The sequence below is a fragment of the Streptomyces sp. NPDC005803 genome (assembly GCF_040630435.1).
In the GTDB taxonomy this organism is placed as follows: Bacteria; Actinomycetota; Actinomycetes; order Streptomycetales; family Streptomycetaceae; genus Streptomyces.
The window spans coordinates 223,592-335,564 of record NZ_JBEXXO010000002.1; the positions used below are offsets into that span (position 1 = coordinate 223,592).

Below are 111,973 nucleotides of genomic sequence, written 5' to 3' on the forward strand. Positions count from 1 at the left end.
GAGCCGACCCGTCACAGAGGTGTATCCGCTACTTTCGCAAGGAGCACACCATGGAAGCACGCCTGAACCTCTTCGCCGACCCGAACGCGGCCAAGTCCTTGAAGCACCTCGTCGCCGCCGGCAAGGCCTTCACCGACTCGACCCTGCCGGCCGCGACCGCGGAGCTGGTAAGGCTCCGCGCGAGTCAGATCAACGGCTGCGGCTTCTGCACCGACATGCACACCAAGGACGCCACGCACGCCGGGGAGACCGCGACCCGCCTCAACCTCGTCGCGGCCTGGCGGGAGGCGACGGTGTTCACCGACGCCGAGCGCGCCGCGCTGGAGCTGGCGGAGCAGGGCACCCGCATCGCGGACGCGGCCGGAGGTGTCACGGACGAGGCGTGGGCGAACGCCGCCAAGTACTACGACGAGGAGCAACTCGTCGCGCTGGTAGCGACCATCGCCCTCATCAACGCCTTCAACCGGCTCAACGTCATCGTGCAGCAGCCCGCGGGCGACTACCAGCCCGGCCAGTTCGGATAGTCCGCTGCCCCGGACCGGCGAGGACCGGCCCACTGGGGCTGCCGGTGCCGTCGGGCACCGGCAGCCCCAGGGTGCCTGGGCGCTGCTCACCGTAACGAACCACCGACGGAACGCGGCGCAGCGCACGAGGCACCGATCGGACGCGCAGGCTCGGCGCGCCCCTCCGCGCGCCGGTCACCACTTCGGCAGGCGGTCCTCAACGAGGAGAGTCTGCGATCTCGACGCGTCGGTCGTCGTCTTCGGAGAGGAATGCCGCGAGCGCCCGCCCCTGCTCGGCGATAGCGGTGCTCTCGGTCCGGGAGAAGCCGCGCAGCGGAGTGACGGTCACCGTACCGGCCTCAACGCTCCAGGTCGCGGCGACCCGGCCGTCGACGAGGACGACGCGAGCACCGGCGACCGACAGGCCGCGGTATGCGTCGTCGATGATCCGGGTGCGGTCCTGGTAGCCGAGGATCGCGTTGTCGAACGCGGGCAGGAAACGTACCGGGGCGGGTGCGTCGGGATCGGGACGCGGGGCACCCGGCAGGTCCAGCAGTTCACGGCCCCGCTCGTCGCGGAAGGTGACCAGTTCCTCGCGGATCGCGGCGATCGCGGCCGGCAGCCCGGCGAGGCCGCACCAGGCTCGCAGGTCGGCCGAGGCAGCGGGCCCGAAGGCGGCCAGATAGCGTCGCACCAGCGTTTCGCCGACAGGGTCGGCGCCGTCCGTGGCCGGTGGGTCGATCTCGCGGCTCAGCCACGAGGCCATCGGAAGGTTGCGCACCCCTCCTTTCGTTCGCCAGAGTCCGCGCGGCGGCAGCTGCACCATCGGAACGAGTGCGGCGACCAGCATCTCGCCCAGCGCCCGCGGTCCCGGTGCCGGCCAGCGGTCGGCGAGCTCGCGTGCGAGTTGGGCCATCGAGCGCGGCTCACCGTCGGACATGACCGCCCGGCCTGCCGCGGCGAGTTCTTCGAGGTCCACCCCCTCGAGTTCACGGCGGTACGTTCCGCGTACGCGTTGCCGCAGCATGGCATCGTGGCGGGCGCGCCAGGCGAGAGCGTCCTCGGAGGTGACGAGGTGAACGGTGCGACGCATGAGGTGCGTGCGGACCAGAAGCCGCTGGGTCAGGAGGTCCGAGAGGCTCGCCGGGTCGAAGGAGCGCAGTCGTGACCAGAGCCCGACGAACGGTTCCTGCGGTTCCTGTGCCTGCAGACCGCCGAGGTGCGCGACGGCATCGAGTGCCGGCACGTCCGCGCGGTCGAGGAGCAGTTGCCGGGCGAGCGTCGCGCGATTGAGTGCCCGGGGGCCGAGAACGGTCATCACCGAACACCGGAATGCGCTCGTCGTCCGGTCGTCGGCGCGGCTGCGCGCGCTCGGAGACCGGTGCCCCGGCAGCCACCTGAAACCTGACTGCCGGTCCGGTGGCTTTCGCCCTCCCGCCTGGAGGGCGGGGTGCCCGGAGCGTGCGGGTCGACCTTCTGCTGCACAGTGATTCCGTTCTGCTCGGCTGGTTGCATGACCGCCGGTCGCGGGCCGGGAGCGTGGTTCCGGCCCGCGGCGGTCGTGGGCACGTGACGCGGTTGCGTACGGCTCGTCGCGCGGCGGGAGCGTGATTCCGTCCACGGCGGTCACGCGACGGACCGCACCGGCCGGGAGCGCGTTCGGTCAGGTGGCCGTCCGGCCGTCGATCGTCTCGCGCAGGATGTCCGCGTGCCCGGCGTGCTGGGCGGTTTCGGCAACCACGTGCAGGACGACCTGACGGACACTGCGCATCGCACCCTGTTCGTGCCACGGTGCCTCCGGCAGCGGGTGGGCCGCCGACAGGTCGGGAAGGGCGGCGAGGGTCTCCTCGGTCCTGGCGGCCACCTGCTCGTAGCGGGCGACGACCCCGGCGAGGGTCTCGCCGGGCAGCATCCGGAACTCGTTCCCGTGGTCGATCATCCACTGCGGGATCTCCCGGGCGGTCCCGGCCGCGAGGTCGGCCCAGGTGACCCCTTCGGGCAGGTCGTGGCTCATCGCCGACGGGCCCGAGACCGCGAAGCGCAACCAGCCCTCCTCGGTGGAGGCGACGTGCTTGATCAACCCGCCCAGGCACAGCGCGCTGGCGGTCGGGGTCTCCCCCGCCTGTTCGTCGTCGAGTCCGTGGGTCGTGGCGATCAGGGCCGCTCGCGCGGTCGCGAGCGCGGCAAGGAGGTCGGTGCGCTCCGCGTCGTCGGCCGAGCGGGGCGGGGTGGGGGCGTTCATCGTCATCAGGCCCTTCCGGTGGTGCTCGTCGTTGGGTACGGGACAACAGTGGCAGGGGTAGCGGTCAGGGTCTGTCCGCTACCGCGGGCAGTCTGGAGTCATGCCGAAGACATCAGCGCGACTGCTGTCGCTGCTCTCCCTGCTCCAGGCCCGCCGGGACTGGCCGGGCGGGCTGCTGGCCGAGCGACTGGACGTCAGTCCCCGGACCGTCCGCCGCGATGTCGATCGGCTCCGCGAGCTGGGCTATCCCGTACTCGCCTTCAAGGGGCCCGACGGCGGCTACCGGCTCGACGCGGGTGCCGACTTGCCGCCGTTGCTGTTCGACGACGAGCAGGCGGTCGCCCTGGCCGTCGCACTTCGGACCGCCACCACCACGGGCGCCGGGATCGAGGACGCCGCGGCCCGTGCGCTGAACACCGTCCGTCAGGTCATGCCCGCCCGGCTGCGCCACCGGGTCGACGCCCTCCACGTCACGGCCGTCGAGCGGCCGGAGACCCGGACCGGCCCTTCGGCGGACAGCAACGTCCTCATGACGCTCAGCGCGGCCGTGCACGCCCACGACGTACTGCGCTTCGACTACGCCGCGGGCTCCGCGCACGCGGGTTCTGCACGCACGGTCGACGACACCACCGCGCTGCCACCCCGTCAGGTTCAGCCCCACCACCTCGTGACCTGGGGCGGGCGCTGGTACCTCGTCGCCTGGGACCTCGACCGCGAGGACTGGCGCACCTTCCGCGTCGATCGGATCACCCCGCGCACCCCCACCGGGCCCCGCTTCACGCCACGCGATCTGCCCGGTGGTGACGTCGCCGCCTTCGTCGCAGGCCGGTTCCGGGGCGCCGCCGGTGCCGGCGAGTGGCCCTGCCGCGGCGAGGTGATCCTCGGCCTTCCCGCGGCGGCCGTCTCTCCCTACGCCAGGGACGGAGTGGTCGAGGAGCTCGGCCCGGACCGCTGCCGACTCGTCCTGGGCTCATGGTCGTGGCCCGCTCTGGCCGCCACCTTCGGCAGCTTCGACGCCGAGATGACGGTCATCGGCCCACCCGAGCTGAAGGACGCCTTCGCACACCTGGCCCGCCGGTATGCGGCTGCCGCGGCCGGCCGGCGGGACCGGAGTTCCTGGGTACCTTCCGACACATCGCGCACATCGAGCCGCCGTGCCAGGGTCTCGGGCGGAACCTTGAGGAAGGAGTGAGTGGTTCTCTGCGGGGCCGGCCGCTCCCGTGCCGGTGTCCAAGGACGGGTTCACAAGGGTCAGGGCCCGGAACCTGACGGTTCCGGGCCCTGACTGAAGTAGCGGGGACAGGATTTGAACCTGCGACCTCTGGGTTATGAGCCCAGCGAGCTACCGAGCTGCTCCACCCCGCGTCGTTGTGCTCCCCACCGTATGCCATTCCAGCGGTCCTCGTGACCACTTCCCCGTGCGGGTGCGGTGTGACCTGCCGTCCGGGGCCTCGCCCCGAAAGCCGTGGCGCGCGCCGCTTCGACCGGAACCCGGGTCGCTGCGGCTGGGGCATGAATGCCTGGACGACCCCTACCGAACCGTCCGCCCGCGCGCCGGGCCGGCTGCGGGCGCGGCCGGTCGATTCCGCAACGTGCGTCCGACGTAAGGTAGTTGCCGGGGAAAACTATGCAGAGGGAGCAGGTATGCCGGTCGCGCTCGGTCTTGGTCTGCCGCAGATGAAGCAGTACGACATCGGTCGCGATGTCGCCGTCGTGGCGCGCGCCGCGGAGGCCATCGGATACGAGAGTCTGTGGGTGTTCGAACGGGTGCTCTTCCCCGAGCCCGCGACCCAGGGGCTTTACGGCGTTCCGGGGCTCGCCTGGCCCGACCATTACCGCAGTGTCGCCGATCCGCTGGTCACGCTGACGTTGGCCGCCGCGGCCACCGAGCGGACCCGGCTCGGCACGAGTGTGCTCGTCGCCCCGTTGCACGTTCCCTTCCAGCTCGCCCGGTCGCTCGCGTCGCTCGACGCCGCCAGTGGCGGCCGTGTGATCGCCGGCCTGGGCACGGGGTGGTCCCTGGACGAGTACGCGGCCGCATCCGTCGCGCCTTATGAGAAGCGCGGCGCGGTCCTGGACGAGCTGCTCGACGTGTGCGCGGCCGTCTGGGGGCCGGACCCCGTCTCGTACAAGGGCGAACTGACCACGATCGCACCGTCCGAGGTGGGGCCCAAGCCCGCGCGTCCCCTCCCCGTCTACCTGCCGGCCAACAGTCCCCGGGCCACCCGCCGCCTGGTCGACCGGGCCGACGGCTGGATGCCCGTGGCGCTGGGTCCCTCGCAGCTGTCCGAGCAATGGCAGCGGGTGAGGGAGGCAGCCGCCGAACGTGGGCGCGAGCGTCCGATCGGCGTCTGCGCCCGTGCCAACGCACGCTACAGCGCGGTACCTCTGCCGGTCAGAGGCCGGAAGCCCTTCCACGGCGATGTCGCGCAGATCGTCGAGGATCTCGTCGCGCACGCTGCCACGGGGGTCCCGGAGATCATGCTCGACCTCCAGGGCACGCTCCGCGACGCGTCGGAACTCGTCGACGTGGCGACCGAGGTGTACGAGGCGGCACGGGCAGCCGGGGTGTGAGGAGAAGTGGTCACGTCCACGTTCCGGGTACCGGGATGTCGGGTTCGGTGTGTGGGGCGCCGACGCTTCGCAGCTCCGGGCCTCGGGCCACCAGGGCCGACGTCAGGGAGCGGTGATGGCGTTTGCCCGGGCCTTCACGCCGCCGGGCGCTCGACGCGTCGATAGGTGACACCGTCCTTGGTCCGCGCCAGCAGGCCCCCGATGACCAGGTAGCGGCGCAGCGCGGCGCAGTCCTCGTGCACGGTGAGGAGGGCGTCGTTGACCTCGCGTTCCGTGTAGGTCCGGTCGAGCTGGAACAGCGTGTCCGCGAGGTGTTCCAGGAGTTGTTCTCGCCGCGCCGCCTTGCGCGGGATCGTCGTCAGCCGCCCTTGGGAGAAGAGGGCGGCCACGCCGCGGCTGGAGCTTGATCGGTTGTCGGGCATGGCCCGGAGCTTGTCAGGCGGACACGCCGCGCGGCAACATGTTTCTCCCGAACGACCTGGCCGGAGCCGAGCCGATGAGCCGGCCGCGCGTCCGACGCCTGCGAGGGGCGGGCGAGTTGACGGGGGCCTGCTCACGCGGTTTCCTGCTGCGATGACTGATCTTCGCATCGAGGGGGTGGACGGTGACGCCATGCTCCGGGACTGGCGGTACGTCCACAACACGATCATCCCCACCGCCGTGCTGTCCCTCGCGGAGGTGCGCGAACGCGCCGGTCGCAACCGGCTCACCGTGGCCTACCTCGGGGACGTCGCGGTGGGCTGTTCGACCGTGCGGCCGCCGGCCGACGGCGAGGCGGCGGCCACCGTGATCGCGCGGGTGCTGCCGGACCACCGAGGCAAGGGGTTCGGCGGTCAGTTGTACGAGCACGGCCTGGCGGAGGCGCGCGCACTCGGCGCCGGTGCGATCGAGACCTGTGTGCTGGAGTCCAACCCTGAGGGGCTGCGGTTCGCGCTGAAGCACGGCTTCGTCGAGACCGAGCGGTACGTACTTCCTGGTGACAGCGTGCCGTTCATCGATCTGCGCCTGGTCTGACACCGGTGTGGGGGGCGCGCTCCGCAGCGGTCGCGGAGCGCCGGTCCTGCGGAGGCACGCGGACCGATGGCCTGCCGCACGCGAGCGGTGCGCTCCCGCGCGACAGGCCGTCAGGACCGGTCGTTCGAGGTCAGGCCGTGTGCAGGGTCAGCCCGTACCGGTTCAGGATCTCGTTGATCGGCTGGTGCCAGGTCTCGCCGCCGGAGCCGCAGTTGCCCCACCCGCCCGAGGTGACGCCCTGTGCCTGGTCCCCGCTGATGAAGGAACCGCCCGAGTCTCCGGGCTCGGCGCACACGCTGGTCTTGGTCATCTGGTAGACCGCGCCCTGGCTGTAGTTCACCGTCTCGTTGGTGGCGAGCACGTTTCCGCAGTGCCAGTGCGAGGTGGACCCGGAGCGGCAGATCGAGGCGCCGACCGGTGCCACGGCGGAGCCGCGGACCAGCTGGTCGGAGACGGTTCCCCAGCCGAGGACCACGGGGACGGTCCACCAGCCGTTGCCCACGCTGACCCAGGCGTAGTCGTCACCGGGGAAGGAGGAGCCCTGGAAGTTGCCTATCCCCGATCCGTCCCATCCCCTGACGGACGCGCCCGCCCGCCCGCAGTGTCCTGCGGTGACGAAGCCGCCGTACACCGAGAAGCCGATGGAGCACCGGACATTCCCCGTGTAGTACGGGTCGCCGCCCACGGTCCCGGCGGAGAAGGTCCGCGGCGCCTCGGCGGTCTGCTCGACGGTGACCGGGCCGGCCGCCTTCGCCCGCTCGACGAACTTCCGGACATCGTTGTCGGACCGGGCCGACGAGACCACGTTCACGACGACCTTGTTGGCCTCGGGGTCGACGTGCCAACTGCTGACACCCGCGGGCGCCTGGAGCCGGTCGATCTTCGCCTTCGTCGCGTCGAGGCTGCGCGCGCTGTACGTCACCAGGCGGACGGCGGCGCCCGTCGCCCGTACGGAAGCCGCCTGCTTCTCGCTGGTGAGGGCGACCGTGAGACCGCCGGTGGACGGGTCGAACCAGGAGCCGCCGTACGACGCCCCTGCGGCGCGTCGCGCCTTGGGCTGTACCGCGGTCGCCGTCTTCTCGGCGGAGAGGCGTGCCCTGGCCTGGCTTTCCGTCAGGCCGAGGTCCTTCTGCATGGCGGCCAGGAGACCGGTGGACGCCTGCCGCGTGTCCGTGGCTGTGCGGGCGTCGGCGGTGGCCGTGTCCGCGGCAGAGGCGGATGGGAAGCCCGCGCCCGCCCAGGCCCCGACGAGGAGCACAGCGGACAGGGCGGTGCGTAAAGCCGTGATGCGTCTCAAGGGATTGGCCCTTCTGTTGTTCCGGCAACGTGGGGGAGGAACAGCAGGCGTCCGGGAGACGTCTCGCTTTGAGAGCGCTCTCAGAGTGTGCCGATCCGGACTGTAGCCGAGCACGGATTGCAGGTCCATGCCAATGGCAGACCTCGTCACGGGGTCGCCTCCGAGTCCGGGTGCTCCGGCCTTCACCGCGTCCCTGCGGGCCGTCGAGCGACAGGGAAGGGAACGGCGGTCCGGCCGGCACGGCGGGCCAGGGCCCACGAGATACACGGTGACCGGCTCACCCAGGACCGAGCGGCACGCCCCACCCCCTGACCCGCTCGCCTCAGGGCGGGCCGGCTCACCGCACGCCTGACCCGCTCGCCTCAGGGCTTCCGTGGGCGGTAGACGAACGCGCTCCACAGCGCGCGCAGCGCCTCGCCGTCCTGCCAGAAGTCGGGGCCCGCAGCAGGGTCCGCCGTTCCCCAGATCCGGATCGCCCCCGGTGTGTCGTCACCGACCGGCTCCCACCCCGGGTCGCCGGTGGCCGCGAACCCGGCCCAGGCCGCGACCATGCGGTCCGAGAGACGGTGGTCCGCCGGAGCCGGCGGACCACCGATGAGGAAGTGGATGTTCTCCTCGGCGAGGTTTCCGAAGACGAACGGCACGTCCGCGCAGTGCCAGGCGTACACCGCTCGCCCGGACCCGCCCCGCTGCCGGGCGAAACGCGACAGGAACGTGCGCCCGCCGGTCCGCGCGTGCGCGGCGGCGAGCCGGTTGCTGTACTCGCCGAACGTCAGGTCCCCGTACACCGCCAGGTGGACATCGCGCACCGCCGCCCCGGGGACGAGGCCGCGGTAGCCCTCCGTCAAGGAATCGGGGAGTTCGAAGTCCTGGACGAAACGCGCCAGCTCCTCCTCGGAGGCGACCTCGGCGCCGCTGCCGACGGCGTCCATCAGCCAGTACTCCTGGGTGGTGTGACAGACGAGGAGGTCGACGTCCGGGGCCGCGCCGGCCGCGATCAGGTCCAGGGGGTCGGCACGCAGGACGCGGCCGTCGGCGACCGGGCCGTAGATGACGGGGTCCCAGGAGAGGTGTCCGGACCGCGGATCCTGCCGGTATCCGTCGACGACCGCGTCGGACGCCTGCACGAGCGTGAGGGGGGACGCTGCCGCCAGGCCGGCGTGCGTCGCGGGGACCCCCGCCTCGGCGGCCACCTCCCGCATGAGGCGCGCGGCCAGTTCCGGTGCGAAGACCGGGCCCACGGCACTGTGCGCGATCCCCCGCCGGAACAGCCCCCGTGCCCCGTCCATGGTCATCAGGCAGGCCACGGAGGTCGCTCCGGCGGACTGCCCGGCGACGGTGATGTTGTCCGGCGCTCCGCCGAAGGAGGCGATGTTGTCGCGTGCCCACTCCAGTGCGGCGATCTGGTCGAGCAGCCCGCGGTTGGGCGGGCAGGCGGTCTCTCCGTCGGCCGGGACATGGCCGAAGCCCTCGAATCCGACCCGGTAGTTGAGGGTGACCACCACGAGACCGGCGCGGGCGAGCGCCGATCCGTCGAAGTCCGGCTGCGCGCTCGACCCGAAGGTGTAGGCGCCGCCGTGGATCCAGACGAGGACCGGAAGCGGGCGGTCCTCGGCCGCGCTCCCCCGTTCGGGGGTCCAGACGTTGAGGGTGAGGATGTCCTCGTCCCCGGGCGACCATCGCGGCGACCCCGGCAGCTCCGCCGACTGCGGCGACACGGGGCCGTAGTCCCGGCAGTCGCGGGTGCCCGCCCAGGCACGTCGGGGGCGCGGCTCCCGGAACCGGCCGGCCCCGAAGGGCGGCTCGGCGTACGGGATGCCGAGGACGGCGACGACCCCCCGGTCAGGGGCGCGTCCGCGCACCCGGCCGCACACCGTGTCGAAAACACTGGTCAAGGCTTCCCTGCCGTCCTTCGCTCCCCGCCCCGGCCGGGCGGTACGAAGATCAGAATGGCAGGGAAGCCGGCCTCCACGCGAACGCATAGTCGTCGGCGACGACCTGCCGGCGCCCGGTTACGAGCCGACCTTGCGTTTGTTGTAGACGTCGAAGCCGACGGCGGCGAGCAACACCAGGCCCTTGATGACCTGCTGGTAGTCGGTGCCGATCCCCACCAGCGACATGCCGTTGTTGAGTACGCCGAGCACGAGGCCGCCGATGATGGCGCCGAAGACCGTGCCGACTCCGCCGCTCATGGAGGCTCCGCCGATGAACGCGGCGGCGATGGCCTCCAGTTCGAAGTTGGTGCCCGCCTGGGGCACCCCGGCGTTGAGCCGCGCCGCGTAGACGATGCCGGCGAGCGCCGCCAGCACGCCCATGTTCACGAAGACGAGGAAGGTGACGCGCTGGTCCTTGACGCCGGAGAGCTTCGCCGCGGCGCGGTTGCCGCCGAGCGCGTACACGTGGCGGCCGATGATCGCGTTGCGCATGACATAGCCGAAGCCGATGAGCAGCACGGCGAGCAGGAGCAGCACGACGGGGACACCGCGGTAGCTCGCCAGGGTCATGGTGAAGGCGAGTACGGCCGCGGCCAGGGCCACGCACTTGGCGAGGAAGATGTTCCGGGGCAGGACGTCGAGTTCGTAACGCTGCTGGCGGCGGCGGTCGCGGACCTCCTGGAGGAGGGCGAAGGCCAGCAGCGCACAGCCCATGAGCAGGGTCAGGTTGTGGTAGTTGGTCTGCGGCCCGATCTCGGGGAGGTATCCGGTGGAGATCTTCTGGAAGCCCTCGGGGAAGGGTCCGAGCGAGCGGCTGCCGAGGAGGATCTGCGTACCTCCGCGGAACAGCAGCATCCCGGCCAGGGTGACGATGAACGAGGGGATGCCCACGTACGCGATCCAGAAGCCCTGCCAGGCGCCCGCGACCGCTCCCACGAGCAGCGAGAGCACGAGGGCCAGGACCCACGGCATGTCGTGCTCGACCATCATGACGGCGGCGGCCGCGGAGACGAACGCCGCCAGTGACCCGACCGAGAGGTCGATGTGCCCGGCGATGATGACGATCATCATCCCGATGGCGAGAACCAGGATGTAGCTGTTCTGGAGGACGAGGTTGGTGACGTTGTTCGGCTTGAGCAGGACACCGTCGGTCCATATCTCGAAGAGGACGACGATCAGCCCGAGGGCGATGAGCATCCCGTACTGGCGCATGTTGCGGCGGGCCGCGTCCAGCAGGAGGCTGCCCGTCGTCGGGGGCGGGGCCGGGGCGGCCTTGTCGATGCGCTGCGGGATGTCGGTGGGGGCCTGGGGCATTCCTGCTACCTCTTGTCGCTGGTCATATGGCGCATGAGGACCTCCTGGGTGGCCTGCGCGCGCGGGATTTCGCCGGTGAGCCGGCCGGCCGCCATGGTGTAGACGCGGTCGCACATGCCGAGCAGCTCGGGAAGTTCGGAGGAGATGAGTACGACGGCCTTGCCCTGGGCGGCCAGCCGGTCGATGACGGAGTAGATCTCGTACTTCGCGCCGACGTCTATGCCGCGGGTCGGCTCGTCGAGGATGAGGACATCAGGACCGGCGAAGATCCATTTGCCGAGGACGACCTTCTGCTGGTTGCCGCCGGAGAGACGGCCCACCTGTTCGAAGACCGTGGGGGTCTTGATGTTCATGGAGGTGCGGTACGACTCCGCGACGCGGGTCTCCTCGTGCTCGTCGACGATCCCGTGCCGCGACACCTTGTCCAGGGCGCCGAGGCTGATGTTGCGGCCGATGGTGTCGATGAGGTTGAGGCCGTACTGCTTGCGGTCCTCGGTGACGTAGGCGATCTTGTGGCGGACCGCTTCGGAGACGGTGCGGGTCCGGATCTCCTTGCCGTCCTTGAGGACCGTTCCGCTGATGTTGCGGCCGTAGCTGCGTCCGAAGACGCTCATGGCGAGTTCGGTGCGGCCGGCGCCCATCAGTCCGGCGATGCCGACGATCTCGCCTCGGCGGGCCAGGACGGAGACACGGTCGACGACCTTGCGGTGCTGGTCGATCGGGTGGTGGACGGTCCAGTCGCGGATCTCCAGGGCGGGGTGTGCTCCCGGTTCGCCCTCGTACGGGGTGCGTTCGGGGAAGCGGTGGTCGAGGTCGCGGCCGACCATGCCGCGGATGATGCGGTCCTCGGTGGCCGCTCCGGCACGTACGTCGAGGGTCTCGACCGTCCGGCCGTCGCGCAGGACCGTGACGGAGTCGGCGACGGCCGTGATCTCGCCGAGCTTGTGCGAGATGATGATCGACGAGACGCCCTGGCCCTTCAGTTCCTTGATGAGGGTGAGGAGTTTGGCGCTGTCCTCGTCGTTGAGGGCGGCGGTCGGCTCGTCGAGGATGAGCAGCTCGACCTTCTTGGAGAGCGCCTTGGCGATCTCGACGAGCTGCTGCTTGCCGACGCCGATGTCCGCGACCCTGGTCTGCGGGTGCTCCCGCAGACCGACCCGGTCGAGCAGCACGGCGGCGTGGCGCAGGGTCTCGTTCCAGCTGATGAAGCCGCGCGTGGCGTGTTCGTTGCCGAGGAAGATGTTCTCGGCGATGGAGAGGTAGGGCACCAGGGCGAGTTCCTGGTGGATGATCACGATGCCGCGGGCCTCGCTCGCCCGGATGTCCTTGAACGCGCAGTTCTCGCCCCTGAACCGGATCTCGCCCTCGTAGGTGCCGTGCGGGTGCACGCCGCTGAGGACTTTCATCAGGGTTGATTTGCCGGCGCCGTTCTCCCCGCAGATGGCGTGCACCTCGCCCTGGGCGACGGTCAGCGAGACGTCGGAGAGCGCCTTGACGCCGGGGAACGTCTTGACGATGGACCGCATCTCCAGGACGGGTACGGCGGGGGACACCGCACCCGTCGTCGGGACCTTCATCGGAGGTCGCTCTCCTTGATGTAGCCGGAATCGACCAGCTGGGCCTGGTAGTTGGTCTTGTCCACGCTCACCGGTTGCAGCAGGAACGACGGGACGACCTTCTTCTCGTTGTCGTACGTCGTGGTGTCGTTGACCTCGGGCTTCTTGTCGTTCAGTACGGCGTCGGCCATCTGGACCGCCTGCTTGGCCAGGGCGCGGGTGTCCTTGTAGACGGTCTGCGTCTGCTGACCCGCCATGATCGACTTCACCGAGGCGACCTCGGCGTCCTGGCCGGTGAGGACGGGGTACGGCTTGGAGCCGGTGCCGTAACCGTCCGATTTCAGGGCCGAGATGATGCCGATCGAGATGCCGTCGTAGGGGGAGAGCACCGCGTCGACCTGGGCCGAGGAGTAGGCGCTGGTGAGGAGATCGTCCATGCGCTTCTGGGCGGTGCCGCCGTCCCAGCGGAGCGTGGTGATCTGGTCCAGTTTCGTCTGCTTGCTGCGGACGACGAGCTGCTTCTTGTCGATGTACGGCTTCAGCGTCTTCCAGGCGCCCTGGAAGAAGTAGCGGGTGTTGTTGTCGTCGGGGGACCCGGCGAACAGCTCGATGTTGAACGGCCCCTTCTCCTTGCCGGACTTCAGCCCGAGCTTGTCGAGGATGTAGCCGGCCTGGAGCTCGCCGACCTTCTCGTTGTCGAAGGAGGCGTAGTAGTCGACGTCCGGACTGCCGAGGATGAGCCGGTCGTAGGAGATGACCCTGATGCCCTGCTCCCCCGCCTGGTGCAGCACATCGCTGAGAGCGCGGCCGTCGATGGCGGCGATCACGAGGACGTCCACGCCCTTGGTGATCATGTTCTCGATCTGGGAGACCTGCTGGTCGACGTCGTCCTCGCCGTACTGCAGATCGGTCTTGTATCCGAGCTTCTCGAACTCGGCGGCCATGTTCTTGCCGTCGGCTATCCAGCGCTCCGACGACTTGGTCGGCATGGCGATGCCGATGGTCGAACCCTTACCGCCCGACTTCGTCTCCTTGCTCCCTCCCTCACTGTTCTGGCCGCAGGCGGCGAGGGTCACGGAGAGGGCGAGAGCGGTGAGGACGGTTACGGTCCGGGCGGCGCGCGGGGCGGACGCGGTTCGTGAGGTGCGCATGGTCGGTCCTCCGGGTGCGAGGGGGGAGCGGCTGGGCGGCCGCGCTGCCCTTGATCGATGGTTCGATATTTCGGACACGGTTCGGATTGTGTGACGGCCGGGCGCGCGAAGGCCTGCCGCCCCCAGGGGCATCACCCTTGGGCGACAAGGCCGGCGCACCGATGCCGTTCGAAATATCGTCGTGCGTTCGAAATATGGGCGTGACGGTAGTGACGGAGCGGTGAGACTGTCAATGGTTCACGCAGGCGCCGTCGCGGCAACTCCTGCCGACAGCGGGCGGATTCGACGGCCGACCCGCCGTCTCAACACCTCCCCCGGCCGGGAACGGCGGCCTCCGGCCCCGGCATGGCGCAGAAGCATGCCCGTTTTCGGCCACGCCCCGCCGCGCGGCGTCATCCCGCGTGGCGGGAACCAGCCCGCCCTCCGCACCGCGACGCGACGCCGCTGACGGGCCCGTCCGTCGTGGCGGTGGTCAGCCGGCCTGGCCGATCGCGCTCCGGAGCATGGCCACGGTGGTGGCCGCGGCGGCGCGCTCCGCCTCGTCACCCGTGGCGCGCACCCGCTCCTCCAGCAGCACGACGGCCGCCTGGAGCACACCCACCCGGACCGGAACGCTCTGCATGGCCGTCAGCACGGCCGCCGCCTGTTCGGCAGGCGTCGCGGTCGCGGCCTGTGGAATGAGGGTGGAGATTCCGCGCCCGAGTGCACGGTCACGAGGCGGCTGAGCCGCGGCAGTGGTCACCGCCGAAGTCTGCCGCACCCGGTGCGCTCCATGGGTCAGCGACTTGGCCGCTGCGCCCCGTCATCGTTCTGGAGATGACGGTGAACGCGGGTCAACAGCACTGTCAGCCGGGCCCGTTCGCGCGCGTTCAACGGAGCCAGAACGTCGTCCTGCACGGCGGTCGCGTCGGCTTGGAGGCGGTCGAGCAGCGCGCGGCCCTCCGCGCTGAGGGTGACCGTCACACGCCGCCGGTCGGTCACGTCGCGCGCCCGGTCCGCCAGTCCTGCCGCACCGAGCTCATCGATGATCTTCACGATGTCGCTGCGGTCGATCGCCAGCCGGGTGGCCAGTTCTCGTTGCACATGGGGGCCGAAATCGGCCAGGGCGGCCAGGACCGCCATGTGCCGGAGCCGCAGGCCGCGCTCCGCGAGCCGCTCGGCAAGCCGGCTCCGCGCGGCTTTGCCCGTCCTGGTCATGAGGTAGGTCGTGAGCCCCAGGAGACTGGGCGGCGTCTCGTTCTCGTTCACGTTTACATCGTAGGCACACACCCATGATGGGTACGTACCCACCTTCCGCGCCGGAGCGGCGACCGGTGCCCCGTGCCGGTCCGAGGACCGCGTTTACGCAGCGGGCCGTCCCGCTTCCTCTCCCTCGCGGTCGCTGCCGGACCGCTATCCGCGGGCCCAGGTGCGCATGGCCGCCCGCGAGGAGAAGTCTGCGACATCCTTGTCGAGGGGCTCGTCGGTGTACTGATGGATGCGCCAGGTGGCCTTGATGCGCGGCTTGCCGGCGGTGACGTAGTCGGCGATCCAGAGGCCGTCCCCCGCGTACGACGTGGTGTCGTGATGCAGCCAGAAGTAGCGGTTGCAGTAGAGCAGGACCTTGTGGTGGGGCCGCCGCCGCTTGACCTCGCGGATGAAACGGTCCTTCTCGGCGTTGCTCGCATGGGTGCCCTCGCCGTTCTGCTCCCAGTCGACGGCCAGCAGCTCTCCCTCCCTTTCCGGCGCCTTGCTCAGGAAGTACTCCGCCTGCGCCGTGATATTCCCCGGCCACAGGAAGTGGTAGAACCCGACCACGCATTCCGCGTCCCGGGCGCGCTTCGTCTGCTTGGCCAGATGCGGATTGATGTACGAACGGCCTTCGGTGGCCTTGATGAGGACGAAGTCCAGCCCGTCCGCTTCGAAGGACGGCTGGTAGGCGCTGACGTCGACACCGTGCAGCATGGGTACCGCCTCACATGTGATCCGGTGATTCCGTTTCCTTCCCTGTTAGGTGCCCGCGGCGTGCGGCTCCCACCCACCGGCGGCCCGGAAAATCTCTTGTGCCCCCGCACGGAATAGCCTGCGGCGGGCGCGAGTTGATGAACTGGCGAAACGTCTCTCAGGAAACGCACGCACACCATCGGAAGGTCGGATCCATGAAGATCGGCATTATCGGGGCCGGGAATATCGGCGGCAACCTCACCAGGCGCCTCACCGCTCTCGGCCATGACGTGTCCGTCGCCAACTCACGCGGTCCGCAGACCCTCACCGCGCTGGTCGAGGAGACCGGTGCGACCGCGGTCACCGCCGACGAGGCGGCCAAGGGCGCCCAGGTCGTGGTCGTCACCGTGCCGCTCAAGGCCGTCCCGGCGCTGCCCGCCGGCTTCCTCGACGCCGCCGCGCCGGGCGTCGCGGTCATCGACACCGGCAACTACTACCCGCGCCAGCGCGACGGCCGGATCGCGGCGATCGAGGACGGTCTGCCCGAGAGCCGGTGGACGCAGGAACAGATCGGCCACCCCGTCATCAAGGCCTTCAACGGGACGTACGCACAGGACATCCTCTCCAACGGGCGGCCCAAGGGCGCCGCGGGCCGGCAGGCGCTGCCGGTGGCCGGAGACGACGCCGCGGCGAAGCAGACGGTCCGTGACCTGATCGACGAACTCGGCTTCGACACGGTGGACGCCGGAGGGCTCGACGACTCGTGGCGCCAGCAGCCGGGCACGCCCGTGTACGGCAACCAGGGTGATGTCGCGGCGATCGAGAAGGCCCTGGCCGCGGCGTCCCCCGAACGGACCGCGGAGTGGCGGGCCTGAGGCCCGGTCCGGCTCGGGTGCGAGGGGCGACGGGGCACGGGGCACGAGGCACGCCCCGTCGCACAGCTCGTACCCGGCCGGGCGGAAGCGGTCCCCCTCTCCGGACGGACAGCGGGCGTCTCCCCCGCCGGCGCTCGGACGTCTCCTGTCCGCTCACCCCTCGGAGGAGCGGCTCCGGCGGGATATCAGCCGTCGTAGCCGGTGCTGCGGCTGACCTCCTCCCAGGCCAGCACCTCGGTGCGGGCGGCATCGAGGCTCGCGAGGACCGCGTCGGTCGCGTCGTTCCCGAGCGGCAGCCGCAGCGGGGTGTCCTGGGCGGCCAGCGCCGTCAGAATGGCGGCCGCAGCCTTGTCCGGGTCACCCTCCTGCTTGCCGTCGGAGTCCGGGAGGTTGCTGCGGACCGGGCCGACGGTCTCCTCGTAGGCGGGAAGGGCAGCGGACTGGCGCAGCGCGCCGCCTCCGGCGAATCCCGTCCGGAACGATCCGGGCTCGACGATCAGCACCTTGATGCCGTGCGGGGCCACCTCCGCGGCCAGCGCCTCGGACAGACCCTCGAGCGCGAACTTCGTCGCCGAGTAGGCCCCGACCCCGGGGAAGGTGAACCGCCCGCCCATGCTGCTCATCTGGACCACGGCACCGGAGCCGTTGCGGCGCATGTGCGGCAGCACGGCACGCACCAGGGCGGCCGGTCCGAAGAAGTGCAGGTCCATGAGATCGCGCAGCTCGCGGTCGCTGGTCTCCTCCACGGCGCCGATCAGCCCCATCCCCGCGTTGTTGACCACCACATCGATCCGGCCGTACCAGAGCACGGTGTCCGCCACGACGTCCGCGATGCGCGCCGTGTCGGTGACGTCCAGCTGTACGGCGACGGCACGGTCGGGATGCGCGGCCACCAGATCGTCGAGCGCCTCCGGCTTACGGGCGGTGGCGACGACGGTGTCCCCGGCGGCGAGGGCGGCCGTGGCGATGGCGCGGCCGAAACCGGAGGAGGCGCCGGTGATGAGCCAGACCCGGCCCGGGGCGTGGTCGCGGGCCGCTGCGGTGTGTTCGGCGTTCATGTCCGACTCCAAGTGGTCAAGGCGGTGTTGCGGTGATCCAGTTATGTCATCCGGCTCCGGGGCGGTCCAGGACAGAGATCCGTCGGCCCGATAAGCGGGCCTTATGATCGCTGGATGGAGCTGCGTCAGCTGCGCTACCTCACCGTGATCGCCGAAGAGGAGAATCTGGGACGGGCCGCCAGACGGCTGTTCGTCAGCCAGCCGGCCCTCTCGTACGCGCTCAGGAGTCTTGAGTCCGAACTCGGGGTGCGGCTCTTCGACCGTCATGCCGGTGGCGTCTCGGCGACCGCCGCTGGACGTGACGTGATCGCGGAGGCCCTGCTCACGGTGCGCCAGTCCGAGCGGGTGACGGCCGCCGCCGAGCGGCACGTGCGGGGCGAGACGGGGGTGCTGCGCGTCGGGTTCGAGGCGAGCGGCGCCGGTGAACTGACCACCCGGGCACGGGCGGAGTTCTCCCGGCGCCACCCGGGCGTGCGGGTGGCGCCCAAGCGCTACGACTGGGGGCAGGAGGCCGACGCGCTGCGGGACGGCCTGACGGATGTGGCCTTCGTCTGGCTCCCCAACGATCTGACCGGTCTGCACAGCGAGTTGGTCCACACGGAGCCACGCGTCGTGGGGCTGCCCTCCGGACACGCCCTGGCGTCCCGGTCCGGCGTCTCGGTGCTCGAGGTCGGGGACGAGCCGCTGCTGTGGACCCAGCGGGCGCCGCGGGAGTGGGTGGACTGGTGGGCCGTCAACCCCCGCCCGGACGGTTCGAGTCCGCGGTGGGGGCCGACCAACGACAACGTCGAGGAGATGCTGGAGCAGGTGGCGGAGGGAGCCGCCATCTGTTTCGCGCCGCTGAGCATGGCGCGGTACTACGCGCGGCCCGATCTCTCCTGGGTTCCGCTGACGGACGTGGAGCCGCTGCGCGTCGTGCTGGCCTGGGCGAAGGAGACCGACAACGCGCTCGTACGGGGATTCGCCGCCGTGGTGCGGGAGCTCTCCGCACCGGAGCCGGCCGGGGGATGAAGGCGGGCGGGGGCGCCGCGGACGTACGGCTTGCCGGTGCTCCTTCCGGCGAGCCGTGCCCCGCCCCGCCGCCCGGCACGCGCGCTCCCCGCCTCACGGATCTGGCCCGTCACCCGCGCGAGGCGCCTGCTCCCGCCTGGGCTTCGTCCTCCTGCCGGGCCGGAAGGCTGTCCATGAAGGAGCTGACGGAGAACACCGCGCGTCCGGGGCCGGGCGGTCCGTAGCCGGGGGGTGAGCTGAGCCCGTACTCCTCCATCGTCGAGCGATAGGCGTCCAGCAGCCGGATGTGGTACTCCAGCGGGGCGCCGTCCGGGTTGGTCCTGCCGAGCGGTGTCGTCGGTTCGGGGCACCAGGTGGTGAAGCGCGGGGTGATGCCGTGCGACATGAAGAACCGCAGTCCCTCGGTGGTGGAGTCGATCGCCTCCTTCACCGTGGTGAAGCCGAACGGCTCGGCCATCTCCACGCCCGCGACGAAGTTCGGGATGACGTTGCGCGCCCCGAAGACGTCGGCGGAGTCCAGGATGCGACGGTGCCATTCGTCGCGGCCCACGTAGCGTTCCTTGCCCGGGCAGTGGAGCGCGAACAGCCTGGGGTCCCACACCTCGTAGTTGGGGTGGTAGATCTGCACGCCGTAGTCGTGGAAGCGCTGGACGTCGGCCTTGGGCAGCGCCTGGGCGACGACCTTGCCGATCCAGCGGCCGGGGAAGCGCTCCTCGATGGCCTTGGCGTACTGGCCGTAGAAGTCCGCCTCGTCCCGTCCGCCGATGTGGGAGGTGATGGCCCCGCCGGTGAGGGTGTACGCCGTGGAGGTCTTCTGGGTGTCGTAGCGGTCGATGATGGCCAGCGCCTCCAGGACCTCCTCGACGGGTTTCACTCCGGTGTACGGGCGCCCCGCCGCCTTGTGCTGGCGCCAGTTGTGGTTGATGTCGCAGTACTGGCACTCCTCCTTCGCGCCGAAGTACTGGCAGACGCGGAAGACGGTCAGGTAGACCAGGTAGCCCCACTGGATGGTGGGCGCGACCTCCATGACCGACTTTCCGTTGGAAAGGGTGTGCCGGTAGTAGTCCGGCATGGGAGGCAGGCCCACGTCGGAGATCCGCCGGCCGTCGAGGTACAGCCCGAGCACTCCGTCGTCGTCGGCCGCCACGCGGTAGGGGGACGCCGGGTTGACGCGCACGGAGACGACGGTGCGCCGCAGTCCGTACGGCCCGCCGGTGAGCACGATCTCCTCGGGCGGGCGCCGCAGCGCGGCCGCGCCGAGTTCGGGAAGGGTGCCGTGGTCGAAGGAGAAGATGAAGTACGACTTGGGCTTGACGTCACCGTCCTCGTTGTCGCTGAGGGCGGTCTCGTCGAAGGCGATCCCGCCGCGCAGCAGGTCCTCCTTGATGACGGCCTCCCGCGGTACGTGCGGGAACCGCTCCATGAGCCGCTCGATCAGGCGGGTGCGGCTCGTCCCGGTACTGCCGGGGTCGGTACGGCTGGGCATGTGCGCGCTCCTGGGTCCGGTCGTGACAGGTGTTGCTGCTAGGCCGTCCCGTCCAACGAGCCAGGGCCGCGAAGCGTTCGCGCTCCCGCGCGCCGGAGGGCGGCCCGCCCACCCGAGGGGCCTAAGTGACCGCTGAGTAGGGTGTGGGGCCCGGGAGCCCGTCGGCCGTGCGGCCGTCCCGACGCCCCGGTGGTTGCCGTAGTCGGCCGCGGAACGGAAGTGCCTCATGCCCCGCACCATGTCCGTGTCGGACAGCATCGTGGTTCTCGCCGAACCCTCGGTCGTGTACGACCGGGTGAGCGACCCCACGCAGATGGGGCGCTGGAGTCCGGAGAACCGGGGCGCGAGGGTGCTCGGGGAGCAACGGGGAGCGTACGTGGGGATGGTCTTCGAGGGCCGGAACAAGCGCGGGGCCGTGCGCTGGACGACCCGGTGCACCGTGACGGCGGCCGACCCGGCCGAGCGGTTCGCCTTCCGGGTCCACGCCATCGGGGCCAGGCGGCCTCGGCTGCCCGGTTCGATCGCCACCTGGGAGTACCGCTTCGAGGCCGTGGACGGCGGCACCAAGGTCACCGAGACCTGGACCGACGACCGCCGGGCCTGGCCGGACTTCCTGGCCGACGCCTTCGACCGGGTGGCGACCCGGGGGCACGTCTTCGCCCGGTTCCAGCGCGCCAACATCCGTACCACGCTCCAGCGCCTCAAGGCGGTGCTGGAGGCCCCGCCGGCCGACGGGGCGCCGCGGGTATGACGTGGGGCGGGCCCGTCAGCCGGCCCAGTGCGCGGGGCGGTCGAGCGAGGCGGGAAGCCGGGTGGCGGCGTTCCCCTTGGCCGCGTTGAGCTGCGACTGCGTCAGGAAGAGCGCCCCGGTCAGATCGGCGCCGGACAGGTCGGCGTCCCGGAAGTCGGCGCCGATCAGATCGGCCAGCCGCAGGTCGGCGCCGGCGAGGTCGGCCGCGATGAGATAGGCGCCGCGCAGGTCGGCGCCCCGCAGATCCGCTCCCTTGAGGCGGGCGCCGATCAGGTCGGCCCCGCGGTGGCTGCGCTTCTTCTTCCGTTGTGCGGTGGCGCGCACGAGTGCGCTCGTACGTGCCAGCAGGGCGGCGACCTCGTCGCGGTGCGCCGCCACGTCCAGGTCCGCGAAGGCGTCCGCGTCGAGTCGGGTGAGGCGTTCGGTCGCGGCCAGGGTGCGCCGGATCTCTCCGTGCAGGGAACGGGCAGGTGCCAGGGAAGCCGCCTCCGTGAGGTACCAGAGGAGCTCATGGAGCTGCCGCACGACCGGGAAGACTCGGAACATCTGCCCGGCGCTCTCGGGAGCCGTGCGCCAGTCCCGTCCGCCGAAGGTCTCCCCCGACACCTTCTGGCCCGCGCCGAAGCAGTCGTACACCGTGCAGCCGGCGAAGCCCTCGGTACGCAGCCGGGTGTGGATGCCGCAGCGGAAGTCGTCCTGGAGGTTGCGGCAGGGCGTGCCGGCGTCCTTGTCGACGGCGAAGTCCGCGGACCGGGTGAGGGTCAGGGCGACGCAGCACAGTCCGAAACAGTTGCCGCAGTCGGCGCGCAGAGCGGCACGGCCGGTGTCGTACGCGCCGTCGGTGCCGGGGGCTCGGTCGTTGTCGGGCACGGTACGTCAGTCCTTCGGTGTGCGTGGTCCATGAGCGGTCGAGCCTACCGAGGTTCAGTGCTCCGCCTCGCCGCGAGGGGCCCCAAGCCGGCGGCGGCCACGGGGCCCCGAGCGCGCGGCCCGGGCCGCCCTGTCCGTCCGGGAAGACACCGGACCATAATGATGGCTAATACATCTTTTGGAGGTGGCCACCATCGTGGCGAACGCACCGGTCGACACCATTCCGGCCCGGCGGGTCCTGACCGATCCGGCGGGTCTGGCCCGGTACCAGCACGACGAGGCCGAGTGGGCGCCGTACGGGACGCCGCTGGCCGTGGTGCGCCCGCAGAACACCGACGAGGTGCGGGACGTCGTGCGCCACTGCATCGCCCACCGCATCCCGTTGGTGCCGCGCGGGGCGGGTACCGGTCTGTCCGGGGGTGCGAACGCCGTGGACGGGTCGGTCGTCCTGTCCTTCGAGGACATGAACCGCATCGTCACGATCGACCGCGCGGAGCGGCTGGCCGTGGTCCAGCCCGGTGTCGTCAACGACGATCTGCGCGCGGCGAGCGCGGAGCACGGGCTGTGGTACCCCCCGGACCCGGCCAGTTCGCCCTGGTCCACCATCGGCGGCAACGTCGCGACCAACGCCGGGGGCATGTGCTGCGTCAAGTACGGCGTGACGCGCGACTACGTGCTGGGACTGGAGGTCGTCAACGGGCTCGGCGAGGTCGTCTCGCTGGGGCGCCGGACCGCGAAGGGCGTGGCGGGGTACGACCTGGCCGGGCTGATGGTGGGTTCCGAGGGGACGCTCGGGGTGATCACGGAGATCACGGTGCGCCTGCGGCCGTCACGCCTCCAGGAGCGGACGGTGGCGGGGTACTTCTCGTCCGTGGTCGCCGCGGGCGAGGCGGTCAGCGCCGTGACGGCGTCCGGCGTCATCCCCTCGGCGCTCGAACTCGTCGACCGCCACTGCCTGGCAGCGGTCGACGCGTGGAAGAAGATGGGCCTTTCCGCCGATGCCGACGTGGTGCTGCTCGGCCGCGTCGACACCCCCGGCGCCGAGGGCGACGCCGAGGCCGAACTGGTCCGGGACTGTTTCGAACGCGCCGGGGCGACCTGGGCGGCGGTCTCCACGGACCAGCAGGAGGCGGACGCCCTGTTCCAGGCCAGGCGGCTGGCCTATCCGGCACTGGAGCGGCTGGGCCCGGTGCTGACCGAGGACGTCTGTGTACCGCGGACAGCGGTGCCCGAGATGCTGGCCCGGATCGAACGGACTGCCGCCCGGCACGACATCCTGGTCGCCAACATCGCGCACGCGGGAGACGGCAATCTCCATCCGCTGATCATCACGCCGCCCGGCGACGAAGCCGCGCGCGCCCGCGCGCAGAACGCCTTCGAGGACATCCTGGACGACGCGATCGCGCTCGGCGGCACGGTCACCGGTGAACACGGGGTGGGGCTGCTGAAGATGCGCGGCATGAACAAGGAACTGGGCCCGGCGGCGCTCGGCATGCATCACGCGGTGAAGGCGGCGCTCGACCCGCACGGCATTCTCAACCCGGGCAAGGTCCTCGGGGGCGTCTGACCCGGTTGTCAGTGGGACGGCGCACACTGGCACGAGTGCCGTACGGCGAAGGGGAATCGGATGACCGCCGGGGAAGAGACCGGTTTCGAACCGGCCACCGGGGAGGGCCCGCCGCCCCCGGGGCCGGCCGAGCGGCGGGCCGCCTCGGTGCGGACCGCGTTCGCCGGGATGCTTCAGATCCGGCGCCTGACCAACGCGGGGCACCCCGCGCCCGAGAGGGTGCCGGCGGCGTGGGAACTGCACCGGCCGGTCCGGGCCGTTGCCCTCGCCCTTGAGGCATCCGGACTGGCCCCGTCGGCCGTTGACGCCGGGGGCCGGCGCACGGCGACGGGATACCGGGTGACCGCGGGCACGGCCCCGGGGACGGTACGGGTGGAGTGGCTCGGTCCGCCGGGCAGTGGCGCGGCGCACGAGGAGGAGGGGGAGCTGACCCGGTGCGCAACGGTACTGCGGGAGTTGGGGTGGGTCGCCCTGCTCTACCGGGGACCGCGCGGCCGCCGGTTCCTGGAGGTGGAGCCCCCGACGGGTGCGGCTCGGCCGGACAGCCGATAGGGGGCGTGCCGCAGCCGTCGCCCCGGGGCGGTTGTCAGACCCATGAGGGATGCTGGTGGGTCCGACACCTCTGACCGGGAGATGCTGAGATGCGCAAGGACGAACTCGCCGCGGCGCAGGCGTATGTCCGTTTACTGGAGGCGACGCGGGCGGCGCTCTGCGATCCGGACGACGCCCCGCTGTACATGCCGTTGCTCGCCGCGCCGATCGAGGAGGCGGACGGCGCGCTGCGCCGCGCGGGGCTCTCGGGCAATGAGTCACGGTTCTTCGACCTCGTCCGCTCGGTCCAGCCCACCATGTCAGGCAGCGAGCACTGACCCGCCCGGCCTGAACGCCCGCAGTATCCCGGGCCCAGCGACGGCCGGCTCGGCCGGTCCTCCGTCCGTCGCGTCCGGGTCGGGTCCACGCCGCCTGCCCCCGTAGGGGGCCTCGGCACGGTCCGCCGGGCCGGGCCGCAAGCCGGCCGCCGTCGGTCTCAGCCGGTTCCCGCCGCTGCGGGGCCCAGACCGAGCTCGGCGTCGCCGAGGGGCGCGAAGTGGCGCGCCACGTCCTCGTCGGTGACGTCGGCGAGCTCCGCCGGGCTCCAGCGGGGGTTGCGGTCCTTGTCGATGATCTGGGCGCGCACCCCCTCCACCAGATCGGGCCGGGTGAAAGCGGTGGACGAGACGCGGTACTCCTGGTCGAGCACCGCTTCCAGGCTACCCAGGCTTCGGGCGCGCCGGACGGCGGCGAGCGTCACCTTCAGCGCCGTGGGCGACTTCGCCAGGATCGTCGTCGCGGCCTGCTTCGCGGCGGGCACGCCGCAGCCGTCGAGGCGCTCGACGATCTCCTCGACCGTGTCCGCCGCGTAGCACGTGTCGATCCAGTCGCGGTGCCCGGCCAGCTCGCCGGCGGGGGCGGTGCCGGCGTACCGCCCCGCCGTCGCTGCGACCGCCTCGGGCGTGGTGCACCCGTCGAGTGCGGCGAGCAGCGCGGGCAGGTCCCCCGACGGCACGTAGTGGTCGGCGAGGCCGCACAGGAGCGCGTCGGCCGCCGAGACCGGGTCGCCGGTGAGCGCCAGGTGCATGCCGAGTTCGCCGGGGGCCGCGCCGAGCAGGCGGGTGCCTCCGACGTCGGGCACGAATCCGATGCCGGTCTCGGGCATGGCGATGCGGGAACGCTCCGTGACGATGCGGAGCGAGCCGTGGGCCGACACGCCGACGCCGCCACCCATCACGATGCCGTCCATGACGGCGACGTACGGCTTGGGGAAGCGGGCGATCCGGGCGTTGAGCCGGTACTCGTCACGCCAGAAGTCCAGGGACGTCCGGCCACCGGCCAGCGCGTCCTCGCGGATGGACCGGATGTCGCCGCCCGCACACAGCCCCCGCTCCCCCGCCCCGCTGAGCACCACCGCGATGACCGAGTCGTCCTGTCCGGCGGCGTCCAGCGCGTCGCCCATGCACCGCACCATGGTGTGGTTCAGGGCGTTCAGGGCTCGCGGCCGGTTCAGCGTGATGTGCCGGACGCGTCCCTCGGTGTGCAGCAGGACGGGATCCTCGTGGTTCATACGTGCGCTCCGGTCAGCCCCATTGCCGTACCGTCCGCCGGTCACGGACGATCTTCCGCTGCCATTGTGCGCGGCTGTCCGGGGGCCCTGGCACGAGGGGTGACCGCCCTGGCCCCTGGGGCCGGAGACACCGTACGGCGGTTTCCCGCTGTGGCAGCCGCGCCGGACCCGCCAGACAATTGAGTCGAACCGTACGGCAGCCCCGCCGGACGATCTTCGGAGCACGAATGACCGATCACGACCGGCCACCGTTCGTCCCCGTGCCGCCCCGGCTGTTGGTCGAGAAGGCCCACAACAGCGAGACGGCGACGGCGGAGCGGCTTGCCCTGAACCGCGCCGGCAGTTTCGACTGGGACCTCGACGCCCGGACGCTGGACATCGACGAGGCCGGGCTGCTCGTCTTCGGTATGGATCCGGCGGTCTTCGACTCGCGCCCCGAGTCCCTGGTGGAACTGCTCGACCCGGCGGAACGGCTCCGTCTCGACGTGACGATCGACGAGGCCATCAAGGACGGGAGTGCCTCGTACAACGTGCACTTCCGGGTTCCGCTCGCCGATGGCGGTCAGCAGTGGACACACGTGCAGGCGCGCATCCTGCGCGGCGACGACGGCCGGGCGCGCCGGGTGATCGGTCTGGTGCGGGACGCGACGGCGGAGGTCACCCATTCGGCCTTCGTGCTGGACCTGGAAAAACGTCGCCAGCGGCAGACCGACATAGTTGAACGAACAACCAGCGCTCTGTCGCGAGCGGTGACGGTGGACGATGTGACGGCTTCACTGACCGGACCGGGCGGGCTGGCACGGCTGGGCGCCGACGGACTGGCGCTCGCGCTGCTGGACAACACGACACTCCATCTCATCGCCGTCAGCGGCGACTCGCTGGAGGTCGTCGACGAGCTGGGCTCGGGCCGGCTCGACAAGCAGTTCCCGCTGGCCGACACCGTCCTCAGCGGACGGCCGCGGTTCGTGAGTTCACTCGCCGCGCTCACCCGGCGGTATCCGGTGCTGGAGCCCTTCGTGGGGCAGCTCAAGTTCCAGGCGGCCGCCTACCTGCCGCTCGTTGCCCAGGCCCGGACCCTCGGCGCACTGGCTCTCTTCTACCGCGAGCGCACTGCCTTCACCGCCGACGAACGCAACCTCTGCCTGGGGCTCGCCGCGATCGTCGCCCAGTCCCTGCAACGGGCCACGCTCTTCGACGAGGAACGGGAGTTCGCCACGGGACTCCAGTCCGCGATGCTGCCCCGCCGGATCCAGGACATCGAAGGCGGCGAGATCGCCGTCCGCTACCACGCGGCGTGGAGCGGTCGTCAGGTCGGCGGCGACTGGTACGACGTGATCGCGCTCCCCAAGGACCGCGTCGGCATCGTGGTCGGTGACGTGCAGGGCCACGACACGCACGCGGCAGCGATCATGGGTCAGCTGCGCATAGCGCTGCGTGCGTACGCCGCCGAGGGGCATCCGCCGTCGACGGTGCTGGCCCGGGCTTCGCGGTTCCTCGCCGAGTTGGACACGGACCGGTTCGCCACCTGTACCTACGCCCAGGTCGACCTGGGGAGCGGCACCGTGCGTGTGGTGCGGGCCGGCCACTTCGGCCCGCTGATCCGGCACATGGACGGCCGGGTAGGCAGTCCGCAGGTGCGCGGTGGCGTTCCGCTGGGCATCGCCACCGACTTCGGTGACGAGGAGTTCCCGGAGACCCGGCTGGACCTGGTGCCGGGCGAGACGCTGGTGCTGTACACCGACGGACTCGTGGAGGAGCCGGGCGCCGACATCGAGGCGGGGGTACGCACGCTCATCAGCGAGGTCAGCGCGGGACCGGCGGGCGCCGAGGCGCTGGCCGACCATCTGTCCGACCGGCTGTGGGAGCGCTGGGGCTCGGGCGACGATGTCGCCCTGCTGGTGCTGCGGCGCAGCCCCGACCCGGGGTCACCGCGAGCGCCACGGCTTCACCAGTACATCCACCAGGCCGATCCCGAGGGACTCGCCGACGCCCGGGCCATCGTGCGTCAGGCCCTGACCGACTGGAACATGGCCGAACTCGCGGACGATGCCGAGCTGGTGACCGGTGAACTGCTGGTGAATGTGCTACTGCACACGGAGGGGGGCGCGGTACTGACCCTGGAGGTGCTTCCCGAACCGGTGCGGCGGGTCCGGCTTTCGGTGCAGGACCGCTCCAGTGCGTGGCCACGGCGCCGCACGCCCGGTGAGACCGCGACCTCGGGCCGGGGGCTGCTGCTGCTGGACGCCGTCACCTCCCGATGGGGGATCGAGCCCCTGGGCGAGGGTAAGGCGATCTGGTGCGAGATCGGGCCGGCGTCGCCGCCCGCGTCCGCGCCGGCCCCCCGGGACACCGCGGAGCCCGTGGACCCCGCAGGGACCGTCGGCTCGGACGGTCCCGGCCATGACCGCCCGGACCGTACCGGCCCCGCGGGCAGGAAGCGCTGAGCGGCCGGCGCCCGTTGCCGGGCGACAGCACCGAGGGCAGCCATTGACTGGCCACCCCGAGCGGACACAGCGTGAGGGGCGTGCCGTCTCGTCCCCCAAGGACACGGCACGCCCCTCGGCCGGTGCCCGGGCGCGCTCAGCGCGCCCGGGCACCGGACCACGTCAGTGCTGCGCGGTGCGCCGCTTGCGCACGGACCACATGATGCCGCCACCGGCCAGCAGCACGGCGACAGCCGCACCACCGATGATCGGCGTGGCGGACGACGAGCCGGTCTCGGCCAGATCCGGCGAGCTGGGGCTCGGCGTGGCCGCGGCCGGCGCGGGCGACGAGGCGCTCTCGCTGGGAGTGGCAGCCGGAGCCGGCGTCGCCGTGGTGGGCTTCTCGGACGGCTTCGTCTCGGTCGGCGTCGGGGCGGGCTTCGGCGGCTGCTCCTCGCACACCGGCGCCTGCTTCGTCTCGTCGCGCGAGTACCGCTCGCCGTCACCGGCCTTGACGATCAGACGAACCGTCAGCGCCTTGTCGTGCTCGGGCAGCGTGAGCGTCTTGTCGAGCCCCCGGCCGAAGGTCTCCGTCGGCAGGAGGTCCTTTCCGTCGACGGTGACGGTCACCTGGTTGGTGACCGCATCGTTGTACGCGGACAGGTGCAGGTTCACATCGGTACAGGTCACGTCCCAGGTGGGGGTGTGAGCTGCGGCCGGACCGGCGGTGAGAACCGCACCGGTCAGACCGACAATCGCAGCGGCGGCGAGGGTTCCCGCAGCACGCCACGATCTCCTGGGTATGGTCATGGATTCTTCCTCCGCAAATGTTTCATCGCCCGAATGGCGGTGGGGCGCACAGTACTGCCCCCTCCCCCCATGTGTGCACCCGCCCCACAGACCATTCGGCGTCACAACTGGCCGCAGACCGTCGCCGGTTGGGGCAAGGCGGACATGGGAACCGGAGGCGGGCCCACCCCTGTCGTGGCGTGAAGTGAACGTCCGGCGCCGGACCGTGGCCATCGGGCGTTCCGCGGCCACGGCCACCACCGGGTGCGTCAGAGCGGCCGGTGCATGATGTGCAGTCCGACGAACCCCTTCGTCGGGTGGTTGAATCCCTCCGGCAAGGTCCCCAGCACGTCGAAGCCGAGCGAGCGGTAGAGCCCGACCGCGGCGTCGTTGCCCTCCACGACGGCGTTGAACTGCATGGCACGGAACCCTGCCGCGCGGGCCCAGTCGATCGTGTACACGCACAGGGCACGCCCCACGCCCTGCCCCGAGTGCCGGGGGTCGACCATGTAGCTGGCGCTGGCGATGTGCGAGCCGTTGCCCATGTGGTTGTTGTTCATCTTCGCCGTACCCAGGACCCCTCCCTCGTCGTCGACCGCGACGACCGTGCGGTTCGGCGGCTTCAGCAGCCACCAGTCGAGGGCCTCGGTCTCCGAGAGGTGGAGCGGGTAGGTGAACGTCTCGCCCGCGGCGACGATTTCGTGGAAGAACGGCCAGATGGCAGGCCAGTCCTCAGTGGTTGCTTCCCTGATCAGCATGGCGGAAAGGATGCCTGGTGCGGGTGCCGGTGGCGAGTGGATTCCGCCCGCCGCCGGCCGCTTGGCGAGGCCGTAGGCTCCCCCGTGGCCTGCGCAGCCGGAGCCGGTCCAGCAGACCCGGCGCACCGCCCGTCCGACCGCCCGCACCAACCTGCCCCTCGTCGCCCTGCGCGCCTGGGGGCTGTGCCGGTTCGGCCGACGCTTCCCCCGGCCCCACCGATCCCCTCGGATCCCGCGATTCCACCGAACTCTTCGGCGCCCCTGCCCCGGCCGACGCTCCCGATCGCTCCGCAGCCCCTGCGGCCGGTCCTTCGGACGCTTCCGGCCACCGCTCCTCCCCCGGGCGCGGGGCCGGACGCACCTCTCGTGCGCTGTCCAGCTCCATCCCGAGGGTCACCCGCCTCCAGAGGATCTCGTCCGGTTCATCGGCGAGCATCAGCCGCGCCATGGCCTCGCGCCCGGCAGCCGAGGCACTCGGGGAGAAGACGGGCACGGGCCGGACCCTGCCGAAGTAGGCACGCTCGTAAGGATCGTCGACCACCTCGGCCAGCTGGACCGGGTCCAGCGTCTCCGCGATGACGGCCGCACGGGCCCAGGGGTCCTCGGTGAGGGTCAGCAGCCGCTCGATCCGGCGCGCGCGCCAGTTGCGCGCCCGGCAGTCCGTGCCCGCGTCCAGTCGGTCGCGCATCCAAGGCGGGCTGTTGCCCACCAGAAGCTCGGGTGACCGGGCGGCCAGTCCGCCCAGTTCCTGGGCGAGATAGAGCCACACGACCGCTCGGTAGCGGTTGAGGTAGAACGCGACGGGCGTGGCGCAGCCCGCGCGCGCCAGGCGGGTGAAGCGGACCGGACTGATCCCGAGCAGCCGGGCCCCTTCCGCGGTCCCCACCGTGCGCACCCGCTCTCGCAGTGTCTGCGGGAACCCGTCCTCGGACCTGAGCCGGTCGATCTCCTCCTGACGGACCCGGGCGCGCCCGTCGGCCCGCCGGACATCGACCCGGACGATGCCCAGGTGGACAGCAAGGGCGAACTCCCCTCGCCGCAGCTCCAATCGCGCAGCCGCCCTGTTCGCGGTGATCAGGTGAACGCCGTCGTCGCGCAGCGCTTCCGTCATCGGCATGGTGATTCTCCCCCGTGAGTCCCGAATACTCTCCGTGACCACGGTAGCCCGGGAAAGACAACGGCCGCCCGGCCTGTGGATAACCCCGGCCGGGCGGCAGCGCCGACGAGCCGTCAGAGCCGGTCGGCCCCCATGCTCCCGTCCTGCCGCACGGCGACGCCGAGATGCTCCCCGACCCTGTTGACCAGCAGCGTCATCTCGTACGCCACCTGACCCACATCCGCCTCCGCCTCACTCAGCACACACAGGCAGCTGCCGTCCCCGGCGGCCGTCACGAACAGCAACGCCTCGTCGAACTCCACCATCGTCTGCCGGGCCTTTCGAGCACGGAAGTGCCGCCCCGAACCACGGGCGAGACTGTGCAGGCCGGACGAGACCGCGGCCAGGTGCTCCGCGTCCTCACGGGCCAGCCCCGTGCTCGCTCCCGTCACCAGACCGTCGTTCGACAACACCAGGGCGTGCCGTATGTGCTCCACCCGGCTGGTGAGATCGTCAAGCAGCCAGTCGAGTCCCCTGTCCAGCGCCATCCTGTTCCTCCCCGCTCATACGTTCCCCGTGCCCCGCTTGCGCGCAAGCCTTCCGCACCGGTCACGTACGGGCAAGCACCCTGAGGCGCGACAGCGGGGCGGGATCAGGCCAAGACGGCTCAGCTCACCGAGTCCAGGAGCCGTGCGGTGTGCATCCGGCCCGCGTACTCGACCATGCGGATCAGGACCTCCTTGCCCGAATCCCGGTCCCTGGCGTCGCACAGCACCACGGGCGTTCCGGGATCGAGATCGAGGGCGCGCGACACGTCCCCTTCGCTGTACGAACGAGCCCCGGCGAAGCAGTTGACGGCGACCACGAAGGGGATCCGGCGGTGCTCGAAGTAGTCGACCGCCGGGAAGCAGTCCTCCAGCCTGCGGGTGTCCGCCAGGACGACCGCGCCCAGGGCGCCTTGGGAGAGTTCGTCCCAGAGGAACCAGAACCTGTCCTGGCCCGGGGTGCCGAACAGGTACAGGGAGAGCCCGGACCTGATGGTGATGCGTCCGAAGTCCATGGCGACGGTGGTGGTGGTCTTCTGGGCGACACCGTCGGTGTCGTCGACCGCCTGTCCGGCCTCGCTGAGGGGTTCTTCCGTGCGCAGCGGCCGGATCTCGCTCACCGCGCCGACGAGCGTCGTCTTGCCGACCCCGAACCCGCCCGCGACCAGGATCTTCAGGGCCAGGGCGTCGTTCGGAGCGGCCCCGGAGGACTCGTCCCGGGTGTTGTCAGCGTGCTCGGTCGGCATCGATCACTTCTCTCACCAGTGAGCCCCAAGACATCGAATGCGCAGGTCAGAACCATCTTGAGGGCTCGGATTCAGTGCATCATCGGCAGACGTACGGCGACAGCATGGCAAACCAGCACCTGAACCGTGAGGTGTGATCGTTATTTTGAGGATGTGACTGTTTCGGGCCTCCAGTTGTCCGCAACCGCCCGAATTCCGGTGCGGTTGTCAGCCGTTCGATTGTTCTTGGCCGATAGCGCTCGCTGGACGCGGGCCACGGGGCTGGTGGAAGCGGAGGAGCGGGGCGGCCGCCGCTCTCATATCTGTTGCTCGCCACCGTCCTCACCCTGTACGCATGGGCTTTGGCGGGCGCGTGACCGCCACGAACCGGAGGAACCCATGACCACGAGTGCCGACCGCCTGGCTGCCGGGTCCGCCGACTGTGTGCCGGTGCGCCGGGCCACGCTCGCCGACGTCGGGGCCCTGGTACGGCTGCGGGCGCTGATGCTGGCCGACATGGGGATGGACGTCGGGGACGATCGTGCACCCTGGCGGGCGGACGCGGCGCGGTGGTTCACCGACCGGATGCCCCGGACCGACGAGTTCGCCGCGTTCCTCGTCGAGGATCCGGAACTCGGTGTGGTGGCGTGCGCGGTGGGGACGTGCGACGCGCACGCGCCGAGCCCGGCCAACCCGAGCGGGCTGCACGGTCACGTGTCCAACGTGAGCACCGATCCCCGGCGACGCAGGCTCGGGCACGCCCGCGCGTGCGTGGACGCGCTGCTGAGGTGGTTCCGTCAGGAGACGTGCGCGACGGTGGTCAGCCTGAACGCCACGGCGGACGGGGCCGGGCTGTACGCGTCGTTCGGGTTCGCCCCGCCCCGACACGCCTCGCTGCAACTGCGGACGGTCCGGCCGCCCACCTGATCCCTCCGCAGCCCCCTCAGCCGTGGCAGGAGCCGGTGCACGGACCGAGTCCCGCGAGCCTGCCCCGGCCGCGGCTGTCTCAGCCGTACGAGAGGTCGCTGCACGGATCGTCGTCGGCGGAGCGGGCCCCGTCCGCGACCCCGGCCGGCACGGCGTCGGGTGTCGGTGCCGCGGGCACGGGCGTGGGGTTGTCGGCGTAGTCACGGCCGACGATCACCTGGATTCCGGCGTTGCCGGACTCCTTGATCCGGGCGCCGCCGAAGAGCCGGGCCGTCGTCTCGGCCCCGGCTCGGCCGCCGGGCCCGTAGGTGACGACGGTCCGCGCCTGGTCCTGGGCGTTCGCGGTGGCCGTGCCGGTGACGGTGAAGCCGTGCGTGCGCAGAAGCTCGGCGGCCCGGGCCGCAAGCCCGGTCACCGTGGTGCCGTTGTAGACGGCGACGTCGATGCCCGTGCCGGACACGGGGGCGGTGGGAGAGGGCTTCCCCGGCGCGGGCGTCGCGCCCCTGCCCCGGCTCGTGCCCGTCGCGTCCTGGCCGTCGATCGTCCGGTCGGCCTTCAGGGCCGCCCAGAGCGCGTCGGCCTCCGGCTCGACGATGGCGACGCGGGCTCCCTCGTAACGCCAGGGGATGGTGACGAACTTGGTGTTGCGCAGATCGATGTTCTTCATCGACAGGGCGAACGAGAGCAGCTTGTCCGCCGAGCCGAGTCCCGGGTCGACGGTCATCGCGTCCGCCGCCGCGTTGGCCAGCGGCAGCAGGGTGGTGGGGTTCAGTCCACGGGACTTCACCCTCTTGACGAGTGAGCCGAGGAACGCCTGCTGTCTCTTGATCCGGCCTATGTCGGAACCGTCGCCTATACCGTGCCGGATCCGTACGTAATCGAGCGCGCGCTGTCCGGAGACCGTCTGCGGCCCCTGCTCGAAGACGCGCGCGCCGCGGGTGGGCCGCTTGGGATTCAGGTCCTGCTGGTAGACGTCCTGCGGAAGGCACACGCGAACTCCGCCGACGGCCGATGTCAGTGCGGAGAATCCGGCGAAGTCGACCACCACGGTGTGGTCGACGCGCAGGCCGGTGAGGTGCTCGACGGTGTTCTGGGTGCAGGCGGGGTTCCCCTCGGCGGTCTCCCCCACGGAGAACGCGCCGTTGAAGATGGCGTGGTGCGCAGGGGCCGTCCACTCGCCCCCGGGCTTCCGGCACGCCGGGATGTCGACCAGCGAGTCACGGGGGATGGAGACGGCCACGGCGTGCTTGTGGTCGGCGTAGACGTGCAGCAGGAACGCGGTGTCGGAGCGGCCGACCTCGCCCGAACCGCCGCCGAGTCCTCGGTTGTCGCCGGACCGGGTGTCCGACCCGATGACGAGCACGTTCTGTCCCGCGGACGTGTCAGGCGGCCGGTCACCGGAGATTCCGTCCGCGCTGAACGTATGGATACTGCCGGTCAGTTTGAGGTAGCCCCAACCGGCTCCGGCGACCAGCAGGACGAGGAACGACAGCCCGATCAGAGCCGTCCGACGCAGCCGGCCTCCCCCGCTGCCGCCGGCTGCCCCCCTGTGACTGCCTGTCATCGGCCCACCCCGTTCGTCCGGCTGTCATGAAGGAGGACCGGCGCCACCCTCGCATGGTTGTACAGATGCACAGTCGCGCAACACGGCAAGCACTGGTGGTCGCGCCTGGCGCGACGGCCCCGCCTATCGTCGGCCCGATCCCCTGTCCGCGAACGCCTGCTGGAAACATTGACCGGAAGACACCTCAAGAAGGGGTGCGAGACGCATGCCGGGCAACGGCCTGCCACAGGGCGCCTGTTGATCGCGGCTCTCGTCGTACCGGTGCTGTTCAGCTCGTACGAGCCGCCGGACACCGCCCGCGCCCTGGGCAAATCCACGCGGATCCTGAAGAGTGACACCAGGACCATGAAGGAGGACGCGCCCGAGCGGCCACCGGCGGCGACTCCCGGGACCGCCATCACTTCTTGACCTGCGCAAGCAGGGAACCACAGGGGAAGGGCCGCCGTCCTCTTCGGTGGCGGCCGAAGAAACGCTGATCAACGGATCACCGGATCATTGGAGGAAGTTCATGGGTGTGACCCTGGCCAAGGGCGGCAACGTCTCCTTGTCGAAGGAGGCGCCCGGCCTGACCGCGGTGACGGTCGGCCTGGGCTGGGACGTACGGACGACGACGGGCGCCGATCACGACCTCGACGCCAGCGCGCTGCTGTGCTCGGACGCCGGCAAGGTCCTCTCGGACCAGCACTTCGTCTTCTACAACAACCTCAACAGCCCGGACGGTTCCGTCCAGCACACCGGCGACAACCTGACGGGCGAGGGCGAGGGCGACGACGAGTCCATCAACGTGGACCTGGCGGGCGTCCCGGCCGATGTCGCGAAGATCGTCTTCCCGGTCTCCATCCATGACGCGCAGAGCCGGGGGCAGAGTTTCGGCCAGGTGCGCAACGCGTTCATCCGCGTGGTGAACCGGGCCAACGGGGTGGAGCTCGCCCGCTACGACCTCAGCGAGGACGCCTCGACGGAGACCGCGATGGTGTTCGGCGAGCTGTACCGCAACGGCGCGGAGTGGAAGTTCCGGGCGGTGGGCCAGGGTTACGCCTCCGGGCTGGCCGGCATCGCCTCGGACTACGGCGTCAACGTCTGACGGTCGGACACGGCGTCCGCGGCATGCCCGGGCCCCGGCCCCGCCCCGCACGTTCCGGGGCGGGGCCGGGGCCCGGGTGCTTCAGCCGCGAGGCGTCTCTCCGGCCGGGGCCCGGCTGATCGCGCTGGGCCACCAGGCCCTGGGGCCGATGTCCACCACCAGGGCGGGGGCCAGGAGCGAGCGCACCACCAGGGTGTCCAGCAGCACCCCGAAGGCCACGATGAACGCGATCTGGGCGAGGAACGCCAGGGGGATCACGGTGAGCGCCGCGAAGGTGGCGGCCAGCACCACACCGGCCGAGGTGATGACCCCGCCCGTGCTGACGAGTCCGCGCAGCACCCCCTGCCGTGCGCCGTGCTCCAGTGCCTCCTCCCTGACCCGTGACATCAGGAAGATGTTGTAGTCGACGCCGAGGGCCACCAGGAAGACGAATCCGTACAGCGGCACGGACGCGTCCGTGCCGCTGAAGCCGAGGAGGTGCTTGAAGACCAGCGACGAAACCCCGAGGGTCGCGAGGAAGTTGAGGCCGACGGTGGCCACCAGCAGGACGGGGATCAGAACGGCCCGCAGCAGTCCCATCAGGATCAGCAGAATGATCACGAGCACCACCGGCACGATGATGCCCCGGTCGCGCTCGGCGGTCTGCTGCGTGTCGTACTGCTGCGCCGTGTATCCGCCGACCAGCGCCTCGGCTCCCGTGACGCCGTGCACGGCACTCCGCAGCCGCTGGACCGTCGCCTTGGCCGCGTCGCTGTCCGCGGCGTCGTCCAGGGTCGCGTCGATCCGCACCCGGCCGTCGACCACGAGCGGCGGGCCTCCGCCGGGACGGCCGGACGCGGTGACGGGTGCGGCGGACGCGACACCGGGGGTCCGTGTCGCCGCGGCGGTCACCTCGTCGGCGCGGTCGGCCGCCGCGACGATGACCGCGGGGTTGCCGGAGCCTCCCGGGAAGTGCTTGCCCAGGGTGGCCTGGGCCGAGACGGACGGGGCGTCGTTCACGAAGATCTCGTCCAGCGGCACGCCCTGCGACTTGAGCGTGGGGGCGAACGCCGCACAGGCGACGAGGGCCAGGGCGGTGGAGACCCATACCTTGCGCGGGGACCGGTTGACGCGCGCGGCGACCCGGCGCCAGATGCCGTGCCCGCCCGCCTCCTCGTCCGCCGGGCGGGGCCTGGCCGGCCAGTAGGCCGCCCGGCCGCACAGGACCAGCACCGCGGGAAGGAACGTCAGCGTGCTCAGCACCGCGCAGACGATGCCGATGGCACCCACCGGCCCGAGCGCCCGGTTGTTCGTCAGATCGCTGAGCAGCAGCGCGAGGAGGCCCAGGGCCACGGTGGCGGCGCTGGCGGTGATCGCTCCGAAGGAGCGCCGGAGCGCGGCGAGGACCGCGACCGTCCGGTCGCCGTGCCGGGCGAGCTCCTCCCGGAACCGGGCGGTGAGGAGCAGGGCGTAGTCGGTGGCGGCCCCGATCACCAGGATGGACAGGATGCCCTGGACCTGCCCGTCCACGCGGACGATGTCCCGGTCCGCGAGGACGTACACGACGGCGCAGGCCAGGCCGAGGGCGAGGACGGCGCTGACGATGATGAGGAAGGGCAGCAGCAGACTGCGGTAGACGAGCAGGAGAATCACCAGCACGGCGGCCAGCGCCACGCCCAGCAGCAGCCCGTCGATCCCCGCGAACGCGTCCTTCAGGTCGGCCTGGCTGGCCGCCGGCCCGGCGATCCCCGCCGTCGTACCGGGTACGGAACCGGCCGCCGCGCGCACCCGGTCCAGGGTGTCGGGCAGTGCGTCACCGAGGTCCGAACGCAGTTGGACGACGCCGGAGAGCGCCGCGCCGTCCTCGGAGGGCAGCGCGGGCGAGGGTGTGCCGACCACACCGGGCTGCCCTGCAAGGGAGGCGAGCGCCCGGCTGGCGGACTTCCGCGCGCCCTCGGGGATGCCGTCCGCCCGGCCGGTCCACACGACGATCGCGGGTACCGTCCCTGATTTCTGGAACGCCTTCTGCTCCTCGGACACCTTGGTCGACTCGGCGCTGCGCGGCAGGAAGGCGGCCTGGTCGTTGGTGGCCACCTCGCCCAGCTTTCCGGCATAGGGGCCCAGCGTCCCTCCGATGCCGAGCCAGACGACGAGCAGGGCGACGGGCACCAGCCATCGGACGATGCGGTACCGCGGTGCGGGCTTCATTGCTTCCCCATGGGTCGATGCCGACAGTCATCTCTCAGCGATTCATTATCTCAATAAATGAGAGATATTACTCTGGGGGTATGCGTACCGCAGACGGAGGCCCGGACAGAGGCATGAACGACAGTCCCACCGGGCTCCAGTCGTTCGCAGTGCTGCTGCGCCGTATGACCAGCGAGTTCAATCGCATCACCCACGAGTTCGCCCAGGCCCAGGGGCTTCACCCGACGGATGTGCAGGCCCTCATCGCCATCCTGGACGCCGATCACGGCGAATCGGGTTCTGCCATGACCCCGGGGAGACTACGCGAGCAGCTGGACCTGACCTCGGGTGCGGTGACGGCGTGTCTGGACCGGCTGGAACGTGCGGGGCACATCCGCCGGGTCCGCGACGGTGGCGACCGCCGGGTGGTGCGGCTGCACTACGCCGCCGCGGCGAAACTGGTCGCCCGTGACTTCTTCCGGCCGCTGGCCGCCGGCACCGATGCGGCCCGGGGGCAGTTCGACGAGGACGAACTGCACATCGTCGTCCGCTTCCTGGAGGCCATGAACGACGAACTCACGCACCTGCGGGGCAGCAAGCGGCAGCTGTAGACCGGGCGCTGCCCCGGGACCGCCCTCAGAGTGCGCGCAGGCCGTTGATCACCTCGCGGAGGATGCGTTCATCGGGCAGCTGGGCGGGCGGCACCGGGCGGCTGACCGTCACGTATCCGGATCCGAGCAGGTCGCCGAGCAGCACGCGCACCACGCCGACCGGCAGGTCGGCGTCGGCGGAGAGCTCGGCGACCGACTGCGTCTCGGTCCGGCAGAGGGTCAGCAGCGTCCGGTGCTCCGGCCCCAGCAGCGCGTCCTCGGAGCTTCCGGACACCGTGTCGTCGAGGGTGACGAGCGCGATGAGATCGAAACGCGCGCCGCCGGGGCCCGGTTCGGTCCGGCCGCCGGTCATGGCGTAGGGGCGGACGAGGGGGCCGGCCTCGGCGTCGTACCACTGACTGCCCGGCAGCTCGTACGGGTCGGGGGCCTCCGGGCCGCCCTCGGTCCTGGACACTGCTCTCCCCGCCCCCTTCAGCCGGCTGCCGACGGGTGCTCGGAGAAGCGCGCCGGGGTACGCAGGTGCTCACCGACCCGTTTGACGAGGCGGGCCATCTCGTACGCGACGAGGCCGATCTCGGCGAACGCCGTGCTGAGTACGGCGAGGCACGATCCCTCCCCCGCGGCGGCGACGAACAGGAAACCGTCGTCCATCTCGACCATCGTCTGGCGCACGTCTCCCGCCCGGAAGTGGCGGCCCGCGCCCTTGGCCAGGCTGTGGAAACCGGAGGCGACCGCGGCCAGGTGCTCGGCGTCCTCGCGGCTCAGCGCGCTGGACGCGCCGACCGCGAGCCCGTCGCCGGAGAGCACGACCGCGTGCCGGACCTCTCCGACGCGGGTCACCAGGTCGTCCAGCAGCCAGTCGAGTTCACCGGACCGGTGGGGCGCCCCGGTCCTCGGGTTCGTGATCATGCGGGGTCTCCTTCGCTGGGTGGGCGTCGTTCGTCGGTACTCCGGTCCGCTGCCGGGGTGCCCGGGGCGGCGCCGCCACCGCGTACCCAGCCGGCCCGGTAGGCGGTCATGCGGTCCCTGGCCTGTTCCGGGGTTCGCCGCGCGGCCGTGTCCTCGGCCGGTCCGCCGGCCCGTGGCGCTTCGGGCCGTGGTTCTTCGCGCAGTTGCGGTACGAGGCTGGCCTGCCGCACCCGGCGGGGCAGGGTCTCGTCCTCGTCCTTCTCCCCGGCCGGTGGCCGTGGCGCCGGTCCGGCCTCTCCCTCGCCCTCGGCCCGGCGGGGGCGCAGCGAGGTCACCTGGGCCGCGGGGCCCGTGCGGGACTCCAGCGCCGGGACGGGGACGGGCGCGGGGAAGGACGTGTGCGGCGGCCGCACGGCTCGGGGGCCCGGTCCGAAGGAGGTGCGTTCGTGGTCGTCCCGGTGTTCGGCGGAGGCCTTGCGCGGTTCCGCCTGCTCCTCGGCCGGCGGCAGCGCGCTCTGCAGCAGCGCCGTCGGCAGCAGGACCACCGCCGTCGTTCCGCCGTAGGGGGAGGTGCGCAGGTTGACCTTGATCCGGTGGCGTACGGCGAGCCGGCTGACGACGAAGAGACCGAGCCGGTCGCTGTCGAACAGGTCGAGCGCCTCCGCCTGCTCGATGCGGCGGTTGGCCTCGCCGAGCAGTTCGGCGCCCATGCCGAGGCCACGGTCCTCGATCTCCAGGGCGTAGCCGTTGCCCACGGGCTCGCCGGTGATGCGCACCTTGGTGTGCGGGGGCGAGAACTGCGCGGCGTTCTCGACCAGTTCGGCCAGGAGGTGGGTGAGGTCGGCGACGGCCGTGCCCTTCACCGCGGCGTCGGGCAGCCTGCTGACCTCCACCCGGGCGTAGTCCTCGATCTCCGAGACGGCCGCGCGCACGACGTTGGTCAGCGACACGGGCATGCGCCAGGCCCGGCCGGGGGCCGCGCCGGACAGGATGATCAGGCTCTCGGCGTGCCGGCGCATCCGGGTCGTGAGGTGGTCGAGCCGGAAGAGGTCGCTCAGCTCGTCGGGGTCGTCGGCCCGGCGCTCCATGCTGTCCAGGAGGTTGAGCTGGCGGTGGACCAGCACCTGGCTGCGCCGGGCGAGGTTGACGAAGACGCCGGAGATCCCGTCCGCGAGCTCGGCCCGCTCCACGGCGGCGCTGAGGGCGGCCCGGTGGACCGTGCCGAGGGCCTCGCCGACCTGGCCGATCTCGTCCTGGGAGGCGAGGCCGGGCGGCGCCTCGGCCCGGATGTCGAGCTCTTCGCCCGCCCGCAGCCGCTGCATGGCCAGGGGCAGTTTGCGCCGGGCGATCTCCAGGGCGCTGTTGCGGAGGCTGACCAGCTCCACGACGAGCGCGCGCCCGATGCGTACGGAGATCACCAGGGAGGCGGCGACGGCGACGCAGCCGAAGATCACGGCGGCGCCGGACGGGCTGAGCAGGCCGTCGGCGAGGGGGTCCACGCGGTCGGCGGCGCGCTCACCGGCACCGGTGCCGATGCGGTGCAGTTCGCCGCGGACGTCACCGGCGGCGCGCTGCCACTGGCCGGCGGGCACGGCTCGGGCGGCGTCGCGGCCGGGCGCCGCCGCGAGGACCTTGTCCTCGGCCGTCCGCAGGGAGCGGTAGGCGGGCAGGGCGGTGAACTCCTGCCAGGCGGCTCGTTCGGTGGCGGGCAGGTCGGCGCCGGCGGTCTCGGTCAGGGCGCGCCGGGTGTCGACCGCGCCGGTGAGCAGCCGCAGCGGCCGGTCCTTCAGGGTGCCGAGGCGTGCGGCGGTGGCCAGCAGGGCGTCCTCGCGGGACAGCATCTCGTCGGCGCGGGCGAGTTCGAGCAGGACGCGGGCGTCGGAGCCGAGGGCGTCGTCCTGGATGCCGGTGAGGGCGCCGGAGACGGCGAAGGCGGCGCTGACGGTCGCGGTGTAGCGGTCGTACGCGGCGCCCTCGTCGTCTCCGGCGCCCTTTCCGGTTCGCAGGTCCTGGGCGAGGCCCAGGAAGCGGTCGAGCCGGCCGGCCACTCCCCCGGGCAGGTTGCCCGTGTCCGCGATGGTGTGACGGTCGTCGAGTCGCAGTGCGTCGAGGGCCGTGTCGGTGCGCCCGGTGCGCTCCGCCAGGGCGGAGGCGTGCGCGCCGCCGGGGTCGGCCGCCTGGAGCATGGCCGCCTTGCGTTCGTCCTGGAGAGCGGAGACCGCCGCCGCGACCGGGGCCCTGACCTCTTCGTCGACGCGCTGCAACTGGCGCAGCCGTGCCACGTCCTGGGCGGTGGACACGGTGGCGAAGCCCCAGAGGGCGAGCAGGGAGACGACGGGCAGCATGAGCAGCGAGATGATCTTCGCGCGCACGGTCCTGGGCCGCAGCGTCCGGCGTCCGCGAGGGGCGGATATGCCGTCCGCCGGCGGCGGCGGACCGTCGTGCTCGGCGCGCTCGTCGGCCGGCGGTCCGGCGTGCGCGCGGCGGCCTCGGGCCGGGGGCGCCGGCCGGGTGGCGGGCCGGGCGTCGGAGGCACCGGGCTCCGGGGTCGTGCGGGGTGGGCGCATGGCCTCCTCGTTCCGGGTCGGGGCTGGGTGGGTGGCGGTGCGGCGGGCCGGGCCGCTCGTCAACGGGTGCCGGCGGGTGAACGCGTTCCGGCGGGCGGCACGTCGGGGCTGCGGGCGGCGCGCCGGGACCGCGGGTCCGGTCCGCGGCCGGCCGCGGCGGCGGGTGCGCGCACGTGCTCGGCGTGGACGTACGCGGCGCGTTCCGGCGCGGTCGGGGACAGGGCCACGAACGCCGAGGTGAGGAAGAGGTAGGAGCCGAGTCCGACGGCCAGGGGGAAGATGAACTGCATCGCGGTGGCTCCGTGGAGGGCGCTTCCCGAGGGCGTCACCTGCACGGACACGGCCAGCATTCCGGTGTAGTGCATGCTGCTGACTGCCGCGCCCATGACGAGGGACGCGAGGGCCACGGCGCGCGTCGACCTGATGTTGAGCGCGGCCCACAGGGCGGCGGTCGCGGCGATGACCGCGATGACCACGGAGAGGACGACCCTCAACGGGTCGTAGTGAATGGCGCCGTGCAGCCGCAGTGCCGCCATGCCGAGGTAGTGCATGCTGGCGACGCCGAGTCCGGTGGCGAGACCGCCCAGCAGCAGTGCCCTGGTGCGGTCGCGGCTGTAGCCGACGGCGAAGACGCCGCCGCCGACGACCACCATGGCGCCGAGCAGGCTGAGGAGGGTCAGCGGCACGTTGTAGCGGATGTCGGTGCCGTAGACGCCGAAGCCGAGCATCGCGACGAAGTGCATGGTCCAGATGCCCGAGCCGATGGCCGATGCGGCCGTGATCAGCCAGTTGCGGCGCGAGCGCCCGGTCGTGTCGAGCGCGCGCACCGTACAGCTCAGTCCGAGCGCGGCGCCGATGCAGGCCATCGCGTACGACAGCAGAGGTGTCAGCCACCCGAAGGTGGCGTGGTCCAGGTGTCCCATGACCCGGGGACGCTAGTCGCGCCGGAGCGCGCACCCGGGGCGCATGCGAAAGCTGGCGAAATATGACAGAGAGTTGTTTCCCGACGATCGCCGCATGGTCGAACATGTGCAGCGACTCACGCCGTTTCGTTCGGGCCGCGGCTGCGCGATCATGTCCGTATGGCCGATGACCACACACACGTCCAGGAGTTCTTCACCGCTCGCGCGGCGGACTGGGACACGCGATTCCCCGAGGACGGTCCTGCCTTCGCCTCCGCGGTGGCCGCGCTGGGGCTCCGCCCCGGTGATGTCGTACTGGACGCGGGATGCGGCACGGGGCGGGCGATGCCCGAGCTGCGGGCAGCGGTCGGGCCCCGGGGCACCGTGCTGGGCGCCGACCTCACCGCGGCGATGCTGGAGTCGGCGGTGCGCGCGGGCCGCGCCGGCAGCGGACTGCTGGTCCAGGCCGATGCCGCCCGGCTGCCGCTGCGGTCGCGGGCCCTGGACGCGGTGTTCGCGGCAGGGCTGATCTCGCACTTGTCCCGGCCGGGGCCCGACCTGGCCGAGTTGGCCCGGGTGGTGCGGCCGGGCGGGCTGCTGGCGCTGTTCCACCCCGTCGGACGGGCGGCGCTGGCCGCGCGGCACGGCCGCCGGATCACCGACGGCGATCTGCGGGCAGAGCCGAACCTCGGTCCGCTCCTGGCCCGTTCGGGCTGGCGCCTCGTCTCTTACGCCGACGAGGACACCCGGTTCCTGGCGCTGGCCGAACGGACCGGCTGACGCACCGCCCCGGGCGCCCCGGCGCCTTGCGGGTCACCCGGACTGGACGTCCGGGCGGCGAAGGCGCGGGACCGGACAGCCGCCGGCGCCCGGGGTGGGGAAGGTGCCGAGCGCGGCCACCTCGTACCCGTCCGGGTACCCCTTGATCTCCGGGTTCTGCCGGGCGTAGTGGGGCTTGGTGCGCGGCGGCAGCAGCCGGACGGCGCGACCTCGCAGACGCAGGGCGCCGCGGGTGAGCGAGCGGGCTGCGACGCTCGGCCGTCGGTAGCGGAAGGCCCGCAGCAGCGAGTCGTCGAGGAGGGCGAGGCTCGCGCCGCGCACGATCGGCGCGAGGGGGCGCGGGTACCAGGAAGCCATCAGCTCCAGCGTCGCGTCCGAGACCGAGCGCGCCCCTGCGTCCCAGCCGAAGTGCTCCTCCTCGTAGGCGTCGAGGGTGCGCTCGAAGTCCTCGTACGTCCGTGGCAGGTCCTTGATCCCCATGTGGGCGCCCAGGGTCCGGTAGTAGGCGGCGCACGCCCCCAGTTCGTGACCGGACAGCCGGCGCCAGCCGTAGGCGTCGAGCCAGCGCTTCGGGGTGACGACGAAGGTGCACAGCACGTAGCGCATGTCGTCGTTGCTGATGTCGAAGCTGTTGTGCATCCGGTTGATGCGGCGGATGGCCGTACGCCCCGGTTCGCTGTCGAAGCCGTGCTCGACGACGGTGTCGAGCAGCAGCGCCGTGTCGTCGTACCGCTTCTGCGAACGGTCCGTCAGCTCGGCGGTCTCCGCGAGGAGCCGCCCGATGCTCGGGACGGCGTAGGTGCGGTACAGCGCCAGTTCGAGGGCGCGAGCGATGTCCCAGGGGAACTCGTACGTCGCCGTGATGCGGTAGATCTCCAGGAAGTCCCGCTCCGGATCGAGGCGCTGGATGTCCTTCAGCCGGTCGTAACGCTTCACCGCACCGTCCCCTCGTCCAGGTCGAGTGTCCCAGCCTACGTGCGGGGGCAGGACGGTGAGTACGTACGACGGACAGCGACGGCACGTACCCCTCGCGCGTGTGCGGCGCACCGCCCCGCGCACGCATCGACGAAAGGCGGCCCCCATGACCAGCATGTTGGGCATACTGCGCAGAGCCGTGACCCCGGGACGCAAGGAGGGCCGGCCCGCCGCGCCCACACGGGCGCCGGAGCGCCGGCAGCACAACCTCTTCGAGGCGGCCGCGACGTTCGTCGCGGCGTCGGTGGACGACGACGAGGACCGTATGGACGAGGCGAGCGGCTGGGTGTCGCCGGAGGCGCTCTCCTTCGGCGTCGGGGAACTGGCCTGCCGGGCCGTCATCGCGCTCGCCCGTGAGCGCGACCAGTCGCCGGAGACGGTGGCCCGGACCCTGCTCGGCCTGTCGGACGGCTGAGGGGGAACGTCCGGGTCGTCGTCGGGGCCCGGGTCCTGCCTTGTCAGGGCCTCGACGAGCGGGTTACCCACTGGTTAAGGTGCGCCGACGACAACCATGAGGGAAGAGGAGGGTGCAGTGGCCGGGACGGACAACTCAGTCGCCGACGACGACGCACTGTACGTGCTGACCGCGGTCCTGCTGACCCCCGCGCAGTTCCCGAGCGTCCTCGGCGACGACTACCCGGCAGCCTGCGCGGCCCTGAACCTGGAACCGTACGCCGAGGGGTACGGCCTGGTGCTGGGCCAGGACGGCGACGGCGCCCGGTGGACGGTGGTCGTCGACGACGTGTCCCTCGTGGCCGTGGCGATAGCGTCCTGGGACTGCGGTATGGAGTACGACCTGTCGCCGGATGACCGCTCGGTCGTCTGCGCGCTCCCCGGCTGGCCGCTCGCCGTGGCGGTGGCCGCTCCCGGGGTGAAGGCTCCGCACGATCCGGCACCGGACCCGGAGGCGGAGGCGGACGGGGAGGACCTGGCACCGCTGAGTCCGCCCGACACCGACGTGTGGGGGCCCGCGCAGCGCCGGCTGGGCGCGGACGCGATAGCGCTCCAGTGGGCGGCCTGGCGTGAGCAGGTCGACGACGAGACGGTCTTCGCGCCGGTGGGTGGCGAGGACTCGGACGGCTCGGTCGCACGGGGCCCGGACACGGACGGCTCAGGCACGGACTCCGGCGCCGGCCCGCAGGTCGCGGGCGATGCGGGCGAGAGCTCCGGTCCCGAGGAGGCGGCCGAGGCCGCGGACGAAGCGGAGGCCGGAAAAGCGGCTGCGGACGAGGCCACCCTCCCCGGAGGGCGCCCAGACGTACGGCTCCCCGGAGCGCACCCGGGTGTACGGCGGGCGCTGGCCGAGGCGCACGGCTATGTCGGCACCCCGCCGCCCCCCGGCCGGGTCCGCTCCTCCTTCGCCCCGGGCGACGCGCGGATGATCCGGGCCGACGGCCCCGGCTGGTCCATGGTCGCCAGGACCGACGACATCGCCTTCGTGCTGCTCGACGAGGTGCCGGGGGAAATCCTCACCGTGGGGCGCGGCACGGAGCTCCCCAAACTGCTCAAGGCCCTGGACGCGATGGCCGTGCGGCCGTCCTGACGCAGAGGGGCGGCTGAAGAACCGCCTGCGCAGGCCCCGGGACCGGCGAGGTCCCGGGGCCTGGGCGCATCAGGGCGTCAGACCCGTTCCAGCGGGCGGTGGGGCTCGGCGGGGAGCTGGACCTTGACCGGGTCGCCGGGCCGCACCACGCCGCCCACGGCGACCACGCTCATGATCCCGGCCTTGCGGACGATGTGGCCCGATTCGTCCCGGCCGACGACCTGCTTGAGCAGTCCGTCCTGGAAGTTGTCGATCTGGAGGCACGGGTTGCGCAACCCCGTGACCTCGACGACGGCTTCGTCGCCGAGGTGCAGCAGGGTGCCGACCGGAAGCGCCAGCAGATCGACGCCGCTGGTGGTGATGTTCTCCCCGAGGTCCCCCGGGGCGACGTCGAAGCCGGCCTCGCGCAGCTCGTCGAACAGCTCCGACTGTATGAGATGGACCTGACGCAGATTCGGCTGGTCGGGGTTCTGCGCGACCCTGGAGCGGTGTTTGACCGTCACCCCCGCGTGCACGTCCCCCTCCACGCCGAGCCCGGTCAGCAGCGTCACGCTGTCCCGGTTCGGCTTGGTGAAGCTGTACGCCCCATTGCTACTCACGGCGGTGACTGTCCCACTCACGACGCGCGTCCCCTCTCAGCGACCTATTTCCTTGCGGGTGATCCTACGGAGCCTTCGCCGCTGGCTCGGATCCAAGGCCAGATACGCGATCGCGGGAACTCCGACCAGCACCAGCAGTGACAGCCAGAACCCGATGAACGGCATCAGGACGACCGCGACGACAACTCCCCCGATGGCGATCTTTGCGCTGTTCGACATCGTCCACGCCTCCTTCGCGGCCCGTGGCCGCTCCTGCTGTGAGAACGCTTGTGGTGGCCCATCGGTTCCACCCACCGCGGGTGGAACCCGGCCGGTCACCTCAGGGGTGCGCCGACCTCGTGCATGTGCTCCAGCGCCTGCCGGTAGGACTCGATGAGCCCGGTCTCGGCGTACGGCATGCCGAGCGCCTCGCAGTGCGCCTTGACCAGGGGCTGGGCCAGCCGCAGATGCGGTCGCGGCATGCTCGGGAAGAGGTGGTGCTCGATCTGGTAGTTGAGCCCGCCGAGGAACCAGTCGGTGAGGGCGGATCCCCGCACGTTGCGCGAGGTGAGGACCTGCCGCTGCAGGTGTCCCCAGCGGTCCCCGTCGGGGTCGGGCATCTCCATGCCCTTGTGGTTCGGGGCGAAGGCCATGCCGAGGTGGAGACCGAAGAGCGCGTGGTGCACGAGCGCGAAGACGACGGCCTTCCCGGGGGACATGACGGTGAGCAGCAGCGTTGCGTAGAGGCCGAGGTGCGCGACCAGGAGCAGGGCGGAGAGGGCGCGCTCCCTGACGGGCTGCTGTCGCAGGTACTGGAAGCCCGATATCTTCAGCGCGATGCCTTCGAGGAGCAGCATCGGGAAGAACAGCCGGGCCTGGTTGCGGGTGAGCCAGCGGGCGAAGCCCTCGCGCTGCGCGGCCTGCTTCTGGGTCCAGACGAGGGCGCCGACGCCGACGTCCGGGTCCTTGTCGATGTGGTTCGGATTGGCGTGGTGACGTACGTGCTTGTCGTTCCACCACGCTTCGTTCATGCCGAGCAGGAAGTTGGCGTGGAACAGGCCGAGGGCCCGGCTCACCCGCCGGTCTCCGGTTATCTGGGCATGTCCGGCGTCGTGTCCGACGAACGCGGTGCGGGACCAGACGACGGCCAGGGGCAGTGCGAGCGGCAGGGCCCACCAGGTGTCGCCGAGGAGGACCACCGCCGTCAGCACGGCGCCCAGTGCGAGCAGATTGACGGCCATGCCTGCCGCGTACCAGCCGGTGCGGCGTTCGAGGAGTCCCTGCCCCTTGACGGCCCGCAGCAGTGGCGCGAAGTCGCTTCCTGTACTTCCGGCACTGTCGCGGGTCCGCTCCGCGACGGTGGTTGCGGCCTGAGGCATGGTGTCTCCGGTCTCATAGGTGCGCTGACCTGATGAAACGTACGGGTCGCGTATGTACGGGAGCTATGGAGCCACCACCCGGGGTTTCCTGGTGCCAACCCCCTCATGCCGATGGGGGGCTGGCCACACCTGGCGGACATAAGGGACATGAACGAGTGACGCGAATCACACGTGGTGGGCTCCCGGCAGCATCGGCGAAGGAGTACCCTCGGCGACCTCGGCTCACTAGTCAAATTTGAGGACTTTGCTATCGCTGTGCACCGCCTCCCCGCAGCAACGCTCTCCGAGATCTCCGCACTCGCCGGCTGCGACGTGGTCTTCCTGCCCGCGGACCCCTCCCGGACCGGACGGGTCGCCTTCTGGTATCCGGACGGGAGCAGTCCGCCCGACGCTCCCGGAACTGTCGAGGAACTCACCGTCGCCGGCGCCGACGCCCTGCCGTACGCGGTGCCGGCCCGGATCCTGCCCGTACGTGACGCGCTCGCGGTGCTCACCCGGGCCAGGACCGCGGCGCACGCCTCGGCGGCGGCCCGGTTCTGGGGAGCGGCGGGGCTGCTGGCCCTGCAGTTCGCCGCCCGGGGGCTGCTGCTGCCGGGCCTGAGCGCCACGGATCACGACACGTGGCGGGCCGGCCCCCTCACGGCGGACGACCGCACGCGGATCCGTACCCTTGCCGCGTCCATGCCGCCGACCGCCCACGCGGCGCCGGCCGACGCGTTGGCACAGCCCCTCCTGCTGCCCGAACCGGAGTGGCTGGTACGGGAGTTCCTCGACGCGGTCGCGGACGGGCTGCCGCGTACACCCGCCGCGTCGATCGCCGCGGGCGGCACGGCGTTCGCCGCGCAAACGCCGCAGCGCCTGCCCGGTCAGCGCGCCTGGGTCACCGATGTCGCCGCCGGGCACGACGCGGGCGTCCGGCTCTCGCTGCGCGTGGAGGTGTCGGGCCTCGACCGGAGCGGTGAGGCGCCCTCCGAGGAACCCGGCGGCCCGTCCTTCACCGTCGTTCCGCAGATCCACGGGGTGAGCGACCCGACGCTGGTCGCCGACGCCGCCGCGCTCTGGGCGGGCTCGGGTCCGGCCGCCGCGGCGTTCGGGCCGAGGGCCCGGATGGACACCCTGGTGATGCTGCGCCGGGCCGCCCGCGCCTGGCCGCCCCTGACACCACTGCTGTCGGCGGCCGTGCCGGACTGCGTGGAGCCGGCCGACGAGGAGATCGCCGACCTCCTCGGCCCCGCCGCACGGGCCCTCGCCGCCACGGGTGTCCAGGTGCACTGGCCGCGGGAGCTGGCCCGCACACTCACGGCGCGCGCGGTGGTCGGCCCCTCGGACGAGGCGGACGACGACAGGGCCCGGGACCGGGGACCGGCCCGCGACGCGTCGGACATCGCGCCGCTGGCGGCCGCCGGCTCGCCGCTGGCCTTCGACTGGTGGTTCGCGCTCGGTGACCACACGCTCAGCCGAGCCGAACTCGACCGGCTCGCCGAGGCGGGACGGCCGCTGGTGCGGCTGCGCGACCAGTGGGTGCTGATCGACCCCGAGGAGGCGCGTCGCGCCCGCGCCACGCAGGACCGCAAGGTCTCCCCCATCGACGCGCTGGGCGCCGTGCTGACCGGTTCCACCGAGATCGACGGCCACCGGGTCGAGGTCCGGGCGACGGGCTGGCTGGAGCGCCTGCGGCAACGCGTCGCGGACCCGGAGTCCGGGCACGACGAGCCGGCGGTCGGTCAGCCGGCCGCGCTCACCGCGACGTTGCGGGACTACCAGCTCCGCGGCCTGAACTGGCTGCACACCATGACCTCGCTCGGGCTCGGCGGCTGTCTCGCCGACGACATGGGGCTCGGCAAGACCATCACGCTGATCGCCCTGCACCTGCACCGTCAGACCCTCGACGGCGCCGCCGGACCCACTCTGGTGGTCTGCCCGACCTCGTTGATGGGCAACTGGCAGCGGGAGATCGAGAAGTTCGCCCCGGGCACTCCCGTCCGCCGCTTCCACGGCGCGTCACGCAGCCTGGAGGCGCTGGTGGACGGCGAGTTCGTCCTGACCACGTACGGCACGATGCGGCTGGACGCGCCCCGGCTCGCGGCCGCGCGGTGGGGCATGGTCGTCGCCGACGAGGCCCAGCACGTGAAGAACCCGTATTCGGCGACGGCCAGGCAACTGCGCACGATCGGCGCGCAGGCACGGGTCGCCCTCACCGGCACCCCCGTGGAGAACAACCTCTCCGAGCTGTGGGCCATCCTCGACTGGACGACCCCCGGCCTCCTCGGCCGGCTGGGCGCCTTCCGCACCCGGTACGCGCGTGCGGTGGAGGGAGGCAGCGACCCGGCGGCGGCCGAACGCCTCGGCGCTCTGGTCCGGCCGTTCCTGCTGCGCCGGCGCAAGTCCGACCCGGGGATCGCCCCGGAGCTTCCGCCGAAGACGGAGACGGACCGCGCGGTGGCGCTGACGGCCGAACAGGCGGGCCTGTACGAGGCGGTGGTGCGGGAGACCCTGGCGGCCATCTCCGAAGCCGACGGGATGGCCCGGCGCGGTCTGGTGGTGAAACTGCTCACCGCGCTCAAACAGATCTGCAACCATCCCGCGCAGTACCTCAAGGAGGAGGAGCCGCGGATCGCGGACCGTTCGGGCAAGGTGGAACTGCTCGACGAACTGCTGGACACCATCATCGCGGAGGGCGCCGGCGTCCTCGTCTTCACCCAGTACGTGCAGATGGCCCGGCTGCTCGAACGACATCTCGCGGCACGCGGGATCGACACCCAGTTCCTGCACGGCGGGACGCCGGTGGCCCAGCGTGAGGCGATGGTCAGCCGGTTCCAGTCGGGCGGGGCTCCGGTCTTCCTGCTGTCGCTCAAGGCCGCGGGCACCGGGCTCAACCTCACCCGCGCGGGCCATGTGGTCCACTTCGACCGCTGGTGGAACCCGGCCGTCGAGGCGCAGGCCACGGACCGCGCCTACCGCATCGGGCAGACCCAGCCGGTCCAGGTCCACCGGCTGATCGCCGAGGGCACGATCGAGGACCGGATCGCGGAGATGCTGGCCCGCAAACAGGGGCTCGCGGACGCGGTGCTCGGTTCCGGCGAGAGCGCCCTGACCGAGCTGAGCGACGCGGAACTGGCCGATCTGGTGGAGCTGCGAGGGGGCGCACGATGAGCGACGGATACGAGCCGGACGCGTTCGGCGACGGGGACGGGCAGGACGGCACGGCGCCCGGGCAGGAGCGCACCTTCGCCGCGCTGCCCGCGGCGCAGGGGCGCGGTTTCGCGGAGTCCTGGTGGGGCCGGGCCTGGCTGAAGGCGTTGGAGGACACCGCGCTGGACGGACAGCAGCTCAAGAGGGGCCGCAGGTTCGCGCGTGAGGGCCGGGTGGGCGCGGTGTCCGTCCGGCCGGGCCGGATCACCGCGGTGGTCCGGGACGGGAACGAGAGCGGCTACCGCAGCGACGTACTGCTCCAGGAACTGACCGAAGGGCAGTGGGACCGCTTCCTGGACATGGCCGTCGACCGGGCCGGGCACATCGCCGCGCTGCTCGACCGGGAGATGCCGCCGCATCTGGTCGAGGACGCGGCGGCGGCCGGGGTGGATCTGCTGCCGGGGATCGGCGACCTCGACCCCGAGTGCGGCTGCGAGGCCTGGGACCACTGCCCGCACACGGCCGCCCTCTGCTACCAGGTGGCGCGGCTGCTGGACCAGGATCCGTTCGTCCTGCTGCTGTTGCGGGGCCGAGGGGAGCGGCGGCTGCTGGACGAGCTCCAGGTGCGGATCGCGGTCAGGGCGGCGGGGCACGGCCCGTCGGACGCGGTGGACGCGCCCGCCGAGGAGACCGGGGAGCGGGCCGTGCGCGGGGTTTCGGCAGCGGAGGCCTACGCGGCGGCCGGCATCCTTCCGCCCCTGCCCCCGGTGCCGGTGCTTCCCGGCGAACCGGGCCCGGCGCCCTCCCTGGACACCGACACCGAACCCGAACCGGGCGTGGACCCCACGGCCCTGGAGATGCTGGCCGCGGACGGCGCGGTGCGGGCCCACCGGATGCTGGCCGAGGCTCTGTCGCCCCGTCACGGACAGCAGCCGGTCCCGCCCGGGCTCACGCCCGAGCAGGACGCGGTACGGCTGGCGGCCGAGGCCCGGCCCGAGCCGTGGATCGCGAACCGGCTGGCGACCGGCTCGGGCCGGCAGCGCGCCGGTCTGCCGGCAGCGGTGCGGGCGTGGCGGTACGGCGCCGCCGCCGCGCTCACCGTGCTCGACGAGGAGTGGGTACCCGACGCCGCCGCCCTCGCCCGTGCCAGGTCACGGCTCGCCGGGGCCTGGGAGGAGGACGAGGCACCCGGGCTGCGGTCCGAGCGCAACCGCTGGACGTCGGCGGACGGCACGGTGCAACTGCGCTACGGGCGGGACGGGCGCTGGTATCCGTACCGCAAGGAGAGCGGCCGCTGGACTCCGGTGGGGCCCTCCGACGAGGATCCGGCGGCGGCCTGGGCGGACGCGACGGCCCCCTCCGACGTCTGACACCTGCTCACCGGCGGCGGGCAGGAGCGCATCGCCCCTGCCCGCCGCCGCGTCGAGTCCCGGAGTTCAGCTCGGTGTCACCACGCGTTGAGGCGAGCGGCGGAACGTGACGGCCGTCAGATCGTCCGCTCCTCAGGAGGCCCCATGTCCGCGCGTGTCGTCCGTCGATCCCTTGCCGTCGGGCTGCCGCTCGCTCTGCTCGGCACGGTGGTGGTCGCGGGTACCGCAACCGGCGCTCAGGACCGGCACCCTCGTCCCGAGGGCACCGCGCGGGTCACCGCGAGCGCCCTGCTCGGGGACGTCCCGCTGGCCGGCTTCAGCAACGGGATGCTGCCCGGATCCGTCGAGGACGACCGCGGCGTGATGCTCGGGGGGATCGGCAGCGACATCTACCCGGCGGACCGCGAGGGCGAGTTCTGGACCGTCACGGACCGCGGACCGAACGGCCAGATCAAGGTCGACGGCACCAAGCGGCGTACCTTCCCCGTCCCCGGTTTCGACCCGGCGATCGTCAAGGTGCGGGTGAGCGGCAAGCGCGTGGAGGTGCTGCGGTCCATCCCGCTGACCACCCGTTCCGGTGCGCCCGTCAGCGGTCTGCCGAACCAGGCGGGACGGGACGAGGCCCCGTACTCCTACGACGCCAGGACGCCTCTCCCGTACGACCCGAACGGCCTGGACACGGAGGGCATCGTGCGCGCCGCGGACGGCTCGTTCTGGCTGGCCGACGAATACGGCCCGTCCCTGGTGCACGTCTCGGCACGCGGCCGGGTCCTGGCCCGCTACGTTCCGCAGGGCCTGCACCTCGAGGGCGCGGACTACCCCGTCGTGGAGGCACTGCCCGGCGTCCTGCTCCACCGGAAGACCAACCGCGGTTTCGAAGGCCTGGCACTGCTGCCGGGCGGCGATCTGGTGCTCGCCGTCCAGAGCCCCCTCTCGCTGCCCGACCAGGACGCGGGCGAGGCCTCGCGCAATGTGCGGCTGCTGCGCTTCTCCACGAAGAAGCGTGCGGTCACGGCGGAGTACGCGTACCGCTTCGACCCGGTGGGTGTCGTGGACCCGGGTGAGGACGACACGTCCGAGCTGAAGATCTCCTCGGTCGTCGCGGTCGGCGGCGACGACCTCCTGGTCGAGGAGCGCACCGACCGGGCGGCCCGTCTGCACCGGGTCACGCTCCCCCGCGGCGCCGGCATCCTGGGCTCCCGCTGGGACGTCGCGGCCGCCTCGCCCTCGTACGAGGAGCTGGTGGACCCCACGGCCGCGGGCGTCCCGGTCCTGCGCAAGAGTCTCGTCGTCGACCTGGGCACGGTGGCCGGCGTGCCCGGGAAGATCGAGGGCGTGGCGGTGACGGGCCGGGACACGCTCGCCCTCGTCAACGACAACGACTTCGGCATGACCGACGGTACGGGCGCCTTCGACGCGGACGGCCGGCTGGTCGACTCCGGGATCGAGACGTCCGTGACGTCGCTGAAGCTGCCGCGTCCGCTCACCCGCTGACCTCCCGCCGCCCTGCCGGGCCGCCGGATCCTCCCGTCCGGCGTCCCAACTCCCCGCCTCCTGAACCGATTTCGCGATCCTGCCGTCTTCCGTCACCCGCGCGGCACCCGTACGGTGGGGCGCGCACGTCGCTCGGCCGTACACCGGAGATCACCTTCCGGTATCCGGAGCGGGTGGCCCGGACGGGCGGGTTCCACGCGAACGAGGATCCACCGGCCGGCGCCCCGGGTCCGGGCAACTGAACCATCGCCCCCTCCTGTTACCCACCCCCACACCCCAGGAGAACGCATGGACCGCAGAAGGATCCTTCAGGGCGCCGCGGCGACGGCCGCGGCCGCGCTGATCCCCGCGTCCGTCCGCGCCACCGCGGCGACGGCCGGCGACACGGACTATCCGTCGGCCCACTGGGCACCTGCCTCGACCTCCAACTACACGGTCTCGACCAGGCCTTCGGCGTATCCGGTGCAGTACGTGATCATCCACGTCACCCAGGAGACGTTCTCGGACGCCGTGGCGATCTTCCAGAATCCGGCGAAACAGGTGTCGGCGCACTATGTGGTGCGCTCGGCGGACGGCTACATCGACCAGTGCGTGCGGGAGAAGAACATCGCCTGGCACGCGGGGAACTGGGACTACAACACGCGCAGCATCGGCATCGAGCACGAGGGCTACGTGGACCAGCCCGCCTACTTCACCGACGCCATGTACGAGAAGTCGGCCCTGCTGACCGCCTCGGTGTGCGACCGCTACGGCATCCCCAAGGACCGCGCGCACATCCTCGGACACGCGCAGGTACCGGGCACGGACCACACGGACCCGGGCCCCCTCTGGGACTGGGTCCGCTACATCCGTCTGGTCAACCTGCTGAGCGCGGCGTGACCCGCTGACGGGCCCTACGGGCTCCCCGGGGCCGCCGGCGACCCGGCCGGGCTGCGGACGAAGAGGACGCCCTCCACGTCGCCCTCGGGCGCGCCGTAGACATGGGGCGCGTCGGCCCGCCAGTGCGCACTGGCGCCGGGGCCGGCCGTCCTGGTGTCGTCCGGCGGGCCGACGACGGCGGTGCCCGTCAGCACCATCAGGCTCTCCCATGTGCCCGGGACGTGCGCCTGGGACTCCTGGACGGCTCCGGCGCGGATGCGGACGCGGAACACGTCGGTGACCGCGGCCTCGTCCTCGTGGCGTTCGAGCAGCACCGCGGTGACGGCACTCCCCGAGACGCCGGTGGGAGCCGGGCCCGGGCCGCCCGACGGCAGCGGGTCGCTCAATACGGCGCTGAGCGGCAGGCCGAGCGCGGTGGTGAGTGCGTACAACGTCTCCAGCGTGGGATTGCGCGTCCCGCTCTCCAGCTCCGAGAGCGTGCCCTTGCCCACGCGGGAACGCCGGGACAGCTCGGACAGTGAGAGGTCCCGCTCGGTCCGCAGCGCTCGCAGCCTGCGCCCCACGTCCTCGTTCAGACCCATCGGCCGTGCACCCGCTCCACCATTCTGGTTGACGGGCGTCGGCCCGCGTCTCTAGTGTTCCACATACAGAACGTTCCGTATATGGAACGAACGTCGGCACACGGGTCTTTCCGGCGTCCATCGGCGCGGCCGGACGGAGCACCCGGTCAGGCACAGCACAGGAAAGCGGCTCACTCATGACGGCGATCACCCGCATACGCTCGGCCGCTCCGCCCTCCGCCGTGGTCGCCGGGCTGATCGCCGTCATGGTCGGGGTGACCAGTTCGGCCGCGCTGGTCTTCACGGCCGCGCAGGCGGCGGGGGCGGACTCGCGCGAGATCTCCTCCTGGATGCTCGCGCTCGGCGTCGGCCTGGCCTGCACCTGTGTCGGGCTGTCCCTGCGTTACCGGGCCCCGGTGGTGACCGCGTGGTCGACGCCGGGGGCAGCGCTGCTCACCACCGGACTGAGCGGTGTGCCGATGGCTCAGGCGGTCGGCGCGTTCGTCTTCTCCGCGCTGCTCATCCTCGTGAGCGGGGTGACGGGCTGGTTCAGCCGCCTCATGGGCCGGATCCCGGTGCCGCTGGCGGCCGCGCTCCTCGCCGGGGTGCTGCTGCGGTTCGGCACGGGGCTGTTCAGCACGATGCACGGCGGGTTCGCCGTCGCGTTCCCCATGCTCGTCCTCTACCTGCTGGGCCGGCGCCTGCTGCCCCGGTACGCGGTACTGCTGGCACTCGCCGCGGGCGTCCTGGCCACCGTGTTCACCGGCGGCTGGCAGCTGGGCGAGGTCCGGCTCGCCCTGGCCACTCCCGTCTTCACCACGCCGGAGTTCGACTGGAAGGTCCTCGTCAGTGTCGGCGCTCCCCTGTTCGTCGTCACGATGGCCTCGCAGAACCTGCCCGGCGTCGCCGTGATCCGCGGGGCCGGCTACGAGGTGCCGGTGTCGCCCCTGATGACGTGGACCGGCGTGGCCAACGCCGTCCTGGCCCCGTTCGGTGCGTTCGGCCTCAATCTGGCCGCGATCACGGCCGCCATCTGTATGGGCGAGGAGGCGCATCCCGACCGGGACAGGCGCTTCCTCGCGGCGGTGTGGGCGGGCGTGTTCTACCTCTGTGTCGGCCTGCTCGGCGCGACCGTCGCCTCGCTCCTCACCGCGATGCCGCAGGAACTCGTCCTGGCGATCGCCGGGATCGGCCTGCTCGCCACCATCGAGGCCTCCCTGACGGCGGCTCTCGCCGACAAGGCGTCACGGGAAGCGGCCGTGGTGACCTTCCTCGCCACGGCCTCCGGCGTGACGCTGCTGGGGATCGGCTCCGCGTTCTGGGGTCTGCTGGCCGGCCTGGTCACCGGCGTCATCGCCTCGGCGGGCCGCCCGGGCCGCAAGGCCCCCGCGCCCGAGCCGCTGCCGGGCGAGGTCCGCGTGCCCTGAGGACCGTCGGGCCTCAGGCACTCCTGTCCCGTCCGTGGGACGGGGTTGCCCCGGACGGCAGGACCGGGGTGGGATGGTCCCCATGCAGAAAGCGGTTTCCCCCTTCGCCGAACCCTTGGCGTCCTTCGACCACCTCGACCACCGCTACCGCGGCGAGAACCCGGTCCGCACCCTCGGCCACCTCTTCCGCCCCGACCGCGGGCGGCTGGCACTCGCGGTCGTCATCTTCGTAGTGAAGCACAGCCCCATCTGGCTCCTTCCCCTGATCACCGCCACGGTCCTGGACGTGGTCGTCCAGCACGGCCCGGAATCCGGGCTGTGGAAGTCCACCGGCGTCCTGTTGTTCATCCTCGTCATCAACTACCCGCTCCATCAGTGGTACGTACGCTGCCTCGGTGGCAGCATCCGGCGCATGGGCACGACCCTGCGCTCCGCGCTGTGCCGCCGCATGCAGCAGCTGTCCATCGGCTATCACGCACGGGTCAGTTCGAGCGTCCTGCAGGCCAAGGTGGTCCGCGACGTGGAGTCGGTGGAGCAGATGATGCAGCAGAGCGCCGACATGGGGCTCGGTGCCGTCGTGACCCTGGTCGGCGGTCTCGTCGTCATCGGCGTGCGGGTGCCCGCCTTCCTGCCGGTCTTCCTGATCGTGGTGCCCGCGGCGGGTTTCCTCGTCATGAAGCTGCGCGCCCGGCTGCGCAGCCACAACGAGTCCTTCCGGCGCGAGGTCGAGCAGCTCTCCTCCCGCGTCGGCGAGATGACCACACTCATCCCCATCACGCGTGCCCACGGACTGGAGCGCACCGCGCTCGGCCGGGTCGACGGCTCGCTGCGACAGGTCTTCGCGGCCGGCCTGCGACTCGATGTGATCAACGGCCGCTTCGGATCCCTCGCCTGGGTCATCCTCAACACGCTCGGCGTGCTGTGCCTGACGGGATCCGCACTGGTGGCGTACCACGGCTGGATGCCCATCACCGCCGGTGACGTCGTGATGCTGAGCGCCTTCTTCACCGTGCTGACCGGCTCCGTGACCACGCTGCTGGGCCTGGCCCCCGTCCTCACCAAGGGCCTGGAATCGGTGCGTTCGGCCGGCGAGGTGCTCCAGGCGCCCGACCTCGAACACAACGCCGGCAAGGCGCAGGTCGAGCAGGTCAGCGGCCGGATCGACTTCGAGGACGTCGGCTTCGCCTACGAGGGCGCGGGCCCCGCGGTCGACGGGTTCACGCTCTCCGCGCGGCCGGGCGAGACCATCGCGCTGGTCGGCGCGTCGGGCGCGGGCAAGTCCACCGTCCTGAATCTCCTCATCGGCTTCATCCGGCCCACCTCGGGGCGCATCATGCTCGACGGCACCGACATGGCGGGCCTCGATCTGCGCAGCTACCGGCGGTTCCTCTCCGTGGTGCCGCAGGAATCGATCCTCTTCGAGGGCAGCATCCGCGAGAACGTGACGTACGGCATGGGCGACACGGACGAGGCCACACTGATACGCGCGCTGGCGGACGCCAACGCGCTGGAGTTCGTCAAGGACCTGCCGCTCGGCCTGGACACGGTCGTCGGCGAGCGGGGCGCACGCCTCTCGGGCGGCCAGAAGCAGCGGCTCGCCATCGCCCGGGCGCTGATCCGCGACCCCCGGGTGCTGGTGCTCGACGAGGCCACCTCCGCACTGGACAACCGCTCCGAGGCCCTCGTGCAGGAAGCCCTCTCGCGGCTCGTGCACGGCCGGACCGTCTTCGTCGTCGCCCACCGGCTCTCCACCATCCAGGGCGCCGACCGCATCGTGGTGATGGAGGGCGGCCGGATCGCGGAGGTGGGCACGCACGAGGAACTCATCAGCCGGGAAGGGGTGTACGCGAGTCTTCAGCCTGCCTGAGGGCTGTCCAGGGCCCCCCGCGGCGGCGCCCCGTGTCTCACCAGTCGTGGACGCTGCCGTCCCGGAGCCGGTTGACGGGGAGGTAGGCCCGCGCGTACGGATGCGCGGCCGCTCCCTCCTCGTCCAGTTCCACCCCGATGCCCGGCGCCTCGCCCGGGTGCAGGTAGCCGTCGGTGAAGGTGTACGCGTGCCGGAACACCTCCTCGGTCAGGGAGTTGTGGCCCGAGTACTCCTGGATGCCGAAGTTGTGGACGGCGAGATCGAGGTGGACGGCGGCGGCCATGCCGACCGGCGAGATGTCCTCCGGCCCGTGGATGGCACTCTTCACCTGGTACTGGGCGGCGAAGTCGAAGAGTTTGCGCAGCGGTGTGACCCCGCCGAAGTGGGTGACGGCGGAGCGCGCGTAGTCGATGAGCTGTTCGGTGATCAGCGTCTGGTAGTCGTACACGGTGTTGAAGACCTCGCCCACGGCCAGGGGCGTCGTGGTGTGGCGGCGGACCAGGCGCAGGGCCTCCTGGTTCTCGGCGGGGGTGCAGTCCTCCAGCCAGAACGGCCGGTAGGGCTCCAGGTCCTTGCCGAGCCGCGCGGCCTGGACCGGCGTGAGCCGGTGGTGGGCGTCGTGGAGCAGCGGCAGCTCGGCGCCGAACTCCGCACGCACCGCCTCGAAGACGGCTGGCGTGTGGCGCAGGTACGCGTCCGTGTCCCAGTCCTCCACCAGCGGGCGGGCCTGCTGGTGGGCGACCGGTGCGCCCGCGTCGTCCTGGCTGTACACCCCGTACACGGCCTTGAGCCCGGGGATGCCTGTCTGGATGCGGACGGCGGGGTACCCCTCGCTGAGCCTGGCCCGTACGGAGTCGAGGAGTTCGGGGATGTCGCGGCCGTTGGCGTGGCCGTAGGTGCCGACGCGTTCCCGGCTCGCTCCGCCCAGCAGCTGGTAGAGCGGCAGGCCGGCGGCCTTCGCCTTGATGTCCCACAGGGACACGTCCACGGCGGCGATCGCGGCCATGGTCACCGGCCCGCGCCGCCAGTACGCGCCGCGGTACAGGTACTGCCAGGTGTCCTCGATCCGGTGCGGGTCGAGGCCGGTGAGCAGGGGCGCCACGTGGTCGGTGAGGTAGCTGACGACTGCCAGCTCCCGGCCGTTCAGTGTGGCGTCACCGAGGCCGGTGAGGCCGTCGTCGGTCGTCAGCTTCAGGGTGACGAAGTTGCGTCCGGGGCTGGTGACGACGACCTTCGCGTCAACGATCTTCATGCGCTCTCTTTCGGGTGGGACGGGCGGACGCCAGGTGGTGCGCGTCGGCGTACCCAGGAAACCAGGCCCTTCCCCAGCGCGGCAGGAAGGGTCGCCGCTACCGCAGCGGGGCCGGGAACAGGGCCCGGCCGGCGGCCCGAAGGGCTGTCCCGGCCGCCGCCGGGACAGCCCCCTGGGACGGATCAGCGGCACTCCGTCCCGTTGAGGGTGAAGGGGGCCGGCGCACCGGCCGGCGCACCGGCGGCCTGGAATCCGAAGGAGACGGTGCCGCCGGGGGGAATCCCCGCGTTGTGGGCCGCGTTCTTCACCGTGACCCGGGAGCCGGTCTGGGCGGCGGTCGCGTTCCAGGCCTGGGTGAGCGTCTCGGCCCCGCCGAAGGCGAAGTCCAGCCGCCACCCGTCGACCAGGGCCGGCCCGGTGTTGCGGACCGTGACGTCGGCCGTGAATCCGCTGCCCCAGGACTGGCTGACCCGGTACGTGACCGCGCACGAGCCGGTCGGGGCGGGGGTCGTGGTCGGGTCAGGCGTCGGGCCGGGGGTCGTGGTCGGACCGGGCGTCGGGCCGGGGGTGGTGGTCGGATCGGGGTCGGGGGTGGGGTCCGGGTCCGTGCCGTCCGGCGCGCTCCCCCACTGGGGCGCCGCGCCCTCCAGCAGCACCATGTGCGGGGCGTCCACCGGCGTGGTGCCGGGGGTCGTGGCCGACGAGGGGTAGGACCAGTCGTCCGCCGGGTCCCAGGCCCCGGCCGAGGTGACCCTGAACTGCACCTCCTTGCGGTACGCGGACTGTCCGGCCGGTGCGATGTCCGTGCCCGAGCAGTCCACCGTCACGTAGTAGACGTCGCCCGCGTCATGCGTGGGGCCGGTCACCTCACCGCACTGGTTGTAGTTCGTGGTGACGCTGATCTGTCCGGGTGTGACGCCGGGTTCCAGGGTGAAGTAGTAGCGGACGGAGGCGTCGGTGAGGGCGCGCGCCGGCCACGCGGACCGGTTGACCACGTACGCCTTGATCTCGGTGAAGTTGCTGCCCGCCGCGTTGACCGACGCCTGGACGGACATCTCCGGACCGTCCGGCGTCTCCTGCCGCGGGAAGCCGGTGAGCGGGGCCCCGCCGTACTCCCCGTAGAGCCGGGCCAGCGCACCGGTGAAGGCCGCGTTGTAGTCGGTGGCGACCTCGTTGTTCACGTAGTTGGAACGGTCGTCGGTGTACGAGTCGTCCGCCGCGCCGGGCCCGCCGACCAGTGCCCCGTACAGCGTGTGCCGGCTCTCCACGGGGTTGTTCATCTGGTCGGTCCACGAACCGTGGGCGGTGCGGTGGTGCGGCTTGGCCGGCGGGTTGCTGCCGAAGCCGACCACGTAACTCGAGTGGCGCGGGTTGTCGCCGAGCGCGTAGTCGATCTGGCGGACGGCGAAGTCGTGGTAACGGGCCTTGCGGGTGCTGTCGCCGGTCAGCCAGTCGGAGTAACTCAACGCCACGAAGGCGGTGTTCGCCGCGTACCGCAGGGATCCCCAGCTGTCCAGCACGGCCTGGCCGCCCGGCGAGTAGGCCACGCGCTGTCCGTTGACGCCGACCGTCCACCAGTCGAGCCACCGGTTGGCGTCGTCGACGTACTTCTGCTTCCCCGTCAGCTGCGCGAGCAGCACGTACGACCCGTAGGAACTGTCGTCCCAGGAGAGCGTCCAGCGGTAGGACCGCGTGGTGCTCTGCGGTTCGGTCGAGAGGTCGTCGTAGTACGACTCGGCCTTGGTGAGGTACGAGGCGTCACCGGTGGCCTTGTAGAGCCAGATCGCCCCCCAGACCAGCTCGTCGTGGTACCCGCTCCAGGAGTTGTAGTACGCCTGCGCGTCGGTGATGCAGTCGCTGTACTTCCCGCGGTAGACGTCGGCGAAGGTGTACAGCTGCTTCGCGTGGGTGATCAGCTTCGCCGCGTACGCCGGGTCGCTGTCGGCGAACACCATCGACGAGGAGGCCAGGGCCGCGGCCGTCTGACCGGCCAGGTCGGTGCCGGGGCAGGAGGCGTCGATCTTGTAGGCGGGCCGCTTCATCGGCATCACCTCGGCCGGTCCCCACCACTTGTGGTCGTCCCCGCCGTTGCCCACCTGCCCGTACAGGACGTTGGGCGACGGGTGCGCCTTGAGGAAGTAGTCGTCGACGAAGCGGAGGTTGTCGCGCAGGTGGACAAGCTGGCCGGAGGCCGCGTAGGCGTCCTCCTCGACACCGCCCCAGGCGAGCATGGTGGCGGAGAAGGCCATCGGCAGGCCGAACTTGACGTGGTCACCGGCGTCGTACCAGCCACCGGTGAGATCCAGACCGACGTCCTTGCCGTCGTCGAGGGCGGAATCACCGCGCCAGCCGACCCGGTTGGTGCCGGGGAGCGTGCCCGACTGCTGCGCCTCGTAGAACAGCACCGACTTCTGCAGGGCCTCGCCGTAGTCGAAGGCGGGCGTGGCGGCCGCGTTGCCGGACAGCGGGAGCAGCAGGCCGGCGCCGAGGGCGAGTGCCAGGGCGATCGCGCCGGGGCGGCGGGGCCGATGAGCAGGGGGGCCGGCACCGGCCCCTCGGAGCCGTCTTCGCAGGGTGGCGAGAGTGAGCGAGCGCAACGGAACAGTCCCTTCCGTACGTCGGTGGGGGGCGCGGATCCGCGACCGGCGTGGGAGCGCTCCCATAGCGCTGCCCATGAAGCCAGCCGACGAGGGAGCCTGTCAACGGTTCTGACAGGAACACTTCAGCACGGGCACCCCTGGCACCCCGCCGAGGCGGCAGGGGACGCACGTCGGGGTTGTCGGCACGGCGGCAGGGCCGCGCGTGCGGGGTCAGGCCTCGGCGGTGTCGCCGGCGTCCGCGGGGGGTGCTTCGGTGAGCGCGAACCACGCCGTCTTGCCCTCGGGTTCGGGGCGCACACCCCACTGGTCGGCCAGGATGTCCAGCAGCATCAGTCCGCGGCCCGACGAGGCGAGTTCACCGGGTGTGCGCTGGTGGGGCAGTTCGTCGCCGCGGTCCATGACCTCGACGAGCAACCGGCGACGGCCGGTCTCGCCGGTGACGTAGGCGTTGAGCGCGCCGTCCTGGTCGGTGTGGACGAGTACGTTGCCGAGGAGTTCGGTCGCCAGGAGCACGGCGGTGTCCACCTGGTCCGGCCGCGCCCAGTCGTGCAGCAGCGCCTTGAGCTCGGCCCTGGCCTCGGCGAGACCCTGGCCCTGGTCCTGGCCCACGGTCAGCATCAGCCGGCGTCTGGCCACCTCTGCCCGCGCCGGTCCGGGGTCCCGGCGCAGGAGCAGGAGGGCGATGTCGTCGCCGTCCCGGACGATGTCGTCCTCCAGGGCCCCTGGTTCCAGGCTGAGCACGGCCGACATGAGCCGGTCGGCCATTGCCTCGAGGTCGTCGACGGGGCCGGGCGAGAACGCGTCGCGCACCCGGACCCAGCCGCTGTACATGTCGCGGCCGCCGTTCTCGATCAGCCCGTCCGTGCACAGCATCAGGACCTCGTCGTCGTGCAGGCGCACGATGTCGACGGGGTAGTCCTCCTCGCCCGGCATCAGGCCCAGCGGCAGGCCGCCGCTGATGTGCTTGATCAGGCAGGTGCCGTCCGGCGTGCGCAGGACCGGGTGCGGATGACCCGCCCGTGCGATGTGCAGGTCGCCGGTGGACGGGTCGGCCTCGATGTAGAGGCAGGTGGCGAACCTGTCCTCGTCGAGGGTGGTGAGGAAACGGGAGGCCCGGGCCAGTACGGCGTCCGGGCCGTGCCCCTCCGCGGCGTAGGCGTGTACGGCGGTGCGCAGCTGGGCCATCAGCCCCGCGGCGTGCACATCGTGTCCCTGCACGTCGCCGATGACCAGGGCCAGCCGGCCGTTGGGCAGGTCGATGCTGTCGTACCAGTCGCCGCCGACCATGAGACCTCCCCCGGTCGGGACGTAGCGCGTCGCCACGCTCAGTCCGGTCAGGGCAGGGCCGTCCGTGCGCATGCTGAGCCGCAGGCCGCGGGAGAGCTCCAGCTCGGCTCTGCTGACCCTGGCGCGTTCCAGCACCTGGGCGATCATCCGTCCGGTCGTGGTCAGCAGGGAGCGCTCGGGGGCGGTGAACTCCATGGGTTCGCGGAAGGCGGCCAGCCACACTCCGGTGATCCGTCCGGCGGTCACCAGGGGGAGGAAGGCCCACGCCTCGCGGTTCTTGCCGGCGGACATGTGCCAGGTCGCCGGGAAGCGGCGGCGGTACTCCTGCGGGGAGGCGAGGTAGACGGCCCGCCCGGTTCTGGCCACCTCGGCGGCCGGGTAGCCGGCCGTCATCGGCATGCGGAAGCCCCGGTCGGCTCCCCCGGGCCGGAATCCGTACTGCCCGAGGACGTTCAGCATTCCCTCGCCGCTGCCGAACACGCACTGGCCGTCCAGCGGGAAGTCGGGGGCGTACAGCGCGCCCACCAGCTTCAGCGCCTCGTCGAGCGAGTCCGCCGCGGCGACGGCGTGCCCCGCGGCGAGCAGCAGGGAGTCACGGCGTCGTGCGGCCTCCTGCGCCGTCCCGTCGCCCGGGGCCTGCCGGTCCGGTGGGCCGGGGCGGGGCGCCGCCATGCGGTTCAGGGCGTCGATCTGGTCCAGCTCGGCCTCGAACCCGTCCGGTGGCGGCTCATGCCGTTCACCACCCATCGGCTTCCCTTCGTCCCGATGTCGTCGCGCGACTGTTCGTTCCATGCTCCGACGGGAGAGCCGGGTCCGCAGTACGAGACGTCGTGACGGCGGGGCACAGGGTGCGGAGCCGCGCGCCTGACGCGGGAGGCCGGGGGCCGACGCGGAGGGCGTGCGGCCGGCGGGGCGCCTGGGAGGCACCGGGGGCGGGTCCGGAGCCGCGGGACCACGGCCTCGTCCCCGGGGCGGCGCCGCAGCGGCGCTACCGGTAAGCCGCCGCCCTGCGCACGTCGCTGAAGTCGATGGCCCGGTCGGCCTCGCGCAGCGTCTCCTCAGCCACCCGGCGTACCTCGGCCGGCACATCCCCGTGTTCTTCCACGAGTCCGGCGTAGATCGGTGCCTCGGTACTGTCGGTGAAACTCACGTCGCACTGCCTCAATCGGTTGGGTATGCCATCGTCCGGCCGGAAACAGGGGCCGATTCTACGTGGTCCGTCCATGGCGCCGCAGAGGGCTCCAAGGAATGGGCGTCCGCCCGGCCGACCTGCGCGTTTGTCGCGGAATGCGCTCTTCGACCGCCGATCGGGGCGCCCTTCGGGGGAAAACGGTTGACCTCAAGTCCGCTTGAGCTCATAGCGTTCTCCCTGCGCCCCGGTCCGTGTCCGGTCAGTCCGTGTCCGGTCACCGGGAGCCACACAGGCTTTCTCGTGTCCCGGAGGCACCGCATGAGTATGGAAGTAACCGCTTGGTCATCGCTGCACAGCGCGATGAACGCCCAACAGGACCGCAGACCGTTCTCGCGGGCCACCGTGCGCCGGATCGCCTCCTTCGCACGGCCGCGCCGCCGGGAGCTCTACCGTTACCTGCTGCTGAGCGTCGTGATGGCTCTGCTGGCGGTGGCCACCCCGGTGCTGGCCGGCCGGGTGGTCAACGCGATCGTCCAGGGCAAGGAGGGCGGCACCGTCACCCGGCTCGCGCTGCTGATCGCCGTGATCGCCGTGGCCGAGGCGGGCCTCGGTCTGCTGACGCGTCTGCTGTCGGCCACGCTCGGCGAGGGCCTGATCCTGGACCTGCGCACGGCCGTCTTCGACCATGTCCAGCGGATGCCGGTCGCCTTCTTCACCCGGACCCGCACCGGCGCCCTGGTGAGCCGGCTCAACAACGACGTGATCGGGGCGCAGCGGGCGTTCAGCAACACCCTGTCCGGGGTGGTGTCCAATCTGGTGACCCTGCTGCTGACCCTCACGGTGATGCTGACCATCTCGTGGCAGATCACCTTGCTCGCGCTCGTCCTGCTGCCGGTCTTCGTCGTCCCCGCTCGCCGGATGGGCTCCCGCATGGCGCGGCTGCAGCGTGAGGCGGCCGCGCACAACGCCGCCATGGGCACGCAGATGACGGAGCGCTTCTCCGCCCCCGGGGCGACACTCGTCAAGCTCTTCGGCCGGCCCGACGACGAGTCCGCCGAGTTCGCCGCCCGAGCGAGCCGGGTCCGCGACATCGGCGTCCGTACGGCCATGGCGCAGTCCACGTTCATCACGGCACTCACCCTGGTCTCCGCGCTGGCCCTGGCGCTCGTCTACGGACTCGGCGGCTACTACGCGCTGCGCGGCAGCCTGGAGGCGGGCGCCGTCGTGTCCCTGGCCCTGCTGCTGACCCGCCTCTACGCCCCGCTGACGGCACTGGCCGGTGCCCGGGTCGAGGTCATGAGCGCGCTGGTGAGCTTCGAGCGGGTCTTCGAGATCCTCGATCTGAAGCCCCTGATCGACGAGAAGCCGGATGCGCGCAGGGTGCCGGAGGGGCCGGTGTCCGTGGAGTTCGACGGGGTGTCGTTCGGGTATCCGTCGGCTGACAAGGTCTCGCTCGCCTCGCTCGAAGAGGTCGCGACGCTCGACTCCCGCGGTGGCACGGAGGTCCTGCACGAGGTCTCCTTCCGGGCCGAGCCCGGCCGGATGGTCGCCCTGGTCGGCTCGTCCGGCGCCGGCAAGTCGACGATCGCGCAGTTGCTGCCCCGGCTCTACGACGCCGATTCCGGCGCCGTACGGCTCGGGGGCGTCGACGTGCGCGATCTGACCGCCGAGTCGATCCGCGAGACGCTCGGGATGGTCACGCAGGACGGGCACCTCTTCCACGAGTCGGTCCGCGCCAACCTCACCCTGGCCAGGCCCGGGGCGACCGAGGAGGAGATCTGGGACGCGCTGCGGCGCTCCCGGCTCGACGGGCTGGTCGCCTCGCTGCCCGACGGGCTCGACACGGTGGTGGGCGAACGGGGATACCGGCTCTCGGGCGGTGAGCGCCAACGGCTGACGATCGCCCGGCTGCTGCTGGCCCGCCAGCGCGTGGTCATCCTCGACGAGGCGACCGCGCACCTCGACTCGACGTCGGAGGCCGCGGTGCAGGAGGCCCTGGCCGAGGCGCTGGAGGGTCGCACCGCCGTGGTGATCGCGCACCGGCTGTCGACCGTGCGCGCGGCCGACCTGATCCTCGTCGTCGAGGAGGGCCGGGTGGTCGAGCGCGGGACCCACACCGAGTTGCTGGCCGCGGGCGGACGGTACGAGGAGCTGTACCGGACGCAGTTCGAGTCCCCGGAGGGCGAGCAGCCGCAGGGGGCCCACGCGGAGACCGTCTGACCCGGGGCCGGTCCGTGCCCCGCGCGAAGAGATGCCCCCGGTCCGTGCGAACCGGGGGCGTGCGTGCGGTGGCGCGGGCCGTGCCGGCCTCAGTCGGTCTGGGTCTCCTCGGAGGTGACGGCGCCGGTGGCCGCGTCGACGTCCACCGTGGTCTTGTTCCAGTTCTTGTCGACGACGTCCACGGACCAGACGAGGACGTTCTTGTCGTTGTCGTCCAGGTCCAGGGACGTGACCGTGCCCTTCTTCTTGGCCGTGGCCGCCTTCGCCGCCTGCTGCGGGGTCTGCTTGGCCTGGGTGACCTGGTCGGCCGTGCGGCTCTTCTCCCCGGCGTCCTGGTCGGTGACCTCGGTGGACTTGATCACCTTGCCGGAGACGGCGTCGATGCGCACGGTGTGCTCGGTCCCGTCCTTCGCCGCGACGGTCGCGACCCATTCCGGGCCGGTGGCGGCCGGCGAGGCGCTCCCGGTGGGAGAGGCGGCGGTGGCCGTCGGGGAGGGGCTCGCGGTCCCGGTGGGCGAGGCGGTCCCGGTGGGCGACGCGGTCCCGGTGGGCGAGGCGGTCGCGGTGGGCGACGCGCTCTCCCGGTCGGTGTCGTCGTCCGACGCCCCCGGGCCCCGCAGGTCGAGCTCGATCACCTTGCCGCCGCTGACGGCGCCCTCGGCCGTCGTGACCGCCTTGTCGAAGGTGATCTTGGTGGAGTCGAGGAGTGTCTTGCGGTCCTTCTGGTCCTTGGTCAGCGCGGCGGTCGCCGAAGCGCTCGGACTGTTCGTGGGCGTGGTGGTCCGCTCCGGGACGGCACGCGCGGCTTCCGAGGTGGCCGTGTCCGTCGAGGTGTCGCCGCTGTCCTGGCCGCAGCCCGTGAGCAGGGCCGCGGCCAGGAGGACGCCGGCGGCGCCGACGGCGCGCAGACGCTGGGTACGGAGGAATCCGGTGGTCTTCGGTGGGGAGTCACATGTCATGCCCGCATGCCTAACCGCACGGCCGGTCCGGCATGACGTACCCGTGCCCGGAGTCACCCGATCACCGGAGAACCCGGCTCAGGCCTGCGCGTCCTCGGGGATGCTCACCAGCCACCGGGTCTCGCGGCGGGGCCTCAGGTACAGAGCCCAGTAGAGCGTGGCGACCGCGGTGATCCCGCCGGTCCAGAGCAGGTACTCGGTCTCCTGCTGGGTCAGGATGTAGGCGAGGACCAGGATCAGCAGCACCGGGATCACGGGCCAGAGCGGCATGCGCCAGGCGGGCGCGTCGCGGTGGGAGCCTCGTCGGCAGAGCAGCGCCGCGACGGCCACGAGCAGGTACATGGCGGTGACGGAGACGCCGGTGACGCCGTACAGCGTGTCGAGGTTGACGAAGCAGAGCGCCGCTCCCGGGACGCCGACGACGAGTGTGGCCACCCACGGCGAGCCGAACCGGCCGAGCCGCGACAGGGCGGCGTTGACCGGCGCGGGCCACGCCTTGTCGCGGGCGGAGGCGAAGAGCACCCGGGAGTTCTGGATGACCATGACGATGCCGGCGTTGATGATGGCGAGCGCGACGCAGAGGCTGACGAACGTGCCGACGGCCGAGTTGGACCACGCCTCGACCATGCCGCTGAGGTCGCCGGAGGTCAGCGCCGCCAGGTCGGGCGCGCCCAGGGTGATGGCGACGACGGGAACGAGGATGACGGCCGTCGATATCGCGAGCGTGGCGAGGACCGTGCGGGCCACGTTGCGCCGGGGGTCCTCGAGCTCCTCCGAGAGGTAGACGGCCGTGGAGAAGCCCTGGGTGATGAAGAGGGCGATGGCGAGCCCGGAGACGACCATCATGGCGGTGACGGTCGAGTTGCTGCCGCCCGGCGCGGCGACGGTGCCGTGCACGAGCGCGGAGGCGCCCCGCTCGGAGTGGGCGAACCCGAGGACGGCCACGACGCCGGCGGCGATCACTTCCAGCACCAGGAAGATGCCGGTGATCCACGCGTTCGCGCGCAGGTCGAGGAGGCCCGCGAGGGTCGCCAGCACCATGACGCCGGCCCCGGCGAGGGAGGCGGGGATGTGCACGAGGGGCGCGAGGTAGTCGGCGGTCCCCATGGCGATGACCGGGGGCACGATCATGACGACGAGCAGGGAGAGCACGAAGACCAGCCAGCCCGCGAGCCGGCCCGCCATCGTCGACACCATGGCGTACTCGCCGCCGGCGCTGGGGATCAGGGTGCCCAGCTCCGAGTAGCAGAAGGCCACCGCGATACAGAGCAGCGAGCCGATGGCGATGGTGAGCGCGGTGTACGTACCGAGGCTGGAGAACAGGTCCGGCACCACCACGAAGAGGGTGGAGGCGGGAGTCACGCAGGAGAGCGTGAGCAGGGTCCCCCCGACGACGCCGATGGAACGCTTGAGCTTCTGCGGGGTGGGTCCGGTCGCGGGGGCGAGTGCCTGTGGAGCGCTGAGCGTGTCGGTCATCGAGTCGGGTTCCGATCAACAGGTGCGGTGTCTGAGCGCGGGAGCGGTATCGCCTCCGGACGAGGTGTGAGGAATGGTTCCGGTGCTCCCAGCGCGTCATGCAATACCGACGCCTTCCGCTGGTCAATAGCTGTTTTCCTTCGGAATTCGTCGCCCGGAGATCACTGATCAACGGTTTGCCGTCAAGATCGGGTCAGGGCAACGGGATCGGCCGCTGCGGGAACCGCAGTGCGGGCGCTCGAAAATTTTCGTTCAAATCCACCCGCGGTTCGCCGTCGGGCCCCACCGTCCCGCCCCTCGGGACCGCGCGGTCCCGGGGCGTGCCGTCCGTGGGTCGCGATACGCCGGCTTTGGTGCGAGCCTTGTTGCATGACCTGGGCGTCCTGGACGACACGCGGAGTTTACTCGGGGCACGGCGGCGTGCTCACCGAGGAGGTCGGGCCGCTGTCCGGCGACCTGACCGTCCACACCACTTGGGCCGAGGGCACGGCGCAGATCACCGTGCAGTACACCGACGCGGCCGACTGGTTCACGATGGCGGGAAGTCCCGTCCCCTGTCCGACGGAGAAGGCCAGCCGTACGCTGCACGAAGCCGTGGTGGAAGCGGTCCGGCGGGGCAAGGCGGCGACGGTTCCGGCCGCACTGCCCGGGCCGGAGCACGCGGCCGGGGAAGTCGCCACCGAGTAGACCCGTGTCCACGCGCATGCCTCGGTGCGCGTACGCGATGGCGTGCGCGCACCGAGGCGTGAGGGCGGCCCGGGTCAGCCGGCCTTCTTCACGAACTCCGTCGTGTAGGTCTTGGAGAGGTCCACGTCGGCGTTCTTCAGGTTGGGGTTGAAGGCCTTGAGGACCCGCTCGACGGTGGCGGGCCCGTCCGGGGGCATCACGCCGTCCGTGGTGAACATGGGCAGGGTGCTCTTGATGGACTGTGCGTAGAGAGCGGCGCCGCCCCCCTGTGCGTAGTCGGCGGGCATCTTCGCGGCGATCTCGTCCGCGCTGTGGGTGGACATCCATTTCAGGGTCTTCACGAAGGCGTTGGCCAACTTCTGCACGGTCTTCTTGTGGCTGTCGACCCACTCGGTCTGCATGTAGAGGCTCGACGAGGGGTAGAGCCCGCCGAGCGCCTCCTTGGAGCCCTCCGGGGTCCGCATGTCGATGAGGATGCTGCCGAGCTTCTTGTCCAGGATGGTGGCCACGGTCGGATCGGTGGTCATCCCTCCCTGGATGGAACCCTGCTGGAGCGCGGAGATGAAGGTCTGCCCGGCTCCGACCGCCACGGGAGTGAACTCGCTGGTCTTCACGCCGTTGTGCACGGCGAGGTACTTCGTCAGGAAGTCGGTGGACGAGCCGAGACCGGTCACGCCGAGCTTCCTGCCCTTGAAGTCCTCGGCCGACGTGATGTCGCCCGCTGCCTGGCTGGAGACGATCTCGACCTCGCCGGGCGCCTGGGAGAACTGGACCACGGACTCGACCTGCTTGCCCTTCACCTGGAGGTCGAGGGTGTGGTCGTAGAAGCCCACGGTGCCCTGGACGTCTCCGGAGACCAGGGCGGTCTCGGCCTGGACGCCGGCGGGCTCGGTCAGCAGCTGGACCGACACCTCCTCGTCCTTGAAGTAGCCCAGACGCTCGGTGAGCATCGCGGGCAGGTAGATGACCTTGTCCAAGCCGCCCACCATGATCTTGACCTTGTCGTTCTTGTCACCGGACGCGGAGGTGGAATCGCCTCCGCAACCGGTCAGGCTCGCTGCGGCGAGCACTCCGGCGACGGCGAGTGCCGGGATCCGGGGGGACATACGCATCTGGTTCACGTCCTTGTGAAGTGGTTTCGCTGAGGGGAGGAGCGGAAGAGCGGTCCCGTGCGGGTCAGCGGGCGGTGTCCGCGTCGGCCGGCTTCCAGCGGAAGAGCTGCTTCTCCAGGAAGGTGAGCAGCCCTTCGGCGAGCAGGGCGACGATCGCGAGGATGACCATCGCCGCGTAGACGCCGGCCGAGTTGAAGGTGCCCTGGGAGGCGGCGACCAGCAGGCCCAGCCCCTTGGTCGCGCCGATGTACTCACCGACGATCGCGCCGATCAGGGCGAACCCGAAGCTGACGTGCAGGCTGGTGAAGATCCACGAGGTGGCCGACGGGACGACCACCTGAAGGGTCACCTGGCGGTTACTGGCGCCCAGGATGCGGGAGTTGGCGACGAGGTTGCGGTCGACCTCCCTCGCGCCCTGGAAGGCGTTGAAGAACACGGGGAAGAACACCAGGACCACGGCCGAGGCGACCTTGGACGCCGGGCCGAGGCCGAACCAGATCAGGAAGATCGGGGCGAGGACGATCCGGGGCAGCGCGTTGAGCACCTTGATGTACGGGCCGAGCACGTCGGCGGCGAAGCGGACGCGGCCGAGCGCGATGCCCAGGAGAACACCGGCGACGACCCCGATGACCCAGCCGAGCAGCGCCTCGTAGAGGGTGTACCAGATCTGTTCCCACAGCGAGCCCTGGGCGGTGCCGTCGGTCACCCAGATGCGGATCTGGTCCCAGATCTTCGAGGGCATCGAGAAGTTGAACGGATCGATGACGGCGGTCCTTGCCAGCCACTCCCAGAGCCCGACGACCGCGACCAGCACGGCGATCCGGCTGCCCAGCACGAGCATCCGGCGGTTACGGGCCGCCCGGGCCCGGGCGGCGGTCCGTCCGGTGGCGGTGACGGTCGTCTTCACGGTGGCGGTCTCAGGCGGCATCCGCGGCACCCCTCTCGCGCGTGATGCGGACCTCTTCGCCCAGGGAGGCCCAGATCTCGCGGTAGATGTCCAGGAACCTCGGTTCCAGCCGCACCTGTTCGACCTTGCGCGGGCGCGGCAGCCCGATCTCGAAGACCTCCTTGACGGTGGCCGGGCCCGCGGTCATCACGACGACCTTGTCGGCCAGGGCGATGGATTCCTCCAGGTCATGGGTGACGAAGACGACGGAGGCGCCCGTGCCCGCCCACAGCTCCAGCAGTTCGTCGGACATGAGGGCCCGGGTCTGCACGTCGAGCGCCGAGAACGGCTCGTCCATCAGCAGGATCTCCGGGTCGTTGACGAACGTGGCCGCCAGGGCGACCCGTTTGCGCTGCCCGCCGGAGAGCTGGTGCGGATAGCGGTCCTCGAACGAGGTCAGGCCGACCCTGGCCAGCCACGCCCGGGCGCGTTCCTTCGCCTCGGCCTTCGGCACGCCCCGGAAGCGGGGCCCGGCCATCACGTTCGACAGGACGGTCCGCCAGGGGAAGACCGCGTCCTGCTGGAAGACGAAGCCGACCTTGTCGCCGATGCCGCGCACCGGCCGGCCGGCCACCAGCACCTCCCCTTCGGTGGGCTCCTCCAGCCCGCTGATCAGGGTCAGGGTGGTCGACTTGCCGCATCCGGTCGGTCCGACCACGGCGACGAACTCGCCCCTGCCGATCGTCAGGTCCAGATCCCGTACGGCGGTGTGGAGCGCCCCCGAGGGAGTCCGGAACGCTTTGCTCGCCCCCCGCAGCTCGATGGCGGGGCTCGTTTCGCTGTTCATGGGGCGGGACGCTAGGGGCGGCCCGGCGCGGGCGGGAGCCTTGCGCCCACAACCGCGGGTTGTGCCCGTAACCCGTGGTTGTGCCCATTGTGCTCACGCCCGTACAACGAAGCGGGGACGGGGGCTAGGCAGCGGGGTCGGGTGCGATTACGTTGCGTGCACACGGAACGAATCGGAACACCGGATTCGAGGGCGGCGAACGGGCAGAGGGGCGACGGCATGCGGATCCACTGGCCCCGTCGTGTCTTCGCCCAGGTCCTGCTGACCCAGGTGGTCATCACCGCGGGCGTGGTCATGCTCGTCACCGGACTCTTCCTGGCCCCCCTCAGCCACGAGCTGGACGACCAGGCGATGCGCCGTGCCCTGTCCATCGCCCAGACCACCGCCGCCGAACCCGGGCTGGTGGACAAACTGCTGAGCTCCGAGCCCAGTCCGTCCGGACCCGTGCAGGCCGAGGCGGAGCAGATCCGGCGGGCCACCGGGGCGCTGTACATCGTGGTGATGGACACCCGGGGGGTGCGCTGGTCGCACACCGAGGCCGACCGGATCAGCCGGCATGTGTCGACCGACCCGAGCACGGCGCTGTCCGGCCGCGAGATCATGCAGATCGACAGCGGCACCCTGGGCCGCTCGGCCCGCGCCAAGGTCCCGCTGCGCGACCGGCACGGCACGGTCGTCGGGGCCGTCTCGGTGGGCATCGCGTACAAGAGCGTCCGGCAGGGGCTGCTGGGCACCATTCCGGCTCTCCTGCAGTACGCGGGCGCCGCACTGGCCGCCGGGGTACTGGCGGCCCTCGCCGTCTCCCGTCGCCTGCAGCGCAACACCCACGGTCTCGCCTTCGCCGACATCTCCTCACTCTTGGACGAGCGCGAGGCCATGCTGCACAGCATCCGTGAGGCCGTGCTGGCGCTGGACGCCCGCGGCCGGATCCGGCTGCTCAACGACGAGGCGCAGCGGCTGCTGGACCTCACCCCGGAGGCGGTGGGCCGGCCCCTGGCCGAGGTGCTGGCGCCGGGCCGTACGGCGGAGGTGCTGGCGGGCAGGGTGGACGGTGCGAATCTCCTCACGGTCTGCCGGGGGCGGGTGCTGATCGCCAATCGCATGCCGACCGGAGACGGAGGTGCGGTCGTGACGCTGCGCGACCGCACCGAGCTCGAACTCCTGGGCCGTGAACTGGACTCCACGCACGGTCTGCTCGACGCGCTCCGGGCCCAGGACCACGAGCACGCCAACCGTCTGCACACGTTGCTGGGGCTGCTGGAGCTCGGCCGCCACGAGGCCGCGGTGGAGTTCGTCACCGAGGTGGCGGACGGGCGCCGGGCCTCGGCCGAGCAGGTCGCCGAGCGCGTGAGCGACCCGCTGCTGTCGGCCCTGCTGGTGGGCAAGTCGTCCGTCGCCGCCGAACGCGGCGCGTCGCTGCGCATCTCCCCCGCCACCCGGCTGCCCGATGTCGTGGTGGACCCGCGCGATCTGGTGACGGTCCTGGGCAACCTCATCGACAACGCCCTGGACGTCGCCACGCTGGTCGAGGTGGAGCTCCTCGCCGAAGGCGCCGACGCGGTGCTGCGGGTCAGCGACAACGGCCCAGGGGTGCCGGTCGCGATGCGGGAACAGGTCTTCACGGAGGGCTGGTCCACCAAGGAGTCCCCCTCCCACCGGGAGCGGGGCCTCGGACTGGCGCTGGTGCGCCGCCTCGCCGAGCGCTACGGCGGGGTGGCCCGGATCACGGCGAGGGCCGGGGGCGGGGCGGTCTTCACCGTCGTCCTGCCCGAGGCACTCGCCGTACGGCGGTTGAGCGAAGTGGGAGAGTCGCAGTGATCGACGTTCTGGTGGTGGACGACGACTTCCGCGTGGCGGAGATCAACGCGGCGTACGTGGCCAAGGTGCCCGGGTTCCGCGTCGTCACGCGCGCGCACACGGCCGCGCAGGCCCTGTCCGTTCTGGACCGCGACCACGTGGACCTGATCCTGCTCGATCACTATCTGCCGGACCGGACGGGCCTGACGCTCGTGCGGGAGCTGCGCCGGCTCGGCCACCCGGCCGACGTCATCATGGTGACGGCCGCCCGCGATGTCGTGACCGTGCGGACGGCGATGCGGTACGGGGCGCTGCAGTATCTGGTCAAACCGTTCAGCTTCGCCGGTCTGCGTTCCAAGCTGGAGAGTTACGCGACGCTGCGCCGCACGCTGGAGGGTGTGGAGAGCCGCCGGGGCGAGGCCGGCCAGGAGCAGGTCGACCAGATCTTCGGGGCCTTGCGCACCCCGGACTCCATGCCGGGATCGGGCCTGCCCAAGGGGCATTCGGCGCCCACCGCCGACGTGATCCGCCAGGTGCTGTCGGCGGCTGCCGAACCCCTGTCCGCGCACGAGGTGGCGGCCAGGGCCGGCCTGAGCCGGTCGACCGCCCATCGCTATCTCAAGTACCTGGAGGGCGCGGGCCGGATCAGCCTCAGCCTGAAGTACGGCGACACCGGCCGGCCCGAACACCGTTACGCCTGGGCGGCGGGTGGCTGAGCGCCGCGCGGCTCCCCTCGGAGCCACCGTGTGCCGTGGACCGCCACGTGGCGTGGCGGACGCGGACGTACACCGTACGGTCGGGAGAGACGGTGAAGGGGGGCCCGCTCGTCGCCGTACGGGCGTTCCCTCAACGCCGCCCGCCGGTACGGCGGTCCAGCATCTCGCGCCTGATGGCGGCGGCCGTGGTCCTGGCCCGGTCCGGGGCGGCCCTGTGGCCGGCCTGGGCCGGCACGAAGCGGTGCTTCGGGTCTGCGCAGCGCGGACATGGGGAGTCGGTGGTGATCAGCCGTCCGTCCTCGCACCGCGGCTCGGCGCAGAGCGGCGGCCGGAGCAGTTGTTCGGCGATCTCCAAGGGCTGTCGGCGGCGCCCTTCCTCGTCCTTCTCCTGCAGCGTGTGGGACCACCGTGCGTTCCACCGCCGCTCGACCCGGTCCAGGAGTTGGCCGGGGGTGCGCCGGCCCAGTTCCCGCCGGATCAGTGCGACCAGTTCGTTCGGGTAGCGGCCGCGGAACTCCCGTACGAGCTGCGGCGGCAGCGCCTGGAGAAGGTAGCCGACCGGATCGGCCGCCGGCCGCTGCCGGCGCGAACACCGGCAGTCGCCGTCGGAGGCGACAGGCGTCCCGCAACGGCCGCACAGTCCGCGGCAGTCGCCGCAGAGCCCGTGGTCGAGCCCCTCCAGGTGCGGGGCGGGTGCCCGGCCGCACTCGCGGCAGCAGGAAGCGCAGAGTCCGCACAGGCGTTCGCTGCCGACGACGGTCGCCCAGGGACGCTGCTGGCACCGGCAGCAGCGGCCGCTGTTGCAGTGTTCGTGATGGACCGCACCCGGATCGCGTCCGGGACGAGGAAATGACATGGCTGCGCTCTCCGGGGCCTGTTCGGTGCGATACCCGGCGGCCGTTGCCGCGCCGGACGGGGCCGCGGTCCGACCCGCCCCGCGCCCCACCGGACCGTTGCACACCCGCATGCCGATGGTCCCCGGCCGGCCGCATCAGGTACGGGGCTGATCGGCGTGATCACCATTCGGTGCTGAGCGGGACCGATCATGAGCGAGGGAACGCCGCTGTTTGACCTTGCCGTTGGCGGCAGGGTTGCACGATCACGGCATGAACAGCAGCTCAGCAGCGCCCGTCAGCAGGATCGTCGCCGTCACCGGAGCCGGAACCGGTATCGGCCGTGCCACCGCCCGCGCCTTCGCCGCCGAGGGGGCCACCGTGCTCGCCGTCGGCCGGCGGCCCGGACCGCTCGGCGAGACCGCCGCCGGCGACGACCGGATCGTGCCGCTGGTCGCCGACGTCACCGGCCCCGGCGAGCCCGAGCGCATCGTGCGCTTCGCGCGGGACACGTACGGCCGGCTCGATGTGCTGGTCAACAACGCCGCCGTGGTCCACAGTGGCGCTCTCGGCACCCTCTCCGCCGAAAGGATCGAGCCGCAGATCGCCACCAACCTGGTCGCGCCCGTGCTGCTCTCCCAGGCCGCACTGCCCCTGCTGGAGGCTGCCGGCGGGGTCATCGTGAACGTCAGCACGTCGATCGGGCAACGGGCCTGGCCCGGCAGTTCCGTCTACGCGGCGACCAAGACAGCCCTGGAACTGCTCACCCGCAGCTGGGCGGTCGAGCTCGCCCCGCGTGGCATCCGCGTGGTGGCGGTCGCCCCCGGCGCGATCGTCACACCGATCGGGGAGCACCAGGGGCTGACCCCTCAGCAGCTGACAGCACTGCGCGCATGGCAACTGGCGCACACACCACTGGGCCGGCTCGGCAGGCCGGAGGACGTGGCCCACTCGATCATCCATCTCGCTTCACGGGACGCCTCGTTCGTCACCGGTGTGATTCTCCCGGTCGACGGTGGCGCGGTGGTGGCGTGATAGGACTGCGCGCGGGGGTGGTGGGAGTGCTGATCGGTGAACTCGCCGAGGCGACCGGCACGACCGCGCGTGCGGTGCGCCACTACGAGCAGGCCGGGCTGATCTCCTCGCGGCGGGCGGCCAACGGATACCGCGTGTACGAGGAGCGGACGGTGGTCCGGGTCCGCAACATCCGTCATCTGCTGGCCGCCGGGCTCACGTTGGACGACGTTCAGCTGTTCCTGCCCTGCCTGGACGGCGATGTCGTCGCGGCCGCGCCCTCGGAGCGGGGGCTGCGGGTCGCCCGTGAGCGGCTGGCCGTCCTGGAGGCGCGGATCGCCGCCCAGACGGCGGCGAGGGACCGGCTGGCCACGGCGCTGCGGACACTGTCCGGTGGTGCCGGTACGGCGACGCGGTCAGGGCTTGATGCTGCTGACGACGTCCGCGGTGGCCGTGATGCCCTCCTGGATGGTGGGGGCCATGCTCGTGCCCGCGAGGAAGAACCCGAGGAGGGCGCAGACCAGGGCGTGCGAGATCTTCAGCCCGCCGTTGCGGAGGAAGATCACCGCAAGGATCAGCAGAAGCAGCACCAGTGAGATCGAAATGGCCATGGCCAACCTCCTTCGCCGCGCCGGAATTGCGGCATTCGCCGTCAGTTTGGCGGAGCGAAGGAGCCGTCCGGCGCACTGGCGTGTCCGCCAAACGGGTACGGATACGGCGCACCCGCCGGACGGGCACGACTCAGGTCCCGCCCCGGGGCGGGGTTCGGCTCACCGCGAACGCCGGTCCTGGGTACGGAGGAAGCGGGCGAGTCCCACCAGGTCGTCGGTGTTGAGGTGGTCCACCCCCGCCGCCAGCAGCTCGGCCCAGACCGCTTCGCGCTCGGGGCCCGGTGCGTCGGGCGTGGCCCAGAAGCGCACGCGTTGTCCCCCGCGGTGCGCGGCGGCGGTGATCGCCCGCAGGGCGTCCCGTTCGGCGGGCGGGACGGGACCGGCGCCGTACCAGCTGAACGTGCCGGTCCAACTGCTGCTGATGAGGGGGATGAAGGAGGCCGTGGCCGCGGTGCCGAGGTCGTCCAGCCTGCCGTCGTAGAAGGCGTACCGGGTGCGCTGGGCCTCCATCGGGGCACGGGCGGCCCGGTCGCCCGAGACGACGGCGGTGACGGCTCCGGGCCGCACCCGGCCGTGCCGGTACGAGGTCAGCATCGCGCGGTGGTCCCGGAGTTGCCGGTCGAGTTCCGCGTAGGCGGCGGCGCCGTCCGTCTTGATGTCGATCAGCAGCTGCACGGGTGTGCGGTCACCGCGGAACACGGTCCCGTGGTTGGCCCGGACCCGGGCGAGGAGTGGATCGAGGTAGAGCGCGGAGAGGGTCCGGGCGGGGTCGAGGTCGGTGGCCTCGTGGGCGACGAGCAGTTCGCCGTCCACGAGGAAGATGTCGGCCTCGACGCTGGTGAATCCCTGTGCCAGGGCGTCGTGGAGGGGGCGCGGGTGCAGATAGTCGTTGTGCGCGTGCGCCCTGGGCAGCGGCCGGGGGCCCCGGGGGCGCGGGGCTTCGCTCGCGGTGGCCGTCCGAAGGGGTACGAAGGTGCCCGCGGCCGCGGTGGCCAGTGCGGTGGTGACGACGCGGCGGCGGGTGGGGAACGCCATGGGATCTCCCGGTTGCGAGGCGTGCAGGACGGGCGGACGCGACCGAGTATGAAAGGGCCGCGCCTGAACCGGGGTGCTGACGAGGAGAGTTGTCTCGTTCGCCGCCCGTCCGTCGGCCCACGTTCCGCCCGCCGTGGCCGGATCCGTACGAAACCGCACGCCCCCGGCCCGGGGGCGCCGCACGACGGAGCGGGGGTGCGTGGACACGCACCCCCGCTCCGGATCCGGCCGGCTGCGCTACGGCGCGGGCAGCTCCATCAGGGCGGCCACGGTCTCGCGGTGCCGGCCCGCCGTGCCGAAGGCGGTCGCGTCGGCCTTGGCCCGCTTCAGGTACAGGTGCGCGGGGTGCTCCCAGGTCATCCCGATGCCGCCGTGCAACTGGACGCACTCCTCCGCCGCGTGGACGGCGACCCTGGAGCAGTACGCCTGCGCCACGGCCACGGCCAACGGCGCCTCGGGGCTGCCCGTCGCCAGCGCGTCGGCGGCGTTCCGCGCGGCTGCCCGCGCCGAGACCACCTCCAGCCAGAGCTGCGCCATGCGGTGCTTGAGGGACTGGAAGGAACCGACCGGGCGGTTGAACTGATGGCGCTCCCGGGTGTGCCGGACCGTCTCGGTGAGGCACCACTCGGCGAGTCCGAGCTGCTCCGAGGCGAGCAGTCCGGCACCGGCCAGCAGCCCCCGGTCCACCGCGGCCCGGGCCGCCCCGGCGTCCGCGAGGCGGGTGCCGGTGGCGCCGGTGAAGGTCACGGTGGCGAGCGGGCGGGTGAGGTCGAGCGGGACGAGGGGCTGGACCGTGACACCGGTCGCGTCCGCGTCGACCGCGTACAGGCCGTCGGTGGTGGGGACCAGCAGCACGTCGGCGGCGGCCGCGTCGGCGACCGGCCCGAGTGTTCCGTCGAGGGTGCCGCTCACCACCGGCGTGCCGGACGCCGCGGCGGAGAAGGGCACGGCGAGCACCGCGACCTTGCGGCCCGCGGCCAGGTCGGCGAGCAGTGCGCCCACCGGTCCGTCACCCGCGCCGAGCGCCAGGAGCGTCTCGGTGGCGACGACGGAGCTGGTCAGGTAGGGCGCCGGGGCGACACTGCGTCCGAGTTCCTCGATGACGACGGCGGCTTCGCGGTGAGTGGCGCCCTGTCCGCCGAGCTTCTCGGGAACCAGCAGGCCGGCGGCGCCGATGTCGGTGGCGAGGGCCTTCCAGAGCTGCGGGTCGTACGGCGTGTCGGCCTCGGTGCGGGCGATCACCGTCGGCGCGTCGGCCCGGTCGGCGAGCAGGGAGCGGACCGCGGCCCGCAGATCCTCCTCCGCCTCCGAGTACAGCAGGTCGGGCGCCTGGCTCGGTTCGGTCTGTGCGGTCATCGGGACAGGTCCTTCCAGGCGACGTCCTTGTCGTTGCGCGGCTCGGCGGGCAGGCCCAGCACGCGTTCGGCGACGATGTTGAGCAGTACCTCGCTCGTGCCGCCCTCGATGGAGTTGCCCTTGGAGCGGAGGTAGCGGTAGCCGGCGTCACGCCCGGTGAAGTCGACGAGTTCCGGGCGGCGCATGGTCCAGTCGCTGTACAGCAGACCTTCGTCGCCGAGGAGTTCGACTTCGAGGCCGCTGATCTCCTGGTTGAGGCGGGCGAAGGCGAGTTTCATTCCGGAGCCCTCGGGTCCCGGCTGTCCGGCGACGAGCTGCTGGCGCAGGCGCTCGCCGGCGAGACGGGCGACCTCGGCCTCGACCCAGAGGGTCAGCAGGCGCTGGTGGAGGTCGTGGGTGCGCAGTTCGGGGCGTTCGCGCCAGGTCCGGGCGACGGGGCCGATCATGCCGCCCTCGCGCGGGATGCGGGACCCTCCGATGGAGACGCGCTCGTTCATCAGGGTCGTCTGCGCGACCTTCCAGCCTTCGCCGACCGCGCCGAGCCGGCGGCTGTCGGGGATGCGGACGCCGGTGAGGAAGACCTCGTTGAACTCGGCCTCGCCGGTGATCTGACGCAGGGGCCGCACCTCGACGCCGGGGTCGGTCATGTCGCAGACGAAGTAGGTAATGCCGCGGTGCTTGGGGACCTCGGGGTCGGTGCGGGCGATGAGAATCGCCCAGCGCGCCACATGGGCGCTGGACGTCCAGACCTTCTGCCCGTCGACGACCCACTCGTCCCCGTCGCGCACGGCACGGGTGCCGAGGGCGGCCAGGTCCGAGCCGGCGCCCGGCTCGCTGAAGAGCTGGCACCAGACCTCCTCGCCGACCCAGAGGGGGCGCAGGAAGCGCTGCTTCTGCTCGTCCGTGCCGAAGCCGAGGACGGTCGGGGCGGCCATGCCGAGGCCGATGCCGATCCGGCGGGGGTCGTTGTCCGGAGCGTCGGCCGCGGCGAGTTCGGCGTCGACGACGGGCTGGAGGGAGCGGGGGGCGTCCAGCCCGCCGAGTCCGGCCGGATAGTGCACCCAGGCGAGACCGGCGTCGAAGCGCGCCTTGAGGAAGTCCGTGCGGGCGGTGGTGGCCGGGGGGTGCTCGGCGAGCAGTTCGCGGGTGCGGCGGCGCAGTTCGGCGGCGTCCGGGGCGGTCATCGGGCGGCTCCTGACGGAAGGACGACGATGCGGCCGGTGCTGGTGCCGTCGGCGACGCGCTGGACGGCGGCCGCTGCCCCGTCCATCGCGACCCGCTCGCTGATCAGCGGCTTGACGATGCCCTGGGCGGCGAGCCGGGTGAGTTCTTCGTGGCAGTCGCGGACCGCCTGCGGGTCCTTCGTGTTGTACAGGCCCCAGTGGAGACCGAGGACCGAGTAGTTCTTCACCAGGGCGTGGTTGAGGCCCGGGGTGGGGATGACGCCGCTCGCGAAGCCGACGACGATCACCCGGCCCTCGAAGGCGATGCACTTCACGGACTTGGCGTACGCGTCTCCGCCGACCGGGTCGTACACCACGTCGGCGCCCCGGCCGCCGGTGAACTCCTTGACCGCGGCGACGATGTCCTCGGTACGCCGGTCGATGACGAGGTCGCAGCCGAGTTCGGCGGCGGCCTTGGCCTTCTCGGGGCCTCCGGCCACACCGATGACGGTGGCACCGGCGGCCTTGCCGAGCTGGACGGCCGCACTGCCGACCCCGCCTGCGGCGGCGTGGACGAGAAGGGTCTCACCGGCCTGGAGGCGCGCCCTGCGGTGCAGTCCGAACCAGCCCGTCTGGTAGCCGATGTGCAGGGCGGCCGCCTCGGCGTCGTCCAGGGCCTCGGGCGCCGGCAGCAGGGCCGCCTCGTCCACGACGACGTACTGGGCGAGGCCACCGTTCGGCAGGGCTGGGGTGGCGAGCACCCGGCGCCCGTCCTCGGTCCTGCCGCAGATCTCCACCCCGGGCGTGAAGGGCAACGGGGGCCGCACCTGGTACTGGCCGCGGCAGAGCAGCGCGTCGGGGAAGTTGATGTTCGCCGCGAGCACTTCGATGAGCACCTGCCCGTCGCCGGGCGTCGGCCGGTCCACTTCTTCGAGCCGCATCACCTCGCTCGGCTCGCCGTTCCGGTGCACTCGCCATGCCTGCATGAGGGGCCTCCACAACACTGTCGGCATTACCACTGCTCCGGGGCATACTAAGCGGTCGCTTGCTCCTGTGGGAACAACCCGCGGGTGACCGATTCGGCCGTGCGTCGGCAGGGGCGGGTGCGCGGCCCGGCCCCAGGAGGGACGCCGGCGGCGCGTCCGGGAGCCGGGTGGACGCGGATGCGGACCGCTCGTCGTGCCCGAGCGCAGCCGGTCCCGGGCGTGACTCCCTGGTTCCGGGGTCCCTTTCGGGCTCTCCCTTTCGGGCAGCCCGTCGGTCGATGCCCGGCCCGGTCACCCGGAAGTGATCACGAGGGGCGTCCCCTCGGGCCGGGGAGGAGCCGTGCGAGCGGGACCTGGCCCGGTGCGCCCGTCGGCACGGAGCCCATGAGCCGGATGCCGACGCGGTCGGCGTGGGCTCCGCCTCGCGGCACCGGCCGCGCGGAACCGCAGACCGTGCGGGCGACATGACGGAGCACCCCTCAGGACCGCGCATGAGGGGCGGTGCCGGGCCGAAACCGGCGGCACGTCGGTCTTCACGACCCGGTGGGGGCCGTGAAGACCGACGTCGCCGATCGAGGTGCGTGCCGCCGCCTGGCTGCCGTCGGGCCAGGGCAAGCGGCCCGCACCGGCCGGGCGGACCGGTCGGTACGGACGCGCCTGCCGCTACTTCCCGACCACCACCTCCGCGATCCGGGGCGCCGCGGAGCCCGCGTGCCAGGCCAGTCGCACCGCGTCGGCGCTCCGGCCCGCCGCGTCGATCCTCGTGTACGGACCGTCGAGCGTGCCTATGGTCCGCCAGCTCCCGTCCGCGCCGCGCAACTGGATGTCGGCCGCGGCCACGGACCCGGCCGGCTGGAGGACGGTGACCGCCCCGACCGCACGCGTGCCGACGAGACCCACCTGCAGCGACTCGCCCGCCTCGGGCGCGCGCTCGGCCCGGTACACGCTGGCCGGATCACCGTCGGCCGCCGAACGCAGCACCGATCCGGCGGCGGCCGGCGGGTTGCCCGTGATCTCGCCGTCCGTCGACGCCACGTGGAACTCCCGTACGACGAGCCAGCTGTTCTGGCCGGCGGTCGCCCTGGCCCGCACGTAGCGGGCCTCGGTGCCGGCGGGCACGGCGGCGGTGACGTCCGGCCGGCCGGAGAACTCGGTGAGCCGCGTCCAGTTCTGTCCGTCGGCGGAGTACTCGAGCACCCCCGCGTGGAGGTAGTCGTCGGTGCTGCCGGGCTTGGCCATCGCGAGGGTGACCCCGCTGATGTCCCTCGCCTCCCCCAGGTCCACGGTGAGCTGGTCGCCCGCGGCGGGCGCCCCGTCGCTCCAGAAGTAGGTGGAGTCGTCGCCGTCGAGCATCCTGGCAAGGGTGTTGCTCTGGTAGGTGCCGAGGCTCGTCGAGGCCGTCGGCCGGCCGCTCACGCCGAGGATCCGGTCGTGCTCGGCGGTGGCCGCCTCGATGAACCCGTCCAGCTTCCCGTCCCCCACGAGAACCGGAACCTTGCGCCCGTCGAGCCCGGTGTACGTGAAGGACTCGGCGCGCTCGACCTGAGCGGGCAGCTGCTGGCGGAGCTCCCAGGCCTGGGCGCCCTTCCCGGCACGGGCCGCCTCGACCATGCGCAGGGCGGTGCCGGCCGCGGTCGCCCAGGACTCGGTGGCGTCCAGCCAGGGACCCGAGTCGTCGATGAAGCCCCGGTCCGGGAGGTCCGCGCGCAGCCGGGCGGGGGTGGCGCCGAGTGCGGCGAGTACGGAGGTGAGCCGCTCGGCGTCACCGGACTGCCAGTAGCGGGCGAACTCCGCGGAAAGCTCCGGGGCCTTGTCGGTGTTGAGCGCCGAACTGTAGTTGACGTCCGCGAAGGCGCGCAGCGCCCGCTCGGTGCGGGGGTCGCCGCCCGCGTACTCCTTGAGCCCCCTGCCCCACGAGGTGCGCGGGTCGTACGCCCCGTCGTTCCACGCGTAGTCCGCGACGGTGTACAGCGAGAGCTTCGAGGCGTACGGCTGGATCATCGGGTTGGCGGTGATTCCGGCCAGCCGGCCCGGCAGTCCCTTCTCCCGGCCGTTGAACGGTCCGAGCAGCAGCCGGTTGGTCGCGTAGTCGTTCACCGGGTAGTTGTCCCAGGTCAGGATGGGGTGCCCGAACACCTTCCGGGCCGCGTCGGCCTGGGCGACCGTCATGGTCGGGGCGACCACGCCCACACCGGTCCACTCGACGAGGACGTCCGGGTCGAGCTGCTCGGAGAGGGCCGTCTTGTACGGGGAGGGAGCCACGTTGTAGTACTCGGTCGGGACCATCTGGAGCGGCTCGGCGCCGGGGTGGGTGGCGATGAACTCCTGGTTGACGCGGTTCAGCAGATACGCCTGCGCGGCGCCCGCCGCACCGCCGCCGGTCCCCCATTTCGCCTTGTCCGCGTCACAGTTCCAGTTGGTGTAGCTGATGTCGTCGAGCGGCACCGCGAAGGTGCGCACCCCGATGTCCCAGATCGTTCGGAACTTGTCGACGAGCGCCCGCACGTCCGCGTCGGAGCTGTAGCAGACCGACAGGCCGGGCGAGAGGGCGTAGGTGAACTCCACGTGCCGCTGGACCGCCCGGTCGGTGAGGTCCTTGATCTGCGCCAACCGGTCGGCGGGGTACGCATCGCGCCACTTCTCCCGGAGGTAGGCGTCGTCCTTGGGCGAGTACACGTAGATGTTCATCTTGTGCTCGCCGTAGTAGTCCAGCTGGTCCAGGCGGGCCTCGTGGGACCACGGGGTGCCGTAGAAGCCCTCGATGACACCGCGCAACGCGGTGCCGGGCCAGTCGCGCACCGCGAGGCCTGCGACCTTGCCGCCCGGCTGCCGCCGCTGCGGGAGGACCTGGCGCAGCGTCTGCGCGGCGTAGTAGGTGCCGGTGGTGTCCTTGCCGGCGAGGACGATACGGCCCGCCCCGATACCGAGGACGTACCCGTCGGCGGGCAGCTCGGAGGGTCCTTCCAGCTTCTGGGCGGCGAGTGCGCCGGCATCGCCGACGTGGACGTTGAGGCCGTGCGCGGCCGGCCGGCCGGCGCGGACGACCCGCTGCGCACCGGCGTCGCGCAGGGCCGCCGTCACCACGTCGAGCGTCGGCCCGTCGACCGTCCCCCCGGCGACGAGGGTGACGGTGGGGGTGATCGTGATCCGGTCCTGCCGGTTCTCGACGGACTGCGGGGTGGGGGTGATGGGCGGGGTGTCCTGGGCCTTGGCCGGGGGGCCGTCCGGCCTGCCGCCGGCTGCCTGAGCGGCGGGCCCGGTGGCCAGCAGACCACCGACGATCAGGGCCGCCGACGTGGCGATCGCGGTGAGGCGGGGTGGGCGAGGCGTCACAGATCCTCCATGGGTCACTCAAGTCACCAGAGTCGCGCAACACAACAACACTGAATTCAACAGTCTGGCGCTTACATGTCAATGGTCTGGACAACATCAGTGCGCGGACCTGGCCTTTTGTCTCTGGAGACGGTATTCATGCAGCCATGACGGAGAGCGTGCACACCCGCGGACTCCCCGCTCCTCCCCCGCTGGGGGCGAGCGCGTTACCGGCCGGCACGTACGACGGGAGCGTGGTGCTGGTGACCGGCGGCGGCTCGGGGCTCGGCAAGGCCGTCGCCGCGGAGTTCGCCCGGTTGGGAGCGGATCTGGTGCTCGTCGGCCGGAACGCCGGGCGGCTGGCCGCCGCCCGGGAGGAGTTGGCGCCCCTGACGGGCGGCCGGGTCCTGACCGTCCCGGGCGACATCCGGGACCCGGACAGGATCACGGAGGTGTTCGACGCGGCCGGGGCCGAACTGGGGCCGCCCGACGTGCTCGTCAACAACGCGGCGGCCAACTTCCCCTCCCCCGCCGAGGACCTGTCACCCAACGCCTGGCGGGCGGTGCTCGACATCACCCTGACCGGGACCTGGTTCATGACCCGGGAGTTCGGACGGCGTCACCTCGCGGCCGGGACCGCGGGGTCGATCGTGTGCGTCGGCGCCTCGTACGCCTGGACGGGCGGCCCCGGACACGCGCACTCCGCGGCCGCTAAGGCCGGGGTGAAGAACCTGGTCGAGACCCTCGCCGTGGAGTGGGGACCGTACGGGATCCGCGTCAACGGGCTGGTGCCGGGGCTGATGCCGCACGAGGACATGAGCGACGACATCCGCGGCGGTCTGGCCCTGGCCGGCGGCCGGGAACTCGGCGCGCGGCAGCCCGCGCTCCGGGTGGGCCTGCCGCGTGAACTCGGCTGGGCCGCGACGTTCCTGGCCTCGCCGTACGCCGCGTTCGTCTCCGGCCATTCACTGGTGGTCGACGGGGCGAACTGGCAGCGGCGCTCGCTGGTCGCACCGCCCGTGGTGCCGGTGCGCGAACAGCTGGGCCGCGGGCCCTTCACCCTGCCCGGCGCCGAATGAGCCGGGCCACGGAGAAGCGGATCAGAGCCCGTCGAAGCGCGGCGGGCGGCGGGCCGCCTTCGCGGCATAGCCCTCCGCCGCGTCCTGCGAGGTGAGGGTCAGGGCGGCGGCCAGGGCGGTGCGGTCCAGCGCCTCACCGAGACCGGCGTCCGCATAGGCGTCGACGGAGCGCTTGATGTGACGCACGGCGAGGGGAGCGTTCCCCGCGACGGCCTCGGCGGCGGTCCGTGCGGCCTCCTCCAGCTCCCCGAGGGGGGTGACGGCCTGGAGGAGGCCGATCCGCTCCGCGGTCGCCGCGTCGATCCGGCGGCCGGTGAGCGCGAGGTACTTCGCCCAGCCCGCTCCCGCCTCACGGGCGATCCGCAGGTCGCCGCCGGCGTCGACCGCCACTCCGATCCCCGCCTCGGGCAACGCGAACACGGCGTTGTCGGCGGCGATCCGGATGTCCGCCATGAGGGCGAGTTCGAAGCCGAATCCGAGGCAGTAGCCCTGCACGGCGGCGATCACCGGCTGCGGAAGCCCGGCGAACGCGGCGAAGCGTTCGTGCGCCCAGCGGATGCCCTCGTAGTAGCGCTGGGTGCGCTCGGCACCGGTGCGGCCCGTGATGTCGCCGCCGGGCGCGGTGACGTCGATCCCGGCACAGAAGGCCCGGCCCTCGCCTCGCAGCAGGACCGCCCGGACCGAGTCGTCGAAGCGCAGCCGGTCGGCCATGATGCCGAGCTGCCTGCTGGACTCCCAGCTCCAGCCGTTGAGCTGCTCCGGCCTGCACAGGGTCAGCAGGCCCACGCCGTTCTCCGTCCGGAGCGTGATCCGCTCCTGGCCGGGCGGGATGTCGTGGTCCGAGATGTCGATCACGACCGCCCCTCCGTCGGCTGACGCTCCGTCAGCTCTGGTCCCGGGGCACAGCGTACGGCGACCTGCCCCCAGGGGCCAGGGCTCGTCCGTGCTCAGCGCGCGAAGAGCTCGAACATGACCGCCGGACGGCCCCCGAAACGCTCTGCGGACGCCTGCGCGTTGCCGGTGAGGAAGGTGCGGCAGTACGCCTCGGGGTCCTCGTCCGTGAGGACTTCGATGTAGGTGCGGTGGGCCAGGAGCGACCGCACGGACCGTTCGAGGCCGGCCGTCGCGTCGACGGCGTGCGTGGGCGTGGACGATCCGGCCACGGCCACCCAGCGCACGCCGCCCCACGGATCGAGGCCCTGCTCGGTCAGCTCCGGGAAGATCCAGCGGTTGCCGGCGTCGGCCGCCGCGTCCAGCGTGGCCCGGCCGACGGCACGGTGGTCGGGGGTGTTCCAGGCGACACCGCCCCAGGTGTCACGGTGGTTCATCGTGATCACCAGTTCCGGCCGGTGGCGGCGGACGGCCGCCGCGATGTCGCGGCGCAGGCCGACGCCGTACTCGATCACTCCGTCGTGGTGGTCGAGGAACTCGACCTTGGACACCCCGACGACCGCGGCGCTCGCGCGCTGCTCCTGCTCGCGCAGCGGCGCGCACCTCTCCGGTTCGAGCGTGTCGATCCCGGCCTCACCCCGGGTGGCGAGGAGGTAGGTGATGTCACGCCCGTCGTCGGTCCACCCGGCGACGGCGGCCGCGCAGCCGTACTCCAGGTCGTCGGGGTGAGCGACGACAGCGAGGGCGCGCTGCCAGTCCGTGGGCATGGGTTCCAGCTGCTCCGTCATGTCGGCAGGCTAACCGGCCCGGCCGTGCGGGGCGCTGTGTCGCGCACGCCTCACTCGACTCGACAATACCCCCGGGGGTATCAATGTTAACCTCGGTAGAAATACCCCCGGGGGTACATCCTTACGGAAGGAGCGTGTCGTGTTCTTCGTCGACACCATCGAGACACCGGGCCTCGGCAACCGCAGTTACCTGGCGGGAGGGGCGCGGTCCGCCGTGGTGGTGGACCCGCCTCGCGACATGGACCGGGTCATCGCGGCGGCCGCGGTGCGCGGGGTCCGGATCGTCGCGGTCGCCGAGACGCATCTCCACAACGACTACGTGACCGGCGGACTCGAACTGGCGCGCGTCACCGGCGCCGCGTACCTGGTACCCGCCGCCGCGGCCGTGTCCTTCGCCCGGACCCCGGTGGCCGACGGCGACACCGCACCGGTCGACGGGGATCTCGCGCTGCGCGCGCTGGCCACCCCGGGGCACACCCCGCACCACATGGCGTACGTCCTGGAGGAGGACGGCCACGCCGTGGCCGCGTTCACCGGCGGCTCGCTGCTGATCGGCGGTGTGGGCCGGCCCGATCTGGTGGAGCCCCGGCTGACCGGCGCGCTGGCACGGGCCCAGTACACCTCCGTGCGGCGGCTCGCCGACGAGTTGGACGACGCGGTCGAGGTGCTGCCGACGCACGGCTTCGGCAGCTTCTGTTCCTCCTCCCGCGCCGAGGGGACCTCGTCGACCATCGGCGCGGAGCGGATACGCAACGCCGCCCTGGTCGAGGACGTGGACACCTTCGTCGCCGGACTGCTGGCCGGACTGGACGACGTGCCCGCGTACTACGCGCACATGGGCCCCGTGAACGCGGCCGGCCCGCCCTCCATCGACCTGACACCCCCGGCGCGGGCCGAGGCGCCGGACATCGCCCGGCGGCTCGCGGCCGGCGAGTGGGTGGTCGACCTGCGCAGCCGGGTGGCGTTCGCGAAGGGGCATGTGGCCGGATCGTTCAACTTCGAGGGCGAGGGACAGCTCGCGACCTACCTGGCCTGGCTGATCCCCTGGGGCAGGCCGGTCACGCTGCTCGCGGGCACGGCCGATGAACTGGCTCACGCACAGCGCGAACTGGCCCGGGTGGGCGTCGGCCGGCCGGTGGCCGCGGCCACCGGCGGTCCGGAGGCGTGGGTGAGCGGACCGGAGGAGCTCCGGACCTTCCCCAGAGCCTCCTTCGCGGACCTGGCGTCGGCGCGGGAGCGGGGCGAGGACCTCGTCGTTCTCGACGTCCGGCGCACCGCCGAGCGCGGCGACGGCGCGATCACCGGCTCCGTACACATCCCGGTGCACGCGTTGCCCGGTCGCCTGGACGAGGTGCCGCCGGGAGTGGTGTGGGTGCACTGCGCGGGCGGCATGCGGGCGGCGATCGCCGCCTCGCTGCTGGACGCCGCGGGCCGGGAGGTCGTGGCGGTGGACGACGGCTTCGACGCCGCCACCGCGGCCGGCCTGACCGTGAGCGCGCCTCGCTCCCCCACGGGTCCGGGACCCGCGGCCGCCTGACGGCGAGGCCCTGAACCCCCCGCGCCCGCCCGCCGTCACGGCAGGCGGGCAGCCGCACCCCGCACCTTTCGGAGTACTTCCCATGTCTTTCCCGATGTCTCTCTTCCGCCGCGGCCCCGGGCGGATCAGCGCCGCTCAGGCCCGGAGCCGGACCGCCGACGGCACCGCCGTGCTGCTGGACGTACGCGAAACGTCCGAGTGGGACGCCGGCCACGCTCCCGGAGCCGTCCATCTGCCGCTGTCCGCGCTGGTCGGCGGGGCTCCGCTGCCCCCGCCCGCGGACCGGCCCGTGGTGGTGATCTGCCGCTCAGGCAACCGGTCCCGCCGGGCGGCCCGCGTCCTCGCGGACCGCGGGGTGTCCGTCGTCGATGTCACCGGTGGCATGACCGCCTGGGCGGCCGCCGGCTTTGCCGTGCGCGACCGGCGCGGGACGGCGGGCACCGTCGCATGACCTCGCTCGTCCTGGCGCTGATCGCCGGCGCGGTGGTCGGGCTCGCGCTCGGCGGGCTGGGCGGCGGCGGCAGCGTGATCGCCGTGCCCGCACTGATCTATCTCCTCGGCTTCGGCCCGGCCGCGGCCACCACCGCCGGCCTGCTCATCGTCATCGCGACCTCCCTCACCGGCCTGCTCGCCCACGCCCGGGACGGGCTGGTGCGCTGGCGCACCGGCGGACTCTTCGCGGCCGCGGGCATCGTCCCGGCGGCGCTCGCCGGAGCGGTGTCGGTGCGCCTCCCCTCCGGGGTCCTGACCGCGGCCTTCGCGGTGCTCGCCGTGGTCGCCGGGGTGCGGATGCTCCGCGCGGCCGGAACGCCGCGGGCTGCGGGGCTGCCGGACGCCGTGCCGGTCAGGAGGGCCGCCGGAGCCGGGGCCGGACTCGGCGCGGTGACGGGTCTGCTCGGGGTGGGCGGCGGCTTCCTCGCCGTTCCCGCGCTGGTCACCGTCCTCGCCCTGCCGATGCGGGCGGCCGTCGGCACAAGTCTGCTGGTCATCATCGTGAACTCCACGGCCGCGCTGGCCGTGCGGCTCGCAACGCCCACGCCGCTGGACTGGGCCCTCATCGCCCCGTTCGCGGCGACGGCGGTGCTCGGCGCCTGGGACGGGAAGCGGCTGGCCGCCAAGGTCTCCACGGACTCGCTGCAACGCGTCTTCGGCGCGGTGCTGCTGGCCGTCGCCGTGTTCATGCTCGTCGACTCGGTCCTGTGACCCGGCCGTCATGTGACCCGGCCGGCCGTGCGGAGCGACGCCGCCGTGCCGGACGGGGCGTGCGCGGCGGTGCCGCCCGCCCGCCCGCCCGGCCTCAGGCCAGCGAGAGGAAGAGCTTCTCCAGCCGGGCGCGCATCTGGTCCCGGTCCGCGGGTTCGCCGCCGCCGTCGGCCATGCAGTGCTGAAGTCCCGTCGCGATGATCGCGAAGCCGGCCCGGTCGAGGGCCCGCGAAACGGCCGCCATCTGGGTGATGACGTCCTCGCAGTCGCGTCCTTCCTCGATCATCCTGATGATTCCGGTGAGCTGGCCCTGTGCGCGGCGCAGGCGGTTGAGCACCGATTTGAGTTCATCGGCCGCCATGTCGAGTTCCACACATCCTCCTCTTCATACCCCGAGGGGTATTCTAGCCCGTCCGGGGCAGGAGAGACCGAGTCTCTGCCTCACACCCGGTGAACGAAAGGAAACACTGCTCGTGACCAGCCCCGTATCCCTCTCCCCCGCCCAGGCCGCCGCCCGTCTCGCGGAGTTCACCGTCATCGACGTACGCGCCCCCGGCGAGTACGCCTCGGGGCACGTCCCCGGCGCCCTGAACATCCCGCTCGACCGTCTCTCCGAGGCGGTGCCCGCTCTGAAGTCCGCCTCGGCGCGCGGCGACCTGCTCGTGGTGTGCGCGTCCGGTGTCCGCTCCACGCGGGCCTGCGACATCCTCTCGGCGGCGGACATCGACGCCGCGACCCTCTCCGGCGGCACCTCCGCCTGGGAGGGCGAGGGCCATGGCCTCGACCGTCCGGAGGGCGGCCGGGCCACCTGGCCGATGGACCGCCAGGTGCGGCTCGCGGCCGGCTCGCTCGTCGTGGCCGGTCTGCTGGCGGGCGTGCGGCGCCCGGCCGCGCGCTGGCTGTCCGCCGGCGTCGGAGCCGGTCTCGTCTTCTCCGCCGTGACGAACACCTGCGGCATGGCGGCGGTGCTGTCGAAGCTCCCGCACAACCGTGCTCCGCGCTCCGCCGCGAACCTGGACGAGACGCTGGACGCCCTCCAGGGCTGATCCACCTCAACGGGGAAGGAGCCGGTCGCACTCCGTGCGCGACCGGCTCCTTCCCCGTAGGAGGGCTCAGACCTCGTCGCGGACGAGGGCGAGCAGCCGGTCCAGCACGCGCGGTCCGCCCGCGCGCAGCCCGTCGTGCTCGAACTCGTCGGTCACCCAGGTGCGCAGCCCGCGGATCGCGGCGGCGGTGCGCAGCGCGTGCGCCGTGTCCACGTACATGTCGTCGTGATAGACGGCGGCGGCCACCGGCACCTCGTTGGCGGCCAGACGCGCGGTGTCGTACAGCGGCTCCCAGTCGCCGCGGGCGGCGATCAGCTCCGCCGTCTCGCGCAGCGGGCGCAGTGCCGGGTCGACGTCGAAGTGCCAGGGGTGGATGCTCTCGCCCGTGAACAGGACCGGGCCGTCGCCCTTGAGGGCCGCCGTCGCGTCGAACTGCGGGAATTCGGCACGGACCCGCTCGGCCGCCCAGCCGGTGGGGCGCTCGTCCTGCCCGTAGCTGGCCTCGTGCAGGAGGGCGTACAGCGGGTGTCCGGCGAACGAGCCGGCCGAGCGCATGGCCTCCTGGAAGGTGTCGGAGAGCTCCTTGCCGTACGGGGTGCGGACGAAGGCGTTCTCCAGCAGGTAGTGCAGCTGGTGGCTGCCGTTGCCGCCGCCGAGCATGATGCCGAGGGACTGGAATCCCTCGGGCGTCAGCCGGTGTCCGGCGCTTTCCGGGCGGTGCTCCGCGAGGTGAGCGGTGATCTCGCGGGCGCGCTCCACGTCCTGCGGGTAACGGGCGTAGTGCGCGGCCACCTTCCGCTCGATCCTCGGGTACGCGGCCCGGTAGACGTCGTCCGCGTGGCCGTCGAGCGAGGGCAGTCCTCCGGTGATCAGGACGGTGCTGAGGCCTTCCGGGGCGGCCGAGAGGTACCGCACCGCGCAGAACCCTCCGAAGGACTGGCCGAGGACGGTCCAGGGCGCGCCGCCGGTCAGCTGCGGCCGGATCAGCTCGCAGTCGCGCACGATGCTGTCGGACCGGAAGTGCGTGAGGTAGTCGGCCTGCTCGCGCGGACCGCCCCGCAGCGGCAGGGTCTGCCGGTTGGCCGGGGTGGACAGGCCGGTGCCGCGCTGGTCCAGGAGCAGCACGCGGAACTCCTTCACCGCCCGTCCCAGCCAGGCCTCGGTCCCCGTGAAGCGCCGGGCGCCGAAGCCGGGGCCGCCCTCCAGGTAGAGCAGCCACGGCAGTCCCTCCCCGGCCCGGGAGCCGGCCACCACCTCGCGGCCGAAGACCTCGATCTGCTCACCGCCGGGGTCGGTGTGGTCGAGCGGCACCGTGAAGTGACGGTCGGTGAGGACGAGGCCGGGCTGACGGTAGCTGTTCAAGGGGGCTCCTGGATCGATGGTTCCCGGACAGTTCAGCACACCGGCGTGCCCCGTACGGGCCCGGCCCGTGTGCGGCGGCCCCGCCCGGCTCCTACCGTGCAGGCATGATCCGGTTCGAGCAGGTCGGCAAGGTCTACCCGGACGGGACGACCGCCGTCGACGGACTGTCCTTCGAGGTCGCCGAGGGGGAGCTGGTCACCCTGGTCGGCCCCTCGGGGTGCGGCAAGACCACCACGATGATGATGGTGAACCGGCTGATCGAACCGACCTCGGGCCGGATCCTGGTCGACGGGCAGGACATCGCGAAGACCGACCCCGTGAAGCTGCGCCGCCGGATCGGCTACGTCATCCAGCAGGTGGGGCTCTTTCCGCACCGCACCGTCCTGGACAACACCGCGACGGTACCGGCGCTGGTCGGCTGGAAGCGGTCCCGGGCCCGGGCGCGCGCGGCGGAGCTGCTCGATCTGGTCGGCCTGGACCCCGGGACGTACGGCTCGCGCTATCCCGCCCAGCTCTCCGGGGGCCAGCGCCAGCGGGTCGGGGTGGCGCGGGCCCTGGCGGCGGACCCGCCGGTGCTCCTGATGGACGAACCGTTCGGCGCGGTGGACCCGGTGGTGCGGGAGCGGCTGCAGAACGAGTTCCTCAGCCTGCAGGCCGCCGTCAGGAAGACGGTCCTGATGGTCACCCACGACATCGAGGAGGCGGTGCGGATGGGCGACCGGATCGCGGTGTACGGGGAGGGGCGCATCGAGCAGTTCGACAGCCCGGGTGCGGTGCTCGGGTCGCCGGCGACCCCGTACGTGGCGAGGTTCGTCGGCGCCGACCGCGGGCTGAAGCGGCTGTCGGTCACCACGATCGAACCGCACGACCTGGAGGAGCCGCCGGTGGCCCGCCTGGACGAGCGGGCCTCGGTGGCGGCGGCCCGGCTCGGCGCCGCCCGCTCGCGGTGGGCGGTGGTACTGAACGGTGACGGCGAACTGCACGGCTGGGTGTCGGCGGACGCGCTGCGGAACTCCGGGGAGCGCGGGACAGTGGCTGAGGCGGCCCGCCGGATGGACGCGTGGGTGCCCGTGGGCGCCCCGCTCAAGCAGGCGTTCGGCGAGATGCTCCAGCACGACGCCGGGTGGGTGGCGGTCCTGGACGGGGCACGCTTCCTCGGTGTGCTGACTCCGGCCAAACTCCATGAGGCCCTGCGCCGTTCGGTGGACGCGGACGCGCGGGGTGTGGGGCGCCACGAGGTGCGCTACGACTCGGTGGCGGACGCCTGACGGGCGTCCCGTCCCCCGGCCCGCGAGGTTCACCGGCGGGCGACGTGACTCCAGAAGTCCCGCATGGTCCGGGGCGGCTGGGGACCGGCCATCTCCACCTGGGTGAGCATGATCGCGACCGTGCCGGAGGACGGGATGATGTGCGCTGTGGTGCCGGTGCCGCCGACCCACCCGTAGCGGCCGGGTACGTTCCAGGGGGCGGTCCTCTCCACGTCCACCGAGCCGCCGAACCCCCAGCCCTGTCCTTCGGTGAACAGCGCGCTCGCCTTGCGCTGTCCGGGTGTCAGGTGGTCGGTCGTCATCTGCCGCACCGATGCGGGCGTCAGCAGAGCGTGGTCGCCCACCGTCCCGCCGCCGAGCAGCATCCGGCCGAAGGCGTACCAGTCGCCGGCGGTCGAGACCAGGCCGCCGGCCGCGGACGGGAAGTCGGGGACGCTGCTCCACTGTCCGTCGGGGGCGTCGACCAGGTCGAACCCTCCCGCCTCACCCGCCCGGTAGTAGCTGGTGAACCGGTCGAGCTTCCGCGCGGGGACCGCGAATCCGGTATCGCTCATGCCGAGCGGCTCGAACAGCCGCTCGGCCAGGAACTCCGGCAGCGACTGCCCGGACGCCCGCGCGATCAGGACGCCCAGGATGTCGGAGCAGGTGTTGTACAGCCATGCCTCCCCGGGCTGGTGCAGGAGCGGGATGCGGGACAGCTTCGCCATCCAGGCGTCCGGGGCGGCGACGGCCTGAGGCTGGGGCGGACCCTGCTTCAACTCGCTGAACAGGGGCCCGACGGCGGGCAGCGAGAAGTCGGACGGGAACCCGTATCCGGCCCGGGAGGTCAGCAGGTCCAGCACCGTGAGGGGCCGGGCGGCCGGGACCACGTCGTCGACGGGGCTCTCGGGGGTGCGCACGACCATGGGCGAGGCCAGCTCGGGGAGCCAGGGCGTCACCGGGTCGTCCAGCGCGATCCGGCCGTCCTCGACCAGCATCATGGCGGCCGCCGCGGTGATCGGTTTCGTGAGGGAGGCGATCCGGAAGACCGAGTCGGGGGCCATCGGGGCAGAACCGTCGGCGTCGGCGCTGCCCGCCGCCCGCACGTCCACCTGGTCGCCCCGGGCCACCAGGGCCACGGCTCCCGGCACCGATCCGTCGCGTACGTGCGTCTGAAGTACTTCGCGCAGGGTGCTCATCTCTCCGCCTTCTCGCGTAGGGGTCAACAGGATGACTCCCGCGACGGCGCGAACTCATCGGGCCGCGCCGGGCGGCCGCACGCCGCTCCCGCCCCGTCGGCGGTCCGAGGGGCGGACCGTCGTTCGCCCCTTCACTCCTCCGTGCGCGCACGGTCGCGCGCTCGGGCAGGCACGTCAGGACGAGGGCAGCAGCAGCCGGACGGCGAGCACCGTGATGAGGGTGCTGGAGGCGAGCGCGGTGACGAGTCTCCCCCGCTCCCCGGTCAGCGCCCGGCCCAGCAGGGCCCCGCCGCCCGCGATGAGCAGCTGCCAGCTGGCTGACGCGGCGAAGGCGGCGAGTACGAAGACGGCCCGGTGCGCGGGGGCGGAGGCCGCTACCGCTTCGCTGCCGAGGACCAGGGCAGCGAAGTAGACGACGGTCATCGGGTTCATCAGGGTGATCGCCAGCAGCGTGAGGTAGGCCCGTGCGGGGGTGGGAGGAGCGCTGCCGTCGTGCGTCGCCGCGGCTCCGCCCCGGTACGCGCCGAGCGCGGTGACGCCGCCGCGGACGGCGAGAGCGACGAGGACGGCGGCCGACGCCCACCGGAAGGGCAGCATGACGGGTTCGATGAGCGGGGTGAGCGTCGAGCCCCCGACGACGGCGATCAGCGCGTAGAGCCCGTCCGCTGTCGCCACCCCGAGCGCGGCGAAGGCGCCCGTCCTCAGGGAGGTGCGCGTGGTGAGGGCGGCGAGGTAGGTCGCGACGGCTCCGACCGGCATGGCGATGCCGTATCCGGCGAGGAGCCCCGCGACCAGGACGGCGCTCACCCGCGGTGGCGCGACGGCTTCCGCGGCCGGCCCGGCTGCTGTCGGCCGCTCGTCACCGATCGGTCGGCGCGAGTGGGCGGCAGGAGGGCGATGTCCGTGGTCATGGGCAGATGCTGCGGCCGGAGCAGACCTGTCGGCAAGTCATTTTCCGCGGCCCCTCGGACGGCCCCCGGGAAGCGGGTCCCTTGACCCGTGCCGTGCGCAAAGCCTAGGTTTCCGCACGGAGAAAGCGCTTGCTATCCGGCGGGCGCCCCACTCACCGTGGAGGTGTTTGTCACGCCCAGCCAGGCTTCCCCCCGCAGGCCGATCCGCGTCGCGATCGTCGGCACCGGCGCGATCGCGCGCGTCAGTCATCTGCCTGCACTGCGCGCGCTGGCCGCCGAACAGCCCCTGGAGATCGTCGCGGCCGTCGATGTCGACGCCGCCTCCGCGAAGGCGTTCTGCGCCGACGCGGGCACCGGCCGCCCGTACACGGACCTCGGACTCATGCTCGCCGAGGAGCGCCCCGACCTGGTCACCCTCGGTACGCCGCCCCGCTTCCACCGCGACCAGACCGTCGCCGCGCTGCGAGCCGGGGCCTGGGTGTGGTGCGAGAAGCCTCCGTGCCCCTCGCTGGAGGACTTCGACGCCATCGAGGCGGCGGAAGGCACCGGCCCGGGCGGCCCGTATGCCGCGATCGTGTTCCAGCACCGGTTCGGTTCCGGCTCGGACCACGTCCGGGCGCTGCTGGCCGAACAGGCGATGGGGCGGCCCCTGGTGGCCCACTGCCAGACCACCTGGTACCGGGACCAGGCGTACTACTCCGTGCCGTGGCGAGGGCGTTGGAGCACGGAGGGCGGCGGTCCGGCGATGGGCCACGGCATCCATCAGATGGATCTGCTGCTCGATCTGCTCGGTCCGTGGTCGGAGATCCGCGCGATGGCGGGACGGCTGGTGCACGACGTGGAGACGGAGGACGTCTCCACGGCCCTCGTCCGCTTCGAGAACGGGACCATGGCCACGATCGTCAACAGCGTGGTCAGCCCGGACGAGGTCAGCAGGATCCGGATCGACTGCGAGCGCGCCACGGTCGAGCTCACGCACCTGTACGGCCACCGCAACGCCGACTGGCAGATCACCCCGGCTCCCGGGGTGCCGGCCGGTCAGGTCGCCGAGTGGCGGGACTTCGGCGTCGACGTGCCGAGCTCCCACGAGGCGCAGCTGCGCGGTCTGCTGCGCGACCTGCGGGCCGGCCGCCGGCCGCGCAGCAGCGGCGCCGACGGCCGGACCAGCCTGGAGCTGGTCGCCGCGCTGTACAAGGCGGCCTTCACCGGCAACACCGTCCGGGCCGGCGAGATCGGCCCCGGCGACCCGTACTACAGCGCCCTGCACGGCAACGCCCCCGGCTGGGCGCCCGAGCGGACGGAGGCGTCCGCATGAGCGGCCGGCTGGACCTGGTGCACCGGCACGGCGACCACATCGCCGTCTCGGTGGCGGGCAGCGGGGTCGAACTCCTGCGGTACGTGTACCGGCCCGAGGCGGCCTGGGAGGCGCCGAAACCGTACATCCATCCGCTGCGCACCCTGGCCGGCCGGGTGGTGACCGACTACCGGCCCAACGACCACCGCTGGCACAAGGGGCTGCAGCTGACGGCTTCGCACCTGTCGGGGCAGAACCTGTGGGGCGGCAACACCTACGTGCCGGGTCAGGGCTATCAGCCGCTGCCCGAGCGGGTGGGATCCATGGCGCACCGCGGGTTCGACGAGGTGTCGGTGCGGGAGGACGGGGTCACCGTCGCCGAACGGCTCAGCTGGCATCCGTACAGCGGTGAGCGGTGGGCCGACGAGGTGCGCCGGGTCGAGGTGCACGACGTCGACGAGGCGTCCGGCAGCTGGGCGCTGACATGGTCGTCGGCCGTCACCAACCGGCGGGACGAGCCCCTGCGGTTCGGCAGTCCCACCACGCACGGGCGCCAGGGCGCGGGCTACACGGGGCTGTTCTGGCGCGGGCCGCGCGCCTTCCGGGACGGCCGGATCCTCACCCCGGAGGGCGAGGGCCCCGAGGTGATGGGGCGCCAGGCCCCCTGGCTGGCGTACAGCGGCGAGCACGACGGGGCGGACGGCCACGCGACGCTCGTCTTCGCCCACGCTCCGGAGAACGACCACACGGGTGCGGGCGGCGCCCACCCCGCGCACTGGTTCGTCCGCAACGACCCTTTCGCCGCGGTCGCCCCGTCCTTCGCCTTCCACGACGAACTCGTGCTGGAGCCCGGGGCCACACTGGCCCGGCGCTACCGGGTGGTCGTCGCGGACGGGGCATGGGACCGCGCGCGGATCGAGGCCCGGCTCGCGGAGCTGACCTGGTGAATCCGGGTGCGGCCGGCCGTCGGCCGCACCCGGGTCGTCAGCCGCCGGGGACGAGCCGGTGGGACCGCACATAGGCGCGGGCGACGTCCTCGGGGAGCCGCCGCCAGCTGTCCACCTGTTCGTTCATCCGGGCCAGGTCCCCGGTCGTCAGTACGGTGTTCAGCTTGCCCAGCGCCGTACGGACGCCTGCGCTGCCCGCCCGCGACCGGTTGACGACGGGAACCAGGTAGTCGGCGTTCTGCAGGTGCTTGTCGTCCGCGAGCAGCACCAGGCCGAACTCGTCCAGGGTGGCGTCGGTGGTGGTGGTCAGCACCATCTGGTCGCGGCCGCTGCGGACGGCCTCTTTGGCCTGGGTCGTGCCGACGCCCTTGGGGTCGACCCTCGTGACGTCGATGCCGTACGTCTTCTTCAGCCCGGGGGCGCAGTAGGGGCGCTGGACACACTCGTCCCCCGCCGCCAGGCGCACCGGCAGTCCCGACCTCCCCAGGTCGCTGAGCGACTTCAGGTGGTGCTCCGTCGCGTAGGCGGAGGTGACCGCGAAGGCGTTCTGGTCGACGGCGTGGCCGGGGTCCAGGACGGTGAGGCCGCGGGGCGCGGCCAGGGCGCGGAGCGCCTTCATCGTGACGGCGAGGCCGGGCGAGCCGGCGGGGGCGGCGTCGGCGCCGTTCTCCTTGGCGTTCAGCCAGTCGGCGAAGGTGGCGGCGTACTCCGGGACGACGTCGATCTGACCGCTCTCCAGCGCCGGTTCGTAGATCTCCCGGTTGGTGACGGAGATGACCTTCGTGGAGTATCCGGCCCCGGCGAGCAGCAGGGCGTACATCTGGGCGAGGAGGTCGCTCTCGGTGAACCCGGCCGAGCCGATGGTCAGGTGCTTGCTGTCACCGGGCGGGGCGGTGATCTCGCCCTGGTTCTCGAGGGCGGGGCCGGTGGAGCACGCGCAGACCGGTGCCAGGAGCAGGAGCAGGGTCGCGGCGAGCGCGTGCCGGGGCGTCATCCGGTGTTCCCTCCGCCGGTCCGGCGGGGAGCGAGCCGCGTCGCCAGCTCGAAGACGCCTTCCACGATCAGGGCGAACGCGGCGACCAGCACGGCCCCGGCGACCACCTGGGCGGTGGAGGCGAGGTTGAAGCCGGCGGTGATGATGCGGCCCAGGCCCCCGCCGCCGGCAAGCGCGGCGATGGTGGCGGTAGCGACGAGCTGGACCGCCGCGATCCGTACGCCGGTCAGGATGAGCGGCAGCGCGAGCGGCGCCTCGACCCGGGTCAGCATCTGCCGCCCCGTCATGCCCATCCCCCGGGCCGCCCGCACGACGTCCCGGTCCACCTCGCGCATGCCGACGTAGGCGTTGGTGAGCAGCGGCGGTACGGCGAAGAGGACGAGCGCCACGACGGTGGGCCCCTCCCCGAACCGCCCGACCGGGGTGAGCAGCAGCAGGACGAGGACGGCGAAGGTGGGGACGGCCCGGCCGACGTTGGAGATGTTGACGGCAAGAGCGCCGCCCCTGCCGAGGTGGCCGAGGACCAGTGCCACGGGCAGGGCGATGAGGCAGCTGATCAGCAGGCAGACGACGGTGAGGACGAGGTGCTGGGCGAGCCGGGTCCAGACGCCGTCCTCGCCGTACCAGTGCGCCGAGGTCGTGAGCCAGGTCCAGGCGTCGGCCAGCGTGTTCACGACTGTCTCCGCGTCCAGGGGGTGAGCAGGCGCTGCGCGAGGAGGAGCAGCAGGTCGGCGGCGACGGCGATGACGACGCACAGGACGGAGGCGGTGAGCACCTGGGCCTTGAAGTAGGTGTTCATCCCGGAGTAGATGAGGTTGCCGAGCCCGCCGTAGCCGACGATCGCGCCGATGGTGACCAGGGAGACGGCGGAGACGGTGGCGATGCGCAAGCCCGCCATCGCGGCGGGCAGGGCGAGCGGGAGTTCCACGGCGATGAGCAGCCGTACGGGCCCGTACCCCATACCGCGTGCCGCCTGCCGGGTCTCCTCGGGTACGGCGCGCAGCCCGGCCAGGATGTTCCGTACGAGCAGTGTGAGCGAGTACAGGACCAGCCCCGCCACGACGAGCGAGGCGGAGAGTCCGTACACGGGGAGCAGCAGCGAGAACATGGCGAGGGACGGGACGGTGTAGAGGATGGTCGTCAGCCCCAGCACCGGTCCTGCCGCCCAGCGCCGGTGCCGGGCGGTGAGGGCGAGCGGCAGCGCGATCACCAGCCCGATGAGTACGGAGACCGCGGTCAGCTGGAGGTGTTGCAGCACGGCGTCCCAGAGGATGTGCCGGCGGCTGCTCAGATACGCGCCGCAGATCCACTCGTTGCGCGCGAGGCAGTCGTCGGGGGGCGCGGTCATCCCTCCATGGGAGCCCGGAACGCTGCGGTGGCGCGCGTCCTGTTCGCCTGTTCGGGGACCGGGCCCCAGGGTTCCACCGGGCGGGCGAGCCGGAGCGTGGGCCGGTCAGCGCGCCGCTATGCCGTTGAGGATGCCGACCAGTTCGTCCGGCCGGGAGAACATCGGCCAATGCCCCGTGTCCATCGTGACCAGTTCCCACCGCTCACCGGTCAGCAAGGCGGCCACGTCATCGCTCGGTTCGGGGCCGTCGAGGAGGCATTTGACGTAGGTCGCCGGAAGATCGCCGAGCGGGCGGCTCAGCACCGCGGGATCCTTCAGCGAGGCGCCCGGGTGCGGTGTGGCACCGCTCAGGAGCCGTGCCGTCTGCGCGTCGGTGAGGCCCTGCCCTTCGAAGTCCGGCGCGGTCGGCGGGGCCCAGAAGCCGTCGTTCCCCTCGAGCTCCGCCTCCAGCGCGGCCGGCCCCTGCCACCAGGCGGACACGAACGACTCACCGTCGGCCGGGACACTGGCGTCCACGAAGACGGCGCGGGCCAGGCGGTCACCGATGCGCTCGGCGGCCTGACCGACGGGGATGCCCGCGTAGCTGTGCCCCACCAGAACGACGTCGCGCAGTCCGAGGCGGTCCACCTCGTCGACGATGTCGGTCACATGGGTCTGCCGGCCGACCGGTCGGCCCTGCTTCTCACCCACGCCGGACAAGGTCACCGGGTGCGCGCCGTGCCCTGCCGCTCGCAGACCCGGCACCACCGCGTCCCAGGCCGTGGCTCCCAGCCAGGCCCCCGCCACCAATACGAAATCAGTCATGCGGAAAACCGTAACCGAGGGGTGTGACAACGGCCTTCGGCCGGCCGTCAGGCACCACGCGTTCCCGCGCGGATCAGCACCGCGGTTCCCAGGAGGCGGCCTCGCGGCGGCCGGGGGCCGATTGCGCACGGCGCTCCACGATCGAAGGCTTCGGCCAGGTCCTCACCGGAGGCCTCGCCTTCCAGCAGCGCCGCCAGGACCGCGTACGTGAGGGGATGTCTGGACAGGCCGGCACCGAGGTGCTTACTCTCCTCCACACCTATTCAACAAATTGACTATGGAGTTGGGGATGCACCCTTTCCGTCAAGCCGTCGAAGCGCACGACATGGGCGCGGCCGAGGCACTGCTGGCCGAGGATGTCGTCTTCACCAGCCCGGTGGCGTTCCGGCCCTACCGCGGCAAGCCCCTCACCGCCGCGATCCTGCGCGCGGTCTCCGAGGTCTTCTCGGACATCCGCTACGTCCGTGAGCTGGCGAGCGAGGACGGCCGCGATCACGCGCTCGTCTTCGAGGCGAGGGTGGGAGACCGGGAGATCAACGGCTGCGACTTCCTGCACATGAACGAGGCGGGCGAGATCGACGACATGACGGTCATGGTGCGGCCCCTGTCGGCCGCGCAGGCGCTGGCCGCCGCCATGGGCGCCCGGTTCGAGCAGATCAGCCGCGAGGCCTCGGCCGGCTGAGCGCCCCTGTACCAACGCCCTGGACAGGGGGGCCGGTTGCTCCGGTGCACGGCCGATTCGCAGGCAGCCGCGTTGATATGATCACCGCCCCATGGACACACATACCGAGATCGCGATGATCGACGTCCCACCGGGGCGGGTGACCCTGTCCGACCGTCGCACACAGCGCAGCTGGACGGTCGATCTCGCGCCGTACCGGCTGGCGGCGGTCCCGGTCACCCAGGCCCGGTACACGCAGGTCACCGGCGAACGGCCGAGCACGGCGCAGGGCGACCTGCTGCCCGTGGAAGGGGTGTCCTGGCTGGACGCCGTCCGCTTCTGCAACGCCCTGTCCCTGCGGGAGGGGCTGGCGCCCGCCTACCGCCTCCACGCCGACGCGGCGCAGGTCACGTGGGACACGGCCGCCGACGGGTACCGGCTGCCTACCGAGGCCGAATGGGAACACGCGTGCCGGGCCGGCACGACGAAGGCGCGGTACGGTCAGCTCGACGACATCGCCTGGCATCGCGGCAACTCGCAGGAACGGCCCCACGACGTGGGCACCCGGCAGCCCAACCCGTGGGGCCTGTACGACACGTTGGGCAATGTGTGGGAGTGGTGCTGGGACGTCTACGACGCCGAGGTGTACGGCACCTACCGGGTGCTGCGCGGTGGGGGCTGGTTCGACGAGCGCTGGAGCTGCCGGGCCTCGGTGCGGCGCCGCAGTCACCCGACATTCCGGATCGACGACACGGGGTTCCGCGTCGCCCGCTCCGGACCGATGTGAGCCGGCGGGCCGCAGGCGTGCGCCAGCCGCCGGCGGCCCGCATCGACCGTGCCGCGTCGACCGGTTCGGCGGCGCGGGGGTGACGCGGCGCGCTCAGCCGTGCCGAGACAGTCTTTTTTCATTGTCATCTGACGTCCGGATTCCGATGCCCCCGCGACGACGGCGGCCGACCGCGTCGCACGCCCTCCCGGCGCAGATCGTGGCGGCGGGGTGCTCCCCGGCGGTTGCGGGCGGGCGCGGCACGGTGTTGATTCGAAGTAGATGTCCGGGCGGCCGCCCGCTTCCCTGATCCCGGGGGTGAACGCTTGTGCTGTTCGCCGACCGCGCCGACGCGGGACAACGGCTGGCCGAGGCCCTCCGCCCGCTGGCGAAGAGCGATCCCGTCGTACTGGGGCTGCCGCGTGGCGGCGTGCCGGTGGCCTTCCGGGTCGCCGCGGAACTCGGGGCCGCACTCGATGTGATCGTGGTGCGCAAGCTCGGCGTCCCCTACCACCCGGAGCTGGGCTTCGGCGCCATCGGCGAGGGCGGGGTGCGGGTCATCAGCGAGGACATCGTCCGCCGCGGCCGGGTGTCGCAGGAGGACGCCGCCGAGGTCGAGCGGGCCGAGGAGGCCGAGTTGCTGCGGCGCGCGCGGGCGTTCCGGGGTGACCGGCCCCGTATCCCGCTGGGGGGACGCACGGTGATCGTCGTCGACGACGGCATCGCGACCGGCGCGACCGCCCTGGCAGCGTGCGAGGTGGCCCGTGCCCAGGGCGCGGCGCGCGTGGTGCTGGCCGTGCCGGTGGCGCCGCCGGACGCCGCCGAACGGCTGGGCGGCCAGGTCGACGAGCTGGTGTGCCTGTCGACACCGTACGGCTTCTCCGCCGTGGGCGAGTGGTACCGGGACTTCGGGCAGACCCCGGACGAGGAAGTCGTCTCCCTGCTCGCCCGGGCCGCCACCCCGCTCCCGCCGCCGGCCCCCGCCGAGGTGTCGGTGGAGGCGGGCGGCGTGATCCTGCCGGGCGAGTTCACCGAGGCCGAAGACGCCGGAGCGGTCGTCGTGTTCGCCCACGGCTCCGGCAGCAGCCGGCACAGCCCTCGGAACCGCTCGGTGGCGGCGGCGCTGAACCGGGCGGGTCTGGGCACCCTGCTGTTCGACCTGCTCACCCCCGCCGAGGAGGCCGACCGGGCCAACGTCTTCGACATCGGCACCCTGGCAGGGCGGCTGGTGGATGCCACGCAGTGGGTCCAGCGCCGCGCGCCCGTTCCCGTCGGCGTGTTCGGGGCGAGCACCGGCGCGGCGGCGGCGCTGCGGGCCGCCGCGGCCGTCGGCACGGCACCCGGCGCGGGGATCGGCGCCGTCGTCTCCCGCGGCGGCCGGCCCGACCTCGCCGGGGACTGCCTGGGCGATGTCCGGGCCCCGACGCTGCTGATCGTGGGGGGCGCCGACACCCGGGTCCTGGAGCTGAACCGACAGGCCCAGGACCGACTGCGCTGCGAGAGCCGGCTCGACGTCGTCGCCGGCGCCACGCACCTCTTCGAGGAGCCGGGGACGCTGGACGAGGTCGCCGCACTGGCCCGGCAGTGGTTCACCAGCCATCTGGCCGCCCCGCACGACTGACCTGGACCGGCCGCCCCGCCGCCCAGCCGTCCCCCACGGCCGGTACGGCTTGCCGCCCCTCGGCACGCCGCTGCTGACACAGGCGGATCCGCCGCCCGTTCACCCGCCCCGGCTCAGCGGGCCGGACCGGCCATCGCAGGGATTCCCCGAGCGCGAGGCAACCGTCCGCACGCATCTGCCGTCTTGATCCACAACAAGGCGGCACGCCACACACGACCGACCTCGACCCACCCCCCACGAGCGCAGGGGACCGCCCACCACGCATCTATACGCTTCATGTATACACAGAGCGCATAGATGACGGCGGCCTCCCGTGCACGCACGAAAGGCTCCCATGCACAGCAAAGCACTGGCGCCCGAGTACCAAGGCGCCCTCACCAAGTTGTCCGTGAACGCATCCCTCACCGAGGTACTGGCCGAGGGCGAGCGTCACTTGAAGGAGGCCGAACTCGCCGGCTCCGCACAGGAAGTGGCCCGCACCGGGCTCGCGGTCGCCGAGGCGCACCGCAGGCTGGGCCACGTACAGGAGGCCGACCGCGCCTGGAAGGCCAGTTACCGGGCCGCCCGGTCGGCCGGCGACCAGGGAGCCATGGCCTGGGCACTGTGGAGCGGCGGGACGCTCGCCCGGCAGCGCGGCGGACTGCGGCTCGCCTTCCGCCTGTTGCGGCTGGCCGCCGACCTGGGGAAGGCGGGCGGGGACGTGGTCGCGCGCGGCTACTCGCTCGCCGGCCTCGCGGAGACCGGACGCATCCAGGGCGACTATCGGACCGTGGCGGCGCTGCACGAGCAGCTCCTCGCCGAGGCACGGGCCCGCGGCGAGGCCCGCCACACCGTCTGGGCCCTGGAGGGCATCGCCCAGATCCACCGCAACACCGGGTCCTTCGACACCGCCCTCGCGATGTTCGAGGAGGCGGCCCAGCTCGCCGGCGACGCGGACGACCGGCGCGGGCGGGCCTGGGCGCTGCGCGGCATGGCCGACATCATCTCCGTACGGGACGACGACCCGGAGCGCGCCCTCGGCCTGCTCGCCGAGGCCGAACTCACCTGCCGTGCGATGAACCTGTCGAGCGCCCTCGCCTACAACCACAAGATGCGTGCCAACGTGCTCTACCGCGCCCGGCGGTACGAGGAGGCCCGGTCGGTCTACGAGGAGGCGCTGGCGGAGTTCCGTGCGATGACCGAGCCCCGGGGCGAGGCGCTGGCCCGGCTCGGACTCGTGAAGTCGCTCGCCCGGCTCGGCCGCGACCGCGCTGAGACCGCCGCGGAGCTGGACGAACTGCGGGGCACGCTGGACCGCATAGGACTGCTCAACGCACGTGACATGGTCGACAAGGCCTACGCGGAACTCGACGTGAGCCCGGCCGATGACCTGGCGCCGGCCGCCGGAACGACCCCGGTTGACGACATGACCGCGGGCGTGCGCCGATGACGCCTCCGGTGGCCCAGCGGACCGACGCCCCGCACATCCTCGCCCGGTGCCGTGACCTCGTCCGTCCCGCGCTCGGCAGGGCGGTCCGGCAGCTGCATCCGTGGCATGCCGAGATCACCGCGTTCTCCCTCGGCTGGGACGGGCCCGACGGCCGTGCCGTCCCCGGGGCGCAGGGCAAGGGGGTCCGGCAGGCCCTGGCCGTGCTCGGCGCGGAGGCCGTCGGCGCGAAGGGGGACAGCGCGGTCCTCGGCGCCGTCGCCGTCGAACTGATCCACACGTTCTCGCTGCTCCACGACGACATCATGGACGGCGACGAGACCCGCAGGCAGCGGGCCACCGCCTGGAAGGCGTACGGGACCGGGCCCGCCGTCCTCGCCGGGGACGCGCTGTTCGCGCTGGCCGTCCAGACGCTGGCCGGGGCCCCCGGGGGCGTCTGCGTCCCGGCGGTCCGGCTGCTGGCGGGGACGCTCGACGACCTGGTGCGCGGTCAGGCCGACGACCTGCTCTTCGAGTCACGCCCCTGGACCGGGCCCGCTGCCGTGGAGCCGCATGAGTACCGGCTGATGGCCGAGCAGAAGACGGGCGCCCTGCTGGGCTGCGCAGCCGGCCTGGGCGCTGTCCTCGGCGGCGCCGGGCGCCCGGAGACCGATGCCCTCATGACGGCGGGGCGCCACCTCGGGGTGGCGTTCCAGTCCGTGGACGACGTGCTCGGGATCTGGGGCGACCCGGAGGTCACGGGAAAACCGGTCCACAGCGATCTGCGCCGCCGGAAGAAGACGTACCCCGTACTCGCCGCCCTCGCCGCCGGGGGCCCGGCCGCTCTGCGACTGGGCGCGCTCCTGCGGACCGGCGGCGCGCTGGACGGCCCGGCCGCCCGGCGGGCGGCGGGACTGATCGAGGAGGCCGGCGGTCGCGCCGCGGCCCTGGCCGAGGCGGACCGGCACCTGGAGAGCGCCCGCGCCTGTCTGGAGAGCGTGGCCCTGGCCCCCGAGCCTCTCGCCGACCTCCTCGCCCTGCTGCCGTACTTCGCCGAACGCACCCGGTGAGGCCGCGCGCGGCCGGCCGGGGCGGACACGTCCGCCCCGGCGGCACGGGTGGTCCAGCGCTTGCTCAGTGGTGCATCGACGCTCCCTTGAGGATCTTGTCGACGGCGTTGCGGGGTCCGTACACGGCCAGCCCGGCCAGGTCCATCCCGTCCCGCCGCACCGCGCGGACGGCGGCCCGGTTGTCCCGGTCGTTGCCCGTCGCGAAGAGGTCGGAGGTGAACACCGACAGGGTCACGCCCCGGCCGACCGCCCGGGTGTGGGCGGTCGTCAGCAGTTCTTTCGAGCCTTCGAAGACCAGCACCGGCTGACGGAACATCGGCAGGTAGGGAGTGTCGTCGGCGTCGGCGTACGGCTCGCCGATCACCTCGGGCACGGCCGTGCCGAGCCCACTGACCAGGAAGGCCGTCACGTTGAGCCGCTGCCAGGTCTCCAGGTCGTCCCGGAGCAGCACGGCGATCTTGGTGTCGAAGCGGACGGGGGCGAGTGCGTCTGTCATGGGGCCGAGCCTGCCCGGCCGGACGCCGCCCCGTCTTGTACGAACTTTGCACGGCGGTCCCCGGAATCGGAGGCGGCGGGCCGGGCGTACGATCGGCCCATGGCTGCTCGTCCGGACATCACCGCGTGGCGTCCGTCCGTGGCGGGCATCGAAGAGGTGTTCCACGCCCGCTTCACCGACCACACCTACCCGATGCACACGCATGACGCCTGGACGCTGCTGATCGTGGACGAGGGCATGGTCCGCTACGACCTCGACCGTCACGAGCACGGAGTGCTCACGGACGTGGTGACCCTGCTGCCTCCGCACGTCCCGCACAACGGCGGCGCCGCCACCGCCGCGGGGTTCCGCAAGCGCGTCCTGTACCTCGACGTGGGCCAGGTCGACGAGGAACTCGTCGGGATGGCCGTCGACCGGCCCGTCGTGCACGACCCGGCCCTGCGCCGCGGGATCGCCCGCCTGCACACGACGCTCGCCGGGCCGGGGGACGAGTTGGAGGCGGCGAGCCGGCTCGCCCTGGTCGCCGAGCGTCTCGACCGTCATCTGCGCAGCCGTCCGGAGCCCGCGCGCTACGTCCACGACCGCAGGATCGCGCACCGGCTGCGGGACCTGCTCGACGAACGGTTCGTGGAGGGGATCACGCTCCAGGAGGCGGCCCTGCGGCTGCATGCCCATCACGCGCATCTCGTGCGGGCCTTCAGCCGGGAGTTCGCCATGGCACCGCACTCGTACATGACGGGTCGCCGCGTGGATCTCGCGCGCCGGCTGCTCCTCGGAGGGATGCCGGCGTCGCAGGTGGCGAGCGCCGTGGGCTTCTACGACCAGTCCCATCTGACCCGCCACTTCAAGCGGGTCGTGGGCACGGGCCCGGGGCACTTCGCCCGTACCCGCGGCGCGTCCGGCCCGTCGGCCGGGTGATCAGGGCCCGCGGTGCGCTCAGGCCGGGCTCGCGGGTCCGGCCCGGTGCGGCCGGCCGGGTGCCTGCCCGCGTTCCAGGCAGCCCCGGACGAAGGCCGCCTGCCCGGCGTGCTGGAGGTCGTCCGACAGGACGCTGATCAGCCGGACGCCCAGGGTGACGGGTGGCGACCAGGCCTCGTCGACGATGCGGTCGAGTGCCTTGCCGTCGAGTCCCCGGACGAAGGCGGCCGACCGTGCGTGCACGGCGTCGTAGTACCCGAGCAGCAGCTCCGCCGAGCCGACCCGTACGGCGCCGACCTGCTCGCTGCTGTGTCCGTATCCGGTGGCGCTCCGGGCGACCGGCAGATCGAAACGTGAGGCCCAGTCCTCGGTGAACCAGACCTGCTCGGTTCCCTCCGCGTCCGCGATGTGGTCGTCCTGGACGCGGGTCAGATGCCAGACCAGCCAGGCGATCGAGTTCGCCCCCTCATCGAGGCGGGCGTTGAGGTCGTCCGGTCCGAGACCCTCGACGGCCGCGTGCACCGTTTCCCTGATGCGGGCGTACCCCTCGGTCAGGATGTCTGCGACGTTCATGCCCTCACCTTGTCCGCTCCCTCGCCCACGTCCCGCCATCGACACGCCCCGCGAGGTCCTGACGCCGTCTCGTCGCTAGCCGCGGTCCTTGACCTGCCTGCGCGAGCGGCGCTTAAGTGCCCGTCGTTCGAGCTCGCTCAGACCACCCCACACCCCGGCGTCCTGGCCGTTGTCCAGGGCCCACCGCAGGCACTCCTCCCGGACGGGGCAGCCCCGGCACACCGCCTTGGCGTCCTCGGTCTGGACCAGCGAGGGGCCGGTGCTCCCGATGGGGAAGAACAGGTCGGGGTCCTCCTCGCGGCATGCCGCCCGCGTGCGCCAGTTCTCCATGGGGTCTCACTCTCCTTACGGTCGTGTTCGTCCATTCGGCTTCGTACGCTGCGGGTGACCGCCCTGAGGCATCCGAAACCCCTGCGGCGCGGGCTTCGCTGCCGTCGGAGCTGCGGGGGTGGTCACTCCGGGGCGACCATGGGAGACAGCGGACCTGCGTCCGGGCGCGGTGACTGCATGGGAAGGATCGTCTGTGGGCGGCACTGATGACATGCGGACCGACTGGGGCGGCGCGCGCCGGCAGGGCGTGCACCGTTCCCCGGAAGGCGGTCTGCTGGACGTCCTCGGGGTGGCGGCGATGGTGCTGGACACCGACGGGCGCATCGTGCTGTGGAGCCCCCAGGCGGAGCAGCTGCTCGGCTACGCGCCCGAGGAGGCGCTGGGCCGGCTCGCCGCCCGGGTCCTCATCGACGAGGAACACTTCGAGCTGGTGCTGCGGCTGTTCTCCGAGGTGATGGGCAGCGGCGAGGCGTGGGCGGGCGTCTTTCCCGTGCGGCACAAGGACGGCACCTCCCGGCTGCTGGAGTTCCGCAACATGAGGCTCCAGGACGACCGCGGGGACTTCTACGCGCTGGGACTGGCCGCGGACGGGGCGACGCTGCGTGAGGTGGAGCGCGACCTCGCGCTCTCCGTGCGGCTGGTCGACCAGTCACCGATCGGCCTGGCGGTCCTGGACGGCGAACTGCGCTATCTGGCCGCCAACGGCGCGCTGGAGCGGATGGACGGGCTGAGTGCCGGCGAGCACCTGGGCCGACGCGTGGCGGAGGTCTTGCCGTTCCTGGACTCCGAGACGATCAAGGCGGCGATGCACGAGGTCCTCAGGAGTGGGGTGCCGCAGGTGTCGCACGAAGTGGTGGGCCGCACCCCTGCCGATCCGGACACCGACCGCGCGTGGCGGGTGTCGCTGCACCGGCTGGACGACTCCGGGGGAAGGGTGCTGGGGATGGCCGTGTCGCTGATCGACGTGACCGACCGTTACCGGGCGGCTGCCGAGGCCGAGCGCGCCCGGCACCGCCTGGCGCTGATCGCCGACGCCTCGGTACGCATCGGCACCACGCTGGATCTGGAGCAGACGGCCCGCGAGCTGGCCGAGGTCACCGTGCCGGAACTCGCCGACGTCGCCGCGGTCGACGTCCTCGACAGCGTCCTGAAGGGGCGCCCCGGCCTGACCGAGGGACCGCTCCTCATCCAGGCCCTGGCCGTCGTGGCGGCGCGGCCGAACCCCGTGGTGGAGGCGGCGGATCCGCCGGGCCACGCCGCCCAGTACGGCGCCGACCGGCTGATCACCCGGTGTGTGCGGACCGCTCAGCCGGTCCGGGAGCCGTACCTCGACGCGGGGATACTGGCGCGGATAGCCCGTGACAGCCGGTCGGCCGCGCTGCTCGCGCAGGCGGGCGCGCACTCCTACCTGGCGGTGCCGCTGATCGCGCGGGGCGAGGTCCTCGGCGCGATCGATCTCATCCGGACGGACAATCCGCTGCCCTTCACCGAGGACGACGAGGTGCTGGCGTCCGAGCTGGCCGCCCGTGCGGCGATCAGCATCGACAACGCGCGGCTGTACCGGCAGCAGCGGGAGACCGCACTCACCCTCCAGCGCAGCATGCTGCCCCGCAACCACCACGATCCGGCGGGTCTGGAGGTGGCGTCCCGCTACCAGCCGGCCGCGTCGCGGTACGAGGTCGGCGGGGACTGGTTCGACGTCATCGGGCTGCGGCACGGGCGGACCGCGCTGGTGGTGGGTGATGTGATGGGCAGCGGCATCAACGCGGCCACGACGATGGGGCGGCTGCGGACCGCCACCCAGACCCTGTCCAGGCTCGGCCTCCACCCCGCCGAGGTGCTGGGTCACCTCGACGAGATCACCGCCGATCTGGACCCGTCGTTCGCCACCTGTGTGTACGCCGTGTACGACCCGGCCGCCGGCC

104 protein-coding genes, 1 tRNA gene and 1 pseudogene (1 of these 106 only partly in view) are annotated in these 111,973 nt (G+C 72.2%); 45 read left to right on the plus strand and 61 right to left on the minus strand.

What is annotated here, in order from left to right; translation table 11 throughout:
- Positions 1-50 precede the first annotated feature (50 nt).
- On the plus strand, positions 51-524 hold the full coding sequence (locus ABZ454_RS03690) for a carboxymuconolactone decarboxylase family protein (RefSeq protein ID WP_359535914.1): 474 nt from the start codon (positions 51-53) through the stop codon (positions 522-524).
- 196 nt (positions 525-720) lie between these two features.
- On the opposite strand, the gene ABZ454_RS03695 is transcribed toward ABZ454_RS03690, so the two are convergent.
- Entirely contained in the window at positions 721-1,821 is a 1,101-nt protein-coding gene (locus ABZ454_RS03695; RefSeq protein WP_359535915.1) for a winged helix DNA-binding domain-containing protein, read from the minus strand.
- A 345-nt stretch (positions 1,822-2,166) separates the two neighbouring features.
- The gene (locus tag ABZ454_RS03700; RefSeq protein ID WP_359535916.1) at positions 2,167-2,751 is read right to left on the minus strand and encodes a DinB family protein; all 585 of its coding nucleotides are present in this window, start codon (positions 2,749-2,751) and stop codon (positions 2,167-2,169) included.
- A gap of 94 nt (positions 2,752-2,845) precedes the next feature.
- On the opposite strand from ABZ454_RS03700, the gene ABZ454_RS03705 reads away from it, so the two are divergent.
- On the plus strand, positions 2,846-3,937 hold the full coding sequence (locus ABZ454_RS03705) for a WYL domain-containing protein (RefSeq protein ID WP_359535917.1): 1,092 nt from the start codon (positions 2,846-2,848) through the stop codon (positions 3,935-3,937).
- Positions 3,938-4,036: 99 nt separating this feature from the next.
- Here the strand turns inward: ABZ454_RS03705 and ABZ454_RS03710 are convergent.
- Positions 4,037-4,110: transfer RNA gene (locus ABZ454_RS03710), tRNA-Met, on the minus strand.
- A 279-nt stretch (positions 4,111-4,389) separates the two neighbouring features.
- On the opposite strand from ABZ454_RS03710, the gene ABZ454_RS03715 reads away from it, so the two are divergent.
- On the plus strand, positions 4,390-5,319 hold the full coding sequence (locus tag ABZ454_RS03715) for an LLM class F420-dependent oxidoreductase (protein WP_359535918.1): 930 nt from the start codon (positions 4,390-4,392) through the stop codon (positions 5,317-5,319).
- Positions 5,320-5,453: 134 nt separating this feature from the next.
- On the opposite strand, the gene ABZ454_RS03720 is transcribed toward ABZ454_RS03715, so the two are convergent.
- Positions 5,454-5,741, minus strand: a complete 288-nt coding sequence (locus ABZ454_RS03720) for a DUF2087 domain-containing protein (RefSeq protein ID WP_359535919.1) — start codon at positions 5,739-5,741, stop codon at positions 5,454-5,456.
- Positions 5,742-5,892: 151 nt separating this feature from the next.
- Here ABZ454_RS03720 and ABZ454_RS03725 point away from each other — a divergent pair, with 151 nt between their 5' ends.
- Complete coding sequence (locus ABZ454_RS03725; RefSeq protein ID WP_359535920.1) at positions 5,893-6,333, plus strand: GNAT family N-acetyltransferase; 441 nt, start codon at positions 5,893-5,895, stop codon at positions 6,331-6,333.
- A 130-nt stretch (positions 6,334-6,463) separates the two neighbouring features.
- Here ABZ454_RS03725 and ABZ454_RS03730 read toward each other — a convergent pair whose 3' ends face one another.
- The 8 genes from ABZ454_RS03730 to ABZ454_RS03765 all read right to left on the minus strand — a co-directional run bounded on the left by ABZ454_RS03730 (position 6,464) and on the right by ABZ454_RS03765 (position 15,529).
- On the minus strand, positions 6,464-7,630 hold the full coding sequence (locus ABZ454_RS03730) for a S1 family peptidase (protein ID WP_356316496.1): 1,167 nt from the start codon (positions 7,628-7,630) through the stop codon (positions 6,464-6,466).
- A gap of 362 nt (positions 7,631-7,992) precedes the next feature.
- Entirely contained in the window at positions 7,993-9,525 is a 1,533-nt protein-coding gene (locus tag ABZ454_RS03735) for a carboxylesterase family protein (protein WP_359535921.1), read from the minus strand.
- Between the two features lie 117 nt (positions 9,526-9,642).
- Positions 9,643-10,878: a multiple monosaccharide ABC transporter permease gene (gene mmsB / locus ABZ454_RS03740; protein ID WP_359535922.1), complete on the minus strand. Its 1,236-nt coding sequence runs from the start codon at positions 10,876-10,878 to the stop codon at positions 9,643-9,645.
- A gap of 5 nt (positions 10,879-10,883) precedes the next feature.
- The gene (gene mmsA, locus ABZ454_RS03745; RefSeq protein WP_359535923.1) at positions 10,884-12,455 is read right to left on the minus strand and encodes a multiple monosaccharide ABC transporter ATP-binding protein; all 1,572 of its coding nucleotides are present in this window, start codon (positions 12,453-12,455) and stop codon (positions 10,884-10,886) included.
- Positions 12,452-13,585, minus strand: coding sequence for a multiple monosaccharide ABC transporter substrate-binding protein (gene chvE, locus ABZ454_RS03750; protein WP_359535924.1), 1,134 nt, complete (start codon positions 13,583-13,585; stop codon positions 12,452-12,454). The genes mmsA and chvE overlap by 4 nt, the downstream gene beginning before the upstream one ends.
- A 472-nt stretch (positions 13,586-14,057) precedes the next feature.
- Positions 14,058-14,327 (minus strand): hypothetical protein, encoded by a 270-nt coding sequence (locus ABZ454_RS03755; protein WP_219568734.1) that lies wholly within the window; start codon positions 14,325-14,327, stop codon positions 14,058-14,060.
- Positions 14,328-14,362: 35 nt separating this feature from the next.
- Positions 14,363-14,782, minus strand: coding sequence for a MarR family transcriptional regulator (locus tag ABZ454_RS03760; protein ID WP_359536171.1), 420 nt, complete (start codon positions 14,780-14,782; stop codon positions 14,363-14,365).
- A gap of 195 nt (positions 14,783-14,977) precedes the next feature.
- A complete protein-coding gene (locus ABZ454_RS03765; RefSeq protein ID WP_356316485.1) occupies positions 14,978-15,529 on the minus strand; it encodes a GH25 family lysozyme in 552 nt (183 codons plus the stop codon).
- Positions 15,530-15,666: 137 nt separating this feature from the next.
- Between ABZ454_RS03765 and ABZ454_RS03770 the strand changes: the two genes are divergently transcribed.
- Positions 15,667-16,383 carry an NAD(P)-binding domain-containing protein gene (locus ABZ454_RS03770; RefSeq protein ID WP_359535925.1) on the plus strand — a complete coding sequence of 239 codons (717 nt, stop codon included), beginning with the start codon at positions 15,667-15,669 and terminating at the stop codon, positions 16,381-16,383.
- 185 nt (positions 16,384-16,568) lie between these two features.
- Here ABZ454_RS03770 and ABZ454_RS03775 read toward each other — a convergent pair whose 3' ends face one another.
- A complete protein-coding gene (locus tag ABZ454_RS03775) occupies positions 16,569-17,441 on the minus strand; it encodes an oxidoreductase (protein ID WP_356316481.1) in 873 nt (290 codons plus the stop codon).
- 114 nt (positions 17,442-17,555) lie between these two features.
- Here ABZ454_RS03775 and ABZ454_RS03780 point away from each other — a divergent pair, with 114 nt between their 5' ends.
- Positions 17,556-18,452, plus strand: a complete 897-nt coding sequence (locus ABZ454_RS03780) for a LysR family transcriptional regulator (RefSeq protein WP_359535926.1) — start codon at positions 17,556-17,558, stop codon at positions 18,450-18,452.
- A 109-nt stretch (positions 18,453-18,561) separates the two neighbouring features.
- Here ABZ454_RS03780 and ABZ454_RS03785 read toward each other — a convergent pair whose 3' ends face one another.
- Positions 18,562-19,938, minus strand: a complete 1,377-nt coding sequence (locus ABZ454_RS03785) for a radical SAM protein (protein WP_359535927.1) — start codon at positions 19,936-19,938, stop codon at positions 18,562-18,564.
- Between the two features lie 226 nt (positions 19,939-20,164).
- Between ABZ454_RS03785 and ABZ454_RS03790 the strand changes: the two genes are divergently transcribed.
- Positions 20,165-20,689: an SRPBCC family protein gene (locus ABZ454_RS03790; protein WP_359535928.1), complete on the plus strand. Its 525-nt coding sequence runs from the start codon at positions 20,165-20,167 to the stop codon at positions 20,687-20,689.
- Between the two features lie 15 nt (positions 20,690-20,704).
- On the opposite strand, the gene ABZ454_RS03795 is transcribed toward ABZ454_RS03790, so the two are convergent.
- Positions 20,705-21,559 carry a pentapeptide repeat-containing protein gene (locus ABZ454_RS03795; RefSeq protein ID WP_359535929.1) on the minus strand — a complete coding sequence of 285 codons (855 nt, stop codon included), beginning with the start codon at positions 21,557-21,559 and terminating at the stop codon, positions 20,705-20,707.
- Positions 21,560-21,755: 196 nt separating this feature from the next.
- Here ABZ454_RS03795 and ABZ454_RS03800 point away from each other — a divergent pair, with 196 nt between their 5' ends.
- The 3 genes from ABZ454_RS03800 (at position 21,756) to ABZ454_RS03810 (ending at position 23,995) form a co-directional block, all read left to right on the plus strand.
- Positions 21,756-23,126, plus strand: a complete 1,371-nt coding sequence (locus tag ABZ454_RS03800; RefSeq protein ID WP_359536172.1) for an FAD-linked oxidase C-terminal domain-containing protein — start codon at positions 21,756-21,758, stop codon at positions 23,124-23,126.
- Positions 23,127-23,186: 60 nt separating this feature from the next.
- Positions 23,187-23,678, plus strand: coding sequence for a hypothetical protein (locus ABZ454_RS03805; protein ID WP_359535930.1), 492 nt, complete (start codon positions 23,187-23,189; stop codon positions 23,676-23,678).
- Between the two features lie 89 nt (positions 23,679-23,767).
- Positions 23,768-23,995: a hypothetical protein gene (locus ABZ454_RS03810; RefSeq protein ID WP_359535931.1), complete on the plus strand. Its 228-nt coding sequence runs from the start codon at positions 23,768-23,770 to the stop codon at positions 23,993-23,995.
- 158 nt (positions 23,996-24,153) lie between these two features.
- Here ABZ454_RS03810 and ABZ454_RS03815 read toward each other — a convergent pair whose 3' ends face one another.
- The gene (locus tag ABZ454_RS03815; protein ID WP_359535932.1) at positions 24,154-25,227 is read right to left on the minus strand and encodes an enoyl-CoA hydratase/isomerase family protein; all 1,074 of its coding nucleotides are present in this window, start codon (positions 25,225-25,227) and stop codon (positions 24,154-24,156) included.
- 227 nt (positions 25,228-25,454) lie between these two features.
- On the opposite strand from ABZ454_RS03815, the gene ABZ454_RS03820 reads away from it, so the two are divergent.
- Positions 25,455-27,671 carry a SpoIIE family protein phosphatase gene (locus tag ABZ454_RS03820; protein WP_359535933.1) on the plus strand — a complete coding sequence of 739 codons (2,217 nt, stop codon included), beginning with the start codon at positions 25,455-25,457 and terminating at the stop codon, positions 27,669-27,671.
- A 162-nt stretch (positions 27,672-27,833) separates the two neighbouring features.
- Here the strand turns inward: ABZ454_RS03820 and ABZ454_RS03825 are convergent, their stop codons facing one another.
- From ABZ454_RS03825 to ABZ454_RS03845, 5 genes are all read right to left on the minus strand, one after another.
- Positions 27,834-28,460, minus strand: coding sequence for an LAETG motif-containing sortase-dependent surface protein (locus ABZ454_RS03825; RefSeq protein WP_356316463.1), 627 nt, complete (start codon positions 28,458-28,460; stop codon positions 27,834-27,836).
- A gap of 248 nt (positions 28,461-28,708) precedes the next feature.
- A complete protein-coding gene (locus ABZ454_RS03830; protein WP_359535934.1) occupies positions 28,709-29,197 on the minus strand; it encodes a GNAT family N-acetyltransferase in 489 nt (162 codons plus the stop codon).
- A complete protein-coding gene (locus ABZ454_RS03835; protein ID WP_359535935.1) occupies positions 29,172-30,314 on the minus strand; it encodes a DUF6397 family protein in 1,143 nt (380 codons plus the stop codon). The genes ABZ454_RS03830 and ABZ454_RS03835 overlap by 26 nt, the downstream gene beginning before the upstream one ends.
- 113 nt (positions 30,315-30,427) lie before the next feature.
- The gene (locus ABZ454_RS03840) at positions 30,428-30,841 is read right to left on the minus strand and encodes a roadblock/LC7 domain-containing protein (protein WP_359535936.1); all 414 of its coding nucleotides are present in this window, start codon (positions 30,839-30,841) and stop codon (positions 30,428-30,430) included.
- A 119-nt stretch (positions 30,842-30,960) separates the two neighbouring features.
- Positions 30,961-31,584 carry an ATP/GTP-binding protein gene (locus ABZ454_RS03845; RefSeq protein WP_356316455.1) on the minus strand — a complete coding sequence of 208 codons (624 nt, stop codon included), beginning with the start codon at positions 31,582-31,584 and terminating at the stop codon, positions 30,961-30,963.
- 378 nt (positions 31,585-31,962) lie between these two features.
- Here ABZ454_RS03845 and ABZ454_RS03850 point away from each other — a divergent pair, with 378 nt between their 5' ends.
- Complete coding sequence (locus ABZ454_RS03850) at positions 31,963-32,490, plus strand: GNAT family N-acetyltransferase (RefSeq protein ID WP_359535937.1); 528 nt, start codon at positions 31,963-31,965, stop codon at positions 32,488-32,490.
- A gap of 79 nt (positions 32,491-32,569) precedes the next feature.
- On the opposite strand, the gene ABZ454_RS03855 is transcribed toward ABZ454_RS03850, so the two are convergent.
- Positions 32,570-33,991 (minus strand): LCP family protein, encoded by a 1,422-nt coding sequence (locus ABZ454_RS03855; protein ID WP_359536173.1) that lies wholly within the window; start codon positions 33,989-33,991, stop codon positions 32,570-32,572.
- A 300-nt stretch (positions 33,992-34,291) separates the two neighbouring features.
- On the opposite strand from ABZ454_RS03855, the gene ABZ454_RS03860 reads away from it, so the two are divergent.
- The gene (locus ABZ454_RS03860; protein WP_359535938.1) at positions 34,292-34,462 is read left to right on the plus strand and encodes a twin-arginine translocase TatA/TatE family subunit; all 171 of its coding nucleotides are present in this window, start codon (positions 34,292-34,294) and stop codon (positions 34,460-34,462) included.
- A gap of 100 nt (positions 34,463-34,562) precedes the next feature.
- Entirely contained in the window at positions 34,563-35,138 is a 576-nt protein-coding gene (locus ABZ454_RS03865; protein ID WP_359535939.1) for a TerD family protein, read from the plus strand.
- Between the two features lie 81 nt (positions 35,139-35,219).
- On the opposite strand, the gene ABZ454_RS03870 is transcribed toward ABZ454_RS03865, so the two are convergent.
- The gene (locus ABZ454_RS03870; protein ID WP_359535940.1) at positions 35,220-37,325 is read right to left on the minus strand and encodes an MMPL family transporter; all 2,106 of its coding nucleotides are present in this window, start codon (positions 37,323-37,325) and stop codon (positions 35,220-35,222) included.
- Positions 37,326-37,405: 80 nt separating this feature from the next.
- On the opposite strand from ABZ454_RS03870, the gene ABZ454_RS03875 reads away from it, so the two are divergent.
- Positions 37,406-37,915 carry a MarR family transcriptional regulator gene (locus tag ABZ454_RS03875; RefSeq protein WP_356316445.1) on the plus strand — a complete coding sequence of 170 codons (510 nt, stop codon included), beginning with the start codon at positions 37,406-37,408 and terminating at the stop codon, positions 37,913-37,915.
- A gap of 25 nt (positions 37,916-37,940) precedes the next feature.
- Here ABZ454_RS03875 and ABZ454_RS03880 read toward each other — a convergent pair whose 3' ends face one another.
- Genes ABZ454_RS03880 through ABZ454_RS03895 form a run of 4 tightly spaced genes read right to left on the minus strand, consistent with a single transcriptional unit; the run spans position 37,941 to position 42,314 of the window.
- Positions 37,941-38,369 (minus strand): DUF742 domain-containing protein, encoded by a 429-nt coding sequence (locus ABZ454_RS03880; protein WP_359535941.1) that lies wholly within the window; start codon positions 38,367-38,369, stop codon positions 37,941-37,943.
- Between the two features lie 17 nt (positions 38,370-38,386).
- The gene (locus ABZ454_RS03885; protein ID WP_359535942.1) at positions 38,387-38,824 is read right to left on the minus strand and encodes a roadblock/LC7 domain-containing protein; all 438 of its coding nucleotides are present in this window, start codon (positions 38,822-38,824) and stop codon (positions 38,387-38,389) included.
- Positions 38,821-41,391 carry a nitrate- and nitrite sensing domain-containing protein gene (locus ABZ454_RS03890; protein WP_359535943.1) on the minus strand — a complete coding sequence of 857 codons (2,571 nt, stop codon included), beginning with the start codon at positions 41,389-41,391 and terminating at the stop codon, positions 38,821-38,823. Before ABZ454_RS03890 ends, ABZ454_RS03885 begins: the two co-directional genes overlap by 4 nt.
- A gap of 59 nt (positions 41,392-41,450) precedes the next feature.
- A complete protein-coding gene (locus tag ABZ454_RS03895; protein WP_359535944.1) occupies positions 41,451-42,314 on the minus strand; it encodes an MHYT domain-containing protein in 864 nt (287 codons plus the stop codon).
- 159 nt (positions 42,315-42,473) lie between these two features.
- On the opposite strand from ABZ454_RS03895, the gene ABZ454_RS03900 reads away from it, so the two are divergent.
- Entirely contained in the window at positions 42,474-43,073 is a 600-nt protein-coding gene (locus ABZ454_RS03900) for a methyltransferase domain-containing protein (protein ID WP_359535945.1), read from the plus strand.
- A 33-nt stretch (positions 43,074-43,106) separates the two neighbouring features.
- Here the strand turns inward: ABZ454_RS03900 and ABZ454_RS03905 are convergent, their stop codons facing one another.
- Positions 43,107-44,009, minus strand: a complete 903-nt coding sequence (locus tag ABZ454_RS03905) for an oxygenase MpaB family protein (protein WP_359535946.1) — start codon at positions 44,007-44,009, stop codon at positions 43,107-43,109.
- A 145-nt stretch (positions 44,010-44,154) separates the two neighbouring features.
- Between ABZ454_RS03905 and ABZ454_RS03910 the strand changes: the two genes are divergently transcribed.
- Together ABZ454_RS03910 and ABZ454_RS03915 are read left to right on the plus strand one after the other, a co-directional pair.
- The gene (locus ABZ454_RS03910; protein WP_359535947.1) at positions 44,155-44,463 is read left to right on the plus strand and encodes a hypothetical protein; all 309 of its coding nucleotides are present in this window, start codon (positions 44,155-44,157) and stop codon (positions 44,461-44,463) included.
- A gap of 117 nt (positions 44,464-44,580) precedes the next feature.
- Positions 44,581-45,591, plus strand: a complete 1,011-nt coding sequence (locus ABZ454_RS03915; RefSeq protein ID WP_359535948.1) for a hypothetical protein — start codon at positions 44,581-44,583, stop codon at positions 45,589-45,591.
- A 77-nt stretch (positions 45,592-45,668) separates the two neighbouring features.
- Here the strand turns inward: ABZ454_RS03915 and ABZ454_RS03920 are convergent, their stop codons facing one another.
- The 3 genes from ABZ454_RS03920 to ABZ454_RS03930 form a co-directional block, all read right to left on the minus strand.
- On the minus strand, positions 45,669-46,211 hold the full coding sequence (locus ABZ454_RS03920; protein WP_359535949.1) for an MOSC domain-containing protein: 543 nt from the start codon (positions 46,209-46,211) through the stop codon (positions 45,669-45,671).
- Positions 46,212-46,226: 15 nt separating this feature from the next.
- Complete coding sequence (locus tag ABZ454_RS03925) at positions 46,227-46,409, minus strand: hypothetical protein (protein ID WP_356316425.1); 183 nt, start codon at positions 46,407-46,409, stop codon at positions 46,227-46,229.
- Positions 46,410-46,504: 95 nt separating this feature from the next.
- Complete coding sequence (locus ABZ454_RS03930; protein ID WP_359535950.1) at positions 46,505-47,548, minus strand: acyl-CoA desaturase; 1,044 nt, start codon at positions 47,546-47,548, stop codon at positions 46,505-46,507.
- Between the two features lie 255 nt (positions 47,549-47,803).
- On the opposite strand from ABZ454_RS03930, the gene ABZ454_RS03935 reads away from it, so the two are divergent.
- The 4 genes from ABZ454_RS03935 to ABZ454_RS03950 all read left to right on the plus strand — a co-directional run bounded on the left by ABZ454_RS03935 (position 47,804) and on the right by ABZ454_RS03950 (position 54,423).
- On the plus strand, positions 47,804-50,701 hold the full coding sequence (locus ABZ454_RS03935; protein WP_359535951.1) for a DEAD/DEAH box helicase: 2,898 nt from the start codon (positions 47,804-47,806) through the stop codon (positions 50,699-50,701).
- The gene (locus ABZ454_RS03940) at positions 50,698-52,050 is read left to right on the plus strand and encodes an SWF or SNF family helicase (protein ID WP_359535952.1); all 1,353 of its coding nucleotides are present in this window, start codon (positions 50,698-50,700) and stop codon (positions 52,048-52,050) included. The genes ABZ454_RS03935 and ABZ454_RS03940 overlap by 4 nt, the downstream gene beginning before the upstream one ends.
- Positions 52,051-52,194: 144 nt before the next feature.
- The gene (locus tag ABZ454_RS03945; protein WP_359535953.1) at positions 52,195-53,544 is read left to right on the plus strand and encodes an esterase-like activity of phytase family protein; all 1,350 of its coding nucleotides are present in this window, start codon (positions 52,195-52,197) and stop codon (positions 53,542-53,544) included.
- A gap of 288 nt (positions 53,545-53,832) precedes the next feature.
- On the plus strand, positions 53,833-54,423 hold the full coding sequence (locus tag ABZ454_RS03950; RefSeq protein WP_359535954.1) for a peptidoglycan recognition family protein: 591 nt from the start codon (positions 53,833-53,835) through the stop codon (positions 54,421-54,423).
- 14 nt (positions 54,424-54,437) lie between these two features.
- On the opposite strand, the gene ABZ454_RS03955 is transcribed toward ABZ454_RS03950, so the two are convergent.
- Positions 54,438-55,004 carry an XRE family transcriptional regulator gene (locus ABZ454_RS03955; RefSeq protein ID WP_359535955.1) on the minus strand — a complete coding sequence of 189 codons (567 nt, stop codon included), beginning with the start codon at positions 55,002-55,004 and terminating at the stop codon, positions 54,438-54,440.
- 176 nt (positions 55,005-55,180) lie between these two features.
- Between ABZ454_RS03955 and ABZ454_RS03960 the strand changes: the two genes are divergently transcribed.
- On the plus strand, positions 55,181-56,410 hold the full coding sequence (locus tag ABZ454_RS03960; RefSeq protein ID WP_359535956.1) for a benzoate/H(+) symporter BenE family transporter: 1,230 nt from the start codon (positions 55,181-55,183) through the stop codon (positions 56,408-56,410).
- Between the two features lie 82 nt (positions 56,411-56,492).
- Complete coding sequence (locus ABZ454_RS03965) at positions 56,493-58,277, plus strand: ABC transporter ATP-binding protein (RefSeq protein ID WP_359535957.1); 1,785 nt, start codon at positions 56,493-56,495, stop codon at positions 58,275-58,277.
- A gap of 37 nt (positions 58,278-58,314) precedes the next feature.
- On the opposite strand, the gene manD is transcribed toward ABZ454_RS03965, so the two are convergent.
- From manD to ABZ454_RS03985, 4 genes are all read right to left on the minus strand, one after another.
- A complete protein-coding gene (gene manD / locus ABZ454_RS03970) occupies positions 58,315-59,529 on the minus strand; it encodes a D-mannonate dehydratase ManD (RefSeq protein ID WP_359535958.1) in 1,215 nt (404 codons plus the stop codon).
- 182 nt (positions 59,530-59,711) lie between these two features.
- The gene (locus ABZ454_RS03975; protein ID WP_359535959.1) at positions 59,712-62,126 is read right to left on the minus strand and encodes a glycoside hydrolase family 9 protein; all 2,415 of its coding nucleotides are present in this window, start codon (positions 62,124-62,126) and stop codon (positions 59,712-59,714) included.
- Positions 62,127-62,339: 213 nt separating this feature from the next.
- Positions 62,340-64,163 (minus strand): SpoIIE family protein phosphatase, encoded by a 1,824-nt coding sequence (locus tag ABZ454_RS03980; protein ID WP_359535960.1) that lies wholly within the window; start codon positions 64,161-64,163, stop codon positions 62,340-62,342.
- A 241-nt stretch (positions 64,164-64,404) separates the two neighbouring features.
- Positions 64,405-64,566, minus strand: coding sequence for a hypothetical protein (locus ABZ454_RS03985; RefSeq protein ID WP_356316403.1), 162 nt, complete (start codon positions 64,564-64,566; stop codon positions 64,405-64,407).
- Between the two features lie 300 nt (positions 64,567-64,866).
- Here ABZ454_RS03985 and ABZ454_RS03990 point away from each other — a divergent pair, with 300 nt between their 5' ends.
- Entirely contained in the window at positions 64,867-66,768 is a 1,902-nt protein-coding gene (locus ABZ454_RS03990; protein ID WP_359535961.1) for an ABC transporter ATP-binding protein, read from the plus strand.
- Positions 66,769-66,857: 89 nt separating this feature from the next.
- Here the strand turns inward: ABZ454_RS03990 and ABZ454_RS03995 are convergent, their stop codons facing one another.
- Both ABZ454_RS03995 and ABZ454_RS04000 read right to left on the minus strand, forming a co-directional pair.
- Positions 66,858-67,727, minus strand: coding sequence for a PepSY domain-containing protein (locus ABZ454_RS03995; RefSeq protein ID WP_359535962.1), 870 nt, complete (start codon positions 67,725-67,727; stop codon positions 66,858-66,860).
- A gap of 78 nt (positions 67,728-67,805) precedes the next feature.
- The gene (locus ABZ454_RS04000) at positions 67,806-69,203 is read right to left on the minus strand and encodes an APC family permease (protein WP_359535963.1); all 1,398 of its coding nucleotides are present in this window, start codon (positions 69,201-69,203) and stop codon (positions 67,806-67,808) included.
- Positions 69,204-69,572: 369 nt separating this feature from the next.
- Between ABZ454_RS04000 and ABZ454_RS04005 the strand changes: the two genes are divergently transcribed.
- Positions 69,573-69,890 (plus strand): hypothetical protein, encoded by a 318-nt coding sequence (locus ABZ454_RS04005; protein ID WP_356316395.1) that lies wholly within the window; start codon positions 69,573-69,575, stop codon positions 69,888-69,890.
- A 74-nt stretch (positions 69,891-69,964) separates the two neighbouring features.
- Here ABZ454_RS04005 and ABZ454_RS04010 read toward each other — a convergent pair whose 3' ends face one another.
- From ABZ454_RS04010 to ABZ454_RS04020, 3 genes are all read right to left on the minus strand, one after another.
- Positions 69,965-71,002: an ABC transporter substrate-binding protein gene (locus ABZ454_RS04010; protein WP_359535964.1), complete on the minus strand. Its 1,038-nt coding sequence runs from the start codon at positions 71,000-71,002 to the stop codon at positions 69,965-69,967.
- Between the two features lie 64 nt (positions 71,003-71,066).
- Complete coding sequence (locus ABZ454_RS04015) at positions 71,067-71,930, minus strand: ABC transporter permease (RefSeq protein ID WP_356316390.1); 864 nt, start codon at positions 71,928-71,930, stop codon at positions 71,067-71,069.
- Positions 71,920-72,735: an ABC transporter ATP-binding protein gene (locus ABZ454_RS04020; RefSeq protein WP_359535965.1), complete on the minus strand. Its 816-nt coding sequence runs from the start codon at positions 72,733-72,735 to the stop codon at positions 71,920-71,922. The genes ABZ454_RS04015 and ABZ454_RS04020 overlap by 11 nt, the downstream gene beginning before the upstream one ends.
- 219 nt (positions 72,736-72,954) lie before the next feature.
- On the opposite strand from ABZ454_RS04020, the gene ABZ454_RS04025 reads away from it, so the two are divergent.
- Positions 72,955-74,553: a sensor histidine kinase gene (locus tag ABZ454_RS04025; RefSeq protein ID WP_356316385.1), complete on the plus strand. Its 1,599-nt coding sequence runs from the start codon at positions 72,955-72,957 to the stop codon at positions 74,551-74,553.
- Entirely contained in the window at positions 74,550-75,248 is a 699-nt protein-coding gene (locus ABZ454_RS04030; RefSeq protein WP_359535966.1) for a response regulator, read from the plus strand. The genes ABZ454_RS04025 and ABZ454_RS04030 overlap by 4 nt, the downstream gene beginning before the upstream one ends.
- Positions 75,249-75,378: 130 nt before the next feature.
- Here ABZ454_RS04030 and ABZ454_RS04035 read toward each other — a convergent pair whose 3' ends face one another.
- Positions 75,379-76,104, minus strand: coding sequence for a hypothetical protein (locus ABZ454_RS04035; protein ID WP_356316381.1), 726 nt, complete (start codon positions 76,102-76,104; stop codon positions 75,379-75,381).
- Positions 76,105-76,354: 250 nt separating this feature from the next.
- Between ABZ454_RS04035 and ABZ454_RS04040 the strand changes: the two genes are divergently transcribed.
- Both ABZ454_RS04040 and ABZ454_RS04045 read left to right on the plus strand, forming a co-directional pair.
- Positions 76,355-77,116: an SDR family oxidoreductase gene (locus ABZ454_RS04040; RefSeq protein WP_359535967.1), complete on the plus strand. Its 762-nt coding sequence runs from the start codon at positions 76,355-76,357 to the stop codon at positions 77,114-77,116.
- Between the two features lie 26 nt (positions 77,117-77,142).
- Positions 77,143-77,478: pseudogene (locus tag ABZ454_RS04045) on the plus strand (MerR family transcriptional regulator); the annotation flags it as partial.
- Between the two features lie 33 nt (positions 77,479-77,511).
- Here the strand turns inward: ABZ454_RS04045 and ABZ454_RS04050 are convergent.
- The 6 genes from ABZ454_RS04050 to ABZ454_RS04075 all read right to left on the minus strand — a co-directional run bounded on the left by ABZ454_RS04050 (position 77,512) and on the right by ABZ454_RS04075 (position 85,579).
- The gene (locus ABZ454_RS04050; protein WP_356316377.1) at positions 77,512-77,706 is read right to left on the minus strand and encodes a hypothetical protein; all 195 of its coding nucleotides are present in this window, start codon (positions 77,704-77,706) and stop codon (positions 77,512-77,514) included.
- A 159-nt stretch (positions 77,707-77,865) separates the two neighbouring features.
- Positions 77,866-78,741, minus strand: a complete 876-nt coding sequence (locus ABZ454_RS04055) for a phosphatidylinositol-specific phospholipase C/glycerophosphodiester phosphodiesterase family protein (protein ID WP_359535968.1) — start codon at positions 78,739-78,741, stop codon at positions 77,866-77,868.
- 237 nt (positions 78,742-78,978) lie between these two features.
- Entirely contained in the window at positions 78,979-80,097 is a 1,119-nt protein-coding gene (locus ABZ454_RS04060; protein WP_359535969.1) for an acyl-CoA dehydrogenase family protein, read from the minus strand.
- Positions 80,094-81,281, minus strand: coding sequence for an acyl-CoA dehydrogenase family protein (locus tag ABZ454_RS04065; RefSeq protein ID WP_359535970.1), 1,188 nt, complete (start codon positions 81,279-81,281; stop codon positions 80,094-80,096). The genes ABZ454_RS04060 and ABZ454_RS04065 overlap by 4 nt, the downstream gene beginning before the upstream one ends.
- On the minus strand, positions 81,278-82,246 hold the full coding sequence (locus tag ABZ454_RS04070) for an NADPH:quinone oxidoreductase family protein (protein WP_359535971.1): 969 nt from the start codon (positions 82,244-82,246) through the stop codon (positions 81,278-81,280). Before ABZ454_RS04070 ends, ABZ454_RS04065 begins: the two co-directional genes overlap by 4 nt.
- Positions 82,247-82,909: 663 nt before the next feature.
- Positions 82,910-85,579 carry a beta-N-acetylglucosaminidase domain-containing protein gene (locus ABZ454_RS04075; protein ID WP_359535972.1) on the minus strand — a complete coding sequence of 890 codons (2,670 nt, stop codon included), beginning with the start codon at positions 85,577-85,579 and terminating at the stop codon, positions 82,910-82,912.
- Between the two features lie 146 nt (positions 85,580-85,725).
- Between ABZ454_RS04075 and ABZ454_RS04080 the strand changes: the two genes are divergently transcribed.
- Positions 85,726-86,637 (plus strand): SDR family oxidoreductase, encoded by a 912-nt coding sequence (locus ABZ454_RS04080; protein ID WP_356316365.1) that lies wholly within the window; start codon positions 85,726-85,728, stop codon positions 86,635-86,637.
- A gap of 21 nt (positions 86,638-86,658) precedes the next feature.
- Here ABZ454_RS04080 and ABZ454_RS04085 read toward each other — a convergent pair whose 3' ends face one another.
- On the minus strand, positions 86,659-87,492 hold the full coding sequence (locus ABZ454_RS04085) for an enoyl-CoA hydratase/isomerase family protein (RefSeq protein WP_359535973.1): 834 nt from the start codon (positions 87,490-87,492) through the stop codon (positions 86,659-86,661).
- Positions 87,493-87,584: 92 nt separating this feature from the next.
- Entirely contained in the window at positions 87,585-88,316 is a 732-nt protein-coding gene (locus ABZ454_RS04090; protein WP_359535974.1) for a PIG-L deacetylase family protein, read from the minus strand.
- A 139-nt stretch (positions 88,317-88,455) separates the two neighbouring features.
- Here ABZ454_RS04090 and ABZ454_RS04095 point away from each other — a divergent pair, with 139 nt between their 5' ends.
- From ABZ454_RS04095 to ABZ454_RS04105, 3 genes are all read left to right on the plus strand, one after another.
- Positions 88,456-89,853 (plus strand): MBL fold metallo-hydrolase, encoded by a 1,398-nt coding sequence (locus ABZ454_RS04095; RefSeq protein ID WP_359535975.1) that lies wholly within the window; start codon positions 88,456-88,458, stop codon positions 89,851-89,853.
- Between the two features lie 94 nt (positions 89,854-89,947).
- Positions 89,948-90,304, plus strand: coding sequence for a rhodanese-like domain-containing protein (locus tag ABZ454_RS04100; protein WP_356316523.1), 357 nt, complete (start codon positions 89,948-89,950; stop codon positions 90,302-90,304).
- Complete coding sequence (locus ABZ454_RS04105) at positions 90,301-91,056, plus strand: sulfite exporter TauE/SafE family protein (protein ID WP_359535976.1); 756 nt, start codon at positions 90,301-90,303, stop codon at positions 91,054-91,056. The genes ABZ454_RS04100 and ABZ454_RS04105 overlap by 4 nt, the downstream gene beginning before the upstream one ends.
- A gap of 94 nt (positions 91,057-91,150) precedes the next feature.
- On the opposite strand, the gene ABZ454_RS04110 is transcribed toward ABZ454_RS04105, so the two are convergent.
- Entirely contained in the window at positions 91,151-91,429 is a 279-nt protein-coding gene (locus ABZ454_RS04110) for a metal-sensitive transcriptional regulator (RefSeq protein ID WP_327365242.1), read from the minus strand.
- Between the two features lie 100 nt (positions 91,430-91,529).
- Between ABZ454_RS04110 and ABZ454_RS04115 the strand changes: the two genes are divergently transcribed.
- A complete protein-coding gene (locus tag ABZ454_RS04115; protein WP_356316354.1) occupies positions 91,530-92,102 on the plus strand; it encodes a rhodanese-like domain-containing protein in 573 nt (190 codons plus the stop codon).
- Between the two features lie 66 nt (positions 92,103-92,168).
- Here the strand turns inward: ABZ454_RS04115 and ABZ454_RS04120 are convergent, their stop codons facing one another.
- The gene (locus ABZ454_RS04120) at positions 92,169-93,464 is read right to left on the minus strand and encodes an alpha/beta fold hydrolase (RefSeq protein WP_359535977.1); all 1,296 of its coding nucleotides are present in this window, start codon (positions 93,462-93,464) and stop codon (positions 92,169-92,171) included.
- Between the two features lie 104 nt (positions 93,465-93,568).
- On the opposite strand from ABZ454_RS04120, the gene ABZ454_RS04125 reads away from it, so the two are divergent.
- Positions 93,569-94,732, plus strand: coding sequence for a betaine/proline/choline family ABC transporter ATP-binding protein (locus ABZ454_RS04125; RefSeq protein WP_359535978.1), 1,164 nt, complete (start codon positions 93,569-93,571; stop codon positions 94,730-94,732).
- A gap of 29 nt (positions 94,733-94,761) precedes the next feature.
- Here ABZ454_RS04125 and ABZ454_RS04130 read toward each other — a convergent pair whose 3' ends face one another.
- Positions 94,762-95,910 (minus strand): serine hydrolase domain-containing protein, encoded by a 1,149-nt coding sequence (locus ABZ454_RS04130; protein ID WP_359535979.1) that lies wholly within the window; start codon positions 95,908-95,910, stop codon positions 94,762-94,764.
- A gap of 174 nt (positions 95,911-96,084) precedes the next feature.
- A complete protein-coding gene (locus ABZ454_RS04135) occupies positions 96,085-96,717 on the minus strand; it encodes a LysE family transporter (RefSeq protein ID WP_359535980.1) in 633 nt (210 codons plus the stop codon).
- A 267-nt stretch (positions 96,718-96,984) separates the two neighbouring features.
- On the opposite strand from ABZ454_RS04135, the gene ABZ454_RS04140 reads away from it, so the two are divergent.
- Both ABZ454_RS04140 and ABZ454_RS04145 read left to right on the plus strand, forming a co-directional pair.
- Positions 96,985-98,136, plus strand: coding sequence for a Gfo/Idh/MocA family oxidoreductase (locus ABZ454_RS04140; protein ID WP_359536174.1), 1,152 nt, complete (start codon positions 96,985-96,987; stop codon positions 98,134-98,136).
- Complete coding sequence (locus tag ABZ454_RS04145) at positions 98,133-99,062, plus strand: PmoA family protein (protein ID WP_359535981.1); 930 nt, start codon at positions 98,133-98,135, stop codon at positions 99,060-99,062. The genes ABZ454_RS04140 and ABZ454_RS04145 overlap by 4 nt, the downstream gene beginning before the upstream one ends.
- 37 nt (positions 99,063-99,099) lie before the next feature.
- Here the strand turns inward: ABZ454_RS04145 and ABZ454_RS04150 are convergent, their stop codons facing one another.
- From ABZ454_RS04150 to ABZ454_RS04165, 4 genes are all read right to left on the minus strand, one after another.
- The gene (locus ABZ454_RS04150) at positions 99,100-100,056 is read right to left on the minus strand and encodes an ABC transporter substrate-binding protein (RefSeq protein ID WP_359535982.1); all 957 of its coding nucleotides are present in this window, start codon (positions 100,054-100,056) and stop codon (positions 99,100-99,102) included.
- Positions 100,053-100,730 (minus strand): ABC transporter permease, encoded by a 678-nt coding sequence (locus tag ABZ454_RS04155; RefSeq protein WP_359535983.1) that lies wholly within the window; start codon positions 100,728-100,730, stop codon positions 100,053-100,055. Before ABZ454_RS04155 ends, ABZ454_RS04150 begins: the two co-directional genes overlap by 4 nt.
- On the minus strand, positions 100,727-101,404 hold the full coding sequence (locus tag ABZ454_RS04160; protein ID WP_359535984.1) for an ABC transporter permease: 678 nt from the start codon (positions 101,402-101,404) through the stop codon (positions 100,727-100,729). The genes ABZ454_RS04155 and ABZ454_RS04160 overlap by 4 nt, the downstream gene beginning before the upstream one ends.
- Positions 101,405-101,509: 105 nt before the next feature.
- Entirely contained in the window at positions 101,510-102,208 is a 699-nt protein-coding gene (locus ABZ454_RS04165) for an alpha/beta hydrolase (protein ID WP_359535985.1), read from the minus strand.
- A 289-nt stretch (positions 102,209-102,497) separates the two neighbouring features.
- Between ABZ454_RS04165 and ABZ454_RS04170 the strand changes: the two genes are divergently transcribed.
- From ABZ454_RS04170 to ABZ454_RS04190, 5 genes are all read left to right on the plus strand, one after another.
- On the plus strand, positions 102,498-102,890 hold the full coding sequence (locus ABZ454_RS04170) for a nuclear transport factor 2 family protein (RefSeq protein ID WP_359535986.1): 393 nt from the start codon (positions 102,498-102,500) through the stop codon (positions 102,888-102,890).
- A gap of 91 nt (positions 102,891-102,981) precedes the next feature.
- A complete protein-coding gene (locus ABZ454_RS04175) occupies positions 102,982-103,656 on the plus strand; it encodes an SUMF1/EgtB/PvdO family nonheme iron enzyme (protein WP_359535987.1) in 675 nt (224 codons plus the stop codon).
- A gap of 307 nt (positions 103,657-103,963) precedes the next feature.
- Complete coding sequence (locus tag ABZ454_RS04180) at positions 103,964-105,256, plus strand: phosphoribosyltransferase (RefSeq protein ID WP_359535988.1); 1,293 nt, start codon at positions 103,964-103,966, stop codon at positions 105,254-105,256.
- Positions 105,257-105,590: 334 nt separating this feature from the next.
- Positions 105,591-106,685 (plus strand): tetratricopeptide repeat protein, encoded by a 1,095-nt coding sequence (locus ABZ454_RS04185; protein WP_359535989.1) that lies wholly within the window; start codon positions 105,591-105,593, stop codon positions 106,683-106,685.
- A gap of 8 nt (positions 106,686-106,693) precedes the next feature.
- The gene (locus ABZ454_RS04190) at positions 106,694-107,731 is read left to right on the plus strand and encodes a polyprenyl synthetase family protein (RefSeq protein WP_359535990.1); all 1,038 of its coding nucleotides are present in this window, start codon (positions 106,694-106,696) and stop codon (positions 107,729-107,731) included.
- A 64-nt stretch (positions 107,732-107,795) separates the two neighbouring features.
- Here the strand turns inward: ABZ454_RS04190 and ABZ454_RS04195 are convergent, their stop codons facing one another.
- Positions 107,796-108,227, minus strand: a complete 432-nt coding sequence (locus ABZ454_RS04195; protein WP_359535991.1) for a DUF2000 domain-containing protein — start codon at positions 108,225-108,227, stop codon at positions 107,796-107,798.
- 99 nt (positions 108,228-108,326) lie between these two features.
- On the opposite strand from ABZ454_RS04195, the gene ABZ454_RS04200 reads away from it, so the two are divergent.
- On the plus strand, positions 108,327-109,145 hold the full coding sequence (locus ABZ454_RS04200; protein ID WP_359535992.1) for an AraC family transcriptional regulator: 819 nt from the start codon (positions 108,327-108,329) through the stop codon (positions 109,143-109,145).
- 18 nt (positions 109,146-109,163) lie between these two features.
- On the opposite strand, the gene ABZ454_RS04205 is transcribed toward ABZ454_RS04200, so the two are convergent.
- Both ABZ454_RS04205 and ABZ454_RS04210 read right to left on the minus strand, forming a co-directional pair.
- Positions 109,164-109,718 carry a DUF664 domain-containing protein gene (locus tag ABZ454_RS04205; RefSeq protein ID WP_356316319.1) on the minus strand — a complete coding sequence of 185 codons (555 nt, stop codon included), beginning with the start codon at positions 109,716-109,718 and terminating at the stop codon, positions 109,164-109,166.
- Between the two features lie 75 nt (positions 109,719-109,793).
- Positions 109,794-110,048 carry a WhiB family transcriptional regulator gene (locus ABZ454_RS04210; RefSeq protein ID WP_356316317.1) on the minus strand — a complete coding sequence of 85 codons (255 nt, stop codon included), beginning with the start codon at positions 110,046-110,048 and terminating at the stop codon, positions 109,794-109,796.
- 211 nt (positions 110,049-110,259) lie between these two features.
- Here ABZ454_RS04210 and ABZ454_RS04215 point away from each other — a divergent pair, with 211 nt between their 5' ends.
- Positions 110,260-111,973 carry the 5' portion of a SpoIIE family protein phosphatase gene (locus ABZ454_RS04215; RefSeq protein ID WP_359536175.1) on the plus strand. Its footprint extends 344 nt past the window's final position, so 1,714 of the gene's 2,058 nt are visible here — the first part of the coding sequence; it begins with the start codon at positions 110,260-110,262; its stop codon lies beyond the right edge, outside the window.

Bases quoted from the DNA above. Each gene is read 5' to 3' on its own strand.
- ABZ454_RS04055 (WP_359535968.1), bottom strand. From the start codon at position 78,741: ATGGCGTTCCCCACCCGCCGCCGCGTCGTCACCACCGCACTGGCCACC.
- ABZ454_RS03765 (WP_356316485.1), bottom strand. From the start codon at position 15,529: ATGCTGCACGGTGTCGACGTCAGCGCCTACCAGCCGTCCTTCGAAGCG.
- ABZ454_RS04040 (WP_359535967.1), top strand. From the start codon at position 76,355: ATGAACAGCAGCTCAGCAGCGCCCGTCAGCAGGATCGTCGCCGTCACC.
- ABZ454_RS03810 (WP_359535931.1), top strand. From the start codon at position 23,768: ATGCGCAAGGACGAACTCGCCGCGGCGCAGGCGTATGTCCGTTTACTG.
- ABZ454_RS03950 (WP_359535954.1), top strand. From the start codon at position 53,833: ATGGACCGCAGAAGGATCCTTCAGGGCGCCGCGGCGACGGCCGCGGCC.
- ABZ454_RS03910 (WP_359535947.1), top strand. From the start codon at position 44,155: ATGACCAGCATGTTGGGCATACTGCGCAGAGCCGTGACCCCGGGACGC.
- ABZ454_RS04210 (WP_356316317.1), bottom strand. From the start codon at position 110,048: ATGGAGAACTGGCGCACGCGGGCGGCATGCCGCGAGGAGGACCCCGAC.
- ABZ454_RS03925 (WP_356316425.1), bottom strand. From the start codon at position 46,409: ATGTCGAACAGCGCAAAGATCGCCATCGGGGGAGTTGTCGTCGCGGTC.
- ABZ454_RS04165 (WP_359535985.1), bottom strand. From the start codon at position 102,208: ATGACTGATTTCGTATTGGTGGCGGGGGCCTGGCTGGGAGCCACGGCC.
- ABZ454_RS04020 (WP_359535965.1), bottom strand. From the start codon at position 72,735: ATGAACAGCGAAACGAGCCCCGCCATCGAGCTGCGGGGGGCGAGCAAA.
- ABZ454_RS03715 (WP_359535918.1), top strand. From the start codon at position 4,390: ATGCCGGTCGCGCTCGGTCTTGGTCTGCCGCAGATGAAGCAGTACGAC.
- mmsA (WP_359535923.1), bottom strand. From the start codon at position 12,455: ATGAAGGTCCCGACGACGGGTGCGGTGTCCCCCGCCGTACCCGTCCTG.
- ABZ454_RS04015 (WP_356316390.1), bottom strand. From the start codon at position 71,930: ATGCCGCCTGAGACCGCCACCGTGAAGACGACCGTCACCGCCACCGGA.
- ABZ454_RS04080 (WP_356316365.1), top strand. From the start codon at position 85,726: ATGACGGAGAGCGTGCACACCCGCGGACTCCCCGCTCCTCCCCCGCTG.
- chvE (WP_359535924.1), bottom strand. From the start codon at position 13,585: ATGCGCACCTCACGAACCGCGTCCGCCCCGCGCGCCGCCCGGACCGTA.
- ABZ454_RS03690 (WP_359535914.1), top strand. From the start codon at position 51: ATGGAAGCACGCCTGAACCTCTTCGCCGACCCGAACGCGGCCAAGTCC.
- ABZ454_RS04050 (WP_356316377.1), bottom strand. From the start codon at position 77,706: ATGGCCATTTCGATCTCACTGGTGCTGCTTCTGCTGATCCTTGCGGTG.
- ABZ454_RS04160 (WP_359535984.1), bottom strand. From the start codon at position 101,404: ATGACCGCGCCCCCCGACGACTGCCTCGCGCGCAACGAGTGGATCTGC.
- ABZ454_RS03940 (WP_359535952.1), top strand. From the start codon at position 50,698: ATGAGCGACGGATACGAGCCGGACGCGTTCGGCGACGGGGACGGGCAG.
- ABZ454_RS03850 (WP_359535937.1), top strand. From the start codon at position 31,963: ATGACCACGAGTGCCGACCGCCTGGCTGCCGGGTCCGCCGACTGTGTG.
- ABZ454_RS04150 (WP_359535982.1), bottom strand. From the start codon at position 100,056: ATGACGCCCCGGCACGCGCTCGCCGCGACCCTGCTCCTGCTCCTGGCA.
- ABZ454_RS03805 (WP_359535930.1), top strand. From the start codon at position 23,187: ATGACCGCCGGGGAAGAGACCGGTTTCGAACCGGCCACCGGGGAGGGC.
- ABZ454_RS04005 (WP_356316395.1), top strand. From the start codon at position 69,573: ATGACCTGGGCGTCCTGGACGACACGCGGAGTTTACTCGGGGCACGGC.
- ABZ454_RS04100 (WP_356316523.1), top strand. From the start codon at position 89,948: ATGTCTCTCTTCCGCCGCGGCCCCGGGCGGATCAGCGCCGCTCAGGCC.
- ABZ454_RS04025 (WP_356316385.1), top strand. From the start codon at position 72,955: ATGCGGATCCACTGGCCCCGTCGTGTCTTCGCCCAGGTCCTGCTGACC.
- ABZ454_RS04060 (WP_359535969.1), bottom strand. From the start codon at position 80,097: ATGACCGCACAGACCGAACCGAGCCAGGCGCCCGACCTGCTGTACTCG.
- ABZ454_RS03705 (WP_359535917.1), top strand. From the start codon at position 2,846: ATGCCGAAGACATCAGCGCGACTGCTGTCGCTGCTCTCCCTGCTCCAG.
- ABZ454_RS03695 (WP_359535915.1), bottom strand. From the start codon at position 1,821: ATGACCGTTCTCGGCCCCCGGGCACTCAATCGCGCGACGCTCGCCCGG.
- ABZ454_RS03930 (WP_359535950.1), bottom strand. From the start codon at position 47,548: ATGCCTCAGGCCGCAACCACCGTCGCGGAGCGGACCCGCGACAGTGCC.
- ABZ454_RS03980 (WP_359535960.1), bottom strand. From the start codon at position 64,163: ATGGGTGGTGAACGGCATGAGCCGCCACCGGACGGGTTCGAGGCCGAG.
- ABZ454_RS04205 (WP_356316319.1), bottom strand. From the start codon at position 109,718: ATGAACGTCGCAGACATCCTGACCGAGGGGTACGCCCGCATCAGGGAA.
- ABZ454_RS03955 (WP_359535955.1), bottom strand. From the start codon at position 55,004: ATGGGTCTGAACGAGGACGTGGGGCGCAGGCTGCGAGCGCTGCGGACC.
- ABZ454_RS03960 (WP_359535956.1), top strand. From the start codon at position 55,181: ATGACGGCGATCACCCGCATACGCTCGGCCGCTCCGCCCTCCGCCGTG.
- ABZ454_RS03885 (WP_359535942.1), bottom strand. From the start codon at position 38,824: ATGATCACGAACCCGAGGACCGGGGCGCCCCACCGGTCCGGTGAACTC.
- ABZ454_RS04195 (WP_359535991.1), bottom strand. From the start codon at position 108,227: ATGACAGACGCACTCGCCCCCGTCCGCTTCGACACCAAGATCGCCGTG.
- manD (WP_359535958.1), bottom strand. From the start codon at position 59,529: ATGAAGATCGTTGACGCGAAGGTCGTCGTCACCAGCCCCGGACGCAAC.
- ABZ454_RS03995 (WP_359535962.1), bottom strand. From the start codon at position 67,727: ATGACATGTGACTCCCCACCGAAGACCACCGGATTCCTCCGTACCCAG.
- ABZ454_RS03830 (WP_359535934.1), bottom strand. From the start codon at position 29,197: ATGCTGATCAGGGAAGCAACCACTGAGGACTGGCCTGCCATCTGGCCG.
- ABZ454_RS03700 (WP_359535916.1), bottom strand. From the start codon at position 2,751: ATGACGATGAACGCCCCCACCCCGCCCCGCTCGGCCGACGACGCGGAG.
- ABZ454_RS04090 (WP_359535974.1), bottom strand. From the start codon at position 88,316: ATGACGGAGCAGCTGGAACCCATGCCCACGGACTGGCAGCGCGCCCTC.
- ABZ454_RS04105 (WP_359535976.1), top strand. From the start codon at position 90,301: ATGACCTCGCTCGTCCTGGCGCTGATCGCCGGCGCGGTGGTCGGGCTC.
- ABZ454_RS04035 (WP_356316381.1), bottom strand. From the start codon at position 76,104: ATGTCATTTCCTCGTCCCGGACGCGATCCGGGTGCGGTCCATCACGAA.
- ABZ454_RS04145 (WP_359535981.1), top strand. From the start codon at position 98,133: ATGAGCGGCCGGCTGGACCTGGTGCACCGGCACGGCGACCACATCGCC.
- ABZ454_RS03875 (WP_356316445.1), top strand. From the start codon at position 37,406: ATGCGTACCGCAGACGGAGGCCCGGACAGAGGCATGAACGACAGTCCC.
- ABZ454_RS03945 (WP_359535953.1), top strand. From the start codon at position 52,195: ATGTCCGCGCGTGTCGTCCGTCGATCCCTTGCCGTCGGGCTGCCGCTC.
- ABZ454_RS03825 (WP_356316463.1), bottom strand. From the start codon at position 28,460: ATGACCATACCCAGGAGATCGTGGCGTGCTGCGGGAACCCTCGCCGCC.
- ABZ454_RS03760 (WP_359536171.1), bottom strand. From the start codon at position 14,782: ATGACCAGGACGGGCAAAGCCGCGCGGAGCCGGCTTGCCGAGCGGCTC.
- ABZ454_RS03895 (WP_359535944.1), bottom strand. From the start codon at position 42,314: ATGGGACACCTGGACCACGCCACCTTCGGGTGGCTGACACCTCTGCTG.
- ABZ454_RS03790 (WP_359535928.1), top strand. From the start codon at position 20,165: ATGCCCCGCACCATGTCCGTGTCGGACAGCATCGTGGTTCTCGCCGAA.
- ABZ454_RS03820 (WP_359535933.1), top strand. From the start codon at position 25,455: ATGACCGATCACGACCGGCCACCGTTCGTCCCCGTGCCGCCCCGGCTG.
- ABZ454_RS04010 (WP_359535964.1), bottom strand. From the start codon at position 71,002: ATGCGTATGTCCCCCCGGATCCCGGCACTCGCCGTCGCCGGAGTGCTC.
- ABZ454_RS03815 (WP_359535932.1), bottom strand. From the start codon at position 25,227: ATGAACCACGAGGATCCCGTCCTGCTGCACACCGAGGGACGCGTCCGG.
- ABZ454_RS03835 (WP_359535935.1), bottom strand. From the start codon at position 30,314: ATGCCGATGACGGAAGCGCTGCGCGACGACGGCGTTCACCTGATCACC.
- ABZ454_RS03890 (WP_359535943.1), bottom strand. From the start codon at position 41,391: ATGCGCCCACCCCGCACGACCCCGGAGCCCGGTGCCTCCGACGCCCGG.
- ABZ454_RS04125 (WP_359535978.1), top strand. From the start codon at position 93,569: ATGATCCGGTTCGAGCAGGTCGGCAAGGTCTACCCGGACGGGACGACC.
- ABZ454_RS04175 (WP_359535987.1), top strand. From the start codon at position 102,982: ATGGACACACATACCGAGATCGCGATGATCGACGTCCCACCGGGGCGG.
- ABZ454_RS03720 (WP_359535919.1), bottom strand. From the start codon at position 5,741: ATGCCCGACAACCGATCAAGCTCCAGCCGCGGCGTGGCCGCCCTCTTC.
- ABZ454_RS04130 (WP_359535979.1), bottom strand. From the start codon at position 95,910: ATGAGCACCCTGCGCGAAGTACTTCAGACGCACGTACGCGACGGATCG.
- ABZ454_RS03785 (WP_359535927.1), bottom strand. From the start codon at position 19,938: ATGCCCAGCCGTACCGACCCCGGCAGTACCGGGACGAGCCGCACCCGC.
- ABZ454_RS04170 (WP_359535986.1), top strand. From the start codon at position 102,498: ATGCACCCTTTCCGTCAAGCCGTCGAAGCGCACGACATGGGCGCGGCC.
- ABZ454_RS03870 (WP_359535940.1), bottom strand. From the start codon at position 37,325: ATGAAGCCCGCACCGCGGTACCGCATCGTCCGATGGCTGGTGCCCGTC.
- ABZ454_RS03990 (WP_359535961.1), top strand. From the start codon at position 64,867: ATGAGTATGGAAGTAACCGCTTGGTCATCGCTGCACAGCGCGATGAAC.
- ABZ454_RS04065 (WP_359535970.1), bottom strand. From the start codon at position 81,281: ATGACCGCCCCGGACGCCGCCGAACTGCGCCGCCGCACCCGCGAACTG.
- ABZ454_RS03775 (WP_356316481.1), bottom strand. From the start codon at position 17,441: ATGAACGCCGAACACACCGCAGCGGCCCGCGACCACGCCCCGGGCCGG.
- ABZ454_RS03780 (WP_359535926.1), top strand. From the start codon at position 17,556: ATGGAGCTGCGTCAGCTGCGCTACCTCACCGTGATCGCCGAAGAGGAG.
- ABZ454_RS04200 (WP_359535992.1), top strand. From the start codon at position 108,327: ATGGCTGCTCGTCCGGACATCACCGCGTGGCGTCCGTCCGTGGCGGGC.
- ABZ454_RS03845 (WP_356316455.1), bottom strand. From the start codon at position 31,584: ATGCCGACCGAGCACGCTGACAACACCCGGGACGAGTCCTCCGGGGCC.
- mmsB (WP_359535922.1), bottom strand. From the start codon at position 10,878: ATGCCCCAGGCCCCCACCGACATCCCGCAGCGCATCGACAAGGCCGCC.
- ABZ454_RS03725 (WP_359535920.1), top strand. From the start codon at position 5,893: ATGACTGATCTTCGCATCGAGGGGGTGGACGGTGACGCCATGCTCCGG.
- ABZ454_RS03770 (WP_359535925.1), top strand. From the start codon at position 15,667: ATGAACTGGCGAAACGTCTCTCAGGAAACGCACGCACACCATCGGAAG.
- ABZ454_RS04000 (WP_359535963.1), bottom strand. From the start codon at position 69,203: ATGACCGACACGCTCAGCGCTCCACAGGCACTCGCCCCCGCGACCGGA.
- ABZ454_RS04185 (WP_359535989.1), top strand. From the start codon at position 105,591: ATGCACAGCAAAGCACTGGCGCCCGAGTACCAAGGCGCCCTCACCAAG.
- ABZ454_RS04070 (WP_359535971.1), bottom strand. From the start codon at position 82,246: ATGCAGGCATGGCGAGTGCACCGGAACGGCGAGCCGAGCGAGGTGATG.
- ABZ454_RS03900 (WP_359535945.1), top strand. From the start codon at position 42,474: ATGGCCGATGACCACACACACGTCCAGGAGTTCTTCACCGCTCGCGCG.
- ABZ454_RS03840 (WP_359535936.1), bottom strand. From the start codon at position 30,841: ATGGCGCTGGACAGGGGACTCGACTGGCTGCTTGACGATCTCACCAGC.
- ABZ454_RS03865 (WP_359535939.1), top strand. From the start codon at position 34,563: ATGGGTGTGACCCTGGCCAAGGGCGGCAACGTCTCCTTGTCGAAGGAG.
- ABZ454_RS03965 (WP_359535957.1), top strand. From the start codon at position 56,493: ATGCAGAAAGCGGTTTCCCCCTTCGCCGAACCCTTGGCGTCCTTCGAC.